This window comes from Martelella alba (assembly GCF_005217455.1).
GTDB lineage: Bacteria > Pseudomonadota > Gammaproteobacteria > Enterobacterales > Enterobacteriaceae > Acerihabitans.
In genome coordinates this window covers 57,672-153,011 of record NZ_SZPQ01000016.1, presented here as the reverse complement: position 1 = coordinate 153,011, position 95,340 = coordinate 57,672, and the positions used below count along the sequence as shown (strand labels likewise).

Genomic DNA, 95,340 nt, shown 5'->3' with positions numbered 1-95,340 from the left:
GCCCGTCAGGACGGACGTCGGCCCCTCGACACGCTCCTGTACAAGAAACGCAATGTTGTAGAGCGTTGCTTTGCGATATTCAAAGAAAATTGACGTATTGCTACACGCTCGGAAAAAACAGCGAGAAACTATCTGAGTATGCTAAAACCGGGAGCGATCAGGTTATTTTTGAAGCGATTGTTAAGTTAAGGGATACATCCTAGGATATGCATATGCTAAGCATCTGCATATGCTACACCTATACAGAGGCAAGTTAGTGGCCTATACTTAGCTTATGCCAAGAGGCACTCTTTCAGTGTAGAGGTACAAGAGTATGAGAACCGTCTCCGTGTTTAAAAACGGCAACAACCGGGCTATCCGTTTGCCTCGCGATCTGGACTTTGAGGGCGTCAACGAACTGGAAATCGTTCGCGATGGCGATACGCTCATCCTCCGACCGGTGAAACCCACCTGGGGCACTTTTTTGCAGGAGGACAATGCCGACGCCGACTTTTTGGTCGAACGCGAGGACGTGGTCAGCGATGAGGGGAGAGTTGGCTTTTGAGTAAAACGTACATGCTGGACACTAATATCTGCTCGTTTATTATGCGCGAACAGCCGATGGCGGTGATCGACCGTCTTGAGCACACGGTGCTGCGCCGTCAACGGATCGTAGTGTCGGCCATCACTTATGCCGAGATGCGTTTTAGGGCGGTCGGTAAAAAGGCCTCCCCGCGTCACGCGCTGCTGGTAGAGGCGTTCTGCGCCCGGCTTGATGCCGTGCTAGCCTGGGATCGGGCCGCGGTAGACGCAACCACCGACATCAAGCTCGCGCTGGCGGCCACCGGTACGCTGATCGGTAATAACGACATGGCCATTGCCGGCCATGCCATTGCGGCCGGCGCCATCCTGGTGACGAACAATACGCGGGAGTTTGCGCGGGTGCCAGGTCTGGCACTGGAAGACTGGGTTAAATAGGTGTCAACAACTCACGGCAGAACCCGGAAAGGAAGACATGAGTAGGTGGTAGTCTTAATACTGCTTTTTAGACTAATGGGTTCGCCTGGATGGTTGGACTTGAGCCAAGGAACAGGGCGAAAAGCAGCCCAGAAAACAATGGAATGGCCGAGAGCTTCGTGAAAATGATGAAGCTCGACTATATCAGTTTCATGCCTAAACCCGACGGGTTAACGGCAGTAAAGAACCTTGCGAAGTTCTTCGAGCACTATAACGAATGGCATCAGCACAGTGCACTGGGATACCGCTTGCCTCTGGAATATCTGAGGTGATGAACCAGTTACGGGTTAAGTGATAAAAGGTGTATGGAAATAAAGGGGCCAACTCAGTCAGTAAAAAAATAACGCCAACGCTTGCATTAGGTCGGTGTCCATATAGCTATTTAGCCGTGAGTTCGGTAGTTCAGCTAACCGACAAGGTTAGCATCATTTCTCTCTGAAAATTTTTATTCATTCGATATAGCGGCGAATCGCTTTAAGCGTAGCGCTACCATGAAAATATCACTTTAAAAAAAGGTATAAATCACTTATAATATAAGAGAAAATAGGAAGAATAGAACACTATATTTCATATAAGGTATCGTTAAATGTCCTCTACTCAAGTGCCTGCCATCGATAAATTTTCACTAATATGTGATTTTTTGCTTGAAAAAGAAGGCGGGTCTTTTACCGACATTCAGAAGGGTACAGGACTCCCGAAAAGTAGTTTATCAAAGATATTAAGCAGCATGCAAACAAATAATTTTTTATATTGCCACGGCGATAAATATTTTCTTGGCCTAAAATTTTGTGATTACAGTAAATCAGCATTAGATTATTTTGATTTGCGGAAAATTGCAGCACCCATATTGACCAAGTTACGTGATGAAACAGGGTTAACATGCCATCTTGGCATTATGCGTGATCATACTCCTATTTATCTGATGAAATTAGAAAGTAGTGAATCTATTATCGTCAGAAGCTATGAGGGTAAAAAACTCTCTCTGCACAGCACGGGGTTGGGCAAGATATTAATGGCGTGGATGAGCCAAAGTGAGGTGGAAAACTTGATACCACCTGATAAGGTCTTGGAAAAGTTCACTGAGACGACAATTACCAATAGAGATGCGCTTTTCGCAGAATTGAACCACATTAGATGTCAGGGTTGGTGTGTCGATAACGAAGAGGATTGCCGAGGCGCAAAATGTATTGCCGCGCCGGTCTTTGATCTCAACCACCGCGTAATCGCCGCCATTAGCGCCTCCGGCGTGAATTTCCAGATCCCAGATGAGGCCTTTGAAGACTTGGCCCGAAAGCTGATTGCCACATCGGAAAGCATCACCAGGTCTTTATAAAACATTTACTACCATCGGGCATGAAGAGACAGGTGCACTGTGTCTCATATGTTACTGTTTCTCATACTGGGTACCCAGTGCATCGGCTGCTAAAATTGCCTCATACACTTCATTGGCATCAAACCGTTTCGGCATATTATGCGATGACTCATTCTCCTGACATGCTTTCTCGGCCACGTTTCTCCATGCGAACGGCTCGATCTCCGCGGCACCAAGCGAGGCGAATGTCATGGGTAATCGGGCTTTTTTCATGAGGCTTATAACGGTTAAAAGCTCTTCTTTAGGACCATGCTCTAAAATCAGTTGCACAAGGAGTCCAAAGGCAACTTTTTCACCGTGCTGGCGTTTGTGTAAGAGCTCAATAACTGACATACCATTGCATATGGCGTGTGCCATCGCGACACCACAGGATTCAGCGCCGATACCACTCAGGTAAATCAGCGCATCGACCATTTCTTCAAATGCCGGTGTGATGATATGCAGCTCGATTGAGAGCATAGCCTCATCAATATTTTTTTTAATCACGTCATAACAGATCGTGGAAACGTGATAGGCGACAGTGCATTGCCGGTATCCGGATTGATTGATAGCATCAATGTCATGGCATGCTCTGGCTTCAAAGTAGGTTGCTAATGCATCGCCGATACCTGCGGAAAAAAATCGCATAGGCGCGTTGGCTATGATGCCAAGATCGACCAGCACCATATCTGGATTTTTCGGTAGATAATGCAATCGTTCAAACTCGCCAGTTTCTTTATACAGCACGGATAAGGCGATACAGGGCGCATCGGTGGATGCAATCGTAGGACAAATGACGATGGGCAAGTGCAGGGAAAAAGCGACCATTTTAGCGGTATCGAGTGTTTTGCCGCCACCTATCCCAATGACCATATCATAGCTTTTGTCTTTAGCCACGGCGGTTAAGCGGTCTATTTCTTGATACGAACACTCCCCTGAAAACGCAGTCAGGTCAAAATTGGCATAATTACTGATTTTTGTGAAAATGGCACTAATATTATTGAAGATAAAACTGTCGCAGATCACAAAGGCGGAATCACCTAAATAGCTAACATGCTTATTTATATCCGCAAGGACATTTCTGCCGCCGATGTATTTACCAGGCGACATAATAGAGCGTGGTTTTACATTTGTCATGATAAATCTCCGTGATATATAGTTAAAGTCGCATCATAAACTGAGAGATTGAGCGGTTTTTTGCGATTTGATAAATATCATTGCTCCCGCCAATGAGCCGAGTAAAGGACCAATAATAGGAACGAAGATATAAGGTAGAAAAAATCCCCCAGTGAGGACGGTAGTGCCATAACCTAATAAATAAAGAAAAACTTTAGGTAAGAGATCTCTTGCGGGATTCATTGCGTATGCCGTGAGCGGGCCAAATGAAGAGCCAATCAGAAAAATAACAAATCCAATGAGAGCGGGTTTAAGTAATGTATGGATGTTTTGATTATAGTTTATTTTATTGGCACAAAAGAAAAGCAATCCAGTAATAAAGAATTCTACCAAAAAGGCATTAAAATAACCCACCCCTGGATAGGGGTAGGTGGAGAAAATCCTTGCTACACGCATTCCCTGTAATGTACTGCTGGTGAGAAAATCAAAGGCGTGTATTGGCGTGCCTATATAATTTTTTATGAGATTACGATAAGCCAGGTAGATAATTAACGCTGAAATGCCACCACCAACAAACTGCCAAGTAATATAGGGGATAACTTTCTCTTTTTTAAAACCCATAAATAAATAAGAGGCAATGGTAAAAGCTGGATTAAAGTGACAGTCTGATGATGAGGAACATAAATAAATGGCAATAGCGACGGCAGACCCCCAACAGAACGCCATTTCGCTTTGACCAAAATGGCCATTGGTGAGTACATTGGCTGCAACACATCCGGTACCAATCAATGTAAAAAAAAAGGTTCCAAACATTTCGAAGAGATATTCCTTGCTCATGATCATAATCTTACCTTTGCTTACTTATCTTCTGTATTGCATATCGAATGCCAGCATATCAAGGTCATAATTCATCTGTTGCATTATATATTGTAAAGGGTGAATCAGAACGCACTGCTTTTACAAGTGCGTTTATTCTTGCGACTTCGTTATTACCTGAAGAATGCAATACCGGTAAATATATTGTTACGCATGATGTTTTTCGGATATCAATACTAAAAATTTCCCCCCAAAATTATTTATCAGTAAAGCTATAATAACAATTGTTGCACCCACGATCTGTTTTCCTGTGACCGTTTCCCCGAGGATAAAATAAGAACTGATCATTCCAATAATCGGTACTACTAATGTGAGTGGCGCAACTTTGGAAGACTCATATCTACTCATCAAATTGCTCCATAGTACAAAGCCGACGATAGAAGCAATAAACGACAAATAAACAATAGAAAATATCGTTGAGCCGTTAATATTTTTAAGGCTAAAAATAATATTGTCAGTGCCTTCGAAGATAAAAGAACATAAAAAGAAAGGAATGATAGGCACCAATGCCCCCCACACGACCAGCGACAATCCATTTACCTTGGCCCCGTCTTTCATGATTAATTTATTGGTAATGTTACCGATACCCCAGCAGAGCGCTGCCCCTAATGTTAATAGCATGGTTGTGAGGTTTAATCCGTGCGTATCAATATTTTTGACACCTGTGCCTACGACATACATGCCAATGACGGCCACGATCATTCCGATAGTATTAAACCATTTTATTTTCTCACCAAGAGATTTACCCAGCAGAATTGTGAAAAATGCTTGCGCCTGCACAACCAGCGACGCAATCCCGGATGGCATGCCAAGTTTGATGGCAAGGAACAAAAGGGCAAATTGACCAAAACTGATTGACATACCATAAAGAATCAATAATTTTAGATCAACTTTGGGTGGTTTTACAAACAACACTAAAGGGAACGAAATCAATACAAACCTGATACCGGCAAGTAGAAAAGGCGGCATCCCAGTTACACCGACCTTTATCACAACGAAATTAAGTCCCCATACAAGAATGACACATAATGCTAATATTGTGTCTTTAGTAGACATTGTATACCTCTACAAAGATAAAAAATAAATGAAAGGATGTAGATGTACTACATCCTTGATGACTTTATGAGAGCAACCCTAGCTTTCTGATTTTTTGAAAACTATCTGATGTATTTCCTTCAGGATGGTATTCAAGGCTTATCCAGCCTTGATATCCCAGATTATCTAATAGTCCGAAGAACTTCTCGAAGTCAACGGCCCCGGTACCTATCTGGTGTCTGCCGGGGACATCTGCGATCTGAATATGGTCAATGCGGTCAATGTGGCTTTTGAGGACTGCGTATGGATCTTCTCCGGCTCGAATAGAGTGGTATAGATCGTATTGAACAAATATATTGTCTGTTTGCATAGAATCAAAAAATTTCACAGCTTGCGCCACATTGGAGATTAATGCATGCGGCACATCGTTGTGATTGATGGGTTCCACGACGAGTTTTATACCAATACCTTTCAATGACTCAGCCGCCATTTCGAAATTTTCTTTCAAAGTACTCCAGGAAGCAGCATTATCTTCACTTGGGCCAGAAGGACAGTTGATTCTTGGCGGTTGCAATAGTCTACCGTATTTAACGGCCTGTTCAATGGCGCCGCGAAATTCTTCTTTACGTGCTGGCTGCGCGGCGAAACCGCGATCGCCCGCATCCCAATCACCTAGCGGCATATTGAATAGTACCAATTCCTGCTGATTCTTCTGGATGAGAGAATTTATCTTCTCTGCGTCTAGTCCATAGGGAAAGAAAAATTCGACTGCTTTGAATCCATCTTCCGCGGCTTTATTGAAACGATCAAAAAAGTCATATTCTTCATATAGCATGGTGAGATTGGCAGCTAAGCGAATCATATTGATTTCCTTTTATTGATTAAAATAAAGTATTACCGAATTTTTCCGTAATGAATTTTTTCGATAGTTTTAGCGTTTCGATACCGGATGCCAGTGATGCCGGCGTTTCACTACGGACAGGCGTTGCATCATGCAATCTGTGCATACGCAGTGGGATCTCAAAGTTGCAAGGAATATCATTTTTAATGGCATGATTGATTAAGTGGGAATAATCTAAAATACCGCTACCGATTTCTTTAAAAAAATAATTATCTTTTGCTAAAATAACATCCTTTATATGGCAGTGGAGAGCAAAAGGAAAAAATCTTTTTGCCTCGTCCATGTATTGAACACCCGGCCGCATAGACACAATGTTGCCTGGATCAAGATTAATTGCAACCGCCTTACTATGGGCACTCTCCAGAATATCCATCGCATCTTCCGCTGTGGCAACAAGATCAAAATTTTTATCACCGCCATTTTCAATACAAATAATGCAGCCATTATCTTCTGCGATGGGTGCCAGCGTATGAAGATTTTTTAGAATGCGCTCTCTGTTTTCTTTATTACCAACACAGGCATTGAGATATTTGGCGCCGATGGCATGCGCGAATTGAATTCGCATCGTAAATTCGGCTACGGCATTTTCCTTGGCCAAATTCATAGTGCAACCAAAAGCATGTGTTTCTAACGCATGTTTTCCAAGTAACTCTATGACATGTCTTGCATTTTTTTCACTGAAAAGGTCAGGGGTCAAGTTGCCGACGTATCCTTCGTTATAGGCCAGCTCGATAACATTGATCCCTGCACTTTTTATCGCAGAGAAAGTTTCATCCAAACTGTACCCATCAAAAATCGCCGTGTTGGTGCCTATTCTCATCACTCTCTCCTTTTGCTTAGTTCCTTATAAGGAACTAAGTTTCAGTAATTATTTATCATGCATACTACTCCGCATAGATGTTCAGGATCAACCCCAAAGAGGTATTTAAAAAAATCACCAATTTAATTAGTTGAATTTTATGATTTTTTCATGATATATGAGCGTATGTCGGGAGCCATATTGATGGACGCCAGTTATTCAATCGACAGGATGATCCTCCATGGCAGCAGTTCATCGCTCAGTCGGCAACGACGCCAAGTACATCGTGATGGCAGCTTTTCGGATCAATACCGTTTAGCCGACAACTTATGATATGACTGTGTAACAGCGTGCCTCGTTTATCCTCGTGCTCGGAACTGAAGCGTCGGGATTTTTTGCGTTCAGTTTATTCATATGTAAAACTTTTTCGGCTATATCACTATCGGCTTCTAGCCAGCCGTCTTCCGTTTAGTACGTCAGTACCGGTTTATCAGCAATGCAGCCGTTGGTCACAGCAGTGTGACCGACGTTAGATATTGCCGTTTACCCGTTTGTGAGGTCATTTTAAGCAGGATTTGACATAGATAGATTTTTATGCCTGGCACACAAAGTGTAAGGGCAGTGATGGCCGCTTGGGGGAGCGGGCGATTTCCTGCCGTAGCCGCTGACGGAAAAATTCATGTGGGGCGTAACTCCCTTTGATCTAATCGCCTGTCGCATCGATTTCAAATCCCTGCGCTATGACGGCAATCCCTGGACGCCATCCACCGAAAAAGGCTCGATAATCTTCCCCGGCAATATCGGCGTATTCAACTGGGGCCCGGTGGCCGTCGATCCGCAGCGCCAAATCCTCGTGGCCTCGCCGGTACGGCTGGCTTATCGCTATAATCTCATCAAACGCGGCGCCGATACCGAAATGAAGCGCCTGTTCACCAAGGACGGCCAGCCCTACTGGAATGAAAATTTTCTGGGGGATTACGCCATTCATATCCAGCAATTCGCTTCGTCCCTCGGCATCCCTTGCATCGCGCCGCCGTGGGGACGTTTAGTCGGCGTGGATTTGAAAACCGGTAAAACCGAACGGCTGCGTCGGGTCGGCACCATTAAGAATCTGGATACGGCCTTCCTGCCCCGCCGTTTCCCCATCGGCTTTCCCATGGGGATGGTGGCTCGCGGCGGACCGCTAATAACCGAGGGGAATCTGGTGTTCCATGGGGCGACCGCCTATGATTTCTTCCGCTCTTATGATAGCAGCTCCGGCCGTTTGCTGTGGCAGGCCGAACTGTCCGCCGGCGCGCAAGCCACACTCGCCACCTATATGGGTAGCGAAGGTAAGCAGTACGTGGTCATCGCCGCCAGCGGACATGGCTCGCTGGGCACCAAGGAAGGCGATACGGTAGTGGCGTTCCCTTCCCCGGTCATAATAGCGTGTCCCCAGGGATGGCGAACACGTATTTTCTCTCTCTCCTCTCCGTCCTTATCTCGAATTGCAACCTGACTACCCCGCAATAGTTCTTAGCAGGAAGGCGTGGATAATCATCATCTTCAGCCAGCAGATGGCTGAGGATCTTGTCTATACCAATACCAGCTAAAGTGCCTTTATCCGCCATATCAAGAAAAAAACGGCGCCTATCCACTATATTGTTCATTATTTTCTGTCTTTTGCGCCAACTTACTAATTAATGGTACTGTCCGCTTTCGGCTTTATATTATTCACTGTAGCCCTCTTGAACCCATATTTTTATGGCATATTTCTTCCACTCTCGCGCCAACTCGTCCAGCTCACGGCTGAATTTGAAATAACTGTCGCTGCCTTCATGCTGCGGCTTAGGCCGTGTCCCTTAATCGTCTGAGCTATAGTAACCGTCTGTCTCCACAATATACTGAACTATGGCTCGCTACGACCTTCCCGATGAAGCATGGAATATCATCCAGCCTTTACTGCCCGCTCAACCTGCAAGACCACGGGCAGGACGCCCATGGGCTGAGCATCGTATGATCATTAATGGCATGTTCTGGGTGCTGTGCCCTGGTGCCACATGGCGTGATTTACCTGAGCGATACGGCCCATGGAAAACCGTTTATAACCGCTTTAACCGATGGTCTAAGTCGGGAGTGATTAACATTATTTTCAACAGGTTACTTCCTTCTCTTGATGCTAATGGCCTCGTTGACTGGTCAGCTACTGTGCTGGATGGCAGCGATATCCGGGCTCTCAGGTGCGCCGCCGGCGCGCGCAAAAAAACATTCCGATATCGCCGGAGATAATGGGCTGGGTCGCTTTCGCGGTGGTTTTGGCACCAAAATCCATCTGGCGACGGATGCAGGCGGTCTCCCGTTAAATATCGTGCTGAGTCCCGGGCAGGCTCACGAAAGCCAGTTCGCATTAAGTCTTCTGGACGGAATGGGTATTCAGCGCCAGAACGCCAACATGAAGCGTCGTGGTTATGCGGTGCTGGCTGATAAAGCTTACTCAGGTCATGCTCTGCTTATGTAATTAAGGGACACAGCCTAGATGTTGCCTGGCGCCACAGTGTTCCCCGCGCCAGCGGGGATAAACCGGCATTTATATTCGCTAAGGAATAACTGGGGTACTGTTCCTCCACGTCGGCAGATATAAAATGACTACGGATAGGGTATTACTGGTGGCAGTGGCCTGTATGGCGCGTCTGGATGGGATAACGCCAGGTCCCAGGCATGATAGCGGGTACAGGCGGCACCTACCGCCTGATATTCGATGTTTCCGACTGTGGCAGTGTATAGCCGTGATCAAATCCCGGCACAGGCCATCCTCTAAATAGACTTGAAGGATGGCAGAAAACGCCTGGGCCGAAAATAAGGGCAAGGCTATTAATGCCCTGAATGCATATGGATCTATAAAAGATAAAAAGGTCGCCCGCTCGGACTGGGCGGGCAATGAAATGCAAATCGGTATTTGTGCAAGGCGGCTCTGTGGTCGCAATAGAACTTTAGCAATATTGGCGGCAGCATTATGCTGAAGATGTGCTTAGTGAACGTTCAAAAATGCAACAAAGCGTTACCTGGAGATCGTCGCATACCGCACGATTCCATTGACATGGCGACGGCCCCTAAACAGGCGTTCTGGGGCTCAGATAACGCTATGGCTGGGGCGAGCGTCGCCAACCAAGAGACAATTTGACGTATGTCGCGTTTAAACCCCCATGAGTTATTGTGCCGGCCTGAAGACACCGGGGACACCGGCCATCCTTGACCTGGGGAAAAGTGGAACGCGGCTTGGCGCCGGTCTCTCTATGCACCCGCCGCCGGACCGGGATCAGGCATGATGCCAATACGGTAATCGGCGACAAAACGCGGCCAGCCCGCGTGGTCGGACAAGTCGATATCTTCCACCAGTCTGATTTTAGAATCAGCCCGATCAAATAGCGCTAAGCTGGCGGCGGGGTAATTATTGCGCGACGGATAGAGAATACCGTCGTACAGGGGCCTATCCTTGTCATCCACCAAAGCATGTAATTGCCCGGAAACCCGTTGCGTATAGGTATAGCTCCGGCTGGTCAATTGTTCCAAATTCAAACCGAAATAGCTCGCCATGACGCCGGGCGCGGTGAGATCGGCCAGACTCAGCTCTTGCACCACCCCCACCGCGCGTACCAGCCGACTCTCGACCTCTTTTGCGGTAATGGCTCGCTGCTTGTCCTTGTCCCAAAGGTGTTTGTGAAACACCGATTCCATTAACGCGGTAGGCAAGTCGCGGCCCAGGTAAAGCACGCCGTAATTCTTTAACGGCGCATCATAGCGATTAGCGCCGTCACGTCCATAGTAAAGCGGCGTGCCGCGATAATCGACCCGGCTTACGTGCTGCAACATATCGCCTGCGGCGATATGCCAGGTGGGTAGTCCTATGCCCATTCCCTCTCCACATCAGTGTATTCCCAGCACATTAAAAACCGTTTTGCCCACCATATCAATGGTATCGCTTGTGACGGCATCCACCGGAGAGGCGCCCTTCAGCCCCTCCAGGGGCTCGGATAAGACGTGATAGAGCGTCCAGGCGTCCACGCCGACGGCGCCCTGAATGACCGTCTGGGTTAGTTGCCGTTTCACCGGATCAAGCTGCCAGTCCGGCAACTTGCGACCGCGCGGTCCCACATTCAAGGCCAACAGCCGCCCCGCATCGATATCCTTATAAATCTGCTGGCGCGATTTGTTCGCCAGCCGGGCGAATTCCGGCAACGGCAAATTATGCGGCTGACCGAAAGCCTCCAGCATGGCGGCCCGGCCCCGTTGAATGTCGGTATTGCCCGGCGTCCAGCGGGTACCTGCACGCAACGCGGCGGCTTTTTCGGTTAAAACCTGTTCTATGGATTTTTCCGCCGGCACCACTTCCAGGAAGGGGGGAAATGCAACGGCTTCTTCCAGCCGCTCCTGGACGAACGCTTGTAACTCGGCGGCGAACGCGCCGGCATCAATAATGTCGACGGTATCGGAGAAACGCCGCACGTCATCAGGCGTAACATGCGGCATATGATTGGCGAGAGCTCCCTGTGACTTGGGCATAAAGACCTCCTCAATAGGTGGGTACTGTGAGTAGCTTAGTCTCCCATGTCTACTTTGTCAATTATGACAACTGCCTCGTTCCATCCTACCCCTGCATTCACAGAACGCGCTCGCTCAATCAAACTGAAGGGCGCAACGGCCCTCGTCTCCTGTTCTCACCATCCTCCGCCTAATACCTTATACAGGGTAATGTCCTGATTCAGCGTGTCCAAACGGGTACTGATCAGGTCCTGCTGCGATTGATAATACGAACGCTGCGCCACCAGTACGTTCAGATAATCATCCACGCCGGCGTTATAACGCATCTGCGCCAGTGAAAAGTAACGCGCGTTGGCCGCATCATCCTGGGTGCGCGCCAGTAATTCGTCACGATAAGTGGTCTCGCCCGCCAGCGCGTCGGAAACTTCCTTAAACGCTTGCTGAATGGCTTTTTCGTAATTGGCGATTTCAATGCGCTTTGATACTTTGGCCACGTCCAGATTGGCCTTGTTCAACCCGCCGGTGAATATCGGGATGGAAATCGACGGAACAAACGACCAGGCGGCGGTACCGCCTTCGAAAAGATGACCGAGACTGTCGGACGTGGTGCCGCCCGCCGCCGTCAGGCTGATGCTGGGGAAAAATGCCGCCCGCGCCGCGCCGATATTGGCATTGGCGGCTTTCAGATCATGCTCCGCGGCGATGATGTCCGGCCGCCGGGTCAGTAAATCCGACGGCAGGCCGGGGCGCAGCGCCGGGAAAGCGGCGATACCGGCGAGCGTGGCGTTACCGGTAATGCCGGCGGGGATATCCGTGCCCAACAGGAGCCGCAGCGCGTCGATATCCTGTTTCACCTGCCGGGTGTATTTATCAACGTCGGCCTGGGCCGAACGAACGCTCATCTCCGCCTGGACCACGTCTTGCTCGTTTGCGGTGCCAACCTGATAGCGGTATTGGGTGAGTTTCCACGTGGCGTTCTGGCTTTCTTCGGTATTCTTCGCCAGCGTCAGTAAATCGCTATCGGCGCAAAGCGTCAAATAGCCCGTCGCCACCTCGGCGATAAGACTGATACGGGTGGCCTTTTCCGTGGCCGCCGTCGACAGGTAACTTTCCAGCGCCTTGTCCCGCAGGCTGCGTAACCGTCCGAACAAATCCACCTCCCAGGAAGTCACGCCCAGGTTCGCTTCATACTGCTGATAGGTGACTGGACCCGACGTTCGCGTACTGTACAAATTGCCGGGCAGGCGTTCGGCGGTTTTATCGGCATTGGCATCAATGGTCGGGAACAGCGCCGATCGTTCAATGCGGAACTGGGCCTGCGCCGTTTGTACGTTCAATGCCGCCACCTGATAATCGCGGTTATGTTCAAGGGCGAGACTTATCAAGGTTTGCAGCCGGCTATCCCGATAAAAATCACGCCATTTGACATTGGCGACCGACGCGCCTTGGGTAGGGTCTTGCCCCCAGGCATTCTTCACCGGCAAGGCGGGCCGCTCGTATTTGGGCTGCAGGGTGCAGCCGGCCAGACTCAGGACGGCAAGCAACGGGAAAACCCCGATAACGGTCTTATTCATGATCTTTTGTTCCTTCTACCGTAGCCGCGGCCTTGCGGCGGTTAAACAGACGTACCACCACGACGTAAAACAACGGAACATAAAAGATCGCCAGGAAGGTTGCCGACACCATACCGCCTACCACCGCCGTACCAATGGAGTGCTGGCTGCCCGCGCCGGCGCCGCGGGAAATCGTCAACGGCAGCACGCCGAGCACAAACGCCATAGAGGTCATGATGATGGGACGGATACGCAGCCTGGCCGCCTCAATGGCCGCATGGACAATGTCCTTATCCTGCTTCTCATGGATCTCTTTGGCAAACTCGACGATAAGAATGGCGTTTTTGGCGGCCAGCCCCACGGTGGTCAGCAGGCCCACCTGGAAGAACACGTCGTTTTCCAATCCACGCAGCAAAATGGCCAGAATGGTACCCAATATCCCCAGTGGCACCACCAGCAGTACCGAGAAGGGGATCGACCAGCTTTCATAAAGGGCGGCCAGACACAGGAATACCATCAACACGGAGAAAATATAAAGAGAGGTGGTCTGTGATCCGGCGAGCTGCTCCTCATAGGACAAACCGTGCCACTGGATTCTGTAGCCCTCGGGCAGTTTGGCGGCAATTTCCTTAACGGCTTTTACCGCGTCGCCGCTACTGTAGCCCGGTGCCGGCGACCCCATGATATTGACCGCCGCGACGCCATTGAAACGCTCGAAACGGGGAGAACCGTAAGTCCATTCTCCGGAACCGAACGCCGAGAACGGCACCATGGTTCCCGACGAATTACGCACATACCATTTATCCAGGTCTTCCGGCGAGAGCCGAGAGCCGGCATTGCCCTGGATATACACCCGTTTCACCCGGTCGTGATACATGAACTGATTGACATAGCTTGAGCCCCAGGCGGCGGAAAGCGTGTTGTTGATATCTTCAATGCTGACCCCCAGCGAGCGGGCCCGTTCATCATCAATAATCAGCTTATACTGCGGTTCGTCCGGCATGCCATTATGGCGCACCATGGTCAGCCGTTTGTCCCGTTTGGCCATGGACAGAAATTGATTCATGGCGGCCATCAGCGCATCGTGTCCCTGGTCTTTCATGTCCTGTAGATAGAAATCGAAACCGGTGGAATTACCCAATTCCATGACCGCCGGCGGGATCAGGGCCAGCGCGATCCCGTCCTTCATGGTGGCGAAATGCGCCATGGTGCGCTGCGCCAGTGCTTGCAGGCTTTGAGAATCTTTTTTTCGCAAATCCCAATCTTTCAGACGCACGAACGCCATACCCATGTTTGAGCCACGGCCGGCAAAACTGAACCCATTGGCGGCGAAGACGGAATCCACCACATCTTTTTCCTTCGTCATGAGATAGGTGGACATGTCGGTAAGCGCTCGCTGGGTACGTTCCGCCGAGGCATTGGGGGGCAGCGTCACCTGCATCATCATGACCGCCTGGTCTTCATCGGGAAGAAAGGTGGTCGGCACTCGGGTGAACAAATACCCCGTCACGACGACGATACCCAGATAGGCAATCATGAAAAAGGTGCGCTTGCTGAGTATGGTTTCCACGCTATTGGTATAATTCACAACGCCTTTATCGAAGACCCGATTGAACCAGCCGGAAAATCCCCGGGTTTTGCGGGCGGCGTTGGCAGGCTTGAGAAGCGTGGCGCAGAGGGCCGGAGTGAAAATCAGCGCCATAATAACCGACAACGCCATCGCCGACACAATAGTGATGGAGAACTGGCGGTAGATAATACCGGTGGAACCGCTGAAAAACGCCATGGGCAGCAAGACGGCGGAAAGCACCATGGCAATGCCGAACAAGGCGCCTTGCACCTGTTCCATGGATTTGATGGTGGCTTCCTTGGGGGCCAGTTTGTCGAAGTGCATGACGCGCTCGACGTTTTCCACCACCACGATGGCATCGTCCACCAACAGCCCGATGGCCAGCACCATGCCGAACATGGTCAAGGTATTGATGGAATACCCGAAAGCATAAAGGATGGCATAGGTGCCGAGCAGCACCACCGGCACCACCAGCGTGGTGATAATGGTGGCGCGCAGGTTTTGCAAAAACAGCAGCATCACCAGGAATACCAGCGCAATGGCTTCGAACAGGGTCTTCACCACCTCATGAATGGATGCGCTCACCACCGGCGATGTGTCGTAGGGGTAAACAATATGCACGCCCTTCGGCAAAGAGGATTTCACGCTGTCGAGCGTTGCATGCACGGCTTTGACCGTATCCAGCACATTGGCGCCGGTGGCCAGTCGCAATGCGATCCCGGCCGAAGGCCTGGTGCCATCGTAGGTGGAGGAAATACTGTAGCTTTCGGGGCCAAGGTCGACATTGGCGACATCTTTCAGCCTGACCTGGGAACCGTCGGAGTTGACTTTCAGCAAAATATTTCTGAATTGTTCAATACTATCAAACCGGGTTTTGCCGATGATGGTCGAACTGAATTGGGCGTTTTGCACAGTGGGCAGGCCGCCGAGTTTACCGGAGGATACCTGGACGTTTTGCTGCTCAATGGCTGACGAGACATCGCTGGGCATCAGGCCATATTTGTACAGCTTGGCGGGATCCATCCAGATGCGCATGGCGTACTCCGACCCCATCACCAGAAAGTCGCCCACCCCCTTGGTCCGGGAAATGGGGTCTTGCAGTTTTGAAACAAGGATATCACCCAAATCGCCGTCACTGAGTTTGTTGTCGTCGGAATACAGGCTGATGACCAACATAAAATTCTGTTGATATTTGACGACCTTGATACCCTGATCGACCACCTCATCGGGCAATTGCGACTCGGCCAGGGAAACTTTGTTTTGCACCTGCACCTGGGCGATATCAGGATTGGTGCCCTGATCGAACGTCGCGATAATCGTGGCGCTGCCGTCGCTGTTGCTCTGGGATTCCAGATAACGCAGATTATCTATGCCGCTCAATTGCTGTTCGATAACCTGTACCACGGTTTTTTGCGTCGTGTCCGCGTTGGCGCCCGGGTAGGTTACGGAAACGGAAATGGCCGGCGGGGCAATGTTGGGGTATTGATTAATCGGTAGATTCTTGATGGCCAACGTCCCGGCAATCATCACAACGATAGCGATCACCCAGGCGAAAATGGGCCTTTCAATGAAAAATTTCGACATCGTTCTCTCGCTATTACTGTGCTGAAGGGTCAGTCATGGAAAGGGCTAAGTGGGATTTTTCGGTGGACGCGGAGGCGCGCTCAAGCGGTGTAACCGTAATCCCCGGCGCGATGCGCTGGATGCCCGCGGTCACGACCCTGTCACCCACATTGAGTCCGTCGGTCACCAGCCAGCTGTTGTTGATCATCTCGCCGGTGTGGACATAACGCTGAGCCACTTTGTTATCCGCATTGACGACATAAACATAGGGGCGGCCCTTGGTATCGTGACCCACTGATTCCTGGGGCACCATAATCCCTTGCTCCTGAACGCCTTGCGCGAGGACGGCATGTACGAACATGCCCGGCAGCAATATCCGCTCTGGATTGGGGAAGGTCGCCCGCAAGGTAACCGATCCGGTATTTTCATCCACCCGAACTTCGGAAAACTCCAGGCGGCCCTCCACCGGATAGGTCGACCCATCCTCAAGAATCAATCGCACGGCGGCTTGATGGTTGTTGATGGCTTTCAGTTTGCCCTGCGCGATCAATTGCCTCAGCCGCAACAAATTACGGGACGATTCGCTGATATCCACATACATCGGATCCAGTTGCGTGATGGTGGTCAGATAGGTGGACTGGCCATTGGTCACCAGCGCGCCTTCGGTGACCAGAGAGCGGTCGATACGGCCGCTAATGGGCGCCTTGACCTTGGTGTAATCGAGATTGATCTGCGCGGTTTCCAAATCGGCTTTGGCCTCGGCGGCGCTGGAAATGGCATCGTCATACTGTTGTTCGCTGACGGCATGGGCCGCCACCAAGGAGGTATACCGCTTTGCGAGCGCGTTGGCGCTCAGTAATGTCGCTTTGGCCTTATCGTAGGCGGCTTGATAGGTTGCCGGATCGATCTGGTAGAGCTGTTGGCCCGCCTTGACTTCCGAACCTTCCTTAAATAGCCGCTTTAATATAATTCCGTCGACCTGTGGGCGGACCTCCGCCGTCCGGACCGAGGTCGTCCGTCCCGGCAACGTTGTGGACAGCGTCACGGGTTCGGTTTTCAGAGTGACGACATCCACTTGCGGCGGCGGATTGCCCGCTCCCGACAATTTGGCGGAATTATCGCACGCCGTAAGCATCAATGACGCGATAACCAAAGAAATAACTTTAATACGCATACACTCTCCCTGCATCATCTCATCAGTATATTCATCAGCGAAACGCCGTTAGATTTTTCAGAAAAAAACATAGATAACAGATAGCTATTACTTTTCAGGGTATTGATTGACGGCGGTTTTTCATTCTCCATAGAAAAACGCCGAGAGCGATTTTTTAATTTTGACTCGCTCCGGCTTATCATAAAAAAAGCCGACCTTTTTCGTCACGGTCGGCAAAACCTCATGCTCTCGGACGAATGCTGAGAATGCAAGGTTACAGAGAGGAACAGGGTTATTTGATATCTTTCCAATTTGATATTTTTTCTTTCCAGATATAGCTATAACGCTGTACCAAATCCTTAGCGGTTTTTGGTATTCTTAGCGTCAGTTTATAGAAGTCGTCTGAGCGAAAATCCATCAATCCTTCAGCGATACTCGCCTCGTTGGTGACCATATCATTTCCACACCAAGGCACTGGAGAGCGGGAATAATCGCCATCAGTGGTCCGTGGGATACCGATGGAATCCAGATAGGCAAAAAAAGCCTCTTTATCCACTGGACAATATTGCAAGGGGATCCCGGAGGCTTCGCTGATCAACTGACAAATTTCCCGCTGGGAAATGGCCTGTTTGCCGGTGATATTATAAGCGGTATTCTTTTGCCCGGCCCCCAGCAACAATACGGTGGCGGCCAATGCGCTATCGTCTTTAGAGATAAAAGTACCTTTCCCTTCACCCGCCGTGGTATACCATTTGTTGCCGGAAAGCAAAGCCAGCATGACTGAGGTGGTCAGGTAATTCTCCATATACAAATTGTTTCGCATGACATTGTATTCAATCCCTGAATCCGCGGCGATGTGCTGCAGGTATTCCTCGGTCGCCGTATGATCGGGCGTCACATAGACATGGGCATAACGCGGGTCCGTGGCGCCCAGAAACGAGGTATAAGTGATATGTTTCAGTCCCGCCTTGACTGCGGCGTTGATGACGTTGCGGTGTTGCTGAACGCGTTTTTCACCAATTAATACCCCGGAGACGATAAAAATCCGGTCGGCGCCTTTAAACACTTTCCACATTTGTTCCGGTTTGTCATAATCGGCGGTGCAAATCTCGATACCGAGCCTGTTCCATTTGGCGACGGTTTCCGCCGGCAGCCTTTTAGGATCGGGGCAAGTAAAAATTAAATTCCTTGGGTTGACGTTGCTCAGCATGTTTTCGGCTACCCGCCCTCCCAACTGACCGTCGCAACCGGTAATGACATATTTCATGCTACACCTCGGAATAAATTTCTATCTGGCATGGATGTTAGCTCTTTTTGTCTAATATGTTTAATCGAAATGATTTATACGTGATTAGTGATTTTTATAAGGGTGACAGGATGAATATTATTCAATTGCGTTGTTTTGTGATCCTTAGCGAAACACTGAGCTTTTCTCATACCGCGGAAATCCTCAATCTGACGCAGCCAGCGGTGACACATCAAATCAAGAAGCTAGAAAGTGAGCTTAATTTCCCTCTGTTCAATCGGAACAAATACCGTGTGGAATTAACGCCCGCTGGGAAGGTGTTTTACCCTGACGCCAAAGATGTGTTAACCCGCCTTCAGATGGCGATCGATAAAGCATCCGCCATGGATAATCAGGTGACGGATGTGATCAATATCGGCTATGAGGGACATGACCTGGAGAAATTGAATCTTCCCATGATGATCAACGCATACAGGGAAAACCATCCTTCCACCATGTTCATGGTATTCAAAGCCGATCATATCGCCAGGAAACAGGCGCTTTTAACGCGGAAATATGATGTTATTTTAACGGTTAGGGATAATATTGAAAACACTGATAACGTCATCTTCAAGGAAATCATGTCCGCCGGATTGGATTGCGTTGTCGGGGAAAATCATCCTTTAAGTCAGAAAAGTATCATCAGGCTAGAGGATATCCATGGCGAAAACATTATTCTTTGCGACCCATTGCAATGCCCGAAAGAGCTTAATATCGGCCAGGAAAAATTGAAGGAATCTCTGCCTGGCTGTCGGTTCATCTATTCTGATTCGGAGTTCTCCGCGGCCATCATGATGAAGTGCGCCATGGGCATTGCGATAATGCCGACCTTTTGCCGACAACTGAGCGAAGGACTGGTACATATCCCCTTTATCATCGATAAAAATATCGCCTATGGTGTCGCTTACCTCAAGGATTGCCATAACAGCGATGTGCCGATATTCGCCCGAATGATAAAAGATCTATTCATTAAAACCATCAGATAACCCTAGCCACCAAAGCGTGGCGATGACGCCCGAGCCTGTTGGCGCAAAATGGGATGAAGGCGGTCGGCAAGGACAGGTTGCAATATTCAATGGGGTGAGCCGGATAACGGGGTCAATCGGCGGCAATGGCCGGGATCCGTCTGCTGGCGCCGCATTTTCCGGGACTCAGCAACATGATCTTAGGGGTATTCTGCGGCGGCGTTAGCGTCTGGCACGCGGGGGGCATCCTCTTAACTTCCGACAAGTAACACATCACATTGCCGCTCTGCCGGCGCCGGTTGATCATCCCCATTGCAGCGCTATCCTTACGCCTAGGGCATCGCATCCAGGTCACAATACGCTGAGACGGGGCGCCGAGGATTATCTCTATGTCAGGGGTAAAAGGAGGCAACGGTCTTTCGCCCAGGACCTGCCGTGGCCGATTAACGTTCGCCTTTGCCATGGCGACATTTACCTGCCGGTGGCTTGAGACGACGCCACGGATATTGGTTATTATCACATTTCATTAAATTCTTTTATCATATATTTATTCCTTTTAATAATATTGCCAAGTTATAGGGGGCGGGCCAGAGATTGAGAATTTTCTTAAAAAATTGTGAGGAGAGTTGCATCGCGGAATAGTTGTCTATTCTATATGTTAAAGACAAAGGCGCCTTAAAACAGCAGGCTAGATCGCTGGGTCATTTATATTGGAGCAGATCGTACCTCTATACCCTTAATACTTTGAGATGCATCGCGGGAGGTCGCGAACACCGTTAACGAAGCGGCGACGTGAAGTATGACCAGTGGACTTATCATACCCCTCGTTGTCTCATGGTTGGCGACGTTTGAGCACTCAGACCACGACCTTGTTCCCGCCCCTGAAGGAGAAAGGGCGTGAGGCAGTCTCGGGCCGAAAATGCCTCGTATTCGTTTTGGCGAATATGTGATTGTCTGGCCACTGCGATGCCATTCGGGTTAATTAGGTCGGGTATTTGACGTAGGTAAAATGCATCTTTATTCATGAGTGTGAGGCGTTGTCCAGGATATTTCGCAGCTGATCCCGGCGGCGGGTGGATAAATGGTCAGAATGTCATCGTTTTTATAACAAGAGGGCTGTATACAACCGAGCATGAAGTGGATCGAAATATTACAGGCAGATAAGACTAGCGTAATAATTATTTTATATAAGAGGAAAAATTAATATAACAGCTGATAAATATAACTTCTTGGCCGCAGAGTGTGAGGGTTTTCATTCCGTTGAGGTACTGTCGCAACTCAAAGATAAGGGAAGTATATGCCAATGAGTGATAATCTTAGAAATGCTGCCGCAGAATTGATAGCTGTGTTAAAAATGTCCGGCTACCGGCTCTCTACCGCCGAATCCTGCACGGGCGGAATGGTCAGTATGGCGCTGTGTTCCGTTGAAAATAGCGGCGAATATTATAACAGCGGGTTCATCACGTTCAGCGATATCGCTAAAAACCGGATACTGGGTGTTCCGCTCAAGCTATTATCCGCGTATACGGCGGTGAGCGATCCGGTGGTCCGGGAAATGGCCAAAGGCGCCAAACGATTGCCCGACGAGGATATCGGACTGGCCATTAGCGGCTATGCCGGACCCGGCGGCGGCGCCGATGGCACGCCCGCCGGTACGGTCTGGTTCGCGTGGTGTCTTGCCGATGACTCAATACACACCTCCGTGCGCCATTTCGAGGGGGACTACGAACAGGTTATTCAGCAGGCCACCCTATTCGCCTTGAAACATCTCACCGCGCTATTGTTGCCGGGGGGATAATCGCGCGGTATGGCCGGTTATGCCTTAAGGCCGCCTTGCAACGCCTTAGCCATGATCGGCCGTCTTTCCATGAGCGTTCGTATTTTGCGGGTGTCCTCGGCGGTGACCGGGTTGAAAATCACCATACTCAGATCAGGGCGGCCATCAACGGCAAACGCTGAATACTCCAGAGCGATAATGCCCAGTTCAGGATGGCGCAGGTGCTTTACGCCTTCGCCGTGGGTGCGTACATCGTTATCACGCCATAGCGCCGCGAATTCAGGACTGCGACGGCACAGTTCGTTCACCAGGGCTTCGGTATTTTTGGCGGCGCCGGCCCGCATGACATCCACCCGAAAGGCGGCCACGGCAAAGCGGGCCACCGATTCCCAATCAAGTTGCGCGGCCCGTGCGGCGGGTTCGTAGAATATCCGGCGCAGGATATTCATCTGGCCGGGCTGAAGGGCATTGTAGTCAAAGACCGCAGCGGCGGCGGGGTTCCAAGCCGTCAGATCCCAGGTACAGGTTCTGATAATGGCCGGACTGTATGCCAATGTATCAAGGATCCGCTGTAAGCGAGGCGAGATACCCTCGCTTTCTTGATAGTGAGCCTCGGGCGGGCGGCCCAAGGCCAATAGAAAAAGGTGCTCGCGTTCGACGTGGCTGAGCATCAGAGCGCGAGCGATACGATCGAGCGCGCCGGCCGATGGCGCGCCGCCCCGGCCTTGTTCCAGCCAGGTATACCAGGTGGTGCTGACATTGGCGCGCTGGGCCACTTCTTCACGCCGCAATCCTGACGTTCGCCGGCGCGACGGAGGATAGCCGAGCGCCACGGGATCGAGCCGGGTGCGACGATCCTTTAAATAGGCGCCGAGTAAATTGTCTTTGGTCTCCGATAAAGCCATATCCCCCCGATCCTTATCCCTCGCATCTAGCCATTCTCTAACGCGACTCTATACTCCAAATACTTCGAGTATACTCGTCATACTTGACGAGTATAGGAGGTATAGATGATCAATGGCGTTCGCATTGCAACCGGCTTGCAGTGGGTGTTGAATTTTGGACTGCTTTGCCTGGGGATAATCCTGGTGGTATTTCTGGGGATGGAAACCGTACATTTGGGCGGCGTGCTGCTGGAAAACGGGGCGACGGCGTCGTCCTACTTATTGATTGAGGGTATCGTCAATTATTTTCTTTACTTTGAATTTCTGGCGCTGATCATGAAGTATTTTCAGTCGGGCTATCATTTTCCACTGCGCTATTTTGTCTATATTGGTATTACCGCTATCATCCGTCTCATCATCGTTGATCATAAAAATGCTTTGGATACGCTGCTGTACTCTACGGCGATATTAATACTGGTGCTGACGCTGTGGCTGGCCAACAGCGACCGCCTCAAACGTGAATAAAGGGCAAGGAGCCGGCCCTGCGCCGTACTGGCGCGATCATGGCCGCTCGGTCATGGGACGGGGCGCGGATGCGTTTTTCCCGTGAACAATTCAATCTCTACGGGCCATATACCATGTTGCCGCTTTGTCGGCGGCATTCGCTCCTCCCGCGGTGTACCTCGGGGTATTGTGCAGCTATAACGTTTTCTTATGGATGCGCTTTTTCTGTAAAGAACGGACCCCGCCTGGCCGATATCAGTCAGGAAATAACTTGCAGGTGACGTTATATGCTCAGATCCATTCGTGCTCGTCTTTTGACCGCGACAACAGGCTTTTTACTGTTCATCCTTGTCCTTAATTCCCTCATTAATTACCGAGTGGCGCGATTTAACCATCGGCAGGCGGATGCCGACATCCTGCAAACCACCAGCCATAGCCATGTCGTAGCCATTACCGATTGGATTAAAAGCAAAATGGGCGTGATCGACTCGTTGCAAGATGTTGCCTTAAGCGCTGATCCGGTGCCCGTTTTTCGCCAAATGGCCGCCGCGGGCGGTTTTACCAACGTCTATGTCGGCTATGCCGATAAAACCGCCCGGTTTTCCGATCCCGCCGGTGTCCCGGCGGATTACGACCCCACGGTCCGTCCGTGGTACCGGCAGGCGGCGGCGGAAGATCGCCCGGTGGTGACCGCGCCCTATGTCGACGCCGGCACCGGCAAACTGGTGGTGACCTTTGCTGTTCCCGTCAAGCGGGACGGGCAATTGCGGGCAGTGGTGGCCGGTGATGTGGCGATGGATAATGTCATTGTCAATGTGCGCAGTATCCAGCCCACGCCCAACAGCAGCGGGATGCTGGTTAATCGCGACGGCGCCTTGATCGCCGCCCGCGATCCGGCGTTGACCTTGCAGCCGTTCGCCAACGCCGTCGCTGGCATGGGGTTTCAGGGACTGATTAGCGCGCGCGGCACCACCGAAGGCCAGATGAACGGACGCGATGTGCAGTTGCTGGCGACGCCGGTCGCCGGTACACACTGGTATCTGGTAGTGGCGCTGGATATCGCCGACACAACCGCGGGGCTGCAGGCGCTGCTCAAAACCACCTTGCTAACGCTTATCATCTTGTTAATCGTCTCGGGTTTTGCCATGTACTTGCTGGTGGCCTTTTTGCTTAAGCGCCTGAGCGCCGTGCGCGATACTTTGCGCGCCATTAGCGCGGGCTCCAATGATCTGACCCGGCGTCTGCCGGTGGATGGGCGCGACGAGGTCACCGATATCGCCCGCGCATTCAATATGTTCAGCGATAAGCTCTCTATGTTGTTGATACGGTTGCGCGACACGGGACTGTCGTTAAAAACGGCCGCCGATGGCATCGCCTCGGGCAATGAGGACCTTTCCGGCCGGACCGAAGAACAGGCCGGTTCCCTGGCGCAAACTGCCGCCACGCTGGAGCAATTGGAAGCCACCATCGGCCATACGGCGGAAAATACCGGCCAGGTTCACCAATTGGTCTCCCGAACGGATGCGCTGGTGAAGCAAAACGGCGACCTGATGAAGGCGGTCACCGTCCGTATGCAAGAAATTCACCAATCGTCGATGAAAATGTCCGAAATTATCGGGGTGATCGACGGTATTGCTTTTCAGACCAATATCCTGGCGCTGAATGCGGCGGTGGAAGCCGCTCGGGCCGGCGCCCAGGGCCGGGGATTTTCGGTGGTCGCCAACGAAGTCAGAATGCTGGCGCAACGTAGCGCCACGGCAGCCAGGGAAATCAAGGCGCTGATCGATAACTCCGTCGGCCAGATTGGGCAAGGCCGCGATTTGGTGGAAAGGGCCGATGTCGCAATGGGGGAAATGGTCGGCAATGTCGCCGATATGACGCAGGTCATGGGGGAGATCGCCTGCGCCAGCCGAGAGCAGAGCGACGGGATCCACCAAATCAATGCGGCGGTCGGCCAATTGGACGGCGCGACCCAGCGTAATGCCATGCTGGTACAACAATCCGCGACGGCGGCCCAGTCACTGCAAACGCAGGCACAGGTACTGACGGAACTGGTCGGTGTGTTCAAATTGATAGAACAGGACCGGACGGCATTGCCTGAATCCGGCACGGGCATCATGCCGGATGTGCCGAGCCTTGTGGAATCATAAACACCCGGCGGAACATCCTTTCGCCGAGGCTTGATTATGCGCCTGGGGGGATGAGAAACAGCGCTTCCCCCTCCGCCAAAAGCCGCCGTTGGCGGTTTATATTCATATCCGGCGAGTTTGTTACACCCTGGCCGCAGCAACGCATTGGCTATTATTCAGTGGCCGGCTTGTAAATTGCTTTACGATTTCTTTCGTGCAATGATAAAAATGTCAAGAAGAGAGATTATTTTAAAGAGCATTTTCCACATTGTAGTGGGGCGTTATATGTTAAAGAGTATCGGTATTTTTTGTGGTTCCAGCGCTGGTGTGAATCCTGTTTATATGCAGGCTGCAAAGTCTATTGGCAGCTATTTTGCGGAAAATAATTTAAAAATTGTTTATGGCGGTGGTAAAGTGGGGCTGATGGGTGCCGTGGCGGATGCCGCCCTCGCCTGCGGCGGCCAGGTGATCGGCGTGATGCCGCAGGCTTTGGTTGAAAAGGAAATTGCCCATACTGGCCTGACGGAACTGTTTGTGGTCAAGGATATGCATGAACGGAAACAATTAATGGCGTCGCTTTCCGATGCATTCTTGACGCTCCCTGGCGGGGCCGGCACGCTGGAAGAAATATTTGAACAATGGACCTGGGCGCAATTGGGGATACATCAAAAACCTTGCGCCTTTTTTAATGTTAATCGTTATTTTTCGCCGTTATTGACTATGGTGAGTAAAATGGTTGAAGAAGGTTTTCTAAAAAACCAATATCTCGAGATGCTGATTGTGGCGGACGACCCCTCTCGTTTATTGGTGGGTTTTGAAAACTATCAGGTGCCTAAACATAAATGGCAAAAATGACGGCAAAACAGAACATAAGGTAAACGCGCCCAATGATAATGAATTGGCCGGTAAGCGGCAGCATGATCGACGCTTCGGTTTCCCACGGGCAACCGTGTTTCCCCTGGCGGCTCCTGTGATAAGTCAATAACGGCTGGGGATGGGTGGGGCGCCCAGCTTTATACTCGTCATACTTCACGTTGTCTCTTGGTTGGCTGCGCTCGTTCACCCCAGTCACATAGTCATCTATGCTCCTGGGGACTCGCTCGCTTGCCGCCGCGATGCAACGCGAAGTATTGAGAGTCCGACCTTGGTCGACGCCGGCCATTAGGCGCCGCTCTTCACTCAAATGAAGAATGTCATAATTCGATCTTAAGCCCCAGGGATCCATGGTAGCCCTTGAACCCCTGTTGACCAAACCGATGACCTAGGTCGGCGGCCAGATGGATGTTCTGGGTCAACCGTCCTGCGTGACCGATACGGATTTCCCCTTGGTGGCGTTGACCTGACTGCTGAAAGCGTCTGCCGTCATGGTGGAAATCATAAGCCGACGGATTACGCAGGTAATTGAGTTCCAGGAAGGGCTGAAAACCGCTTTGCACAGGTCTATTCCGGCTGGACGGTGTTTGCAGGCTGGCTCTGGCGCCGAGCCGGGTCTGGATGCGTTCGCCGGATAATGCCGCTGAATGGCTTTCCCGGCCGCCATCGCCCGTCGGCCTCACGCCCAGCCAGGTAAGTTGTGTCTGGGGTTGGATCAGTAAATCGCGGTTTTCGCCCGAATACGCCAACATGGTGTAGCCGCCTGCAATAGCCCCCGTCAAGCCACGTAATGAGTAGCGTTGTTCGTGTCGCCCGTTTGAACGAACATGGCTGTGGAACACATTGTAGTTGACCGAACCATCAAAGTAGGGACCGAGCTGGTTTTGCTCATCGCCGAACCAAGTGGCGTATATCCCACCGGAATAGCCATGCAGGCGGCCATGGGCGCTATCGCCGGTTCGGTTGTCACGGCTTTTGCTGCGCCCCTGGCCGATGCCGGCCATGACGCCGAGATGCCAACTGCCGTTATCTCCGGCGCGCAGCCGGGCGACTTCGCCGCCGCCTTGCAGCAGCATGTCGCGGGTCGTGGTTTTTGCGCGTCCGTTGGCCAATGATGCCGAATACCCTTCAGCCGTGGTGCGTAGCCACAGCGGTGAGGCGTTGTCGTCGCGGGTTTCAGGGGGAAAATTTATGCGCCACGCGCCATGCCGGTCCTGCATGTGGGTAGTGAAGAGGCTATTGGCAACGATCAGTTGGTTAATATGGATGCCTGCGGCGGCGGCGGACCAGGAAGATCGGACAGGCTCGCGTTGTGTGCCGGCCGCGTCATCGTTGTGGGTGCCGGACGATGGCGGGGCGGCAGGTTCCGCGGCCCGGGAAGTCGCGTTGTCGGACGATGGCGGGGCGGCAGACTCAGCAACCTGGAATGCCGCGTTGTCAGACGAAGGCGGGGCGGCAAGCTCCGCGGCCCGGGGCGTTACGATGGCGGGCGAAGGCGGGGCGGCAGACTCAGCAACCTGGAATGTCGCGATGGCGGGCGAAGGCGAGGCGACAAGATCCGCGGCCCGGGGCGTTGCGATGGCGGGCGAAGGCGAGGCGGCAGGCTCCGCGGCTCGGGACGTCGATTCCCTTGGCGGCGCGGCAACAGGTACCTTGGCGGGAGGGCTTCCGGTCCCAGACGTTGCGGCGGAAGAGGCCGCGTTTTGATTTGCCGCGGCGGCGGGCGGCGTGCCGGGAGGTCTCACGGCAAAGAGCGGGGCAAAATAACTGGCGGGCATCATTGCGCGCCGGGCGCCTGACGGAATGCCCGATTCGGGGCCGACCGCCAAGGCCGTGGCGGACCCGATAATCGTGGTCAAAATGACAGCGCGAAGATAAAAAAGCCTACGATTGAATCTCATTCCCCGGTTCCTCTTAAATTTGAAATAGACTGGCTTCACGTCGCTTTTTCGACGGGCGCGGTCGTTCACCTCAGTCACAAAGTGGGCCATGCTCCTGGGGTGTATAAGAAACATTCGGTTTCTCATTCGACACCGCGCTGCAACTTGAATTATTCAGAGTGTAAATTGAGTGATCATGCCTTTTGGTATTATTCGAAAAGCAAATCAATAGGTACGGTTTGTTGTAAGACTAAAATTATTGAATATTATCTATTTGTATGAAATCCAGAAAAAATAATATGCGATAAAGTTGACTGGCTTGCCAGTCGGTAATAATTGCATCGTCTCTTATCTGATGAACATGATCGATGAAGTCTAGATAATTTCTGGTTTGATCCAGAGTGTTATTTTTTTCTAACGCGAATTTGAAAAAGTGATAAGTATGAAAGCCGCAGTCATTGTGAGATTGCTTCCTTCCACCGACAAAGCGCCATTGTATATCCACGTTACCAGGGTTTTCTTCGTCGGCTTTCAAAAGCAAACCGCACAGGAAATCCTTCACCTCTTCATCGATATCATCCGCTGCGCTATCGAATATTTCGCATAGATAGCCGTTATGGTTTTTTTCGATAACGCAGCCGATGATATGGCCATTTGCCAAGTCATCCCCTGAAGACCCGTTTAGCCTGTTAATGACGATAGGCAAAAGCACGCGATGGCCGACAGGTTGACCGCTTAGCGCATCGCAAGCGGCTTTGGTAAGATGATCAATGCCCTCCGTGAGAAAGCCGGTCGGGTTATAGGAAAAACTCGCCTGCATATAAGGGAGGGGGCTACAGTAGATGAAACCGGGTTGCAGCGCGGCCATTTTTTTTAGCATGGTATCCAGATAATAAGTGGACAGGAATTGGCCTGGCGACAACTCATTGCCAAACGTCTCGCGATAATCCGAAAGACAATGCTGAATAATGCCCAGGCAAGATTCGATGGTGTCAGAAAGAAGATGAGGCGAATCTTTGATCATTTCCGCCAGGGAGAGATTTAATAGCCTGGCAAGTAAATGCTTATCACCAAACGCATCCAGACATTGGGCGGCATTGGGGTGGTACAATAAATAAAGATAGGGAGCTATATGATTTTCCTGTTCGAGCAGGGCAGGGTTTGTATAGTCCAAATCAAAATAAGAAGCGTAATAGCTATCTAGCGCTTGCTCAATATGTTGAGCGGTCGGGGAATGGCTTGCCGTGAGCCACGGTTGGACAACCGGGAATTGTTTGGGATCGGCACGATTATGGATATCCGCGTCCACGGCGTAGACCGATGAAAAAGATAATGGCGATGTATTGGTGATCATGTTTAGTAATTTTCAGGTTCAATAAAAAGGAGCAGAAAGTTTAATAATCGTAAGTTGGATGAGTCAACTTATAATGTTGAAGTCATGAAGTTCCCTGTAGCGTCGTCATCGTAAAATGTGTCGCTGTGTAGGCTGTGACGTCCCTTAAATTATCCAGAGTAGACATTCTGGATACTTCGAGTCGCCTCTTGGTTGACGGTGTTCGCTCTCCCCTGGTTATTGCGTTGGTCGCGCGCCTGGGTTTATGGGAGACATGATATCGCTCACCCAAGGCGCGCTGTTGGTCATGGGCGCTTTCCCGCATACGGGAAATCCATTTTTCCCGAAGGGAAAATTGATAGGCAATACGCTGTTAAAACAGGTTTTTTCATTAATAAATATGCTAACTTTCCACGGGCTTTGGGGTAAACTGCCTCTGGCGGAACATTCCGCTCATTTAATTATTCAGGATAGATAATGAACAAGATAATAGCTGCTGGCGTGGCCGCCGGTCTGATGCTGGTCATCGCATCGGCTGATGCCGCCAGTGTTACCGGCGAAGTGGGGGAGCATTTTACCAATCTGGGTTTTGGCCTGGGTACGACCACTCCCGGCCTGGCGCTCACCGGGGACTGGACGCATAACGACGATAACGGCGATACCGCCGGGCTGGGACTGGGCTACAATATCCCGGTCGGTCCATTGATGGTAACCCCTGGCGGACGGGTCCTGTATACCAAACCCAAGGGTGGGGACGATGGCTATGCCGTGGCGGTGGGCGCCGGGGTACGATTGCCGGTCGGTCGCATGTTTAGTCTGTATGGCGACTATTATTATTCACCGGATTCGCTTTCCAGCGGCATTGACAGTTATACCGAGGCCAATGCCGGCGTGCGGCTGACGGCGATACCCCTGGTTACCGTCAGCGTGGGCTACCGGTATTTGTCACTGAACGGCAAGGAAGGTCAACGGGACAGTGTGCTGGCTGACGGAGCCTATATCGGCGGCGCGCTGAATTTTTGATCATCATGATCCTTATGAACGATACCGCCCTGGGCAGGGCGCCGGTTTGCCCCGCGATCAGTGGGGCGGGCCCGTCGTGTTCGTCATCAGCGACCCATAAGCCAACCGATAATCGCCCGCGGGGATCGTCGTCCGCCACGGTTCGCCGTTTCCCGCCGCTACGCGGCCCCTTGAGGGGTGGGCCTTGCGGCCAAAGCGAGGCGGCGTAAAACCCGCGGTGAATGTTCACCCAATGCGGACGGGGCGCCGTCAACTGTCCTGCATCAACCATTGATCGGCTTCATTGAACATGTCCTCCACCAACCGGTTCAGCACGGCCTTGTCTTGTTTGCCGGCGTCGGTATTGATGCCGTTGGCCTGCATGGCCTTGACCTTGATTGCCGCATCCGGAAAAACCCGGCGAACCCGTTTTGATAATTCCGCTTCAATAAGCGCGCCGGCGTTCGGTACGCCGCTCAGGTTCCGTTTATCGTAAATCAGTTCGATACGCATATGGCCTCCCTGTTAATTTACTGTGTTTTTATACAGTATTATTACTGAGAAATCAATGGAAAAGACAATATAAGGGAACCCAATGGCGCAACGAACCGGCGGAGAACGCCCGATTCCTCCGCCCGCCGTCAATCATGGCGGAATAGAGGCCATTGCGCGGCGGGCGGGAAAGACGGGATGCGGGCATCTGTCGTCAGGCCACCACCACGTCGCCCTGTAAGCGACAGCTACAGGCCAGTACATACCCCTCATCCCGCTCCTGCGCGCTTAATGTCGCGGTACTGCTGACCTGGTAGTCCCCCCGCAGAATCCGGGTTTTGCAACTGCCGCACACGCCAGCCCGACAGGCGGCGTTAACCGGCACGTTATGGCTTTCCAGCGCCGCCAACAGCGTCATGCCGGTCGGTACCCGGAATTTCCGCGCCAAATGGGCCACGGTCACGTTCAATTCTCCTTCCCCGATCGTCGTTGGAATAGAGAATCGTTCCTGTTGGTATTGGGTGACGCCCAGTGCCGCCGCGTCTTTCGCCACTTGTTCTCCATAAGGCGTCGGTCCGCAGACCATTACCCGCCGTCGGGCGATATCCGGCGCCAGCGCCGCCAGTTTTTCCCGGGTCAGTCTGCCGGGCATTATGTCCCCGTCCGCTCCCTGTTCGGCAAATACCGTGAATCGCAGCCAAGGTTGCATCATCCGCCACTCATCGGCGAAGATCACCTCTTGCGGCGCGCGGACGCTGTAGATCACCGCCACGTCCGCCTCCGGGCGATTGGCCGCCAGCCAGCGACACATGGATATAATGGGCGTGACTCCGCATCCCGCGGCCAAAAACAGGTAGGCCGGATCGGGTTGGCGGGCGCAAGTGAAATCGCCCTGCGCGTCCGACAGCCAAATATCCTGGCCAATTCGGACCTGTTCCGTCAGCCAGCGTGATCCGAGTCCGTCGTCTAGGCGGCGTACCGTTAATGTCACGAATTCGCTTTGGCCCGGCGTGGATGACAGCGTGTAAGCGCGCAGGACGTCGCTGTCGTTAATGCTGACCAGCGCGAATTGGCCCGGCTCATAGAAATATCCGTCGTGGCTAATCAAAGATAGCGTCCAGACATCGGACGTCTCCCGTTTGATGTGGTGAACTTGCATACGGTGACGGCAAAGGGTGTGTGGTACCGGCATCATTGACTCCTTAGGCGCATTCAGCCAGCATCGCGTTCAGATCCCGCGCGGGTTCGGTTATCGCTTGCAAACCAAATTGCCCATTAAGCACGGCCAGCAGATTATCGGTCAGAAAGCCCGGCGTGGTGGGGCCGACGCGAATGTTTCTGACGCCCAGGGACAAAAGGGTCAACAAAATCACAATGGCTTTTTGCTCGAACCAGGACAACACCAGGCTAAGGGGTAACTCATTGACTCCACAGCCCAGTTTCTCCGCCAGATGCACCGCCAGGGCAATGGCCGCATACGCATCGTTGCATTGGCCGACGTCCAGCAGGCGCGGCAATTCCTCCAGCGTGCCGAACGCTAACTTGTTGAAGCGGTACTTGCCGCAGGCCAGGGTCATCACCAGACAGTCTTCAGGGACGCCGAGGGCGAAGTCGGTATAATAGCTGCGTTCTTGCCGACTGCCGTCGCAGCCCCCCACCAGGAAGATATGCCGCAGTTTTTGCTGTGATACCAGCTCGATAACCCGATCGGACGCGTCCATCAGCGTCTGACGCCCGAAGCCGACGGTAATGAGATGTTCGATCTCGCTATAGGGGAAACCGTCCATTTGGCGCGCCTGGGCGATTACCGGCGAGAAATCGTCGCCTTGTAAATGGCTTACGCCCGGCCAGCCAACGATACTCCGTGTCCAGATACGGTCGTCATACTGACCGGGCGCGGGATCGATGATGCAATTGGACGTCATCACGATTGGCCCTGGGAAGCGGGCGAATTCGCTTTGCTGATTTTGCCAGCCGCTGCCATAGTTGCCGGCCAGATGGGCGAATTTTTTTAATTCGGGATAGCCGTGGGCCGGCAGCATTTCGCCATGGGTATAAATATTGATGCCCGTCCCTTCGGTTTGCTCCAGCAAAAGACGCAGATCGCGCAGATCATGACCGGAGATCAGGATAGCCTTGCCCGCTACCGGCTTGACGTTGACCTGGGTCGGTCGGGGATTGCCGTAAGCACCGGTTTCGGCGCGATCCAGCATGGCCAACACGGCGAAATTCATTTTACCGATAACCATCGCCCGTGATAGCAAATCATCCATCCCATCGGGGCGGGTACCCAACCAGGCCATGATGTCGTGATACTGGCGATAGATTTCCTCGTCGTACTGCCCCAATACGTGGGCGTGTTCCATATAAGCGGCGGCCCCCTTCAGGCCGTAAAGGCACAGCATCCGCAGACCATGGATATCCGCCCCTACGGCGTCCCGGTCGATATCCAGCGCGAAGCGCTGCGCCTCGGCTTGCAGGCCGGCCAGCGACAAATCCGGTAAATCAAGGTGGGCAGCGGGGTGGGTAATGTCCGCCGCCGGGTCGACGGCCCGGCAGCGGGCAATTAGCGCCTCGCGCAGAGCGACGGCCTGGCGGGCGTACTCCACGATGCGTTCGGAATCGAAATTCACATTGGTCAGCGTGGCGAAAAACGCCCGGGGGGCGAAGCTATCGACCTGGTGATCGATAATACCCAGGCCGCGGGCATGGATCGCCCAGGCGGACAGACCATGCAGTACCGCAATCAGTAAATCCTGTAAATCTGACGTTTCGGCGGTTTTGCCGCACATGCCTTGCGCATAGGCGCAACCGTTGGCTGAGGAAGTACGAATGGTTTGTTCACATTGCACACAAAACATGATTAAGCTCCACTTATAAGATGCATTTAATATGCATCTTTAAAATAAGACGGCGCCGTTCATTTCCCTAACGCATTGTCCGCTATTCGCCTGTTTATTGATATAGCGCAATTTATGCCGGCGTAAGCCCCAGGGATCGTGGGGGGGAAAATATGTTCTCTGTGAAATTACCGCACGAAATGTTCAGTAACAGTTCTTCCACAAAATCCGGCGGTAAACCACGAAAGGATTCTATACACTTTGTTTCACGTTCCGTTTATTTCCTCCAGGTTGATATTTTTTATGCATTTCTTCCTTAGCGATGGCGTAATCGCCTGTTTCCCGCTGTGAGGCCAATGACATGTCTTTTATCCATATCCTGATTCTCGCTGTTGTACAGGGACTGGCGGAACTGTTGCCGGTATCCAGTTCAGCCCATGTCATCATGGCTGAAAAACTGATGGGACTCGATCCCACCGCGCCCGAGATGACGCTGCTGCTGGTCATGTTGCATACCGGCACCATGTTCGCCGTTATCGTGTTTTTCTGGAAAACCTGGCGGTCCACCTATTTCCGTTCCGCCGCCGCGTTTCGGCTGAATGCCTTCTACCTGATACTGGCCACGGCGGTGACCGGCGTTATCGGCCTGACGTTGCAGGCGGTCATCAAACATCTTTATGCCGGCAACGCCGCCAACTTCGAAATCGAACGGCTCTTTGGCGATACGCGGGTGATCGCCGCCGGTTTGGCGGCCGCCGGCGTACTTATCATCGCATCAAGCCGTTTTGGCGAAGGCGAACGAGGCGAAATCACCACCGGGCGCGCCATCCTCATCGGACTGGTGCAGGGGTTGTGTCTGCCGTTCCGCGGTTTTTCCCGCTCAGGCGCGACCATTTCCACAGGCCTGGCCGCGGGCGTGGCGCGCAAACGCGCCGAAGAGTTCAGTTTCGCCTTGGCGGTGCTGCTGACGCCGGCGGTGGTGCTTAAAGAGGGATTTCGACTGTTTGATAAAGGCGTGGACGCCACAAGGGCGGCGCCGACGGCGGGCAATATGCTGCATTTGCTGACCCCCGGCCTGTTGGGAATGGTGTTCAGCTTTATCGCCGGCCTGGCGGCGTTGCGCTGGCTGTCCCGCTGGCTGGAGCAAGACCGCTGGCATTTGTTCGGCGGTTATTGCCTCGTCGCGTCGCTGGCGGTGCTGTACTTCGGCTGAGGCGATAGACGTCGCGCATCCTTCACGAAATGGCGAATACGCGCCGACAAAGGGCGGCGCGTGCGGGCGCGCTATTCGGAAAAGATCATCAATTCCTTGAAATGGTGGCGCTGCAACAGTAAATCCGCCAGGGTATATTTGTCCAGCACAGCGAAAAAGGCCCGGGTGGCTTCGTCCAGCACGCCGGGCAAGCCGCAGGCGGGCGATATGACGCACTGGTTGCAATCCACCAGGTGGATATGCTTTTCGGTGTGGCGAACAAGCGTGCCCAGGTTGATATCCTGCGGCCGGCGGCCCAGACGGATACCGCCGCTGCGGCCGCGGATGGCTTCGATATAGCCCAGATGCGCCAAATCCTGTACCACTTTCATTAAATTATTGCGCGAGATAGCGTAAAGCGCTGAGATTTCGGCGATGGAAGACAGACCGTCATCACGCGAACCGAGGTAAATGATTACCCTGAGTGCGTAATCGGTGTAGCGAGTGAGCTTCATAAGCCCTCCTGACAGTCTGGTGGGGACAATCTAACAGTATACCGTCAAGGGCGGCCATCGCCTAGATGAAAACGGCCAGGGGGTGATCTCCGCGCGCCGGTGGAAAAGCGAAATATGAAAGCTATAAATACCTTGTTGCCCGATCATATTGAGCCGGAAATTCATTGAAAAAACCGAGGGAACAATGACCTATATAGCCTCATCCGCTATCGCGCAAAAAATCGCTTTCTTCTCTAATCCCGACGTCCGGTCGGCGTCCAAGGCATGCGGTAACTTGCCGGGAAAGCTGGCCGGCGTCCGTCTTGATACGCGGGTTGCGCCGCTTGTGAAGGACAATCGCGACAATTCGGTCGCCAGGTCGGGCAACATTCTCGACAAAATGCGGACGCAAATGTCGCAAGAGGCCTTCACCGACTTTTGCAATACGCTCAAACGGGTGAAAAAAGACAACCCGCCGCCGTGGAAGAAAACGCCGACGGCTTGCGGAGAGTCCGCGACGCTGCCCCGTGCCCAGTCCCGTCAGCATCTTGCCGGCTCGGGCGATAAAACGATGCTCCCATCCCATCGCCTGTCGGCGACGCTGCCCCGGACCAAGGCCAAATCCCAGCAATCCGCCGGAGCGGTACCGCCGCCGCCGCCAATGCCTTCGTTCACCGCCGCGGCTTTGTCGAAGACCAAATCGCAGAGCATGCCCGAGCTGGGTAAGATAGGGGCTTGGGACAAAGTGTCCGGCGCCACGCTGGAGGAAGCGAAAGCCGAATTCAAGCGCCATTACGCCGCCAAGGCCAACGTCAGGCAACTGAGCGAGGGCGACAAAAAATACGGCAATGTGATGCTGGAGCTTCAGGCCGCGCTAAAGAAAAGGGCCGGTCACGCCTGATTGACACGATGTTTTCGCCGGTAATGCCGCTCCCGCGATCGCCGGCAATGTCAACGTTATGGGACGGGATTGCCGGACGAATTCATTACCGGCCGAGCGGCCATCTTCGTAAAAGACCGGCAAGGCCGGGTCGGGCAGGTACGTTGGCGGCCTCGCGGTACCCCGTCGAAGCGGATACCGCGCTTAACGATTAAAGCGCGACATCAGGTTGATGATATTTCTCAGCCGTTTCCCTTGCAGCATTCGATGTTTGGTGGGTTTCAGGTCCGGCGTGAGTGTTTCGAAGATCCCGCCGGGATAGACCACGTTGATAAGTTCCGGCGAAACCACCGCGTAGTTATAATAGCTGCCGACAATCATATCCTGCCGCTCCGGGTGGGTGGGGTTCAACATACTCTGTCCCACGCTGTAGTCATCGGCCGGCGTCGTTACCCCCGCAACTGTCGTCATCAGCGTCGGTACCACATCGAAATGCGTGGTGCGCCGGTCGATGTCGCCGCTTTGTCCGTCGGGCAGGCGTATAAACATGGGAACATGGATTTGCACATCGCTGTAGTTGCTGCCGTGTCCCCAGTAATTCTTCTTGTGATCGTTGAATTCCTCGCCGTGATCGGAGGTGATGATCACAATGGTATTATCATCCAGTCCGGCCTGATGCAGTTTGTTTAAGACCTGGCCTATCAAACCGTCGTCATAGTATAGCGCGTTGCGATACAGATTATGGTATGGCGTGGGATCGAAATCATTGTTCAGTTTAATGTGGTCCACCCGCTGCCAGTAAGGCTTGAACGGTGTGACCGGATTGGGCGGCAGGTCGTAGCCATGGGCGGCGTCATAAAACAGAAAACCGAAAAAAGGGCGCGCGGGGTCGCGCTGGTCGATGAACTGGTTAAATTCATCGGTAATCTGCTTGTCCCGCAGCGCGGGCGTCCGGGCATTGTTGCTGATCACCAGATGGGGGATCTGCGCGAATACCGTGCGGTCGAAGGGGGGATGATTAAGATTGGCGGAACCGTGAATGGCAAATTGATAGCCTTGGTCCGCCAGGGTTTGCATCAGTACAGGCCGTTGCCCGCTATTGCGCACCGATAGCCAATAGGTATCCGGCAGACTGTAAAACAGGCTGAAAATACCCGGTTCGGTGGCGTTGCCGCCGCTGCGATGCTGATGAAAGCGCAGGGCATGCTGGGCAAAACGACTGACATTGGGCGTCACCAGTGGATTGGCGTCATCATAGCGCCAGGCATCAATGAGAATAAACAGAACATTGAGCTGACGTGCCGGTTTCTGATATTGGATGGCTTGTAAAGGGTAATGCAGGGTTTTCGAATCGGCCATATGTAAGTTGTTTTCCCGGCTGCGGGCCAGCGTGGGGTCCACCAGGCCCCACCGCATCAGGCGGCCCTTGGCCGTCAACGGATAATAGAGTGGAAATGCGCGGGTATAGCTGGGAATGAGGGTACGGTAATTGGCATCATCCCAGACGTGCATGCCTTGGCTTATCACGATGCTTACCGCCATTAGCGCGTAGGCCGGCTTACGCAAGCGGGCGATGGCGGGCACGCCCCCCGCCATTAAACTGAAAAGGCACTGCACAGCCAGCAACGCCAGGCCAATACAACCGCCCACCAGCCAGGTGTACCATGACAAATCGATAATATCCCGCCCTTGAAAAAGCATTTCCAGCACCACGCCGTTGATATGAAAACGGTACTGGGCATAGACCAGCGTATCCGCCGACAATAGGGCGCTCAGGAAAAATCCCAGTAGGATGCCGATAGCGCAAAACAACCGGCGCGGCAGGAAACACACTACGCATTGGATAACCAGAGCCAGCAGGCAGAACGCGCCGAACAGACCGTATTGGGTCGTCAGCAGGTACAGCAATGCGCGAATATCGCCGCGCGGAAGGTTAATCCACTGCCAGAAACGAAAAGCGATGGCGGTCAGCAAAAAAGCATTAAGCAACCAGAATACGCTGGCCCATTTGAGGTTGGGCCTAAGAGAATGGGGAATACGTAGTCCGGTCATATTTTCAGCAATCCTGCGGTTGGGCGATAACATGTCAAAACGAGCGCAAAGATTTAACACCCAAAATCGGTTTCCGCTTCTCCTCATTGGTAAAAAACTGTTACGTATCCTAGCGAAAAAGAGACTCAACACTTCATGAAAAATTCATGTTGGTTAATACTTGCCTGAATTTTTTATGGGAGTCCGTGATGGCCGATGGGGAATACCGCGCGGGAGAGGGTGGGGCGTAAAATAGGCAGTGATAAATTTAATTCATTGTTATTTAATGAAAAAATAAAATAATGCATTGGTAATCTCCCGCCCGGGCGGATCCTGGCGGCGGTACGCCGCGACCGGGGAGCGCGGGAAATAACGATCGAATAGGGTGGATTTTCGGCTGATCGGCTGGGGGAAACGGGCGGCGCAAAATCGGCTGGACTACAATAGTCCATTGTTTTTTAAGTATTTCCACACATTGTAACCAGATATCGCTTCAAGATGGCTAATCGGCCGCCCGCGGCGACGGCCTAGCGAAGCCGCGCCACAGGCAGTTCCCGCCAGCGGGTGGTATAAGCCGGCGACAGCATATCCCGTCGCATGGTCCAGGCGGGGGCGATACCCTGGCCGGCGAACCAGATGCGCCCGATACCGTTCTGGTTGATGCTATCCAGCACAGCCATTAGCTCCCCGCTGGCCGGTCGGGGTGGGTGGGTGTCGAACAGCGCCAATTGCGCTTGCCGGTTGGGGGCGAAGTCATTGAGCATGACGCCGGCCTTGGCGTAGCGGGGACCCTCTTTCCAAATACGCGTCAGGCCGCGCTGCGCGGCGGCGATGATATCCCGGGTATCCTGTGTGGCGGTCAGCAACTGTTCGCTGGTCGCGTTGGCGTAATAGGGCTCGTCGACGGCATAGGGGGAAGAACGGATAAAAACCGCAATCTGGCGGCAGTAACGCTTTTCCTGACGTAATTTTTCCGCCGCGCGCTCCGCATAGCGGCACAGCGCCTGGCGCATATCCTCAAGCGCGGTGACCCGGCCGCCGAATGAACGGCTGCAAACGATCTGCTGTTTGGCCGGCGCCAATTCCTCCAGCGCGATACAGGATTCACCGCGCAATTCGCGCACGGTGCGCTCCAGCACGACGTTGAACGTTTTGCGGATAAACGCCGTATTGGCATCGGCCAATTGCAAAGCGGTACGGATCCCCATGGCATCCAGTCGGCGGGCGATGCGGCGGCCAACGCCCCAGACGTCTTCCGCCGGTATCAGTGACATGAGTTTGCGCAGCCGCGCCGGGTCGTTTAGCGCCACGACGCCGCCGGTGGCCGGCCATTGTTTGGCCGCGTGATTGCAAAGCTTTGCCAGGGTTTTTGTTCCGGCGATACCGACGCCCACGGTCAGGCCGGTGGCTCTTTGAACCGCGGTCCGCACCTGGCGGCCGAATATCTCGTATGGCACGCTGGCGTTGATGCCGGTCACGTCCATCCAGGCCTCATCGATTGAATAGATTTCCGTGCGCGGCGCCAACGACTCCAGGATGGACATGACCCGCGCCGACATATCGGCATAGAGGGCGTAATTGGACGAGAAAACCGCTATTCGCTGTCGACGCATCAGTTCGCCCAGGCGAAAGTAGGGCAGACCCATTTTGATGCCCAACTGCTTGGCCTCGCGGGAACGGGCAATGACGCATCCGTCATTGTTACTGAGCACGACCACCGGCACACCCCGGAGATCGGGACGGAATACCGTCTCACAGGAGGCATAGAAACTGTTCACGTCCGCCAGGGCGAACATGCTAGCGCCGGGTATTGTGCACGGCATACAATACGACGCCGAAAATATCCAGACTGTCCGGCGGGGGGTAGATCACCGGGAAAGCCGGGTTCATCGGTTGCAGGGCCAGTCGGGGCTTGAGACATAAACGCTTGACGGTGAACTCGCCTTCCACCGCGGCGATGACGATATCCCCATGGCCCGGCGTTTCGTCGCGATCGACCACCAGCAAATCGCCGTCATTGATCCCTGCGTCAATCATGGACTCGCCACTGGCGCGGACAAAATAGGTGGCGCTGGGGTGGCGGATGCAATATTCGTTCAAATCGAGGGTGCGCTCGACATAATCCTGCGCCGGCGAAGGAAAACCGGCCCGACATGGGTCGGCGAACAATGGCAGTGAAAGAACCGGCGGCATTTCGCCGCCAAGAGAGAAGCCGGCAATGATTTTCATTAAGACAAACCCATTAATACTGTTTATAAATACAGTATAAATAAATTAATCTTTCTGAAAAGGGGTGTTCGAACCGTTTTTATCGCTCTATATATTAGTTTGCTGAATATTAAGAATAAAAAAATTTCTAATCTTGCTTGCGGATGGACCAGACTCGCCCTAATTAATTAGCAATGTTAATAATTCAATTTGCATGTTTATACTCCCTACTCTCGATCCGTCGAGTCGCGTCGCGGCGGCAGGTGAGTGATACATTCGTCGGGATCCTGTCGCGCATCGTCCATATCATGCCTTGAGGGGTGACGGAATGACTCTCTCCGTCCCCGGGCGTATGACCACCCTGTCACCTCCGGCCGCCGAGAGCCGGTGCGGGGAAAATGGGCCGGCGCTGAATGGATAAAAAAAAACTCCGGCAAATTTGTGGCATTTGCCGGAGAAAAACTCTTTGGGCATTTTTTATCAGATATAATTATTTAGAAATTCGGATAAACATAATATCGCCATGGCCTGGCCATAGGGCATCGTGGTCAGGGGAATGGTGCGATAATAGTCCAGATCGGCGCCCATGGCGGTGCCGAAGGATACTTGGGTCAATTCGCCGTCCGGATTGATATGATCGATAATACCGCGCACCGCGTTTAACGCCACGGGGAGATAGGCTTTATCGATATAACGTTTTCGCACGGCTTTCAAAATACCGTAGGCGAATCCGGCGGTGGCCGACGATTCGAGGTAGGTGCTATCATCATCCAGTAACGTATGCCACAAGCCGCCGTTATCCTGACAGCGCATCAAGGCGTCGATCTGGTTTTGTAAAATTTGCAGCAAATAACGTCGGATGGCATTCTGCTCCGGTAAACCCAGCATCTCGATATAATCGGGAATCGCCACGGTTAGCCAGCTGTTGCCCCTGGCCCAATGCGCCTGGGCAAAGTTATGCCGGCCGTTGAAATTCCAGCCGTGAAACCACAAACCGGTTTTGTTGTCCATCAGGTATTGGGCATGTAACAGAAATTGATAGTCTGCTTCGGCAATAAATTCCGGCCGATTAAGCAGCTTGCCGATTTTTGCCAACGGCAGAACGCTCATCATCAACGTATCATCCCAAAGCTGCTGATGATTTTCGTTATTATAGACAATATGTTGCAATCCCCGTTGTTCGGTACGCGGCATATCGTACATAACCCACTCGGCCCAACGCTCCAGATAGGGTAGCCAAGGGGAGTGCGGCGTTTCTTCATAGAGACAGGCCAGGGTAAGAAACGGGCACACCGTATTCACGTTCTTGGTGGGCGTGCCGTTCGCCAGGCTGCGGGCGAACCATTCTTCAAGAATCGCGCGTATTTTTTTATCGCCGGTCCGGCGATAATATTGATAGATACCATATAACCCGATGCCATGCGTCCATTCCCAGCCCGTCGCCCAGCCTTTGGTATCGATAACCCGCCCGTCATCGAGCCGCAGCAGGAATTCGCCTGTGGTATCCTCGATATGGGTCAGATTTTCGATAAGTTTACCGATAAGCGCATTGAGATCCTCTTTGCTGATAAAATGCTCCGGCGCCCGCAATAACGCGCTGTGTTTTACGCTGTAAATGGTCATTTTTTCCTCTGGCCGATATCTACCCTGAATACGTCGAAATCTGACTTCACACTCTGACGAGAATAATCACGTCATTCAGACATGTCGCAACTGCGAATCCTTTGCCCTGATAATCTTTTGTCGATTGAGATAACCGATATTATTATTTCCCCACAGTGATTCATATTCCATACCGGTCAGCATTTCCATAACCGCCCGGTTTTCCGGCGAGATATCCTCCGCAACAATTCGATTAACCACGCGCATCTTCTGTATCTCCTGTTGCAACACGCGATGGGTCTTCAAATTGAGTTTGAAACGCAACGATATAAAAAAGCCGACGCACAAAATAACGACCGTTCCGGCGCAAAGGACGCCCAACAAGGTGAATTTCACGCTGGATGCCTGGCTTGCCTGCCCGGAAATAAAGCCAGACAGTTGTAATATGATCCCCACCAACATTACCGCGCCGGCTTGGGACGCTTTGCGGGTCAGGGTCATGATGCCGGCGAAAACCCCTTCGCGGCGTTGGGCCGTGATGGCCTCATCCACATCGGCGATATAGGTATAGATATTCCAGGGCACGTAATTGATCCCGCCGCGGCCCAACCCGGCGATCGCTGAAGTTATGGCGAGCAGCAGGTAATTGTTGTCAAGACTCAAGGCATACAACGCGCCGTAGGCCAGCGCCGCGATACCGAATAAGATCACCACCAGCCGATAAGACGGCGCGGGGCCGAGGCGGATGCAAAGCGGTATCATGCACACCACCGCCACCAGCTGCAAAATCGACATGATGCCCATCAACTGGGAGGCAACCGTTGCGCTTTGCATCAGCACAAACACCACATAATAGGTAAAGACCGCGTTGAAAATATCCTGGGCGATATAACCACCGAGGTAAAGCCCCAAATGCTGGCGGAAGATACGGATCCGGAGTGTCGAGGTCAGTTCGATGGCCAACCGTTTGAGACTCTGCGATAACGTCATCTGCCGCTTTCCTTGTGCCTGCTTGATCATGGCGGCGGGTTTTGATTCCGCCGGTCGTTCCCAGGTAAAGAGATAAACAAATAGCAGCATCAGCGCGCAAAGTATCGAAAAAACCAAACTGGCATAAAAGAAAGACAACGGGTTATTTTTGCCGAAATGTTCCAGCAAAATACCGGGTAGAAACGCGGCGAGAATAGCGGACGTTTGCGCCAGGGCAATACGCGCGCCGGAAAATTTGACCTTTTCCCTGAAATCGTCGGTCATCTCCGGCACCAGTGTCTCATAAGGCACCAGTATCATGGTATATACCGAATCGAACAGCAGGTAAGTGATCAGGTAATAGCCAAAATTCATGTGTCCCATCCACATCAAACTGTAGCTGAAGACACAGGGTATGCCTAATAAAATGAAAAACTTGCGGCGGCCAAAATGTTTGCCAAACCAGGTTTTGCCAAAATTATCCGTTAAATACCCCATTAACGGACTTAGTACCGCGTCAAGCACCCGAGCCGAGAAAAAGATAAATGTCGCCTCTATCGCCGTCAGCCCGCAAAAGGTCGTGTAAAAATAGAGTAGCCAGGCCGAAGTCAGCGCAGTGGTGCCGGCGCCCAGAAAATCACCCGAACCATAGGCCAGATAATGATGTAAACGTATTTTCCTGATGCTCATCGCTATTCACCCGCCATTGATACATTGGAAATGTTCGGCTCTTAACCGTACCCGGGTTGACATCCTATGATTCACGATAGAGCGGTATTCTTGCTGCCACCTTCTTGTTTTTGCCATCTTCCGCGTTGTTGTGGCAGAAAAACGAAGAAAATGCTGATCGATATCAAAATATAAAATATTGGTTTAAAAAAAAAGAAATGAAATTCCTGATTAAATCATGCCACAGGCGGCCGGTAGCCATCACCGGCCGTTATCGGTAAACAGCCTGTGGCGAGCCGCTAACGCCATTTGCCGCGATCGTGGGCTCAGCGTAGCGCCAGACAGGCGGTCAGGATACGCTCGCAAGCCTCCGCCAGCCGTTGGTCGTCAATGGCATAGGCAAGGCGAAGGTAGGGTGAGGCCCCGAATGCCGCCCCCTGCAAGGTGGCCACCCGGGCGTGTTCCACCAGGTAGCGGGCAACATCGCCGTCGCTGGCGAGCACGTTCCCCGCCGGGGTCGTTTTGCCCAGCAGGCCACCGCAGTTGGCGAACACATAAAACGCCCCCGGTGGTGTGGCGGCGCTCAGGCCCGGTACCCGCGCTATCAACGACATAACCCGCTCGCGTCTGGCCGCCAGGGTTTTTAGCCAACCGGCATGAAACGTCGCCGGCGCGGATAAGGCGGCGACGGCGGCGGCTTGGGAAATGGCGCTGGGATTAGAGGTGCTTTGTGACTGTAAAACCTGCATGGCGGCGATAAGCCAGGCCGGTCCGCCGGCGTAGCCTATACGCCAACCGGTCATGGAATAGCCTTTGGACAGCCCATTGACGGTCAGCGTCCTGGCGCGCAGCCGTGGCTCCACTTGCGCCAGGGTGACGAAATCGTCAGTGTCGTGGCGTATGTGCTCGTAGATATCGTCTGCCAGGATCAACACCTGCGGGGCGCTCAGCAGTACCTCGGCCAGGGCGCGGAGTTGCGCGCGGGAATACACCGCCCCGGTGGGATTGTTGGGGGAATTCAGGATAAGCCAGCGGGTTCGGGGCGTGATGGCATTGGCCAGATCGGCGGCGTTGAGTTTCCAACCCGACTGTTCGCCGCAGGGAACGATGCGGGCTTCTCCTTCCGCCAGCGCCGCCATATCCGGGTAGGACACCCAATACGGCGCCGGTATGATAACCTCATCCCCTGGGGAAATCGTCGCTAGAAAAGCATTGAATATCAGCTGCTTGGCGCCTGAACCGGCAATCACTTCCTCTGGACGGTAATCCAGGTCGTTTTCACGGCGGAATTTACCGATGACGGCCTGCTTAAGCTCAACGGTACCGGATACCGCGGTGTATTTGGTTTCACCACGCCGGATAGCATCGATACCCGCCTGCTTAATCGGTTCGGGAGTGTCAAAATCCAGTTCGCCCTCGCCCAGGTTGATCACATCGATACCCTGTTGCTGCATGGCGCGAACGGTATCGGAAATCGCGGCGGTCGGCGAAGGTCGAACCCGTTTCATCCGCTGGGCGATAAGTTCTTCAGACATGTTTTCCTCTTTTAAGTGGCCTAGAATTGTATTATTTGATTCAAAAAGTTCAATTTAAACTGTTATGCTTGACCGATCGCGAACCGCGATACGTCCGGTCAGCCCGTCGATCATTGCGCTGGATCCTGGCGCCGTGTTTCATCCCAGTGACCCAATAAGGAATACCGTGATGACAATAATCCTGGCCGTGCATGACACGCCCGAGCCCGCCTTTTACGGCCTCATGGCCGCCACGGCCGCGGCGGAACGGCGACTGCCGCTGTTTCATTTGGCGGCGGACTACGATATCGGCCGCTATCCCGATGCTTGCCAGCACGTACTGCGCGCCGGCGGCCTGGTGGTCAGCGGACTGCTCTGGCTGGAGCGCCTGGCCGGCCGCTCTCCCGGGCAGGCGCTGACAATCACCGCCTGCGTTCAGCAGGCCGCCGGCGGCGATGGCGTTATCCCAATCGGCCCTTCGCAGCGCAAAGCGTTGCCGCTTTTGACCGACCGCCTGGCGCGCGAGGGGTTGCCCTACCGTATCTGGCGGACCGTGGCGCGCCAAAACGGTCTGGTCCTGGAAGATCAGACCCATGGCCGCCTGATGGGCGATATCTGGCGGCCCGATGCTTTCAGCCGCTGGCGGCGCGACGTCTTTGCCATGGCAACCGGCCGCCGGCCCGTGCGCATCGCCTTGATTGGCGACCGGCGAGATCAGACCGAGGCGTATCCCGCCACGTTGGCTGCGCTGGGCGATGCCGCCGACGCGCTGAATATCGCCGTGGAGGTGTTATTCGCCGCCCCTAAAAACCTGCCCCGCGATCCGGCCGCCGAGTTATCCGCCGTGGATGGCATCCTGCTGCCCGGCGGATCGGATATGGGCAATGTCCCCGGACAACTGGCGGCGGCCCGCCATGCCCTGCAACACAAGGTGCCGACGCTCGGTTTGTGCCTGGGCATGCAGACCATGGCCACCGCCGCGCTGCGTCAAACGCCGCGCTGGCGGGACGCCAATCTGGCGGAAGCCTGTCCGGACGCCCCGGTGAAAACCTTCGTGCCGCTTTGCCATCCCCGGCCCTACGGCCCCCATCGTCTGGGCGAACACGCCATGCGTCTGCGCGCCGGCAGCCAATTGGCGGCCATCCTGTCCACGCATGACCGCCTGCGCTATAACCATCGTTATCAACTTAATCCCGAGCTGCTGGAGGGTTTGTCCGCCTGCGGGTTGACGGTCAGCGCCACCGATGCCGGCGGCGCCATCGCCGATGCCGTCGAGCTGGCCGATCATCCCTTTTACCTGGGCGTTCAAGGACACCCGGAACTGAGTTCGCGCCAGGGCGCGGCGCATCCGCTGCTGGTCGCCTGGCTGTCGGCGGCCGCCAACCCGTCGCGCTGAGTACGGCGGGCGTTTTGGGGCCCGCCGCCGCCTTCAGCGCGGCAGTACGACGCCGCTGCGGCTGTCCAATGCCAGGCGGTCCAGCGCTTCTCTTAACTCCGCAATCGCCGCTTCGTCCAAATCCATAAGCGGCGAGCGGACACGGCCGCCATCAAAGCCGCGCAGGTTCATGGCCGCTTTGACCAGTTGCGGCTGGCCGAGCCGGCGAGCCAGTGTTCGATAGCCATACCACAAGCGATGCAAGTCACGGGCGGTATGGGCGTCGCCGCGTTCCACCGCGCGAAAGGCCGCCAGGATCAGTTCCGGCAATGCGCCGCTATTGGTGCTGCTGATGCCGTCAAAACCGCACATCATTGGGCCGAGAAACGCCAGGTCCGAGGCGCAAAATAGCCGCAGACGGCCAGCCAGCCGGTTGGCGATGCGATCGATGGCGGTCGGGTTCAAATCGCCTTGTTTGATCCCCACCACTCCGGGGATATCCGCCAGTCGTTCCAGCATATCCGGGGATAGGGTGATGCCGATGCCGGGAGCGTTGTAGACCAGAATGCCGGTGCGTGACAGGGGGGCCATCTGCTTGAAAAACGCGGCGATATGCTCGTCGATCACCTCGGAGACAAAGGGCGGCGTGACCATCGGCAGACCGCCAAGATCGCCCGCCAGCGCCGTCAGTTCCCTGACGACCCGTGGATCCGAACCGGCGCTGCACAACATAACCGGCACCCTGTCGCCCGCCACATCCATGACCCGGCGAAAGATAGCGGCCCGCTCTGGCGCCGACAGCGTGGGGAATTCGCCGTAGGTGCCGCCGATGAGAATACCGTCGTATCCCAGGGCGATAACCCGCTCCACATTGCGTCCCAGACCGTCAAAATCGATATCGCCGTCGGCGTTGAACGGAGTGACGGTAATGTTGAAAATGCCCTTTAGGCGCTCACGGCTTTCAGCCAAATCTTTCATTGCTCTTTTCCTTTACTGGATCCCTAGGGGATGATGTCGGCGGGGTTAAGCGCCGACTTGAAACAAAGGACGTTCGGTGGCGCCCAAGGCCCGATAGCCGGAGGGGGTCACCACCACGGTTTCGCTGACGCCTACGGTGAATTCGCCGTAAATGCGCAGCGCCGGCGGAATATGAAATGTCATACCCGGCTGCAATTCGGTGGTAATGCCGCTGTACAGGCTGAGAATGGCGCCTTCGCCCCAGTCCGGCGCGAACGCGATACCGATGGAATAGCCGGTGCGTTTTTTGAAATTCTCGGTATAGCCCGCGCGATCGATGACCCGCTGGCAGGCGATATGCGGCGCCTCGCAGGCGGCGCCGGGCCGGATGGCGTCCAGGGCCGCCTGCAAGGCATCCTGGCAGACCTTTTCCATCTCAAGCGCGACGGCCGGCGGTTTGCCCAGCCAGGCTGAACGCATCAGGGCCGCATGGTAGCGATCGTGAGTGGCGGACATTTCCAAAAAAACCGCATCGCCCTGTTCCATGCGGCGACGGCGCCAGGTGCCGTGCGGTACGCCGCTGCGCGGGCCGGTGGACACCAATGGCTCCATACCCACATACTCCGAACCGGCGGCGATGGCCGACCCCATCATGGCGGACACCAGATCGTTCTCGGTGGCGCCGGCGGCGATGGCGTTGCGCCCGGCCCGCATGCCGGCATCCACATAACGGGCCGCCAGGGCCATTTTTTCAATTTCCGCCGGTGATTTCACCGCCCGCAGCCGTTCGACAATACCCGCCGCATCGTGAATCACCCCCAGCTTGGCCTGCAGGGCCTCATAAACGGCGATGGGCAGAAACCAGCCGCGTTTGTCGATGCCGATCCGGCTGTTGAGCCAACCATGGCCGCGCAGCACCTCCAGCAGGAAATCCACCGGGTTGTCTCCGTCCTGGTAGACGGCGGCGTCGCTGATATAGGTATTGGAGATAAAGTTGAAGTATTCCAGTTGCCGGATAACGAACACCGGTTCGCCGTCCACTGGTAGCACCATGGCCTGAAACGTGTAATAGCCCGGCGTTTGCTGGCCGGTAAGATAAAAGATATTCTCCGGTCCGGTAATGATCATCACATCCAGGCCGGCATCGGTCAGCGACTGACGCGCCCGCAGTACCCGGCCGCGGTATTCTTGCGGCGCGAAGGCCGACTGGCTGCCCTGCACGATATTTCCCACATTTTGCATGTCAAAACTCCTGAAGAAGAACAGACCGATCCGGATCGAATTCAATGCCCAGACCGGCGGTAGGTAAACAGCTGACGCGCCCGTGTTGGTAAATCAGGCCGCTGGCCGGGTCGTCGACGATGCCGTCGGCGCCGTAGAGCTCGGCATAGCGCGGCCGGGTGAGATAAGCGACGTGCAAGGCCGCGGCGGTGGCCACCGCGCCTTCATTCATTTGTCCCACCATAAAGGGGATGCCTGCGCTGTGAAGCCGGCGCGCGGCGCGCACGGTTGGCGCAATGCCGCCGAGCTTGACCAGTTTGAGATGCGCCCATACTTTACCGCGCAGGGCGATGATCCGATCGACATCGGCCTCGCTGCTCACGCTTTCGTCCAGCATGAGCGGAACCGTGCTGAGTTCCGCCAGCCGGACGAGCTGATCGGGCCACTGCGGCCCGATGGGTTGTTCGACGTAATTCAAGTCAAAAGGCGCCAGCGCCCGCAAATGCTCCGCCGCCTCATCCGGATCCCATTGTCCGTTGACGTCGGCGGCCAGTTGGACGCGATGGCCGAAGCGCTCGCGCAACGCCGTCAGTCGCCGGATGTCTTCATCAAATTCGTCAGCGCCGATCCGGACCTTAAGCTGGGTGAATCCGCGGGCCACATAATCAACGGCCTGTCGCATAAATGTGTCCATGTCGCCAAGGAACAATGTCTGGTTGGTTGCCGCCGCGACGGGAACAGGGTCGTTAGCGCCGAGCAGGCCGGCCACGCTGGTCCCGGCGCGCCTGGCCGCCAGATCATGCAGGGCCGAATCCAGCAGCATCCGGGTTGGGGGCAGATAGGGCGCCAACAGGGTTTCCGACCGGGCCCGTTGTTCCTCCGCCGGTAAAGACCACTCCCAGCAAGACAACGCCGCGCGGACATCCCCGAGCACTTGTTGGGCGTCCAGGCCGTTCAAGTAGCCGATGTTCACGCGGACTTCGCCTAGGCCCCGGTAACGGCCGTCATCCAGTAATAGATAGAGTGATTGCAGCGCGGGTACGCTGCCGGACGAGGCGGTGTGCAACTGTACTCCCCGATAATGCAAATCGGCGCGATAAAGCCTCCCTTTCATCGGGCATACTCCCGTTTCAGCATGGCGCAGGCCACTTGCCGGTAAATCCGGCTGGCGGCGACAAACTCATCAATGGGGACGTATTCATCCGGTTTGTGGGCGACCGACAGGGAGCCCGGGCCGATGACGATACCTTGGGCGCCAAGACTGCGAAAATGCACCAGGTCGCAGCCGCCCTGGAAACCGAACGGTCCCGGCTCCGGTTGACCGTTGGCGCGGCAGGCTTCCAGACCGGCCCGGACAATGGCCTGGCCGGCGTCGGTTTCGGTGGCGCCGCCGGTGGTGGGCTGATAGCGCAGGACGCTTGCCCGCACGCCGTAACGTTCTTGGGCCTTGGCCAGCAAATCATCGATTTCCTGTTTCACCGCCGCCTCGTCCTCGCCGGGTACCATACGGCGATCGAGCAGCATCTCGCAGGCGCCGGGCAGGACGTTATCGGCATGGCCCCCCAGGATACGGGTTACGGTCAATGTGGCCGATCCCACCAGGGGATGGCAGCGGCGCTTCACGTTGTTATGATGCTGTTCTTCGATCATGGTCAATAAGGCCGCGGCGCGATATATGGCGTTAACGCCCAAATCCGGCGTACCGGAATGGGCGGTTACGCCTTCCACCCGCACCCAGGGCCGCAAGCTGCCTTTATGGGCGGAGAACGCGGCATTGGCGGTGGGTTCGCCAATCACCGCGAAATCAATGGCCGGCGGTGTGTCGCGCGCAAAGAATTTTGCGCCCTCGCTGGACGATTCCTCATCGGCGACGAATATGCCCATCAAGGTGCCGGACCAGGTTTCGCGCTGCGCGGCCAGCATCCGCATGGCTTCCAGCATGGCCGCCAGCGGACCTTTGGCGTCACAGGCGCCGCGGCCATAGAGCCGGCCGTCCCGTTCCGTAAGGGTGAAGGGATCGCTTGACCAGCCTTCGCCGGCCGGGACGACATCAATATGGGTATTAAAGGCGAAGCAAGGGCCTTCGCCATTGTTAAGCACCGCGATGACATTGGTGCGGCCCGGCTGGTACTCGCTGTAACTGAGATCGAAGCCGGCGTCGCCCAAAAGCGTTGCGATCAATTCCGCCGCTTCGCGTTCCCGCCCGGGGGGATTTTCGGTATTGATGGCCACCAGGGCGGCAAGATCCCGCTTCATGCGAGCGATATCGGGTTCGGCGCAAGACAGGGTTTTCTTCAAGATAGGGCCTCTTTCAATGTAGAATCTGATCCAGAAAACGCTGGGCGCGTTCACTGACATCACCGCCGAAGAAATCCTGGCCGGCGGCGTTTTCGATGATTTCGCCTTGCTCCATAAACACGATCCGATTGGCGGCCCGCTTGGCAAATCCCATTTCGTGGGTGACCACGATGCTGGTCATGCCTTCGGCGCTCAGATCGGTCATCACGTCCAGTACCTCGCGGATCATCTCGGGGTCCAGAGCCGAAGTCGGTTCGTCATAGAGCATCAGTTTGGGTTTCATGGCCAGGGCGCGGGCAATGGCGACCCGTTGCTGCTGGCCGCCGGACAGCTCGTCGGGGAAGGCGTCGGCCTTATCCGGGATCCGGACTTTGCCGAGCAGTTCCAGCGCAATGTCGTGCGCATCCGCCGGGCTCATACCCAGAACGGTTACCGGCGCGAGCATGATGTTTTCCGCCACCGAGAGGTGGGAAAACAGCTCGTAGTTCTGGAATACCATGCCGATTTCCTGGCGGATACGGTGCGGCGCCACATTGGCGGCGGTGATCTCCTGATCCTGAAAAAAAATGGCGCCGCCGTCCACCGGCTCAAGCAGATTGACGCAGCGCAGCAACGTGGATTTACCGGAACCGGAGGGGCCGATCAGCACGACCGTTTCGCCTTTGTGTACGTTGATGGAACAATTCTTGAGAATGTGATTGCGGCCGAAATATTTTTCGATGCCGATAATTTCCAGCATAGGCCGGGTGCTTTCCATAAGTGTACGGGTTGGGGAAGATAGCATGGCGGTTCCTTAGCGCACGGCCGGCTGCCGGCCGGCGCGAATCAAGCGTTCAACCAGGGATGCCGCCGGTTTACGGCGTTTTTTAGGATCCAGCGTCCGCTCAAGCCAAGCCTGAAACAGCATGAACAGACTGGTCAGCGCCAGGTAATAAATCCCGGCGGCGCACAATGCCTCGAAATAGCGGAAGCTGGCGCTGGCGGTTTGATTGGCTATCAGCAGCAATTCCTGAACAGCGATAACCGACACCAGGGCGCTGGATTTCAGCATGCTGATCATTTGATTGCCCATCGGCGGCAGGACAATGCGCGCCGCCTGCGGTAATACCACCTTGCGCATGATTTGGCTGTTGGTCATACCCAGCGCCATGCCGGCGGTACGCTGGCCGCTTCTTACCGCCTGCAAGCCGGAGCGCAGGATCTCGGCCATATAGGCGCCTTCGTTAAGCGATAATGCGAGCACCGCGCAGGTAAAGGCGGAAAAACGCAGTCCGAATGTCGGCAGGACGTTATAGACAAAGATGATCTGGAACAACACCGGCGTGCCGCGAAATAGCCAAAGATAGACAAAGGCCAGCGCCGGGCCGGCGCGAAAGCGCGATTCCTGTAGCAGCGCCAGCACCAGGCCCATGATGACGCCGAAAAACAGCGAACAGACCGTTAGCATCAGGGTCATGACGGCGCCCTGGAAAAAAGCCGGCGAGCACAGGTATTGCCAGACAAGATCAAGAGACATCGTGCTTCCTCTTTACAGGCCGCGCGGGCATCATTTGAACATCGCCACCGAAGCGGGAAATCGCCACTTCTCAATAAGCTGTTGGTAAGTGCCATCCTGTACCACCTGATGCAGCCCCGTCTCCAACAGATGCTTCATGGCGCTATCGCCCTTGCGTACTGCGAAGCCTATCTGGGTGTCCGACTCGAATTCCCCGCCGGCGGTCTCGAACACATCGCCTTTTTCGGAAAGCAACGCCACCGCGCCCGGAGTGGAAAGGAATTCAGCGTCCGCCCGGCCTTGCGCTACCGCCACGGCGGAATCGGTGGCGGCCGGGAAGGTCATGACATTGATGCCTTTCAGACCGGCATCCCGGCAATGCTTGTCGTCCACGCGCGCCTGGCTTTCTTCGATACCGCCCAGCGTCACGGCGATATTTTTGCCGCACAGCGAATGATCCCGGCCGGTAATGTGTTCCGGATTGCCTTTACGCACCACCACCCGACTGCCAATACGCAGGTAAGGCACAAAATCCACTTGCTCGGCGCGGGTCGCGTTGATGTACATGGCGGAGTTGATGATATCGATGCGTTTGCCCTGCAATGCCGGTATCAATCCTTTGAATTCCATGGGCATGGCCACGGGCGTCAGCGAAAGCGTATGACCTATGGCGGTGATAAGATCGATATCGAACCCGCTTATCCGGTTATTTTTCATGAACTCGAACGGCATAAAGGTCGCCGCGGTACCGTAAGTGAGGTGGCCGGACTCTATCAGCGCCGGCTGAGCGGCTTGGCTCGGGGCGGCCGCGCCCAGGCAGGCCAACGCCAGGGAGAACAGGGCGCTATGGCGTTTCAACGTCTTGAGGGTCATAACAGGCTCCGATTGTCAGTTTGATTAGATTGCTCTTTATGAGTCAATTAATACAATTATAAGTACATTTCTTTGCTCGCTTGCAGTGCGATTATGCACTATAACAGAGCAACAACACCCACCAATTCTTTGATGTTCCCCCGACGCGAATATTGTATATTATAAGTCAACAAATACATTCATCGGGGCGTTCATTCCTATGGAGCAGCGGTCTACCGCCACTAGCCGGCGTCTGGCCAATCAAATCCTTGACCTGATATGTGAAGCAAGATTTGAGCCAGGTCATCATTTGCGGGAACAACAGTTGGCCGACGCCATCGGCGTGTCGCGTACGCCGGTGCGTTCCGGACTGAACTTACTGACCCGTCTGGGCATTCTCGAAGCCAGACGCAATCAGGGTTTTTTCTTGATCAAGCCTTATGCGGAGTTACAGCGTGTCAAGATTGACGTGCCTTCCAGCAGCGATCAGGAATTGTATGAGCAGTTGGTCAAGGATCGGATCGCCGGCATTCTGCCCGAGTCGGTCACCCAGACCGAACTGACCCTGCGTTACGATGCCGATCGCGGGATCCTGGCGCGCGCATTGCTGCGCCTGTCCGAGGACGGCCTGATTGCCCGCAACCAGGGACACGGCTGGCGTTTCCAACCGACATTAAATACCGATGTCGCTTTGCGCAACGGCTACGGTTTCCGTTTGATGGTGGAACCGGCCAATCTGCTAACGTCAGGCTTCAGAGCGGATAAGCGCGCCATGAAACGGCTGCGGTTGCAGCATCTGTTTTTGATCTCTCATCCGGACATTACCACGGTGGAGCCGCGGGTGATTTTTGAAACCGACGCGAGTTTTCATGAAATGCTGGCCGAAGGCAGCGGCAATATTTTCGTGTTGCAAGCCATCCAGCAGCAAAACCGGCTGCGTCGTCTGCTGGAATTCGGCAGTTACGCGAACAAGCAGCGGGTGCGGGAATGGTGTGAGGAACATGTGGCTATCCTGGATGCGGTAAGCCGCGGCGAGATGGCGTCGGCGGCGGAGCAGATGCGCCGCCATCTGCAATCGGCCTATGACATGGTGGCGGATAAGGTGGCGAAAAGTCGGCGTTGAACAGGCCGCCGCACAAGCGGTGAGAGCAGTTGCCATCGGGATAATGTATGCCGCCCCGCCAAGGGACGGCGAGACTCAGTATCGGCGGCGGGATTGCATCGCCGCCAGGCGAATACCGGTTTACGCCGGTAGGGTAACACTATTGATGGAGAGGTTATGGACTTTGCAATTAACGGAAAAGTCGCGTTAGTGGTGGGCGCCGGTGGCGGTCTTGGCCGGGCCATCGCCCAGTCGTTGGCGGCGGAAGGCGCGGCGGTGGCGGTGGCCGGCCGCACGCCGGCGACCCTGGCCGACACCGTTGGCCTTATCACCCAGGCCGGGGGCAAGGCGGCAGCCTTTGCATTGGATCTTGCCCATCCGCAGGATTTCGATGGGACATTGGCCCGAATTCGCGGCGAACTCGGCCCGGTGGAAATTCTGGTCAACAATTCCGGCGGTCCGCCGCCCAGCAAAGCCAGCGGCGTCGAACCGGGCGCCTGGCGTGAGCAGTTCGATAAGATGGTCGGATCGCTTATCCAATTGACCGATAGCGTCTTGCCGGATATGCGCCGGGCCGGATGGGGTCGGATCATTACCAGCACGTCTTCCGGGGTGGTTGCGCCCATCCCCAATCTGGCCCTTTCCAATACCTTGCGCATGGCGTTGGTGGGCTGGTCTAAAACATTGGCCGGCGAAGTGGCCCGGGATGGCATTACCGTCAACGTGGTGGTGCCGGGGCGCATCGCCACCGCCAGGGTCGGTCAATTGGACGCCGCCCGCGCCGCCCGGGAACACATCACCCCGGAACAGGCGCGGGACAACAGCCTGGCGACTATCCCGGCCGGCCGTTATGGCTGCCCGCATGAATATGGCGCGGCCGTGGCGTTTCTCGCCAGTCGACAGGCCGCCTACATCACCGGCTCGGTGCTGAGAGTGGATGGCGGCCTGATTCCCGCCTGTTAAGACGGTGTGATCATCGGCGTCGGACCGGCGCCGGTGAAATTCCCGGCGCAAATCGCAAAAAGCCGTGTTCCGGCGAACTTGTGCTCTTTGTTGACACTTCGGCCAGGGTTATTATCGCTTATACTCGTCATACTTCACGGTGCCTCTTTGTTGGCTACGTTCGCACAACGTGTCACGGAGTCGACGAGAGGTTTGGGGAGGCATGACATTTCAGGTTGCCGCGTGAATGACCGCGTTCGCCCAGCCGGCGATGCGCCCCTGGGCGCCCGCTTGCCGCCGCGGCGCAACCTGAATTCTTCAGGGGATAATTTTACGCCACAGGATGATAAATATGACGACAGCCGCTATTCCCAAGACAATGCAGGCCATCGATATCCGCCAGCCCGGCGGGCCGGAGCAGTTAGTGATCATTGAAACGCCGGTTCCGCGGCCTGGACCGGAATACCTGCTGCTCAAGATCGCCGCCGCCGGCGTCAACCGCCCCGACGTGCTGCAGCGGGCCGGATCTTATCCGCCTCCGCCCGGCGCATCGCTGATTCCCGGTTTGGAAATCGCCGGAGAAGTGGTCGCGGTGGGCGATGGCGTCAGCCGTTACGCTGTGGGCGATACCGTTTGCGCCCTTGTTGCCGGCGGCGGTTACGCTGAATATGGCGTGGTGCACCAAAGCAACGCGCTGCCGGTGCCGCGCGGGTTTTCCCTGACGGAGGCGGCGGCTTTGCCGGAAACGTTTTTTACCGTCTGGACCAATGTTTTTCAGCGTGGAAAACTGCAGGCGGGCGAAACCCTGTTGGTGCATGGCGGCACCTCCGGTATCGGCACGGTATCGATAATGCTGGCCAAGGCTTTTGGCGCAACGGTGCTGGCCACGGCGGGCTCGCCGGAAAAATGCGCCGCGGCGCTGGCGCTCGGCGCCGATGCGGCCATCAATTACCGTGAACAGGATTTTGTCGCCGAGACTAAGCGCCTGACGGAGGGACACGGGGCGGATGTTATCGTGGATCTGCTGGGCGGCGATTATGTCCAGCGTAATTATGCGGCAGCGGCGGTCAACGGCCGTATCTTGCAAATCGGTCTACAGCGCGGGGCGGTGAAGGAACTGAACCTGGCGCCATTGCTGAGCAAGCGATTGACCCATACCGGCAGTACGCTGCGTCCGCGTTCGGTGGCTGAAAAAGCGATCATTGCCGACGAATTGCGGGAAAAGGTCTGGCCGCTGCTGGATGAAGGGCGCATCCGGCCCCAAATCGATAGTACCTTTCCGCTGCAACGCGCCTGTGACGCCCATGCCTTGATGGAAGCCGGCCGCCATATCGGCAAGATTGTGTTGTTGGTGAATGACCGTGGGCAGGGGGCGTGACAGACCCGGCCGCCTCCTGACGGACCGGGCGGGACGTCGGCGCGACGGCCACGCTTCGATGGCAATGGACATCGCGGGTTGGCATTATAACCGGGCGGGGACGCCGCCCGGTTATGCCGCTTTCGCCTGGCGTGAAAGCGTTCCGCGGCTCAACGGCCAAAACCGATATTGTCGTCGACCACCGCATTGGGACCGACCGGCACCCTTCCGGCCCTGGCCAGCGCCAATTTGCGAAAGACGATTTTCTCACGCCACACCTTGCGCAGGAAATCTTCGAACACACTGATGGTTAACTGTTCCCCCGGACAGCGACGATAGCTGAAGCCAAAAGGCGCGAATCCGGCGAAATCGCATACCGGCTTGGCTTTGCCGTCCGCCGCGCTGAACACGGTGCCAAACCCGCTATTGGTGATATCCACATTCCGTCCGTCTTTGACCTTGAAAGAGGTGATATCGAACGGACAACGGGCCAGACCTATCTGCCGGCATTTCTCCTCATCCACCTGCGCGCTGGTGGGAACCTGCAAATAGCGTTCGGGATTGAACACATCGGGATCTTGCCATAATTCCCGGCTATGGCTGGTGCTGGTGTGCGGCGTGCTGATATAGCTATTGCGTTCGAAAGACAGGCCGATACGGCGATGGGGCGATTCACCATAAAAGGTGTTTCGGGCGTCCTTGATGGATGATACGCTGCCGCCGTTAGGCGAGATGGTCCGGAACAGCTCCATCACGAACAGCTCCAGCGGCGTATAGGCCGCGCCATTGGCATTATCGAAATCGCCGCTCATGGTCTTGTGGAAGCTGTCGCGAACGCTCTGATCGCCATCATTCTCGCAAAGACGCGTCATGATGCCAAACAGCGAATTGCCCCATTGGCTTAAGGCCACAAAATTATGGAAGCATTCAAAAACCACATCCTGTTTACTGAAATGGCTACCGTCGCCGGCATTTTTCAGCCAGTACCAGGCCATGGTTTTCTCTGGATCGGGGGTGCGGCCGCTACTGATATCCTCAAGTCGCTCATCAATCCATTTCTTAAGGTAGTCCAGCCGGCTGCGTACCATCATATAATTTTCGTGGACAATGGGTTGCAACGGGTTGCGGTAGGCCAGCACGGTATTGAAGGCCTCGCCGATTTCGCGAACCTGCGCTGGAATGGCGTCGCCCTTTACGCCCAAATGCAGATCCCAGTAAACATCGAAGTAGTAATCAAGATAATGGCGCATGAAGGGTTTGCCGGCGAACTTAGGATCCAGCAGTTGATCGAAAAACGCCGTGACTTTGCCGCTGTACATGGACTGGTAGAGGTCGGGAGTGACCGCCGTAAAGTAAATGCGCTTGCGCAGATTGTTTTCTCCGCGTTTTTCCAGTCCCTGCAAAAATACCGTACTGCCTTCTTCCGGCGAGGGCCGCCAATTGGCGTAAATGAGGCCCCAGAGATCATAGGGCAGGGCGTTTTCCTTGCTGAAATTCAGATCGATTAGCGGCAGCATCGGTCTTTCGCCCTCGTAAAAGCTGGTGAGAAAGAAAGGCACCACCACATTTTCAACGTAAGTCTTTTCAAAATTTGCGGGAATTGTTTTACGAAAACGCGCCAGTGCCGTGGCGATCTCATCCGGCAAGGCTTGCTGGTGCGCCATGGCGGCATTTTTATCAGCGGCGATCGCGCCTGCCGACGCCGCCCCCGTCGTTAATCCTAATGCCGCGGCACCTTTCAAAAATGTACGTCTCTTCATATTGGCATTCCTCAGAAAACGTTATTCTCTGTTTATTCCACTATCAGATGGGTGGGCATATACTAAAAAAACGATCTTTCCCGCCGGAATAATCCCCTATACTCGCCATACTTCAGATTGCCGCTTTGCTGGCGGCATTCGCTCATTCCCGTCGCATGGTCAACCCTGCTCCCGAGAAAAAAATGAGAGACATCCTGTCTCTCGCCGAAGGCCCGCCACTGGCGGTTCAAATTCGTTCCCGACGAATTTGCCACCCCTTGCCGCCGCGATGTAACCTGAATGATTTAGAATATATATACTCTTCTTACTTCGTGTTGCCTTTTTTGGTGTCTGCACTCGTTTGCCGCGCGTCGCAACTCGACATAATTAGCGTATTGATTAATTTTACCGAACTGAAGATAAATAATGCCCGGCGCAACGGGCAAGCTAAGTGTATTGCCAATTTTTATATATATTGTCACTCATTAAGTCAATGGTTAATTATAAAAAATTGGCGTTAAACCTCACACCTGCCTGCGATTTGAATTCAGTTGAATAAGAATATTAATTTTAGATTAAATTCTTTGGCGTTTATTGGTTAAAGAAATTGAAAATAAAAAAAGATAAAATATAAAAATATTAATATTAAAAAAAATGGACTGTGTATTTTGTATTAAAAATTATTATCTTTGTTTCCTCGTGGCGACACGATGACCACGGCACGGACCCGGATGGCGGCCATTGACATTGTTTGCCGCGCCGAAAGCTTTAGTGTGCCTTATTGCCGTCACTGCGGCTTTACTTATTCGCGCCGGCGCTTCATTATTGATGCAGAACGGTGATCTTCACAATTGATGAGCATTCATACTCAAAACCATTCCAGATGCAGCGATGCGGCAAGCACAGGGGCCTTGGCGGCTATGCCTCCGGGGCGACTGTCTATTGCCGGCAACATGGCGGTTCGAAGGAAGACCTATGTACCGGACTAGCAAGACGTGGCCGTGGGGCCTGGTTGTTGCGTTGTATGCCGCTTCCGGCCGGGCGGCATCAAACGATGAACAACAGATAAAGACCGATTGTGCAAAAATTAGCCAGTACGCGCGGGCGGGCTACGCCGCCTATCAACAGGGGGATATGGCCCATGCCGTGGATGAATACACGGCTCAAGTGGGCTGGAGCGAATTCTGCCGGTTGCCGACAAAAGCCTTGCACACAGCCTATAATAACGTCGCCCTGGCGCTTATCCGCTCCCGGGAACCGCTACAGGCCAAAGCCTGGCTCAGCCTGGCCGCCGGTGATGCCCAAACCCGAACGAATGAAGCCTTGATCCAGCCCGTGCTGGACAGGCTACAGCCGGCCTTGGCCGCCACGCCCATGGGCGTTTACTGGCGCTATGCCGGCCAGGGCGTCTGGAGTACCGTGACGGTGCTGCCCGATGGCGATGAATGGAAAATAACCTTTAACGGTTACTATATGCCGGCCATGGGTATGTATTATGGCCCGAATATGGGCCAGTTTTCGGTGGTGGGGGCCATTGACGACGGAAAAGCGGTGTACAGCCAACGCGCGGGACACGGCAATTCGGCATGTCGGGTGAATATGGCTTTCACGCCCGACGCATTGCAACTCAACACCGTGTCGGGCGATTGCGGATTCGGCATGAATGTCCACGCGGACGGCGCCTTCCAGCGCGTTTCCCTTTATTGATGTCCTGTCTGTTCTTGTCGCGGGGATGATTGCCTTGGCGATAATAGCCGACCGGACGGTATCATGGCCGCGCGCCGCCTGCCGCGGCCAGCGCGGCGGGCACCTCGTCGGCGACCTCGCGCAACCGGTCGATAAACAACTCCACCAGCGAGGAAGCCGGTCGATGCCGGGGACGTATCAGACTGACCGTAAACGGTACCTTGACGCTAAAGGGTTTGACGACCACGCCGTTGGCCGCGTAATCCAGGGCGGTCAGCGGATTGACCACAGACAGTCCGACGCCGGCGCGTACCATGGCGCACACCGCGGCGGCGCTATGGGTCTCCACCGCCAGGTTCCGCGTGATATCCCGCTGCGCGAACAGCCGATCCAGCAGTTGCCGGTAGCCGTCGGTTGCTGACAGGCTGATAAAGGGCAGCGCGTGGAAATCCTCCGGGACGAGCATGTCTTTGGCGCATAACGGATGGCCGGGGGGCAACACGCACACCTCATCCAGCGTCATCAAGGTCTGCCGTTCGGTGCCCGCCGGCGTGAAGGTATTTTCCGTCAGGCCCAGATCATAGCGCTGGGCGGACAGCCATTCCTCCAGCAGCGGGGATTCCTGCGGCGCCACGCGCAGAGTGACGGCGGGATAGGCCGTAAAGAAACGCCGGCACACCTGGGGCAGCAGGGATTGGGAAAATACCGGCAGACAAACCACCGACAATGGCGTTTGTCGGTATTGACGGATGTCGCGCGCCGCGCTCAGTATCCGATCCAGTCCGTAATAAGCGCGCTGTACCTCCTCAAACAACCGCAGACCCTCGCCCGTGGGTTTCAAGCGTCCTTTGACCCGTTCGAACAGGGTCAGTTGCAGCAAATGCTCAAAACGCGCCAGCTCCCGGCTGACGGTGGGTTGGGAAGTGTGCAGCAAAGCCGCCGCTTCGGTCAGGTTGCCGGTGGTCATTACCGCATGAAAAATATCGATATGTCGCAGGGAAATGCCGGCCATGCGCAGGCTCCGCAGAAATAAAGCCATATCATAGATGAATAGACTTCGCCTATATAGATATTTTATCGCACAGGTTGGATTAATCGATAATCATTGGCAGAGAACCTTAACGCCGTTTATCTCTAACGAGGAAGCCATGCCCCACACTCTCTTTGCCACTGACAGCGCCCTTAACGCAGAAAATCTGCGTGCCCTGGCGCAGCGGACCGATGGGCCATTCTGGGCGTATGAGGCCGAAATTTTCCTCCGGCGCATCCAGCAGTTGCGCCAGTTCGATGTGATCCGTTTCGCGCAGAAGGCCTGTTCCAATATCCATGTTCTACGCCTGATGCGCGAACATGGCGTCAAGGTGGATTCGGTATCGCTCGGTGAAATTGAGCGGGCTCTGGCGGCCGGCTTCCAGCCGGGACACTCGCCGAGTGATATCGTCTTTACCGCCGATGTGTTCGATGAGCCCACGTTGCGGCGGGTGAGTGAATTGTCGATTCCAGTCAATGCCGGTTCGGTGGATATGCTGGATCAGCTGGGCGAGCGGTCGCCGGGCCACCGCGTGTGGCTCAGGATCAATCCCGGTTTCGGCCATGGCCATAGCCAAAAAACCAATACCGGCGGCGAAAACAGCAAACACGGTATCTGGCATGGCGATTTGCCGCTGGCGCTGGAACGGGTGCGGCGCTATGGTTTGAAACTGATAGGTTTTCATATGCACATTGGTTCCGGGGTGGACTATGGGCATTTGCGGCTGGTGTGCGAGGCCATGGCGCGGCTGGTCGTCGAAACCGGACAGGATGTGCAGGCCATTTCCGCCGGCGGCGGCTTGTCGATACCGTATCGCGCGGGGGAGGATGCCATTGACACCGCGCATTATTTTGGCTTGTGGGATGCCGCCCGCCGGCAGATCAGCCGCCATCTCGGTCATCCGGTCACGCTGGAAATCGAACCGGGACGGTTCCTGGCGGCCGAGGCCGGCGTACTGGTGGCGCAGGTTAGGGCGGTGAAGGAGATGGGTAGCCGGCATTTTGTGCTGGTGGACGCCGGTTTCAATGATTTGATGCGTCCGGCCCTGTACGGCAGCTATCACCAGATTTCGGTCATCCCGGCCGATCCCGCCGCCGGCGAGCCGCAAGGCCGCATCGACACGGTGGTCGCCGGCCCGCTTTGCGAATCCGGCGACGTTTTCACCCAGACGGCCGGCGGCGACATGGCGCCGCGCCCGCTTCCCGCGGCGCGGGTCGGCGATTATCTGGTCTTCCATGATACCGGCGCCTATGGGGCGTCAATGTCGTCGAACTACAACAGCCGTCCGCTACTGCCGGAAATTCTGTTCGAGCAAGGGCGACCGCGCCTTATCCGCCGCCGTCAGACAATGGCGGAATTACTGGCCCTGGAGCAGATCCCCTCGCCACTGATTTGACCGTGGTCCGGGCGCGTATCATGCGGCGCCCGGACCACGGCCCCTATCCCCGCCGCCTTGGCGGCGGACCGTAATCGTGCCGCGCTTTATTCCAGCTCCGCCAAACGGCGATGCAGCCATATGAACTCCTGGGCCATATCCTGACAGAGCATGGTGGTCATCAGATGATCCTGGGCATGGGCCAAAATCAGATTAACCGGTATCTTACCACTGCCCTCATCCAGCCCTATCAAGCGGGTCTGGATCGCATGGGCGCGCCTCGCCGCCTGCCTGGATTCTTCCATCTGCGTTTCAGCTTCGCGCCAGCGCCGGTTTCGTGCCGACGCAATGGCGCCCATGGCGCCGGAGCGGGCATCGCCGGCATGAATCAATAGCTCCATTACCGTCTGTTCAGCGTCGTCGTTCATCATATCGCCTCATTGGTATGCCAAAATAAGAGATTTTATCTTATTGGAATTCCAATATTCTCTTGTGCGAACAACGTCACAGAAAAATAGTGCAATTTCATTAATTTTTGGTATGCCAAAAACGTAAATCGTTGCCGCCTTGACTGGCGTCAGCCCAAGCACACATTACTCACCATGGGGTATCGTTATGTCATTCAAGGATCGCATGATTGATGCACTGGGTTATTTCGCGAACCATTTCAACAGCTTAAGATATTTCATGGCGATAAAGGCGGCATTTATCACATTGATGCCGGTGATCATCGTCGGCGCGTTTGCCGTTTTGATCTCCAATATGGTTCTCGATCCCGTCACCGGGCTGGCCAGCTTTTCATTTTTTGCGCCGCTGGCCGCGCTGAAGCCCATCATGACCAGCATCAATTACGCCACGCTGAATTTTCTCACCATCGGCGCGGTATTTCTTATCGGCATCGAGCTGGGTCGGCTTAATGGTTCGCATTCGCTCTTCCCCGGATTGCTGGCGATAATTTGTTTTATCGCCGTGACGCCCACCACCCTGGACATGATGGTCGGCGATCGGATGATGCTGGTTAAAGACATCCTCGCCCGGCAATTTTCCGATACCAAAAGTCTGTTTCTCGGTATGTTTATTGCTATCTTATCGGTGGAGATTTATTCACGCCTGGAGAAGGTGGATAAGTTCAGCATCAAGATGCCCGACAGCGTGCCGCCGAATGTTTCGGCCTCCTTTATGGCGCTGATACCGGCCATTATCACCGTCGTGCTGCTGGCCACCTTCGGCTTCGTGTTCCGGCGCCGTGAAATGAAGGAAATCGCCAAGCTTTCCCTTGGGCCATCGGTATTCAATATCAACGAGCCGGTCATATTCGGTATGCCGATTATGCTAAATCCCATTTTGGCGGTTTCCTTTATCCTGACGCCGCTGGTTACCGGCACCATCGGCTACTTCGCCACCACCATGGGATTCGCCGGCAAAGCGGTGGTTATGGTGCCCTGGACCACGCCGCCCATTATCAATGCCTGGCTGTCTACCGCCGGTTCCATGGGCGCGGTGTTTACCCAAATCCTGTGTATTCTGGTTTCGTTCCTCATCTATCTGTCCTTCGTTCGTAATCGCGTCCCGTCGGGCCGACCAGGCGCAGATAGCCGCCGAAAGAACCGAAGCCGCCGCGGGCGGCATGTAAGCCGTATTCCGCCATCCTATGTAAAGCAGCGCCGTCCATCGCGCACGAGGTGATAAATGAGCGAAATTTCCATCGCCATACCTGGCGACTTTATCCTGGGGGCCGCGGCCTCCGCTTGGCAAACCGAGGGGTGGGCCGGCAAAAAGCCGGGCCAGAATTCCTACCTGGATCTGTGGTACAAGGAAGATCGGTCGGTGTGGCACAACGGCTATGGTCCGGCGGTCGCCACCGATTTTATTCACCGCTATCCCGAGGATGTGGCGTTGATGAAAGCGGCCGGGCTTACCCATTTTCGCACTTCGATCAACTGGTCGCGTTTTTTGTTGGATTACGAACAGGTGATTGTCGATGAAGAATACGCCACTTATATCGACCGATTACTGGACGCACTGCTCGGTCAGGGTATTGAGCCGATGATTTGTCTGGAACACTATGAATTACCGGCTATTTTATTGCAAAAATATGGCGGATGGCAGTCCAAGGATGTGGTAGAACTGTTCGTGCGCTATGCGGAAAAAGTGTTCGCCCGCTATGCCGGCAAAGTGAAGCGCTGGTTTTCCTTTAATGAACCTATCGTGGTGCAAACCCGTGTCTATCTGGATGCCGTGCGTTACCCCTACGAGCAAAATACCCACAAATGGATGCAGTGGAACCATAATAAGATTTTGTCCACCGCGCGATTGGTCGAACTGTTTGAACGGCAGGGTTATCGCCGCGCCGGCGGAACGCTCGGCGTCATTCTCAATCCCGAGGTCACCTATCCGCGCTCCAGCGCCCGCCATGACCAGGAAGCGGCCCGCCTTTATGATCTGTTTTATAATCGGATATTCCTTGACCCGCTGCTGCTTGGCGACTATCCCGCGGAATTGCTGGAGTTGTTGAATAAACATGGGGTGCGCTGGGAGGCCACGCCCGGGGAGCGGGATCTGATTCGGCGATACCCGGTGCATGAGGTGGGGCTTAATCTTTATTATCCGCACCGGGTTAAAGCACCCAGCCGGCAGTGGAACGCTGAAACCCCATTCCATCCCGCCCGTTATTACGAGCCGTTCGAGCTGCCCGGCCGGCGGATGAATACCTCGCGCGGCTGGGAGATCCACCCACGGATCGTTTATGACATGGCGGCGCGCATGCGGCGTGATTATCCGAATACCCCCTGGTTTATCGCTGAAAACGGCATTGGCATTGAAAACGAGGCGGCCTTCAAAAATCCCGACGGGCAAATCCAGGATGATTACCGTATCGCTTTCATCGCCGAACACCTCTACTGGGCTCTAAAGGCGCGGGAAGAGGGCGCGCGTTGCCAGGGCTATATGCTGTGGGCCTTTACCGATAACGTATCGCCGATGAACGCCTTCAAGAACCGTTATGGGCTAATTGAAATCGACTTACAGCGACAATTGCGCCGCCGGCCGAAAAAATCGGCCGCCTGGTTTCGTCAATTAAGCGAAAGCCGGGTGTTGACACTGACGCTGGACGACGAAGACAAATAAGGAGAACTGGAAATGAAACGCATAGTCCTGGCCTGTTCCGCCGGTATGTCCACATCGCTGGTCGTGACCAAAATGACCAAGGAGGCGGCTGCCCGCGGGCTTGAATATCACATCTACGCCATCGCGGAACAAGGTTTGCGGGAGGAGTTGCAACACCATGGCAAGGATATCGTGGCGGTGCTACTGGGACCGCAGGTCCGTTTCAAATTGGCGGCCGATAAAGTCCTGGCGGACGAACACCGCGTCCCCATCGCGGTGATCGATTCGGTGGCTTATGGTACTTTAAACGGCGCCAAAGTCCTCGATCAGGCGTTGAGTTTGTTACACTGACAACGACGTGGGCGGCGAGACATCCGGTCAGGCCATCCGGCCGCCGGATGAAGGAAGGGGGCAGCACAAGAATCTTTGGCCGGAACGGGGTAAATGTAAGGGGACATGGGCGTGATTTTGCAGGAAAAAAAACAGTATCAGGAGATTGGCCGCGATATCCGCCAGAAGATCCAGGCCGGGCATTATCCGGTCAATAGCCGTTTGCCCCCGGAGCGCAATATCGCCGAAAGCTACGGGGTCAGCCGCACCATTATCCGCGAAGCCCTGCTGATGCTGGAACTGGAAGGGGTGGTGGATATCCGCCAGGGTTCCGGCGTCTATGTCGTGCGTCCGCCGGGCAACGAGGCGCAGGAGGATGCCGGTTATGACGACAGCGATGTGGGGCCGTTCGAGTTGCTCCAGGCGCGTCAGCTACTGGAAAGCAATATCGCCGCCTTTGCCGCCAAGATGGCCACCAAGATGGATATCGAAAACATGCGCCGGTCGCTGGAGCAGGAACAGCGCGATATCGTTACCAACGAACGCAGCGTCGCCAATGATAAACTTTTCCATGAACTAATCGCCGGCGCCACCCAAAACCAGATGCTGCTGGATACGGTCAGGTCCATCTGGAGCCGGCAGGAATCAAGCGCGCTCTGGCAAGGCCTGTACAGCCACATCGAAACCCGATCTCTGCGGCTGAGATGGCTGGCGGATCACCAGAATATTCTGGTGGCTTTGCGCCGACGGGATGTGATGGGGTCGTACCAGTGCATGTGGCAACATATGGAAAACATGAAAAATACCCTGATGGAGATTTCCGATGCCGACGCACCGGAATTTGACGGCTATCTCTTCGAGTCAGTGCCCATCTTTCAGGGAAAATTGGTGTAACCACGCCGGCCCTGGCAAGGCGTCAATCCGCCGGGGGCGCCACTGAATGGCGCCGAACCAGGGTCGGATTGAAGGTGTTGGTGACTTCCGGCAAAGGTTCGCCCTTGGCCAGCGCCAGCGCCAACTGCGCCGCCTGAGTGGCCATGGCCACCACCGGATAACGTATGGTAGTCAGCCGTGGACGCAAATAGCGGGAGATGAGCACGTCATCGAACCCCACCAGCGACATCTGTTCCGGCACATCAATGCCGTTATCGCTTAGCACCGCCATGGCGCCGGCCGCCATGGAATCGTTATAGCAGGCGATGGCGGTAAAGTTGCGGCCGCGTCCGAGCAGATCGGTAATGGCCTGTTCGCCGCCCACCGCATCCGGCTCGCCGTAGGCAATCAATTTTTCATCGATTTCAATATGGTGATCGGTCAGGGCGTCGAGATAGCCCTGCAAACGATCGGTGCTGTCGGAAATGGGGTGGCAGGAACAGATAAACGCGATACGCTGATGCCCCTGCTGAATCAAGTGACGAGTGGCCAGCCAGGCGCCATAGCGGTCGTCCAGCGCCACGCAGCGGTTGTCGAACGCCGGTAAAATCCGGTTGATCAGCACCATGCCTGGAATATGCGCCATCAGGGCGGTGAGTTCCTCTTCCGGGATCATTTGGGCGTGGACGACCAGCGCGGCGCAGCGGTGACGAATCAATTGTTCGATAGCCTGGCGTTCTTTTTCGACGATGTGGTAGCCGTTGCCTATCAATAGAAAATTGCCGGTCTGATAGGCAATTTGTTCCACCGCTTTCACCATGGCGCCGAAAAACGGATCCGATACATCCGCCACGATCAATCCCAGGGTTTCGGTGGATTGCTGCGCCAGGGCGCGGGCATTGGCATTGGGATGATATTGCAGCTCTTCCATGGCGTTCAGAACCGCCTGACGCGAGCCGTCGCTGGCTTTGGGCGAATTGTTGATAACCCGCGAAACGGTGGCGACGGAAACGCCGGCCAGTTTCGCTACATCCTTTATGGTGGCCATATCGCTTTCAGGCTCTCAATTTCTTAATCTACGTGATTCAGTTTTACGGAAAAGCCCCTCTGATGCAAGGCATTAGGCGGCGGCTCGAGGGGCCAACGGCCGCGCTTTGGCAGTCCGCGAGATGGACAACGCAGTGTCTGTTTCCGGGCCGGCATCCGCGGATTTTCCCAGGCTTGCCCGCGGCCCGGCGGTAGGGAGATATAATCCTGAGCCAAATTTTACAGTTGGTTTCATTTCGAGCATCAATCTTTCGATTGAACGGTAGTTTATTCCGTTACCGGCCATTAGAGTAGGTATTCCCAGAGGTATTGATTGGTGAGAAATCAGCATATCTTGCATGCTGAAACCATTTCAATTGCACCAACCTACGCGGATGCGTAGGTTTTTTTTTGCCTAAATTCCCTAGCCGATATATTCGCCCGTTATACCGCCCCTTGTCCAGCCTATTTCTTATCGGCGGGCAACCCCTGGCCCCGTTGCCGCATAAAAGAAATCCATACCTATTTTTCTTTTTAAAACAGTGTGTTAATATGCGACAATTGCGAATCTCGCTTTTCCTATTGTCAAGGGGAGCTGAACAATGCCTATCCACAACGCTTATGATCAACCCCTGGGAGACGCCTTGCCCCATTGGCGAGCCAGGGAACGCCCTCAACGGCGGGAGCTGACAGGCCGCTTTTGCCGTCTGGAACCGCTGGCGCCGGCGCATGGTCCGGCGTTGTTCCAGGCCTGGCACAGTATCGGCGATGATCGCGATTGGACATATTTCTCGCGGCGCCGTCCCGGCACCCCTGCCGAATGCGATGCGCTCATCGCCGCCAACGCGGCCAGCGACGATCCATTACATTATGCGGTCATCGATCTGGCTACCGGTTCGGCGGTGGGCTCGGTGGCGCTGATGCGAATCGATCCGGATAACGGCGTACAGGAAATCGGCTGGGTAAATTGGTCGCCTTTGATGAAACGTTCCGTATGCGGTACTGAAGCGTTGTACCTGCTACTGGCTTATACCTTCGATAGCCTGGGCTATCGCCGTTGCGAATGGAAATGCCATAGCCTGAACCGGGCGTCGGTACGCGCGGCCGAGCGCATGGGATTTAGCTATGAAGGCACGTTCCGGCAGGCGGTGGTCGTCAAAGGGCATAATCGCGATACCTGCTGGTTTTCCATTATCGACGGGGAGTGGCCGGCCATTGGCCAGGCATTGCGCGGCTGGCTCGCGGCGGACAATTTCACTGACCGTGGCGAGCAGAAGCGGCCGCTGGCCGAATTCATGGCGGCGCGCACCGCCTCTTAATCTTGCCCCGCTCGGCCATGAGGGGTGGGGGTATCCGCGCCGGGCATGGATTCTTTCTTTGCCGCATGCCCCGTGTTGCCGGGTGACCGCCGCGGCGGTCGCCGTGAATAATGGCGGGATACCGCCTAGACTGTTGGGGGAAGTCTGACGAGCGGCCCAGGCGCCGATATGCCAGCCACAATAACGACACAAGGAGACGGCATGCTTTTTTCCCTGCTGCGCTGGTTATTCCGGCTGCTTTATCGCGTTGAGGTCATCGGCGATACCCGGATATTGCACCAAGCCAAAGTGATGATCACCCCTAATCATGTTTCTTTCCTTGATGGCATCCTGCTGGCGGTTTTCTTACCGGTCAAACCGGTTTTCGCCGTTTATTCGACCCTCATCAATGCCTGGTTTATGCCCATCGTCAAACACTATGTCGACATCCTGCCGCTGGAGCCCGCCAAACCGGTCAGTATCAAAAAACTTATCCGGCAGGTCAGCGCCGGCCGGCCGATCGTGGTTTTCCCGGAAGGGCGGATAACCGTCACCGGCGCGTTGATGAAAGTTTATGACGGCGCCGCCTTTGTCGCCTGCCGTTCCGGCGCGACGGTGGTGCCCATCTGGCTCGATGGGCCGGAACTGACCCCCTTCAGTCGGATGGGCGGCGTTATCAAGCGGCATTGGTTTCCCAAAATTACCCTCCATGTGCAAACGCCGGTCAGCCTGCCCATGCCCGAGGCGCCCCGCGGCCGGGACCGCCGCCGGATAGCGGGCGAGCGATTGTTGCGCATTATGATGGAAGCGCGCATGGCTTCCCGTCCCCATCCTACCTTGTACCGGGCTTTGCTGTCGGCGGCGGGCCGCTACGGTTTCGGCAAGCCGTGCCTGGAGGACATTGCATTTTCGCCGGACAGTTATCGGGGACTTATCAAGAAAACCCTCGGCGTCAGCCGTATTCTCGAACGCTTCAGCAACCCGGGGGAGCGCCTGGGGATTTTGTTGCCCAATGCCGCCATCACGGCGGCGGTCATCTTCGGCGCCGGCCTGCGGGGGCGTGTGCCGGCCATGCTGAACTATACCGCCGGCGCCAGCGGAATTAACCATGCCATTGACGCCGCCGGAATAAAGACTATCGTCAGTTCCCGGCAATTTATTGAACGGGCCAAACTTGCCTTTTTGCCGGAACAGGTTGTGCGGGCGCGCTGGGTGTATCTGGAGGATGTGAGAGACAGCCTGACCCTGGCGGACAAAGCCTGGGTTTTGCGCCACCTGCTAACGCCTTATCGCGCCGAGGCGCCGCAACAGGCCCAAGGCGACGCCATCATACTGTTTACGTCCGGCTCCGAAGGCACGCCGAAAGGCGTGGTGCATTCCCATGACAGTATTCTGGCCAATATCGAACAAATCCGCGCGGTGGCGGATTTCACGCCCCGAGACAAGTTTCTGTCGGCATTGCCGTTGTTTCACGCCTTCGGCCTGACCGTCGGCTTGTTCACGCCGCTGTTGACCGGCGCTAAGGTTTTGCTCTATCCCAGCCCGCTCCATTACCGGATGATCCCGGAATTGGTCTACGACCAAAATTGCACCGTCCTGTTCGGCACCTCAACCTTCCTGGCCCAATACGGCCGCATGGCCCATCCTTATGATTTCGCCCGGTTGCGTTACGTGGTGGCCGGCGCGGAAAAGCTCACGCAAAGCGCCCGGACGCTGTGGCAGGATACATTCGGCATCCGCATTTTGGAAGGCTACGGGGTGACGGAATGCGCGCCGGTGGTGGCCATCAATGTACCGCTGGCGGCCAAACCGAACACGGTGGGACAAATTCTGCCGGGTATGGAGGCCCGAATCATCCCGGTGCCGGGCATCCAGCGGGGCGGACGACTGCAATTGCGCGGCCCGAATGTCATGAAAGGCTATCTACGGGTAGAGCATCCCGGCGTACTGGAGGCGCCGGCCGCCGAGGATGAGAAGGGCAGGCGGGAAGACGGCTGGTATGATACCGGCGATATCGTCACCCTGGACAATCAAGGATTCTGCGCTATACAGGGGCGGGTTAAACGTTTCGCCAAACTGGCCGGCGAGATGGTATCGCTGGAAAGTGTGGAATTGCTGGCGGCCCGGGTTTCGCCAAACGCGAGCCACGGGGCGACGGCAAGATCCCATCGCGCCAGGGGAGAGGAACTGGTGTTGTTCACCACCGATAACGGGTTGACGCGTGACCAACTACTGGCGGCGGCCCGTCGCGAGGGCATTCCCGAAATCAACGTACCGCGCGATATCCGTGTGGTGGCCGCGTTGCCGTTGCTCGGCAGCGGCAAACCCGATTTCGGCGCGCTGGCGGAAATGGCGCAAGAGACGGAGTCCGAGGCATGAGCCAACCCACGGCCTTATCCGAACGCCTGCTGACTCGCCCCATGGCGGCGGTGGCTATCGCGCAGTTTTTTTCCGCTTTCGGCGATAACGCCCTCTTGTTCGCCACATTGGCGCTGGTCAAACAACAGCATTATCCCAACTGGAGTCAACCGGTGCTGCAAATGTTGTTTGTGGCCGCATATATTGTTCTGGCGCCCTTTGTCGGCCGCTTTGCCGATAATTTTCCCAAAGGCCGGGTACTCATGGCCGCCAATGGGTTAAAGCTTGTCGGGGCGCTGATTATCTGTTTCGGATGGGGCCCCTTTGTCGGCTATTGCCTGGTGGGAGTGGGGGCCGCCGCCTATTCTCCCGCCAAATACGGCATTCTCGGCGAGCTGACCCAAGGGCGTCTGCTGGTTAAGGCCAATGGTATGATAGAAGCCTCCACCACCGCGGCCATCTTGCTCGGATCCGTGGCCGGCGGAGTGCTGGCCGATTGGCATGTGCCGGCGGCGTTGTGGGCTTGCGCGCTGACTTACGGCGCGGCAATGGCGGCGAATCTGTTTATTCCGCGGCTGCCGCCGGCGCATATCGACGGCGCCTGGCGTCCGCGGCAATTGCTGGGCGGTTTCAACGGGGCTTGCCGCACCCTCTGGCGGGATGGTCAAACCCGTTTTTCCATTATCGGCACCAGCCTGTTCTGGGGCGCGGGCGTGACATTGCGTTTCCTGCTGGTGCTCTGGGTGCCGGCGGCGTTGAACATCCATGACAATGCCACGCCGACCCTGCTCAACGCCATGGTAGCGGTGGGCATTGTGTTTGGCGCCGCCGCCGCCGCTAAGCTGGTTGCCTTGGAGACGGTACGGCGCTGTATGCCGGCCGGTATTATCCTGGGCGGATTCGTCGTGGCAATGAGCCTACAGCACCATCTGATCCCGTCTTATCTGTTGCTTGCCGGCATCGGGGTTCTGGGGGGATTTTTCATCGTCCCCCTAAACGCGCTGGTGCAGCATCGGGGCAAACAAAGCATTGGGGCCGGCAATGCCATTGCGGTGCAGAATTTCGGCGAAAATATCGCTATGCTGGCCATGCTTGGGCTGTATACCCTGGTGGTCAGGCTTGGCACGCCGGCCGTGACCCTGGGGGTCGGATTCGGCATCCTGTTTTCCGCGGCCATTGCTTTGCTTTGGTTTTCGGCGCGCGGCGCCCGTCGCTAGCCAGACGCCCCTTGGCCTCGCCGTCGGCGCCTAGCCGACCTAGGGCGCGGGGAAGGTGAACCGCTGGTGAATGTCCTCCAGCTCGGCCATGACCTCGTCGTCCAGGCGCAGATCCAGACTGTCCAGGTTGGTTTTAAGCTGTTCAAGGGTGGTGGCGCCCAGCAGCGTGGCGGCCACGAACGGCCGGCTTCGCACGAAGGCCAGGGCCATCTGGGCCGGATCCAAGCCGCGCCGCCGCGCCAGCGCGACATATTCGGCCACCGCCTGTTCGGTTTGCGGCGAACTGTAGCGGGTAAAGCGACTGAACAGAGTATTGCGCGCGCCGGCCGGCCGGGCGCCGTTAAGATATTTGCCGGTCAGGGTGCCGAAGCCCAGGCTGGAATACGCCAGCAGTTCCAGCCCTTCATACTGGCTGATTTCCGCCATGCCCACCTCGAAGCTGCGGTTAAGCAGGCTGTAGGGATTTTGCACCGTAACGATACGCGGCAAATCATGTTTTTCCGCCAATTGCAGATAGCGCATGGCGCCCCAGGGCGTTTCGTTGGAAATACCGATATAGCGGATTTTCCCGGCGCGCACCTGTTCAGACAACGCTTCCAGCGTTTCCAGCAGCGTAACCGCGGGTTTTTCATCGGTATAGCGATAGCTCAGCTTGCCAAAACAGTTAGTGGCCCGTTGCGGCCAATGGACTTGATAAAGGTCGAGATAATCGGTTTGCAGCCGCTTCAGGCTGTCCTCCAACGCCAGACGGATATTTTTGCGATCCAGCATTTGCTGCGGCCGGATAAGGGCATCGCCGCCGCGAGCCGGGCCGGTCACTTTACTGGCCAATATGATTTTTTCGCGTTGGCCCCGCCGGCGTAGCCAGCTACCGATATAGCTTTCCGTCAGCCCCTGGGTTTCCGGCCGGGGCGGCACCGGGTACATTTCCGCCGTGTCGATGAAGTTGACGCCGGACGCGACGGCGAGATCCAATTGTTCATGGGCCTGGGCCTCGCTATTTTGTTCGCCAAACGTCATGGTGCCCAATCCCAGGACGCTGACTTCGAGAGAACTGTGCGGAATACGGTGATAATGCATTGAGGCTGGTTCCTTAGTATCAGAAAACGCGGACATCATCTAAACTCGTTGGATTCCAAGCCGCAAGCGCGCGGACTTTCCCCCGCGCTCCCCGGCCGCCCATTTTTGAGCGTCTGGGGATCCGCCGGGTTGCCCCTGCTCGCAACGTGAATTTCCAGAGTCTATGCCGCCGCTGTTTTCCGACTATAACCAAGCCTTGCCGCCGGGAAAAGTAAAATGCTATTGCAGGTACCGATAACCGGCGCTAATCGCATTAACGCTCAATCATTTGCGAGACGTCATTGCTATTGATCTGCATTTTATTACCCCGTTCGTCGGTATAACGGATCATCCCGGTGCTTTTGTCCATTTCGGGCTTGCCCTGGGTCAATATCATCCTGCCGTCTTTGGTTGCCATGACATAATCGCTGGAACAGCCGGCCAGCACGCCCGCCAGAAGCAGCGACGCGCAAATCGCAACGCTTTTTTTCAACAATGTTCTCTTCATGGTGTTCCATCCTCATATCGAACTGATGCCAGTCTAGCAAATCAGCGCCGCGCCATGACCCGCCGGGGTCTTTTTCAGACTGATTTTCAGACTGTCCGCCGGCTTGCGTCCCGCCTGTCTTCACATCGCGCGCGCCATGCCATGCCGCGAATCGTCGCCCGACAAGGACAGCGTCTATTGTATTCCTGGCGGTACCGCCGTGCGGCGGACGCGCGCGTCTTCACGCATCGGGACCGGACTGCCGTCCGGCCGAGGCTTTCTTGCTGCGGGTGAGATTAAGGGCTTCCACGCCCATGGAGAAAAACATCGCAAAATAAATATAGCCTTTAGGCACATGGATATCGACGCTTTCCAAAATGAGCGTAAACCCTATCAAGATAAGAAACGACAGGGCCAGCATTTTCACCGAAGGATGGCGGGAGACGAATTCGCCGATGGGACGGGCGGCGTACAGCATCACGCCTACGGAAATGATCACTGCCAGCATCATGATCAACAACTGGTTGGACAATCCCACCGCCGTAATGACCGAATCCAGGCTGAAAATGATATCCAGCAACATGATCTGGACAATGGCGCCGAGAAAGGAGCCCGCCCCGGCGTCGTGTTCCCCATCCTCTCCCTCCAGCGTCTGGTGAATTTCCTTGCTGGATTTGCAGATCAGGAAAATGCCGCCGAGCAGCAAAATTACATCCCGGACCGAGATGGCATTGTCAAACAGGGTGAAGAGCGGGTAAGTCAGGCGGATCACCCATGAAATGGACGCCAGCAGGCACAATCGCATCAGCATGGCGCCGCAAAGGCCCACAATGCGTGCTTTGGATTGCTGCCTGGCGGGGAGTCGGGCGACGACCAGTGAAAGAAAAATGATATTATCTATGCCAAGAACGATTTCCAGAATAGTCAGCGTGCCTAACGCCAACCAGGCGCCGGGATCGGTAAGCCAATCAAACATGAGTTGCCAAAAACCTAAACGAATATTAAACGAAGATTATATACCCTAAATAATTCTATACTCTAAATACGTTGAGTTGCATCTCGGCGGCGCCGACGAGGGCAAGGGATTGCGCGTTCCCTCGGCGATGCGGGTGGATTAAACCAGGAAATGTTTGGCCAGCAACGGACCGGTAAAGGTTTTCTTTAAGTAGAAACCACGCGGCAAGGTCATTATCGGCTGGCCGTATTCGCCCACGGCGGCGGTCAAGACCCGGCCGTTGGCGGCCTTGGGACGCAATTGTAGAACCTCGCCGTGACGGGCGGTGATTTTCTCCACCTGACCCAGCACGATGAGATCCATCAATTCCTCCCAGTCCTGTCTAAGCCGATTTTCCTCCTCTGGGTCCGGACTCCAAAGCAACGGCGATCCGATACGCCGCAGGGCCGGCGGTATATCGCGGCTGCCTTCCACCGGGATCCACAATACCCGCGCCAGTTTATGCCGGACATGACTGGTTTCCCATGTCACGCCGCTGTTGCCGGTCAAGGGCGCGACGCACACAAAGGTGGTTTCCAGCGGACGGCCTTGGCTGTCGACGGGGATGGTTTTCAGTTCCACGCCGATATGGGCGAAATCCTGTTCCGGTTTGCTGCCGGCGCTGGCGCCCAGATAGCGCTCAAGCAAAACGCCGATCCAACCCTTATCGCGTTTGAGGTTGGCGGGCGCCCGCAAGCCCGCTCCGGCGGCCAGTTCCCCAAGACTGTAGCCGGCCAGGGCGCCGGCGCGGGCCAGTAATTCGCTTTCGTCGACCGGCGGCGCCATCGGGTGCGATAGAGTGGGCTGGCTCATGTTAGCGTGTCCCTGGAGCGACTAAAAAATAAACTGATACGTCCGTAGCCGGGCGCCGGCTGTGGACGAATCCTGGAAAAAATAATAATAGCATGATTTTGAAGTTATTTTTCTTGCAGCTTTCCTGACCGGCCAACGTTATCTTTCCGGTTGTTCACGCGTCGGCGGCAACAATGAACAGGATCTTACACTAGTTTATCCACAGATATATGGGATAACCTTGATAAATAGCGACTACTGTAGCTATCCACAGCCTTGACTGACGCAAACATTACTGATTTGTTCCAAATTTCCGATAATTTTTGCGCAGGTTTGTGGATAAAAACAGCATTGTCTGATTTTTAGCCTTGCGCAATCCATCGACCGGTACCGGGGGAAACATTGACACGGGCAAGTGGTGGTGGGCCACTTTAGGCGACTGAATTCTCTTTGAATTTTTCAGATAAATCTGGGCGGGTCCAGAATGCCGAGGAAAGTTTTCCCATCGTTCTTCAGCGTTCTGCACAAAGCTATCCACAGAAAAAGTGCATAATTGGCCGATCGCCTCCCTAAACTTGTTAATAACTTATTCGCCAATGCCGCTAAAAGCGGGTTTGAGGTCGGACTTTACTGAAAAGCAGTGGTTTACCGTATTGAGGGGATGTGAAACAATCACATCATGTATGCATCATAAGTAGTCGAGGTAGTCTGGTGATCGATGATGATGGCTACCGCCCGAACGTTGGTATCGTAATCTGTAATCGCAATGGGCAGGTGTTATGGGCCAGACGCTACGGACAACATTCATGGCAATTTCCTCAGGGCGGTATTAATGCCGGTGAAACCGCTGAGCAGGCCATGTACCGTGAACTGTTCGAGGAAGTGGGGCTCGGACGAAAGGATGTGCGGATTCTGGCGGCCACCCGTAACTGGTTGCGTTATAAACTGCCCAAACGCCTGGTGCGTTGGGATACCAAACCGGTATGCATAGGACAGAAGCAGAAGTGGTTTCTTCTACAGCTTATGTGTCAGGATGCCGATATCAATATGCAGCGCGGGGGCACTCCCGAATTCGACGGCTGGCGCTGGGTCAGCTTCTGGTACCCGGTGCGCCAGGTGGTTTCATTTAAACGGGATGTCTACCGTCGGGTGATGAAAGAGTTTTCCGGTACTGTCATGCCGTTGCAGGACGCTTCCGCGCAACGGCCATGCCCTGCCTATCGCAGAAAGAGGGGATGAGCTACGCAAAACATGCTCACGCGTTTACGGGAAATCGTTGAAAAGGTCGCTGCCGCGCCCCGTCTGGCCGATACGCTGGACATCCTGGTCAATGAAACCTGTCAGGCGATGAACACCGAGGTTTGTTCGGTCTATCTGGCGGATAACGACAGGCGCTGCTACTACCTGATGGCGACGCGCGGTTTGCAAAAACCGCGCGGGCGCGCCATCACGCTCGCGTTCGACCAGGGCATCGTCGGGCTGGTGGGCCGGCTGGCGGAACCCATCAATCTGGCTGACGCGCATACCCATCCCAGTTTCAAATATATTCCCGCCGTCAAGGAAGAACGTTTCCGTTCCTTCCTGGGCGTGCCGATCATCCATCGCCGGCAGTTGCTTGGGGTTCTGGTGGTACAGCAGCGCGAACACCGGCAGTTCGATGAAAGCGAAGAATCCTTTATGGTCACGCTGGCCACTCAGTTGGCCGGCATTTTATCGCAATCGCAACTGAATGCCTTGTTCGGCCAGTACCGGCAGACCCGTATCCGCGCGCTGGCCGCGTCTCCCGGCGTCGCCATAGCCCAGGGGTGGGTGGATACCAGCCAGCCCTCGCTGGAACAGATTTTTCCGGCATCGTCGCTGGATACCGCGCTGGAACGGGAACGACTGACATTCGCCCTGGGGGAGGCCGCGGCGGAATTCCGCCGCTACAGCAAAAAATTCAACGCCAGCGCCCAACAAGACAGCGCGGCCATATTCGACCTTTACTCTCATCTGCTAAACGACGCCCGGCTTAAACGGGAGTTGTTCGCCGAGATCGATGCCGGCTCCATTGCCGAATGGGCCGTAAAGCAGGTGATAGAACAATTTGCCGATCAATTCGCCCGGCTCAGCGATAATTACATGCGCGAGCGGGCCAATGATTTGCGCATGCTGGGGCAGCGTTTGCTGTTCCACCTTGACGACAACAGTCAGCGTGTGACCCAGTGGCCGTCCCGTTTTATTTTGGTGGCGGACGAACTGAGCGCCACGTTGCTGGCGGAAATGCCGCAAAACAAAATGGTCGGCGTGGTGGTGCGCGACGGCGCGGCCAATTCTCACGCCGCCATATTGGTCAGGGCGATGGGCATTCCCACCGTGATGGGGGCGGATATCCAGCCTATGTTGCTCAACCAGCGCCTGTTGGTGGTGGATGGCTATCGCGGCGAATTGCTGGTGGATCCCGAACCGGTGCTGGTTCAGGAGTATCAGCGTCTCATCAGCGAGGAAAAGGAGCTTAGCCGTTTGGCGGAAGACGACGTGGAACAGCCGGCGCGGCTGAAAAGCGGCGAACGCGTACAGATTATGCTGAATGCCGGTTTAAGCGCCGAGCACGAACAACGCCTTGGCGATAGGGTCGACGGCGTCGGGCTGTATCGCACCGAGATTCCGTTCATGCTGCAAAGCGGTTTTCCCTCCGAGGACGAACAGGTAGCGCAATATCAGGGCATGCTGCAACTCTTTCCCGCCAAGCCGGTCACCCTGAGAACGCTGGATGTGGGCTCGGACAAACAGCTCCCCTATATGACGCCCATCAGCGAGGAAAATCCCTGCCTGGGCTGGCGTGGTATCCGCATTACGCTGGATCAGCCGGAGATCTTCTTGATCCAGGTGCGCGCCATGCTGCGCGCCAATGCGGCCACCGGCAACCTGAGCATTCTGCTGCCGATGGTCACCAGTGTGGACGAAATCGACGACGCCCGGCGCATGATCGACCGCGCCGGCCGGGAAGTGGAGGAAACGCTGGGCTACGCGCTGCCGCCGGCGCGCGTCGGAATCATGATCGAAGTGCCGGCCATGGTCTATATGCTGCCGTCGCTGGTGAGCCGGGTGGATTTCATTTCGGTGGGCACCAATGACCTGACTCAATACCTGCTGGCGGTGGATCGCAACAATACCCGGGTCGCCGCCATGTACGACAGCTTGCATCCCGCCATGCTGCAGGTCTTGCATAAAATCATCGGCGATTGCCGGCGACTCGGCCTGGAATGCAGCCTGTGCGGCGAGATGGCCGGCGATGCCATGGGCGCGCTGCTGCTGACCGGCATGGGCTATCGATGCCTTAGCATGAACGGCCGCAGCGTGGCGAGAATCAAATATCTGCTGCGCAATGTGGACCTGGAGGAGATAAGCGTGCTGGTGGATCGGGCGCTGGCCGCCCAAAACGCCATTGACGTGCGCCACCAGGTGGCCGCCTTCCTGGAACGTCGCGGTTTGGGCGGCTTAATCCGCGGCGGGCGCTGAGCGCCGCGGCGAAAACCCGCCCGGCCGACGGTAAATTTACCGTCGAGCGACCGCGATTTACCTTGCCCTATGCTATGATACGCCGTGAATTATCCCTAAGTCGTGGTGATGAATGACAAGCAAATATCTGGCTTTTCCGCAATTTGATCCGGTAATTTTTTCCATCGGGCCTATCTCGCTTCACTGGTATGGCTTGATGTACCTGGTGGGTTTCGTCTTCGCCATGTGGCTGGCGGTGCGGCGCGCCAACCGTCCCGGCAGCGGCTGGACCAAGGACGAAGTGGAAAACCTGCTCTACGCCGGTTTCCTTGGCGTCTTTCTTGGTGGCCGCATCGGCTATGTCCTGTTTTACAACCTTCCGCTGTTTCTGCAAAACCCGCTCTACCTTTTCAAGGTATGGGACGGCGGCATGTCATTCCATGGCGGCCTCATCGGCGTCATCTGTGTGATGTTATGGTTCGCCCGTCGTACCCATCGCAGCTTTTTTCAGGTGTCGGATTTCATTGCCCCGATGATCCCCTTCGGCCTGGGGGCCGGCCGGCTGGGTAATTTCATCAACGGCGAACTGTGGGGGCGCGTCTCGCCCGGCACGCCTTGGGCCATGCTCTTCCCCGGTTCGCGGGACGAGGATCTGGCGCTGTTGCCCACGCATCCTCAGTGGCAGGCATTGTTCGACCGATACGGCGTATTGCCCCGCCATCCTTCCCAATTGTATGAATTGCTGCTGGAAGGGGTGGTATTGTTCATTATTCTCAATGTGTTTATTCGCAAACCGCGGCCGCTGGGCAGCGTTTCGGGCCTGTTCCTGATAGGCTATGGCACCTTCCGCGTGATCGTGGAGTTTTTCCGCCAGCCCGATGCGCAACTGGGCCTGTTCGACAACGTGATCAGCATGGGACAGATCCTGTCGTTGCCGATGATCGTCATCGGCGTCATCATGTTCATATGGGCCTATCGCCATCACGCGACGCAAAACGCGTCTTGAGGTTACATGAAACAATATTTGGAATTGATGCGGCTGGTGCGCGAGCAGGGGACGCCGAAATCGGATCGCACCGGTACCGGCACCTTGTCCATTTTCGGCCATCAGATGCGCTTTGATCTGCGGCAGGGGTTCCCGCTGGTCACCACCAAACGATGCCATCTGCGGTCGATCATTTACGAGCTGCTGTGGTTTCTCAACGGCGACACCCATGTCGGCTATCTGCATGAGCACAATGTTTCCATTTGGGACGAATGGGCCGATGAAGAGGGCAATCTCGGGCCGGTCTACGGTAAGCAATGGCGAGCCTGGGGCGCGGCCGATGGCCGACAGATAGATCAATTAAGCCGGGTGGTGGAGCAGTTGCGCCGGGATCCGGATTCGCGCCGGATCATCGTTTCCGCCTGGAATGTCGGCGAATTGGATCAAATGAAACTGGCCCCGTGCCATGCGCTGTTCCAGTTCTATGTCGCCGACGGCACGTTGTCCTGCCAGCTTTATCAACGCTCCTGCGATATTTTCCTCGGTTTGCCGTTCAACATCGCCAGCTATGCCTTGCTGACGCATATGCTGGCGCAACAATGCGATCTGCGGGTGGGGGACTTCGTCTGGACCGGCGGCGATACCCATCTTTACAGCAATCATCTGGCGCAGGCCGATTTGCAATTGACGCGGGAGCCCCGTGCGCTGCCAACCCTGGTCATTAAGCGCAAACCGGCGTCATTGTTCGATTATCGTTTTGAGGATTTCGATATCCAGGGCTACGATCCCCATCCTGCCATCAAAGCCCCGGTGGCCATCTGATCTTTCCGCCGGACATGTCGTCCGGCCCCTCTATCCCCTGGTGTGAAAACACCGCCGTCAGCTCCCCTCTTCGCCGGTTTGCACGCCTTGCCGTTTTGTTTGCGCGCCGTTTCGCGGTTCCGGCAGGGGGCGCTGGCGCCTGCATAGCGGCATGAGATAGCCTGACGGCATGAAGAAACGGATATTCTCACCGCAGGGTTTCAGCTTGCCGGAAATGCTGCTGGTCATGCTTTTGGTCAGTATGCTGGCCCTGTCCGGCGGCCACGCCTGGCATGGCTATCGGCAGCATGCCCGGCTGGCGGAGGCCGCCCGGCAGATAACGGATTTCCTGGCGCGGCTGCAATGGCGCGCCGTTCGCGGCAATCAGGCATGCCGGATGTCTTTCATGCCCGACGCCGGCACAACCCTCGCCGGTTGCTGCGGCGCTTGCGTGGCGCAAACGATCTTGCGGCCGCCGCTGACCGATGTCCGCCTGAAGATAGCCGAGCCGGGTTATATACGCTTGCTGGGCTGGCACAATACCGCTACGCCGACGCATGTGCTGGTAAGCAATCCGGCCGGGTCTATCAGAATCATCATCTCCGGCGCCGGGCGGCTGCGCCTGTGTAGTGAAAAAGGCCGCTGGGCCGCGGTACCGCCATGTTGAAATCCGGGCAGGGGGGATACACGCTGGCGGAAACCTTATGCGCGCTGGCGGTCAGCGCCGTGGTGATGATGGCGGCCATGCGTTTGTTGCCGCAAGTGCAGCGTTTCAGTTTGAACCATATTCGCCAGATACAACTGGCGCGCCATATCGACTACGCCATGTTGACGATGGAAAAGGACTTGCGCCGGGCCGGCATGTGCCGTTCCCGATGCCCGCGGCCGGCGGTGGTTATCGGCCAACGGCGGGGCGAGACGCGCCAATCCTGCCTGCTGACCACCTATGCCTTCTATGCGCCGGCGAGCATCGCGCCATCCGGACCGCTTGTGGACGAGACTTTCGGCTACCGGTTGCGGGAAGGCGCGCTGGAAGCGCGGCGCGGCGTCACCCATTGCCAGGGCGGCAATTGGGTGAAAACGCACGATCCCCGGCAATGGCGGGTGACCCGGCTGCGCTTCGAACCGTTGGCGGACAACGCCTACCGTATCGTACTGGCCGGCGAATCGCGGGGTAAGCCCACTGTCCGGCATGGGATCAGCCGAATAGTCGCCTGCCGTAACGGGTCGTCATGAATAGCGAACAGGGCGGCGGCACGTTGGCGGCCATAATGGGATTGCTGTTGCTTGGCATGACGACCCTGCTTGTCTGGCAACGGACTCAATCGGCCTGGCGCGATATCCTTCGTGACGAACAGCAATATCTGACGGCCTTTCATCGGGCCGAGTCCGCGTTGTCCTGGGGAATGAGCCAATACTGGCGGGGCGACGACGCGCCGCTGGCGCAATGCCGTCGGCCGATCGGCGAGCCTTTTCGCGCCTGCCTGGTGGTATCCGGGGCGGGCGAGGGCTGGCTATTGCGGGGGGAAAGCGGCGATCCGGACGAGCGGACCGGCGATATCACATTATACCGACGGGTCGCGCCGCGTCTGGCCGATAAGGGGACGGCAGGGGAACGGCTTTACGTTTTGGATGCCGTTGTCCGAGGCTGGCAAGACTATCCCGCCGGCTAGCCGGTGAGTGTAAAACGGGCGGGAGTGGGGCCTACAAAGGGGGCGGGTATGCTTGCGGACGGGGAACAAGGATTTTCGCTGCCGGAGGCGCTGGCGGCGGTATTGTTGTTTTCGCTGTCCGCTTTGGCGTTGCTCGACTATTCTTCACATCTGGCACAGGCGCAGGAGAATCTGCGCCTGTACCGTCAGGGGCAATCTTACGCTCATCAGGCGCTGGAACTCTACCGCCTCGAATTGCCGCTGGCGCGGCTGGAATTGCCCGACGGCTGGCGGTTGTCCCTGACGGCGCATGCCCGGGGGCCATTCTGTCGGCTGATGCGCGTTCGAGCGGCTTCGCCGGCAGGGCAAACCATTGCCGCGGAAGAATGGTTTTGCGTTGCGCCAAAGGGGGAATAGTCATTGCGGTCGTTTGTTTTCGGCGCCAATCGGGTTAAAGTGTCCTCCATGAGGGACGGCTCGGGCACAAGGCAGGGGGGGCCTGGAGGAGCGGCATGTTCAGGATATACCATTCAAACCGGCTGGATTTGCTCAAAGAGCTGGCCGCCGCGTTGATCGAGCGGGAACCGCTGGCGGATCCCTTCCAGCCGGAAGTGATTCTGGTGCAAAGCACCGGCATGGCGCAGTGGCTGCAAATTGAGCTGGCAACGCATTTCGGTATCGCCGCCAATATTGAATTCCCCCTGCCGGCCAGTTTCATCTGGCAGATGTTCGGCCGCGTGCTGCCGGACGTCCCTGCCGAAAGCGCGTTTTCCAAAGACGCCATGACCTGGAAACTGATGTCCCTGCTGCCGGCGCTCAGCCGTCAGCCCGGTTTCGAGGTAGTGTGCCGCTATCTGTCGGACGATGACGATTTGCGTAAATGCCACCAGTTCGCCGCCCGATTGGCCGATTTGTTCGATCAGTATCTGGTATTCCGTCCCGACTGGCTGGAAAGCTGGCAAAAAGGCGACACGGTGGCGGGTCTGGGGGAAGCGCAACTGTGGCAGGCGCCGTTATGGCGCGCGCTGGTGGAGTTCACCGCGCAATCGGGTCAGTCGCCCTGGCACCGCGCCAACTTGTATCAACGTTTCATCCACACGCTTGAAGCGGCGAAAAGCCGTCCGGCGGGTTTGCCGCAGCGCGTTTTTATCTGCGGCATATCCGCCTTGCCGCCCACCTATCTCCAGGCGTTGCAGGCCTTGGGACGTCATGTCGATATCCATTTGCTCTTTACCAATCCCTGTCGATATTACTGGGGCGACATTCGCGATCATGCCTTTTTGGCCAAGTTGCAGCTCAGGACGCGCAGTGATTACCGCCAACCACTGGAAAAACCGGTTTTTCGCCGACCTGAACAGGCCGGGAGTCTTTTTGACGACCAGGGGGAGCTGGCGGTGGGCAATCCCTTGCTCGCCTCCTGGGGCAAACTCGGCCGCGATCATTTGTATCTGCTGTCCCAATTGGAGGATGGCCAGGAAGTGGACGCTTTCGTGGATCCGGACGGCGAGGGCCTGCTGCCGACGCTGCAACGCGACATCCTTGATCTGGAAGATCACGCCGTTCTCGGCATGCGGGCCGATATGCTGGAAAACAGCGGCGCGAAACGCCGGCTTGACCCCGATGACCGCAGCTTGAGCCTGCATGCCTGCCACAGTCCGCAGCGGGAAGTGGAAACGCTGCATGATTGGCTATTGGCCGCGATGAACGACGATCCCGAGCTGTCGCCGCGGGATATCATCGTCATGGTGGCGGATATTGATCAATACGCGCCGGCCATTCAGGCGGTGTTCGGCGATATTGGCAACCAGCGCCATTTGCCGTTCGCTTTGTCCGATAGGCGGGCCCGGCAACTTCATCCCGTGCTGCCGGCATTTATCCGACTTTTGGATTTACCGCGCAGCCGGTTCGCCGCCGAACACATTCTGTCGCTGCTGGAAGTGCCGGCGCTGGCTGCCCGGTTTTCCATCCGCGAAGACGACCGGAAACTGCTCAGACAATGGGTGGACGAATCGGGGATCCGCTGGGGACTGGATGACGATAATATTCGTGATCTGATGCTGCCGGCCACCGGACAGCATACCTGGCAATTCGGTCTGACGCGCATGTTGCTGGGCTATGCCATGGACAGCCGCAGCGGCGATTGGGACGGCATCCTGCCTTATGATGAATCCAGCGGGCTTATCGCCGAACTGGCGGGCAATCTGGCGGAACTGCTGGCGCAGTTGCGGCGCTGGCGGAATACGCTTAGCCTGCCGAAAACCCCGGCGGACTGGTTGCCGTGCTGCCGCGCCATGATCGAGGATTTTTTTCTGCCGGACGCCGAAGCCGAAATGGCCTTGACGCTGCTGGAGGACCAATGGCGGCAGCTTATGCGGTTCGGCATACAAGCCGGCGTGAACCAGCCCATCGGCGTCACGCTTTTTTGCGACGAGTTGGCCGCAAGGCTGGACCAACAACGGGTCAGCCAGCGCTTTCTGGCCGGCGCCATCAATTTCTGCACCCTGATGCCTATGCGCTCGATTCCCTTCAAGATCGTCTGTTTGCTAGGCATGAACGATGGCGTTTATCCCCGCGTTCTGCCACCGATGGGCTTTGATCTGATGACGCAGCAACCCCGGCGCGGCGATCGCAGCCGCCGTGACGATGACCGCTACTTATTTCTGGAAGCGCTGCTGTCGGCCAGACAACGTTTTTATATCAGCTACATCGGACGTTCCATTCAGGACAACGCCGCGCGCTATCCCTCGGTATTGGTCAGCGAACTGGCCGATTATATCGCCCAGAGTTTTTGCTTGCCGGGTGACGAGTCGCTGGACGTGGACGCCAGCGCCGAACATGTAAGGCGGCATCTGGTGCAAGGGCATCCCCGGATGCCCTTCGCGCCGGAAAACTTTATACCCGGCAGCGAGCAGCAAAGCTTTGCCGCCGAATGGCTGCCGTCGGCCAGCGGCGGCGGCACGCCTCATCGGGAATTTGGCCGCCCGCTGGCCGAGCGGCCGTTTAACGCGTTGTCCTTCGAGGATTTGCGGGCTTTCTATCGTCATTCTGTGCGGGCGTTTTTCCAGCAGCGTCTGGGGGTTAACTTTCGCTTGGAGGAACGCGAGCTCGTTGCCGAGGAGCCGTTCGTTATCGATGGTCTGACGCGCTATCGCCTTGATGAGCAATTGCTCACTGCCCTGATTGACGGCGAGGATCCCAATCGGCTGTATCGCAAGGTCAAAGCCGCGGGCAACCTGCCGTATGGCGCCTTCGGCGAGCTTTTCTGGGAAAAACAATGCGACGGCCTGGCGGAACTGGCCGATAAGGTGCGCGAGCATCGCCGTCGGGAAGACGGCAAAAGCATCGAAGTGAGTCTCGATCTTGACGGTCTGACGCTTTCCGGCTGGCTGACCCAGGTGCAGAATGACGGTTTGCTGCGCTGGCGGCCGGGCGTATTGTCCGTTGGCGACGGCATGTCCCTGTGGCTGGAGCATTTGGTGTGGTGCGCCATGGGCGGCGCAGGCGAAAGCCGGATGTTCGGCATCCAGGGGGAATGGCGTTTTGCCGCGTTGGCCGCCGACGAGGCCCGGATATTTCTGGTTGCGCTGGCCCAGGGATACCGTCAAGGTATGCAAACGCCGCTACTGCTGTTGTCCCGTTCGGGCGGGGCCTGGTTAAACCAGTGTTTCGATCGCGATCGGGGGGAAATCGATTGGAGCGAGGGCCGTCAACAACAGGCGCGCGATAAATTACTGCAAGCCTGGCTGGGGGACGACCACGTTCCCGGCGACGGCGAGGACGCCTACATACAACGGGTAGTGCGCCAATTGGGCGAGGCGCATCTGGCGGCGATAATTCGGGCGGCGCAAACATACTATTTGCCGCCTTTTAGCCTGAATCTGGCGGTTACGGCGGCAAAATCAACGAGGCCAAGGCCGGCCCCTTAAGGATTGTTCGGAGAGTGGAATGCAAAAACGGGTGACTGGCGTTTTCGGTGTTTTTCTGTTGTGTTTTGTTTGGTTTTCCAATGGCTGGGCCGCAACCGGTTGGCAACCCATCAATGAAACAATCCACAAAAGCGGCAACGATGTCCGCGAATATCAGGCCATCAGACTGGATAACGGCATGAAAGTCCTGCTGGTCAGCGACAAGCAGGCGGTGAAATCCCTTTCCGCCATCGCTTTGCCGGTGGGCACGCTGGAAAGCCCCGACAGCCAGCTCGGCCTGGCGCATTATCTGGAGCACATGATCCTGATGGGGTCCAAAAAATATCCGCAGCCGGATAACCTGTCGGAATTCCTGAAGCAACACGGCGGCGATCACAATGCCAGCACCGCGCCCTACCGGACGGCCTTTTATCTGGAAGTGGAAAACGGCGCCCTGTTGCCGGCGGTAGACCGCTTGGCGGACGCTATCGCCGAACCCTTGCTCGACCCGGGCAGCGCCGACAAGGAGCGCCATGCGGTCAATGCCGAATTGACGATGGCCCGCGCCAACGACGGGTTGCGCATGGCGCAAATCCGGGCCGAAACCATGAATCCGGCCCACCCCGGCTCCCGGTTCGCCGGCGGCAATCTGGACACGCTCAGGGACAAGCCGGGCAGCAACCTGCACCAGGCCCTGACGGCTTTCTACCATCGTTACTATTCCGCCAACCTGATGGTGGCGGTGATATACGGCAACCAATCATTGCCGCAACTGGCGTCCATCGCCGCCAAAACCTATGGCCGGGTCGCCAATCGCCATGCGGTGGTACCCCCCATCGCCGTGCCGCCCTACACCCGGCGACAGACCGGCATTATCATTCATTACCAGCCGGTAAAGCCGCAAAAGATGCTGCGCCTGGAATTCCCTATTGGCAACAATAGCCGGGCTTTTCGCAGTAAAAGCGATACCTATATCAGTTATCTGATTGGCAATCGCAGTCCGGGTACGTTGGCGGACTGGCTGCAAAAAAACGGACTCGCCGACGATATCGACGCCGGGGCCGACCCGATGGTCAACGGCAATGGCGGTATTTTCTCCATTGCCGTCTCACTGAGCGACAAAGGCTATGCCCAACGAGACGAAGTGGTGGCGGCGGTGTTCAGCTATCTCAAGACCTTGCGGGAACATGGCATACAGCGCCAATATTTTGACGAGATCGCCAATGTGCTGCGGCAAGACTTCCGGTATCCGGTGATCACCCGCGATATGGATTATATCGAATGGTTGGTGGATTCCATGCTACGGGTGCCGATACGGCATGTCCTGGACGCGCCCTATCTGGCGGATCGCTATAACCCAGCGGCCATCAAGGCGCGTCTGGACAGCATGACGCCGGAAAACGCCCGGATATGGTTTATCAGTCCCGACGAGCCCCATGACAAACAGGCCTATTTTGTCGACGCGCCTTATCAGGTTGATGCCATCACGCCGCAACGGCGCACATTATGGCGAAGCAAAGAACAAGGCATCGCCTTGTCGCTGCCAAGGCTCAATCCCTTTATTGCCAATAATTTTACCTTGATCAAGCGAGGCCATGTGCCGGCGCATCCCGTCACGGTGCTCGAACAGCCGGGATTAAGATTGCTCTATACGCCCAGCCGGTATTTCGCCGATGAGCCCCGGGCGGACATTACGCTGAATTTCCGGCAGGCCGGACTGATGCATACCGCCAGGGATCAGGTGCTGTATGCCATGAATGACTATATCGCCGGCCTGAATGTGGCCGAACTCAGCAACCAGGCCTATGTCGGCGGCATTAATTTCTCCACTTATGAAAATGACGGCCTGACCATCAAGGCCAGCGGCTATACCCAGCGTCTGCCGCAACTGGTAACGACCCTGGTTCACCGTTACGCCGCCTTTACACCGACCGCCGACCAACTGGAACAGGCCAAGACCTGGTATCGCGATCAACTGGAAGGCACCGATCGGGAAAAACCCTACAGCCAGGCGGTGATTCCCGCCAGGGTACTTACCGTATGGCCTTATGTGGAGCGCGATGAGCGAAAGGCCCTCATAGACGGTCTCACGTTACAGGACCTGCTGGATTATCGGCGGAAAATTTTCAAACCGGCCGCGCTGGAAATGCTGGTCGTGGGCAATATGACCCGGCAACAAGCCATCGACCTGGCCAACCAGCTGAAAAAACAGATAGCCTGGACAGGGACGCGCTGGCGGCGCGCGCCTCAAACGGAAATCCGCCGGCCGCAACTGGCGGTGATAGACAAGACCGGCAACAGTACCGATGCGGCTTTGTCAGCGGCATATGTGCCGGCCGGCTATGATCGATACCAGAGCGCGGCCAACAGTTACTTGCTGTCGCAAATCGTCGAGTCATGGTTTTACCAACAATTGCGCACCCAGGAACAGCTTGGCTACGCCATATTTATGACGCCGATATCCATAGGCGAGCAAGACGGCATTGAATTTGTGCTGCAGAGCGGGACACGACCGCCCGCCTATTTGTATGAGCGTTACCAGGCCTTTTTCGCCGGTGTGGAAAAACGCTTGCGCGCCATGCCCCAATCGGAATTCGAGCAGTACAAGCAGGCAGTGATAGCCCAGTTGCAGCAGCCGCCCCAGACATTGAGCGAGGAAGCCGGACAATATGTCGGCGATATGGAAGAGGATAATCTCGCCTTCGATACGCAAGACCGCGTGGTGGCCGCGCTGCGGCAATTGACGCTGGCGCGGATGGCTGATTTCTACCATGATGCGGTAATTGAGCCCAAGGGATTGGCCCTGCTTTCACAAATCGGCAGACAGGGCGCGATGGCAAAGGATTATGCGGCGCCGCCGGGATGGACCTTGTACCCGGATGCCTCGTCGTTACAGAAGACGTTGCCGTTGCGGCCGGCGCGTCCCTGAGCGCAGCAAAGGAAACCATGACGTGACCACCCAGACCCTGAATCCCTGGACCCTGCCGCTGCGAGGCGCAAGCCTTATCGAGGCGTCGGCGGGTACCGGCAAAACCTATACGTTGGCGGCGCTCTATCTTCGCCTGTTGCTGGGTCTGGGCGGCCAGGCGGCTTATCCACGCCCATTGAGCGTGGAGGACATTTTGGTGGTGACCTTCACCGAGGCGGCTACCGAAGAGCTGCGTGGCCGTATTCGTGAAAATATTCATCGTTTGCGGCTGGCCTGTGTGCGCGGCGAAAGTTCAACACCCCTCTACAGGGAATTACTGACGCAGATCCCCGACAGGGAACAGGCCTCCCGGCGGCTTCTGGCGGCGGAGCGGCAAATGGACGAGGCGGCCATCTTTACCATCCACGGTTTCTGCCAGCGAATGCTTAACCACAATGCCGTCGAATCCGGCCTGCCTTTTCAGCAAACGTTGCTTGAGGATGAATCGGATTTGCGCCGACAGGCCTGCGCCGATTTCTGGCGCCGACATTGTTATCCGTTGTCCGGCGATATCGCCAGGGTTGTCAGCGCTTATTGGGATGGGCCGGGGAAACTCCTGACGGAATTGCTGCCTTATCTGCAAGGCGAGGCGCCGGCCTTGGTCAATCCGCCGGAAAAAAACGAAACCCTGGAGGCGCGCCACGCCGGAATTGTCGGCCGTATCGACGCGCTGAAGCGGGAATGGCTGCGTTATGCCGACCAATTGCTGCCCCTGGTAAGCGGCTCGGGCGTGGACAAACGCGTCTACAGCGGCAAGAACCTGCCCGCTTGGTTTGAGAAAGTGTCGTCCTGGGCCGGCGCGTCGACCCGGGACTATCAGGTCCCCGCTGAACTGGAGCGGTTTCGCCAGTCGGCGCTGAATGCCAAAACCGTCAAAGGCGCCGCGCCCACCCACCCTTTGTTCGGCCTTATCGACCACTTTTTCAGCCAGCCGAGGACGTTGCGCGATTTGGTATTCGTGCGGGCGTTGGAGGAACTGCGCCAGACGCTGGAAGAGGAGAAGCGGCTACGCGGCGAAATGGGGTTCGATGATCTGCTCAGCCGTTTTGACCGGGCGTTGCGGGGACCGGGCGGCGATGCGCTGGCGAAATCGGTGCGCGACCGCTTTCCGGTGGCGCTGATAGATGAATTCCAGGACACGGATCCGTTGCAATACCGCATATTCCGCACCCTTTATCAGGGCCGGGATGAATGCGGGCTGATTTTAATAGGCGATCCGAAGCAGGCGATTTATGCGTTTCGCGGCGCCGATATATTTACTTATATGCGAGCCAGAAGCGAAGTAGCCGCACACTATACGTTGGATACCAACTGGCGATCCTCCGCTTCCATGGTGAATGCGGTGAACCGGTTGTTCCAATCGGTCTTGGCGCCGTTCATCTTTGAACAGATTCCCTTTTCGCCGGTTCTGGCCGCCAGCAGCGGCCAGAACATGGCGCTTAGGATAGACGGAGATGATCTGCCCGCGTTGCAATTCTGGCTGCCTGACGGCGATGGTTTGAGCGTCGGCGACTACCAGCAATTGATGGCCGGACACTGTGCGGCGACCATCCGCGATTGGTTAAGCGCCAGCCGAGATGGGCGGGCCATATTGGTAAACGGGGAAGATCGGCGGCCAGTGGCGGCTTCCGATATGACCGTGCTGGTACGTAATCGTATGGAAGCGTCCCTGATTCGCGACGCGCTCGGCCGCTTGTCCATCCCGGCTGTCTATCTTTCCAATCGCGACAGCGTTTTCGCCACTCCCGAGGCGCGGGAATTGTTGTGGCTGATGCAGGCAATACTGATGCCTGGCCAAGACAGCGCCTTGCGCTGCGCATTGGCCACCAGCCTGATGGGACTGGATGCGCGAGATATTGACGACCTAAACGAAAACGGCGCGGCCTGGGATGATGTGGTGGACGAATTCGCCGGCTACCGTCAGGTGTGGCGCCGCCAAGGGGTATTGCCCATGCTGCGCCAAGTCATGGCCCATCGTCGAATGGCGGAAAATCTGCTGGTCAGCGTCGATGGCGAACGTCGGTTGACGGATGTCCTGCACTTGGCCGAGTTGGTGCAGGAAGCCTCGGTGCAACTGGATAATGCCCATGCGCTGGTACGTTGGCTGGCTCTGCAAATCGAAACGCCCGACGTTCAGGCCGACAATCAGCAGCTCAGACTTGAGAGCGATCGCCATTTGGTGCGGATTGTCACGGTGCATAAATCCAAGGGGCTGGAATATCCCTTGGTGTTTCTGCCTTTTATCGCTGACTTCCGTGCGCAGAAACGCCCGTTTTTCCACGATCGCGACAATTACCGGGGTTGGCTTGATCTCGCTTCCTCCGATGAAAGTCTGCGGCTGGCCGAGGAAGAGCGGCTGGCGGAAGATCTCCGCTTACTGTATGTGGCGGTAACCCGTTCCATTTATTATTGCGGCGTCGGCATTGCGCCGCTGTTCCGTCACGGACGGAAAAAAAACGGCGACAGCGACGTGCATCGGGGCGCGCTGGGTTATCTGGTACAACAGGGGCTGCCCGGCGATGCCGGCGCTTTGCGGTCGGCCCTGTCCGTTTTGACGGGGGATGGTATCGCGCTGACCAGCGCCGGCCAGTGCGATGGGCGGCCTTGGCGGCCGGCGGCCCCGCAACCGGTAACGCTGGCCGCCAGAACATACCGGCGGGCTGCGCCGGATATCTGGCGGGTGGCCAGCTATACCAGCTTGCAGCGGCATGGCGGCGGCTCTCCATTACTGGATCCGCAACCCGGCCTGGATAGCGACGCCGTGGGCGAGAGTCAGCCGGCCGCGGCCGCGGCGCTCACGCCACACACTTTCCCGCGCGGCGCGGCGGCCGGCACCTTCCTGCACGGGTTATTCGAAACCCTGGATTTCACGGCGGTGCCGGATACCGTCTGGCTTGCGGAACAGGCGACACAGCATGGCTTCGATCCACAATGGTTGCCGGTGCTTGAGCAGTGGCTCTCCCGGATTTTACATGCGCCCCTCGATAAGGGCGGCATCATGTTGTCCCAATTGAGTCCCGGCGATTGCCAGGCGGAACTGCAATTTTACCTGCCCATCGACAGGCGGGTGAGCGCGGCGGAACTGGATAAGGTCTGTAAGCGCCACGATATGCTTTCCGCGCAATGTCCGCCACTGGATTTCGCTGACGTCAAAGGAATGCTCAAAGGATTTATCGATCTGGTGTTTCGCTGGCAGGATCGTTATTACCTATTGGACTACAAGTCGAACTGGCTGGGCGAAAGCGCGGACGACTACACGGCCGACGCCATGCTGCGGGCCATGGCGGCGCATCGCTACGATCTGCAATATCAGCTCTATACCCTGGCCGTGCACCGTTACCTACGGCATCGGTTGCCTGGTTATGATTACCGCCGTCATTTCGGTGGGGTATTCTATGTTTTCCTGCGCGGCGTGGCGCCGGATCGTCCCGGCGACGGCGTGGTGTTCCGTCGCCCGGCGCCGGAATTCGTCGCGGCGCTGGATAGGCTTTTCGGCAAAGAAAACATGGCGACGGCACAGGATGGGGCTCACTGATGGATGCGATCATCGCGCAGGCGCTGCATTTACGTTTATGGCGATATCTGGATGTCCAGTTCGCCCGACTGCTGGCCGGCGATGGCGAACCGGCGCTCCTGCTGGCCTGCGCTTGCCTGAGCGCCGACGCCGGGGCCGGGCATGTCTGTCTGCCGTTGGAACGCTTGCGCCCGGATCGGCTGTTTGATGGCCGCCATCCTGAATTGGCCGGTCATGCCTGGCGTCTCGCCGGCGCACTCGACGCCGCGGGCTGGCGGGGGTTACTGTCAGCGTCGCCGGCTGTCAGCGACGGCGCAAGGCCGACGCCGCTGGTGCTTGACAACGGCCGGCTCTACCTGCAACGCATGTGGCAAAACGAGTGCCGGGTGGCGGCGTTTTTCAGAAACATCCGGCCCGCGGCGCTGGCGGATGAACAGCGGGTCAAAGACGTGCTGGATCGGTTTTTCTCCACGGGGGGATCGGAACCTGATTGGCAGAAGGTGGCCGCGGCGGTGGCCATCAGTCATCCGGTTTCACTGATTTCCGGGGGGCCGGGTACCGGTAAAACCACGACAGTGGCCAGACTGCTGGCATCCATGATGGCGCTGGCGGAAGGCCGTTATCCGCGCATCCGGCTGGCGGCGCCTACCGGCAAGGCGGCGGCGCGCCTGAGCGAATCCTTGGGGGCGGCATTGGCGCATCTTGACCTGAGCCCGGAGCAGAAGCGGCAGTTTCCCACCGAGGCGGTAACGCTGCACCGTCTGCTGGGCGTTCAGCCCAATAGCCAACGCTTACGCCATCACGCGGGCAATCCCCTGCATGTGGATATCCTGGTTGTGGATGAAGCCTCCATGATCGATTTGCCGATGATGGCCAATCTTATCGCCGCCTTGCCGTCCGGGGCCAGAGTGATCTTTCTCGGCGACCGCTGCCAGTTGGCCTCGGTGGAGGCGGGCGCGGTGCTGGGCGACATTTGCTTCTTCGCCGAACAAGGCTACAGCCCGGCGCGGCGGGACCAGTTGGCGCGACTGACCGGGTGCCCGTTGCTGCCGGGAGGCGCTCTGGCCGGCCGCGCCGCCGGCGATAGTTTATGTCTGCTGCGCAAAAGCTACCGTTTCGACGAACTATCGGGCATTGGCCGGTTGGCCGCCGCCGTTAATGCCGGCGACAGCGCGGGCGCGCTGGCATTGTTGCACGACGGCCGAAACGCCGATTTGTACTATGCGGCGGTGCGGGACGGCAATGATTACCGGCATATGCTTGATGGCGTGGTGGCGGGCTATGGCGAGTTTTTGTCGCGAGTGAAAGCCAGGGCCGATCCAGCGGAAATCCTCAGCGCTTTTGGCGATTATCGGTTGTTGTGCGCATTGCGCGAGGGGCCGTTCGGCGTGGCCGGCCTGAATCCGCGCATCGAACAGGCGCTGGCGCTGGCCGGGTTGCTCCCCAGACAGGCGGTGGACGGCGGGAGGGCGTATGCCGGGCGGCCGGTGATGATTGTCCGCAACGCCCCTTCGCTAGGGTTATACAATGGCGACATCGGCATTATGCTCGGCAATGAACACGGCGAATTGCGGGCGGTTTTCCCGATGCCCGATGGATTGCTCAAATCGGTGCCGCTAAGCCGGTTGCCGGAGCATGAAACCGCCTTCGCCATGACGGTGCATAAATCGCAGGGCTCGGAATTCGGGCACACGGCGCTGGTATTGCCCAGCCAGGTGTTGCCGGTATTGAGCCGGGAACTGGTCTATACCGCCATCACGCGCGCGCGTCGGCGCCTGTCCCTCTACGCCAACGATCCGGTATTGCGCCACGCCATCGTTACGCCGACCCAGCGACGCAGCGGCTTAATCGATAGAATGGGCGAGACCGCCGGCTGACGCCGGCCGGCGACGCGGAAGAACTATCAGGCCAGGTCCGCGACCAGAATTTTGGAACGACGGTGATAATTGTAGAGCGCTTGTTTTTGCGCGGGCAATTCCTCCACTTCCGCCGGGACGAAACCCCGTTCCTGGAACCAGTGGATACTGCGCGTGGTCAGCACAAACAGCTTTTTTAACCCCATCTGGCGCGCCTGCTGGGCAATGCGTTGCAGCAACAGCTCTCCCCGTGAGGA

At 56.0% G+C, this 95,340-nt stretch carries 79 protein-coding genes and 3 pseudogenes (1 of these 82 cut by a window edge); 42 read left to right on the top strand and 40 right to left on the bottom strand.

Annotation, left to right across the window (positions count from 1 at the left end; all coding sequences use genetic code 11):
• The 5 genes and pseudogenes from FCN80_RS26800 to FCN80_RS12315 all read left to right on the top strand — a co-directional run.
• Positions 1 to 189 (top strand): annotated as a pseudogene (locus FCN80_RS26800) (IS5/IS1182 family transposase); the annotation flags it as partial.
• A 124-nt stretch (positions 190 to 313) separates the two neighbouring features.
• The gene (gene vapB, locus FCN80_RS12330) at positions 314 to 544 is read left to right on the top strand and encodes a type II toxin-antitoxin system VapB family antitoxin (protein WP_136990455.1); all 231 of its coding nucleotides are present in this window, start codon (positions 314 to 316) and stop codon (positions 542 to 544) included.
• The gene (locus FCN80_RS12325; RefSeq protein ID WP_136990454.1) at positions 541 to 957 is read left to right on the top strand and encodes a PIN domain-containing protein; all 417 of its coding nucleotides are present in this window, start codon (positions 541 to 543) and stop codon (positions 955 to 957) included. The genes vapB and FCN80_RS12325 overlap by 4 nt, the downstream gene beginning before the upstream one ends.
• 71 nt (positions 958 to 1,028) lie before the next feature.
• A pseudogene (locus FCN80_RS12320) lies at positions 1,029 to 1,340 on the top strand (integrase core domain-containing protein); the annotation flags it as partial.
• A gap of 242 nt (positions 1,341 to 1,582) precedes the next feature.
• Positions 1,583 to 2,329, top strand: coding sequence for an IclR family transcriptional regulator (locus FCN80_RS12315; protein ID WP_136990453.1), 747 nt, complete (start codon positions 1,583 to 1,585; stop codon positions 2,327 to 2,329).
• 51 nt (positions 2,330 to 2,380) lie between these two features.
• On the opposite strand, the gene FCN80_RS12310 is transcribed toward FCN80_RS12315, so the two are convergent.
• From FCN80_RS12310 to FCN80_RS12290, 5 genes are all read right to left on the bottom strand, one after another.
• A complete protein-coding gene (locus tag FCN80_RS12310) occupies positions 2,381 to 3,484 on the bottom strand; it encodes a glycerol dehydrogenase (protein WP_136990452.1) in 1,104 nt (367 codons plus the stop codon).
• Positions 3,485 to 3,517: 33 nt separating this feature from the next.
• A complete protein-coding gene (locus tag FCN80_RS12305; protein ID WP_136990451.1) occupies positions 3,518 to 4,306 on the bottom strand; it encodes an MIP/aquaporin family protein in 789 nt (262 codons plus the stop codon).
• 180 nt (positions 4,307 to 4,486) lie between these two features.
• On the bottom strand, positions 4,487 to 5,395 hold the full coding sequence (locus FCN80_RS12300; RefSeq protein WP_136990450.1) for an EamA family transporter: 909 nt from the start codon (positions 5,393 to 5,395) through the stop codon (positions 4,487 to 4,489).
• Positions 5,396 to 5,459: 64 nt separating this feature from the next.
• A complete protein-coding gene (locus tag FCN80_RS12295) occupies positions 5,460 to 6,236 on the bottom strand; it encodes a hydroxypyruvate isomerase family protein (protein ID WP_136990449.1) in 777 nt (258 codons plus the stop codon).
• Positions 6,237 to 6,255: 19 nt separating this feature from the next.
• Positions 6,256 to 7,095: a sugar phosphate isomerase/epimerase family protein gene (locus tag FCN80_RS12290; RefSeq protein ID WP_136990448.1), complete on the bottom strand. Its 840-nt coding sequence runs from the start codon at positions 7,093 to 7,095 to the stop codon at positions 6,256 to 6,258.
• Positions 7,096 to 7,738: 643 nt separating this feature from the next.
• Here FCN80_RS12290 and FCN80_RS12285 point away from each other — a divergent pair.
• From FCN80_RS12285 to FCN80_RS12275, 3 genes and pseudogenes are all read left to right on the top strand, one after another.
• Positions 7,739 to 8,572, top strand: a complete 834-nt coding sequence (locus FCN80_RS12285) for a PQQ-binding-like beta-propeller repeat protein (RefSeq protein ID WP_445081506.1) — start codon at positions 7,739 to 7,741, stop codon at positions 8,570 to 8,572.
• A gap of 392 nt (positions 8,573 to 8,964) precedes the next feature.
• Positions 8,965 to 9,562, top strand: a pseudogene (locus FCN80_RS12280) (IS5 family transposase); the annotation flags it as partial.
• 322 nt (positions 9,563 to 9,884) lie between these two features.
• Positions 9,885 to 10,073, top strand: a complete 189-nt coding sequence (locus tag FCN80_RS12275) for a hypothetical protein (RefSeq protein ID WP_136990447.1) — start codon at positions 9,885 to 9,887, stop codon at positions 10,071 to 10,073.
• 271 nt (positions 10,074 to 10,344) lie between these two features.
• Here FCN80_RS12275 and FCN80_RS12270 read toward each other — a convergent pair whose 3' ends face one another.
• The 6 genes from FCN80_RS12270 to FCN80_RS12245 all read right to left on the bottom strand — a co-directional run bounded on the left by FCN80_RS12270 (position 10,345) and on the right by FCN80_RS12245 (position 18,698).
• Complete coding sequence (locus FCN80_RS12270; RefSeq protein ID WP_136990446.1) at positions 10,345 to 10,965, bottom strand: RES family NAD+ phosphorylase; 621 nt, start codon at positions 10,963 to 10,965, stop codon at positions 10,345 to 10,347.
• A gap of 12 nt (positions 10,966 to 10,977) precedes the next feature.
• Positions 10,978 to 11,613 carry an integrase gene (locus FCN80_RS12265; RefSeq protein WP_136990445.1) on the bottom strand — a complete coding sequence of 212 codons (636 nt, stop codon included), beginning with the start codon at positions 11,611 to 11,613 and terminating at the stop codon, positions 10,978 to 10,980.
• A gap of 155 nt (positions 11,614 to 11,768) precedes the next feature.
• Positions 11,769 to 13,166 (bottom strand): efflux transporter outer membrane subunit, encoded by a 1,398-nt coding sequence (locus FCN80_RS12260; protein ID WP_136990444.1) that lies wholly within the window; start codon positions 13,164 to 13,166, stop codon positions 11,769 to 11,771.
• The gene (locus FCN80_RS12255; RefSeq protein ID WP_136990443.1) at positions 13,159 to 16,299 is read right to left on the bottom strand and encodes an efflux RND transporter permease subunit; all 3,141 of its coding nucleotides are present in this window, start codon (positions 16,297 to 16,299) and stop codon (positions 13,159 to 13,161) included. The genes FCN80_RS12260 and FCN80_RS12255 overlap by 8 nt, the downstream gene beginning before the upstream one ends.
• 13 nt (positions 16,300 to 16,312) lie before the next feature.
• Positions 16,313 to 17,452: an efflux RND transporter periplasmic adaptor subunit gene (locus tag FCN80_RS12250; RefSeq protein ID WP_136990442.1), complete on the bottom strand. Its 1,140-nt coding sequence runs from the start codon at positions 17,450 to 17,452 to the stop codon at positions 16,313 to 16,315.
• A gap of 271 nt (positions 17,453 to 17,723) precedes the next feature.
• Positions 17,724 to 18,698 (bottom strand): NmrA family NAD(P)-binding protein, encoded by a 975-nt coding sequence (locus tag FCN80_RS12245; RefSeq protein ID WP_136990441.1) that lies wholly within the window; start codon positions 18,696 to 18,698, stop codon positions 17,724 to 17,726.
• Positions 18,699 to 18,754: 56 nt separating this feature from the next.
• Between FCN80_RS12245 and FCN80_RS12240 the strand changes: the two genes are divergently transcribed.
• Both FCN80_RS12240 and FCN80_RS12235 read left to right on the top strand, forming a co-directional pair.
• Positions 18,755 to 19,702 (top strand): LysR family transcriptional regulator, encoded by a 948-nt coding sequence (locus FCN80_RS12240; protein WP_230492641.1) that lies wholly within the window; start codon positions 18,755 to 18,757, stop codon positions 19,700 to 19,702.
• Positions 19,703 to 20,984: 1,282 nt separating this feature from the next.
• Positions 20,985 to 21,479 carry a CinA family protein gene (locus tag FCN80_RS12235; protein WP_136990439.1) on the top strand — a complete coding sequence of 165 codons (495 nt, stop codon included), beginning with the start codon at positions 20,985 to 20,987 and terminating at the stop codon, positions 21,477 to 21,479.
• A gap of 17 nt (positions 21,480 to 21,496) precedes the next feature.
• On the opposite strand, the gene FCN80_RS12230 is transcribed toward FCN80_RS12235, so the two are convergent.
• The gene (locus tag FCN80_RS12230) at positions 21,497 to 22,363 is read right to left on the bottom strand and encodes a helix-turn-helix transcriptional regulator (protein WP_136990438.1); all 867 of its coding nucleotides are present in this window, start codon (positions 22,361 to 22,363) and stop codon (positions 21,497 to 21,499) included.
• 105 nt (positions 22,364 to 22,468) lie between these two features.
• Between FCN80_RS12230 and psiE the strand changes: the two genes are divergently transcribed.
• The 3 genes from psiE to FCN80_RS12215 all read left to right on the top strand — a co-directional run bounded on the left by psiE (position 22,469) and on the right by FCN80_RS12215 (position 25,830).
• Positions 22,469 to 22,867, top strand: a complete 399-nt coding sequence (gene psiE, locus FCN80_RS12225) for a phosphate-starvation-inducible protein PsiE (protein ID WP_136990437.1) — start codon at positions 22,469 to 22,471, stop codon at positions 22,865 to 22,867.
• 266 nt (positions 22,868 to 23,133) lie between these two features.
• Complete coding sequence (locus FCN80_RS12220) at positions 23,134 to 24,996, top strand: methyl-accepting chemotaxis protein (protein WP_136990436.1); 1,863 nt, start codon at positions 23,134 to 23,136, stop codon at positions 24,994 to 24,996.
• A gap of 264 nt (positions 24,997 to 25,260) precedes the next feature.
• Positions 25,261 to 25,830 carry an LOG family protein gene (locus tag FCN80_RS12215; protein WP_136990435.1) on the top strand — a complete coding sequence of 190 codons (570 nt, stop codon included), beginning with the start codon at positions 25,261 to 25,263 and terminating at the stop codon, positions 25,828 to 25,830.
• 338 nt (positions 25,831 to 26,168) lie between these two features.
• Here the strand turns inward: FCN80_RS12215 and FCN80_RS12210 are convergent, their stop codons facing one another.
• Positions 26,169 to 27,749 carry an autotransporter outer membrane beta-barrel domain-containing protein gene (locus FCN80_RS12210; RefSeq protein WP_170975379.1) on the bottom strand — a complete coding sequence of 527 codons (1,581 nt, stop codon included), beginning with the start codon at positions 27,747 to 27,749 and terminating at the stop codon, positions 26,169 to 26,171.
• 235 nt (positions 27,750 to 27,984) lie between these two features.
• Positions 27,985 to 29,082, bottom strand: a complete 1,098-nt coding sequence (locus tag FCN80_RS12205; protein WP_136990433.1) for a hypothetical protein — start codon at positions 29,080 to 29,082, stop codon at positions 27,985 to 27,987.
• 253 nt (positions 29,083 to 29,335) lie between these two features.
• On the opposite strand from FCN80_RS12205, the gene FCN80_RS26445 reads away from it, so the two are divergent.
• Positions 29,336 to 29,539, top strand: a complete 204-nt coding sequence (locus FCN80_RS26445; RefSeq protein ID WP_170975378.1) for a hypothetical protein — start codon at positions 29,336 to 29,338, stop codon at positions 29,537 to 29,539.
• Positions 29,539 to 30,084: a YfaZ family outer membrane protein gene (locus FCN80_RS12200; RefSeq protein ID WP_136990432.1), complete on the top strand. Its 546-nt coding sequence runs from the start codon at positions 29,539 to 29,541 to the stop codon at positions 30,082 to 30,084. The genes FCN80_RS26445 and FCN80_RS12200 overlap by 1 nt, the downstream gene beginning before the upstream one ends.
• 249 nt (positions 30,085 to 30,333) lie before the next feature.
• On the opposite strand, the gene FCN80_RS12195 is transcribed toward FCN80_RS12200, so the two are convergent.
• From FCN80_RS12195 to hcp, 3 genes are all read right to left on the bottom strand, one after another.
• On the bottom strand, positions 30,334 to 30,576 hold the full coding sequence (locus FCN80_RS12195; protein WP_136990431.1) for a DinI-like family protein: 243 nt from the start codon (positions 30,574 to 30,576) through the stop codon (positions 30,334 to 30,336).
• A 193-nt stretch (positions 30,577 to 30,769) separates the two neighbouring features.
• On the bottom strand, positions 30,770 to 31,750 hold the full coding sequence (hcr, locus tag FCN80_RS12190) for an NADH oxidoreductase (RefSeq protein WP_230492637.1): 981 nt from the start codon (positions 31,748 to 31,750) through the stop codon (positions 30,770 to 30,772).
• 7 nt (positions 31,751 to 31,757) lie between these two features.
• Positions 31,758 to 33,416, bottom strand: coding sequence for a hydroxylamine reductase (gene hcp / locus FCN80_RS12185; RefSeq protein WP_136990429.1), 1,659 nt, complete (start codon positions 33,414 to 33,416; stop codon positions 31,758 to 31,760).
• A gap of 340 nt (positions 33,417 to 33,756) precedes the next feature.
• On the opposite strand from hcp, the gene FCN80_RS12180 reads away from it, so the two are divergent.
• A complete protein-coding gene (locus FCN80_RS12180; protein ID WP_136990428.1) occupies positions 33,757 to 34,608 on the top strand; it encodes an undecaprenyl-diphosphate phosphatase in 852 nt (283 codons plus the stop codon).
• A 71-nt stretch (positions 34,609 to 34,679) separates the two neighbouring features.
• On the opposite strand, the gene FCN80_RS12175 is transcribed toward FCN80_RS12180, so the two are convergent.
• Positions 34,680 to 35,102 (bottom strand): Rrf2 family transcriptional regulator, encoded by a 423-nt coding sequence (locus FCN80_RS12175; protein WP_136990427.1) that lies wholly within the window; start codon positions 35,100 to 35,102, stop codon positions 34,680 to 34,682.
• 184 nt (positions 35,103 to 35,286) lie between these two features.
• On the opposite strand from FCN80_RS12175, the gene FCN80_RS12170 reads away from it, so the two are divergent.
• Entirely contained in the window at positions 35,287 to 35,982 is a 696-nt protein-coding gene (locus FCN80_RS12170) for a hypothetical protein (RefSeq protein ID WP_136990426.1), read from the top strand.
• Between the two features lie 183 nt (positions 35,983 to 36,165).
• Here the strand turns inward: FCN80_RS12170 and FCN80_RS12165 are convergent, their stop codons facing one another.
• From FCN80_RS12165 to FCN80_RS12140, 6 genes are all read right to left on the bottom strand, one after another.
• Positions 36,166 to 38,013 carry a DUF3413 domain-containing protein gene (locus tag FCN80_RS12165; RefSeq protein WP_170975377.1) on the bottom strand — a complete coding sequence of 616 codons (1,848 nt, stop codon included), beginning with the start codon at positions 38,011 to 38,013 and terminating at the stop codon, positions 36,166 to 36,168.
• Positions 38,014 to 38,519: 506 nt separating this feature from the next.
• Complete coding sequence (gene umuC / locus FCN80_RS12160; RefSeq protein WP_136990466.1) at positions 38,520 to 39,788, bottom strand: translesion error-prone DNA polymerase V subunit UmuC; 1,269 nt, start codon at positions 39,786 to 39,788, stop codon at positions 38,520 to 38,522.
• 1 nt (position 39,789) lies between these two features.
• Positions 39,790 to 40,221 (bottom strand): translesion error-prone DNA polymerase V autoproteolytic subunit, encoded by a 432-nt coding sequence (gene umuD, locus FCN80_RS12155; RefSeq protein WP_136990424.1) that lies wholly within the window; start codon positions 40,219 to 40,221, stop codon positions 39,790 to 39,792.
• Positions 40,222 to 40,680: 459 nt separating this feature from the next.
• Positions 40,681 to 41,823: a beta-galactosidase BglB gene (gene bglB, locus FCN80_RS12150; RefSeq protein ID WP_136990423.1), complete on the bottom strand. Its 1,143-nt coding sequence runs from the start codon at positions 41,821 to 41,823 to the stop codon at positions 40,681 to 40,683.
• A 75-nt stretch (positions 41,824 to 41,898) separates the two neighbouring features.
• Positions 41,899 to 43,461: an MFS transporter gene (locus tag FCN80_RS12145; RefSeq protein ID WP_136990422.1), complete on the bottom strand. Its 1,563-nt coding sequence runs from the start codon at positions 43,459 to 43,461 to the stop codon at positions 41,899 to 41,901.
• Between the two features lie 305 nt (positions 43,462 to 43,766).
• On the bottom strand, positions 43,767 to 44,975 hold the full coding sequence (locus FCN80_RS12140) for a pyridoxal phosphate-dependent aminotransferase (protein WP_136990421.1): 1,209 nt from the start codon (positions 44,973 to 44,975) through the stop codon (positions 43,767 to 43,769).
• 169 nt (positions 44,976 to 45,144) lie between these two features.
• Between FCN80_RS12140 and FCN80_RS12135 the strand changes: the two genes are divergently transcribed.
• Positions 45,145 to 46,350 carry a glutamine amidotransferase-related protein gene (locus tag FCN80_RS12135; RefSeq protein WP_230492639.1) on the top strand — a complete coding sequence of 402 codons (1,206 nt, stop codon included), beginning with the start codon at positions 45,145 to 45,147 and terminating at the stop codon, positions 46,348 to 46,350.
• A gap of 33 nt (positions 46,351 to 46,383) precedes the next feature.
• Here FCN80_RS12135 and FCN80_RS12130 read toward each other — a convergent pair whose 3' ends face one another.
• From FCN80_RS12130 to FCN80_RS12100, 7 genes are read right to left on the bottom strand one after another with little or no spacing between them, the layout of a single operon-like run.
• Positions 46,384 to 47,307, bottom strand: a complete 924-nt coding sequence (locus FCN80_RS12130) for a dihydrodipicolinate synthase family protein (RefSeq protein ID WP_136990419.1) — start codon at positions 47,305 to 47,307, stop codon at positions 46,384 to 46,386.
• 45 nt (positions 47,308 to 47,352) lie between these two features.
• On the bottom strand, positions 47,353 to 48,528 hold the full coding sequence (locus FCN80_RS12125; RefSeq protein ID WP_136990418.1) for a M24 family metallopeptidase: 1,176 nt from the start codon (positions 48,526 to 48,528) through the stop codon (positions 47,353 to 47,355).
• A gap of 1 nt (position 48,529) precedes the next feature.
• Complete coding sequence (locus tag FCN80_RS12120; RefSeq protein WP_136990417.1) at positions 48,530 to 49,621, bottom strand: mandelate racemase/muconate lactonizing enzyme family protein; 1,092 nt, start codon at positions 49,619 to 49,621, stop codon at positions 48,530 to 48,532.
• A complete protein-coding gene (locus FCN80_RS12115; RefSeq protein ID WP_306767875.1) occupies positions 49,618 to 50,805 on the bottom strand; it encodes a M20 family metallopeptidase in 1,188 nt (395 codons plus the stop codon). The genes FCN80_RS12120 and FCN80_RS12115 overlap by 4 nt, the downstream gene beginning before the upstream one ends.
• Before the next feature lie 13 nt (positions 50,806 to 50,818).
• Entirely contained in the window at positions 50,819 to 51,589 is a 771-nt protein-coding gene (locus tag FCN80_RS12110; protein ID WP_306767874.1) for an amino acid ABC transporter ATP-binding protein, read from the bottom strand.
• A gap of 9 nt (positions 51,590 to 51,598) precedes the next feature.
• Entirely contained in the window at positions 51,599 to 52,321 is a 723-nt protein-coding gene (locus FCN80_RS12105; protein WP_136990416.1) for an amino acid ABC transporter permease, read from the bottom strand.
• A gap of 30 nt (positions 52,322 to 52,351) precedes the next feature.
• Entirely contained in the window at positions 52,352 to 53,173 is an 822-nt protein-coding gene (locus FCN80_RS12100) for an ABC transporter substrate-binding protein (protein ID WP_136990415.1), read from the bottom strand.
• Between the two features lie 199 nt (positions 53,174 to 53,372).
• Here FCN80_RS12100 and FCN80_RS12095 point away from each other — a divergent pair, with 199 nt between their 5' ends.
• The 3 genes from FCN80_RS12095 to FCN80_RS12085 all read left to right on the top strand — a co-directional run bounded on the left by FCN80_RS12095 (position 53,373) and on the right by FCN80_RS12085 (position 56,574).
• The gene (locus tag FCN80_RS12095) at positions 53,373 to 54,275 is read left to right on the top strand and encodes a GntR family transcriptional regulator (protein WP_136990414.1); all 903 of its coding nucleotides are present in this window, start codon (positions 53,373 to 53,375) and stop codon (positions 54,273 to 54,275) included.
• A gap of 156 nt (positions 54,276 to 54,431) precedes the next feature.
• A complete protein-coding gene (locus FCN80_RS12090) occupies positions 54,432 to 55,217 on the top strand; it encodes an SDR family oxidoreductase (protein WP_136990413.1) in 786 nt (261 codons plus the stop codon).
• A 331-nt stretch (positions 55,218 to 55,548) separates the two neighbouring features.
• A complete protein-coding gene (locus tag FCN80_RS12085; RefSeq protein WP_230492636.1) occupies positions 55,549 to 56,574 on the top strand; it encodes an NAD(P)H-quinone oxidoreductase in 1,026 nt (341 codons plus the stop codon).
• Between the two features lie 149 nt (positions 56,575 to 56,723).
• On the opposite strand, the gene FCN80_RS12080 is transcribed toward FCN80_RS12085, so the two are convergent.
• Entirely contained in the window at positions 56,724 to 58,313 is a 1,590-nt protein-coding gene (locus FCN80_RS12080) for a cytochrome P450 family protein (RefSeq protein WP_136990412.1), read from the bottom strand.
• A 954-nt stretch (positions 58,314 to 59,267) separates the two neighbouring features.
• On the opposite strand from FCN80_RS12080, the gene FCN80_RS12075 reads away from it, so the two are divergent.
• On the top strand, positions 59,268 to 59,999 hold the full coding sequence (locus tag FCN80_RS12075; protein ID WP_136990411.1) for a tetratricopeptide repeat protein: 732 nt from the start codon (positions 59,268 to 59,270) through the stop codon (positions 59,997 to 59,999).
• A 61-nt stretch (positions 60,000 to 60,060) separates the two neighbouring features.
• Here the strand turns inward: FCN80_RS12075 and FCN80_RS12070 are convergent, their stop codons facing one another.
• Positions 60,061 to 60,990 carry a LysR family transcriptional regulator gene (locus FCN80_RS12070; protein ID WP_136990410.1) on the bottom strand — a complete coding sequence of 310 codons (930 nt, stop codon included), beginning with the start codon at positions 60,988 to 60,990 and terminating at the stop codon, positions 60,061 to 60,063.
• 136 nt (positions 60,991 to 61,126) lie between these two features.
• Between FCN80_RS12070 and lysA the strand changes: the two genes are divergently transcribed.
• The gene (gene lysA, locus FCN80_RS12065) at positions 61,127 to 62,404 is read left to right on the top strand and encodes a diaminopimelate decarboxylase (protein ID WP_136990409.1); all 1,278 of its coding nucleotides are present in this window, start codon (positions 61,127 to 61,129) and stop codon (positions 62,402 to 62,404) included.
• 86 nt (positions 62,405 to 62,490) lie between these two features.
• On the opposite strand, the gene FCN80_RS12060 is transcribed toward lysA, so the two are convergent.
• On the bottom strand, positions 62,491 to 62,814 hold the full coding sequence (locus tag FCN80_RS12060; RefSeq protein ID WP_230492635.1) for a PTS lactose/cellobiose transporter subunit IIA: 324 nt from the start codon (positions 62,812 to 62,814) through the stop codon (positions 62,491 to 62,493).
• Between the two features lie 202 nt (positions 62,815 to 63,016).
• Between FCN80_RS12060 and FCN80_RS12055 the strand changes: the two genes are divergently transcribed.
• The 4 genes from FCN80_RS12055 to FCN80_RS12040 all read left to right on the top strand — a co-directional run bounded on the left by FCN80_RS12055 (position 63,017) and on the right by FCN80_RS12040 (position 66,712).
• Positions 63,017 to 64,069, top strand: a complete 1,053-nt coding sequence (locus tag FCN80_RS12055; protein ID WP_230492634.1) for a PTS transporter subunit EIIC — start codon at positions 63,017 to 63,019, stop codon at positions 64,067 to 64,069.
• 3 nt (positions 64,070 to 64,072) lie between these two features.
• Positions 64,073 to 65,509: a glycoside hydrolase family 1 protein gene (locus tag FCN80_RS12050; protein ID WP_136990407.1), complete on the top strand. Its 1,437-nt coding sequence runs from the start codon at positions 64,073 to 64,075 to the stop codon at positions 65,507 to 65,509.
• A 12-nt stretch (positions 65,510 to 65,521) separates the two neighbouring features.
• Positions 65,522 to 65,839 carry a PTS sugar transporter subunit IIB gene (locus tag FCN80_RS12045; protein ID WP_136990406.1) on the top strand — a complete coding sequence of 106 codons (318 nt, stop codon included), beginning with the start codon at positions 65,522 to 65,524 and terminating at the stop codon, positions 65,837 to 65,839.
• A 105-nt stretch (positions 65,840 to 65,944) separates the two neighbouring features.
• A complete protein-coding gene (locus FCN80_RS12040) occupies positions 65,945 to 66,712 on the top strand; it encodes an FCD domain-containing protein (protein ID WP_136990405.1) in 768 nt (255 codons plus the stop codon).
• Positions 66,713 to 66,734: 22 nt separating this feature from the next.
• Here the strand turns inward: FCN80_RS12040 and galR are convergent, their stop codons facing one another.
• Positions 66,735 to 67,739: an HTH-type transcriptional regulator GalR gene (galR, locus tag FCN80_RS12035; RefSeq protein ID WP_136990404.1), complete on the bottom strand. Its 1,005-nt coding sequence runs from the start codon at positions 67,737 to 67,739 to the stop codon at positions 66,735 to 66,737.
• Between the two features lie 580 nt (positions 67,740 to 68,319).
• Here galR and FCN80_RS12030 point away from each other — a divergent pair.
• From FCN80_RS12030 to lplT, 3 genes are all read left to right on the top strand, one after another.
• Positions 68,320 to 69,036 (top strand): GNAT family N-acetyltransferase, encoded by a 717-nt coding sequence (locus FCN80_RS12030; RefSeq protein WP_136990403.1) that lies wholly within the window; start codon positions 68,320 to 68,322, stop codon positions 69,034 to 69,036.
• A 201-nt stretch (positions 69,037 to 69,237) separates the two neighbouring features.
• The gene (aas, locus tag FCN80_RS12025) at positions 69,238 to 71,394 is read left to right on the top strand and encodes a bifunctional acyl-ACP--phospholipid O-acyltransferase/long-chain-fatty-acid--ACP ligase (protein ID WP_136990402.1); all 2,157 of its coding nucleotides are present in this window, start codon (positions 69,238 to 69,240) and stop codon (positions 71,392 to 71,394) included.
• Positions 71,391 to 72,590 carry a lysophospholipid transporter LplT gene (gene lplT, locus FCN80_RS12020; protein ID WP_230492633.1) on the top strand — a complete coding sequence of 400 codons (1,200 nt, stop codon included), beginning with the start codon at positions 71,391 to 71,393 and terminating at the stop codon, positions 72,588 to 72,590. The genes aas and lplT overlap by 4 nt, the downstream gene beginning before the upstream one ends.
• A 39-nt stretch (positions 72,591 to 72,629) precedes the next feature.
• Here lplT and FCN80_RS12015 read toward each other — a convergent pair whose 3' ends face one another.
• The 4 genes from FCN80_RS12015 to mutH all read right to left on the bottom strand — a co-directional run bounded on the left by FCN80_RS12015 (position 72,630) and on the right by mutH (position 75,943).
• Positions 72,630 to 73,670: an NADP(H)-dependent aldo-keto reductase gene (locus tag FCN80_RS12015; RefSeq protein WP_136990401.1), complete on the bottom strand. Its 1,041-nt coding sequence runs from the start codon at positions 73,668 to 73,670 to the stop codon at positions 72,630 to 72,632.
• 253 nt (positions 73,671 to 73,923) lie between these two features.
• Positions 73,924 to 74,157, bottom strand: a complete 234-nt coding sequence (locus FCN80_RS12010; RefSeq protein WP_306767873.1) for a YgdI/YgdR family lipoprotein — start codon at positions 74,155 to 74,157, stop codon at positions 73,924 to 73,926.
• A 220-nt stretch (positions 74,158 to 74,377) separates the two neighbouring features.
• Entirely contained in the window at positions 74,378 to 75,112 is a 735-nt protein-coding gene (locus FCN80_RS12005) for a TerC family protein (protein ID WP_136990400.1), read from the bottom strand.
• Between the two features lie 138 nt (positions 75,113 to 75,250).
• The gene (gene mutH, locus FCN80_RS12000) at positions 75,251 to 75,943 is read right to left on the bottom strand and encodes a DNA mismatch repair endonuclease MutH (RefSeq protein WP_136990399.1); all 693 of its coding nucleotides are present in this window, start codon (positions 75,941 to 75,943) and stop codon (positions 75,251 to 75,253) included.
• Between the two features lie 690 nt (positions 75,944 to 76,633).
• Between mutH and rppH the strand changes: the two genes are divergently transcribed.
• The 12 genes from rppH to recD all read left to right on the top strand — a co-directional run bounded on the left by rppH (position 76,634) and on the right by recD (position 95,104).
• Entirely contained in the window at positions 76,634 to 77,161 is a 528-nt protein-coding gene (rppH, locus tag FCN80_RS11995) for an RNA pyrophosphohydrolase (RefSeq protein ID WP_136990398.1), read from the top strand.
• A 12-nt stretch (positions 77,162 to 77,173) separates the two neighbouring features.
• Entirely contained in the window at positions 77,174 to 79,423 is a 2,250-nt protein-coding gene (gene ptsP, locus FCN80_RS11990) for a phosphoenolpyruvate--protein phosphotransferase (protein ID WP_136990397.1), read from the top strand.
• Between the two features lie 112 nt (positions 79,424 to 79,535).
• Positions 79,536 to 80,408, top strand: coding sequence for a prolipoprotein diacylglyceryl transferase (gene lgt, locus FCN80_RS11985; RefSeq protein WP_136990396.1), 873 nt, complete (start codon positions 79,536 to 79,538; stop codon positions 80,406 to 80,408).
• A gap of 6 nt (positions 80,409 to 80,414) precedes the next feature.
• The gene (thyA, locus tag FCN80_RS11980; protein ID WP_136990395.1) at positions 80,415 to 81,209 is read left to right on the top strand and encodes a thymidylate synthase; all 795 of its coding nucleotides are present in this window, start codon (positions 80,415 to 80,417) and stop codon (positions 81,207 to 81,209) included.
• A 169-nt stretch (positions 81,210 to 81,378) separates the two neighbouring features.
• A complete protein-coding gene (locus FCN80_RS11975) occupies positions 81,379 to 81,855 on the top strand; it encodes a prepilin-type N-terminal cleavage/methylation domain-containing protein (RefSeq protein WP_136990394.1) in 477 nt (158 codons plus the stop codon).
• Positions 81,849 to 82,424: a prepilin peptidase-dependent protein gene (locus FCN80_RS11970; RefSeq protein WP_136990393.1), complete on the top strand. Its 576-nt coding sequence runs from the start codon at positions 81,849 to 81,851 to the stop codon at positions 82,422 to 82,424. Before FCN80_RS11975 ends, FCN80_RS11970 begins: the two co-directional genes overlap by 7 nt.
• A complete protein-coding gene (locus tag FCN80_RS11965; RefSeq protein ID WP_136990392.1) occupies positions 82,421 to 82,861 on the top strand; it encodes a DUF2509 family protein in 441 nt (146 codons plus the stop codon). The genes FCN80_RS11970 and FCN80_RS11965 overlap by 4 nt, the downstream gene beginning before the upstream one ends.
• A 48-nt stretch (positions 82,862 to 82,909) precedes the next feature.
• Complete coding sequence (locus tag FCN80_RS11960) at positions 82,910 to 83,257, top strand: prepilin-type N-terminal cleavage/methylation domain-containing protein (RefSeq protein ID WP_136990391.1); 348 nt, start codon at positions 82,910 to 82,912, stop codon at positions 83,255 to 83,257.
• A gap of 95 nt (positions 83,258 to 83,352) precedes the next feature.
• Positions 83,353 to 86,766 (top strand): exodeoxyribonuclease V subunit gamma, encoded by a 3,414-nt coding sequence (recC, locus tag FCN80_RS11955; RefSeq protein ID WP_136990390.1) that lies wholly within the window; start codon positions 83,353 to 83,355, stop codon positions 86,764 to 86,766.
• A 19-nt stretch (positions 86,767 to 86,785) separates the two neighbouring features.
• Positions 86,786 to 89,674, top strand: a complete 2,889-nt coding sequence (gene ptrA, locus FCN80_RS11950; RefSeq protein ID WP_136990389.1) for a pitrilysin — start codon at positions 86,786 to 86,788, stop codon at positions 89,672 to 89,674.
• Between the two features lie 22 nt (positions 89,675 to 89,696).
• Positions 89,697 to 93,248 carry an exodeoxyribonuclease V subunit beta gene (gene recB, locus FCN80_RS11945; protein WP_230492632.1) on the top strand — a complete coding sequence of 1,184 codons (3,552 nt, stop codon included), beginning with the start codon at positions 89,697 to 89,699 and terminating at the stop codon, positions 93,246 to 93,248.
• Positions 93,248 to 95,104, top strand: coding sequence for an exodeoxyribonuclease V subunit alpha (gene recD / locus FCN80_RS11940; protein ID WP_136990387.1), 1,857 nt, complete (start codon positions 93,248 to 93,250; stop codon positions 95,102 to 95,104). The genes recB and recD overlap by 1 nt, the downstream gene beginning before the upstream one ends.
• Positions 95,105 to 95,130: 26 nt before the next feature.
• Here recD and argA read toward each other — a convergent pair whose 3' ends face one another.
• Positions 95,131 to 95,340: the 3' portion of an amino-acid N-acetyltransferase gene (argA, locus tag FCN80_RS11935; protein ID WP_136990386.1), read on the bottom strand. Its footprint extends 1,119 nt past the window's final position; only the last 210 of its 1,329 coding nucleotides appear in the window; its start codon lies beyond the right edge, outside the window — the gene reads right to left on this strand; the stop codon is at positions 95,131 to 95,133.

Excerpts from the sequence above, each read along its gene's own strand:
- FCN80_RS12100 (WP_136990415.1), bottom strand. The coding sequence starts at position 53,173 with ATGACCCTCAAGACGTTGAAACGCCATAGCGCCCTGTTCTCCCTGGCG.
- hcp (WP_136990429.1), bottom strand. The coding sequence starts at position 33,416 with ATGTTTTGTGTGCAATGTGAACAAACCATTCGTACTTCCTCAGCCAAC.
- FCN80_RS12180 (WP_136990428.1), top strand. The coding sequence starts at position 33,757 with ATGTCTTTTATCCATATCCTGATTCTCGCTGTTGTACAGGGACTGGCG.
- FCN80_RS12245 (WP_136990441.1), bottom strand. The coding sequence starts at position 18,698 with ATGAAATATGTCATTACCGGTTGCGACGGTCAGTTGGGAGGGCGGGTA.
- FCN80_RS12040 (WP_136990405.1), top strand. The coding sequence starts at position 65,945 with ATGGGCGTGATTTTGCAGGAAAAAAAACAGTATCAGGAGATTGGCCGC.
- aas (WP_136990402.1), top strand. The coding sequence starts at position 69,238 with ATGCTTTTTTCCCTGCTGCGCTGGTTATTCCGGCTGCTTTATCGCGTT.
- thyA (WP_136990395.1), top strand. The coding sequence starts at position 80,415 with ATGAAACAATATTTGGAATTGATGCGGCTGGTGCGCGAGCAGGGGACG.
- FCN80_RS12250 (WP_136990442.1), bottom strand. The coding sequence starts at position 17,452 with ATGCGTATTAAAGTTATTTCTTTGGTTATCGCGTCATTGATGCTTACG.
- bglB (WP_136990423.1), bottom strand. The coding sequence starts at position 41,823 with ATGACCATTTACAGCGTAAAACACAGCGCGTTATTGCGGGCGCCGGAG.
- FCN80_RS12015 (WP_136990401.1), bottom strand. The coding sequence starts at position 73,670 with ATGCATTATCACCGTATTCCGCACAGTTCTCTCGAAGTCAGCGTCCTG.
- mutH (WP_136990399.1), bottom strand. The coding sequence starts at position 75,943 with ATGAGCCAGCCCACTCTATCGCACCCGATGGCGCCGCCGGTCGACGAA.
- lgt (WP_136990396.1), top strand. The coding sequence starts at position 79,536 with ATGACAAGCAAATATCTGGCTTTTCCGCAATTTGATCCGGTAATTTTT.
- FCN80_RS12075 (WP_136990411.1), top strand. The coding sequence starts at position 59,268 with ATGTACCGGACTAGCAAGACGTGGCCGTGGGGCCTGGTTGTTGCGTTG.
- FCN80_RS11975 (WP_136990394.1), top strand. The coding sequence starts at position 81,379 with ATGAAGAAACGGATATTCTCACCGCAGGGTTTCAGCTTGCCGGAAATG.
- FCN80_RS12030 (WP_136990403.1), top strand. The coding sequence starts at position 68,320 with ATGCCTATCCACAACGCTTATGATCAACCCCTGGGAGACGCCTTGCCC.
- FCN80_RS12120 (WP_136990417.1), bottom strand. The coding sequence starts at position 49,621 with ATGAAAGGGAGGCTTTATCGCGCCGATTTGCATTATCGGGGAGTACAG.
- ptrA (WP_136990389.1), top strand. The coding sequence starts at position 86,786 with ATGCAAAAACGGGTGACTGGCGTTTTCGGTGTTTTTCTGTTGTGTTTT.
- FCN80_RS12195 (WP_136990431.1), bottom strand. The coding sequence starts at position 30,576 with ATGCGTATCGAACTGATTTACGATAAACGGAACCTGAGCGGCGTACCG.
- FCN80_RS12085 (WP_230492636.1), top strand. The coding sequence starts at position 55,549 with ATGACGACAGCCGCTATTCCCAAGACAATGCAGGCCATCGATATCCGC.
- FCN80_RS12055 (WP_230492634.1), top strand. The coding sequence starts at position 63,017 with ATGATTGATGCACTGGGTTATTTCGCGAACCATTTCAACAGCTTAAGA.
- FCN80_RS12095 (WP_136990414.1), top strand. The coding sequence starts at position 53,373 with ATGGAGCAGCGGTCTACCGCCACTAGCCGGCGTCTGGCCAATCAAATC.
- FCN80_RS12205 (WP_136990433.1), bottom strand. The coding sequence starts at position 29,082 with ATGATCACCAATACATCGCCATTATCTTTTTCATCGGTCTACGCCGTG.
- FCN80_RS11960 (WP_136990391.1), top strand. The coding sequence starts at position 82,910 with ATGCTTGCGGACGGGGAACAAGGATTTTCGCTGCCGGAGGCGCTGGCG.
- FCN80_RS12210 (WP_170975379.1), bottom strand. The coding sequence starts at position 27,749 with ATGAGATTCAATCGTAGGCTTTTTTATCTTCGCGCTGTCATTTTGACC.
- FCN80_RS12175 (WP_136990427.1), bottom strand. The coding sequence starts at position 35,102 with ATGAAGCTCACTCGCTACACCGATTACGCACTCAGGGTAATCATTTAC.
- FCN80_RS12235 (WP_136990439.1), top strand. The coding sequence starts at position 20,985 with ATGAGTGATAATCTTAGAAATGCTGCCGCAGAATTGATAGCTGTGTTA.
- FCN80_RS12295 (WP_136990449.1), bottom strand. The coding sequence starts at position 6,236 with ATGATTCGCTTAGCTGCCAATCTCACCATGCTATATGAAGAATATGAC.
- galR (WP_136990404.1), bottom strand. The coding sequence starts at position 67,739 with ATGGCCACCATAAAGGATGTAGCGAAACTGGCCGGCGTTTCCGTCGCC.
- FCN80_RS12050 (WP_136990407.1), top strand. The coding sequence starts at position 64,073 with ATGAGCGAAATTTCCATCGCCATACCTGGCGACTTTATCCTGGGGGCC.
- lplT (WP_230492633.1), top strand. The coding sequence starts at position 71,391 with ATGAGCCAACCCACGGCCTTATCCGAACGCCTGCTGACTCGCCCCATG.
- FCN80_RS12220 (WP_136990436.1), top strand. The coding sequence starts at position 23,134 with ATGCTCAGATCCATTCGTGCTCGTCTTTTGACCGCGACAACAGGCTTT.
- FCN80_RS12215 (WP_136990435.1), top strand. The coding sequence starts at position 25,261 with ATGTTAAAGAGTATCGGTATTTTTTGTGGTTCCAGCGCTGGTGTGAAT.
- FCN80_RS12260 (WP_136990444.1), bottom strand. The coding sequence starts at position 13,166 with ATGAATAAGACCGTTATCGGGGTTTTCCCGTTGCTTGCCGTCCTGAGT.
- FCN80_RS12130 (WP_136990419.1), bottom strand. The coding sequence starts at position 47,307 with ATGAAAGATTTGGCTGAAAGCCGTGAGCGCCTAAAGGGCATTTTCAAC.
- FCN80_RS12315 (WP_136990453.1), top strand. The coding sequence starts at position 1,583 with ATGTCCTCTACTCAAGTGCCTGCCATCGATAAATTTTCACTAATATGT.
- FCN80_RS12310 (WP_136990452.1), bottom strand. The coding sequence starts at position 3,484 with ATGACAAATGTAAAACCACGCTCTATTATGTCGCCTGGTAAATACATC.
- FCN80_RS12060 (WP_230492635.1), bottom strand. The coding sequence starts at position 62,814 with ATGATGAACGACGACGCTGAACAGACGGTAATGGAGCTATTGATTCAT.
- ptsP (WP_136990397.1), top strand. The coding sequence starts at position 77,174 with ATGCTCACGCGTTTACGGGAAATCGTTGAAAAGGTCGCTGCCGCGCCC.
- FCN80_RS12265 (WP_136990445.1), bottom strand. The coding sequence starts at position 11,613 with ATGCCCAAGTCACAGGGAGCTCTCGCCAATCATATGCCGCATGTTACG.
- psiE (WP_136990437.1), top strand. The coding sequence starts at position 22,469 with ATGATCAATGGCGTTCGCATTGCAACCGGCTTGCAGTGGGTGTTGAAT.
- FCN80_RS12010 (WP_306767873.1), bottom strand. The coding sequence starts at position 74,157 with ATGAAGAGAACATTGTTGAAAAAAAGCGTTGCGATTTGCGCGTCGCTG.
- FCN80_RS12145 (WP_136990422.1), bottom strand. The coding sequence starts at position 43,461 with ATGAGCATCAGGAAAATACGTTTACATCATTATCTGGCCTATGGTTCG.
- FCN80_RS12305 (WP_136990451.1), bottom strand. The coding sequence starts at position 4,306 with ATGATCATGAGCAAGGAATATCTCTTCGAAATGTTTGGAACCTTTTTT.
- FCN80_RS12290 (WP_136990448.1), bottom strand. The coding sequence starts at position 7,095 with ATGAGAATAGGCACCAACACGGCGATTTTTGATGGGTACAGTTTGGAT.
- FCN80_RS12255 (WP_136990443.1), bottom strand. The coding sequence starts at position 16,299 with ATGTCGAAATTTTTCATTGAAAGGCCCATTTTCGCCTGGGTGATCGCT.
- FCN80_RS12045 (WP_136990406.1), top strand. The coding sequence starts at position 65,522 with ATGAAACGCATAGTCCTGGCCTGTTCCGCCGGTATGTCCACATCGCTG.
- FCN80_RS12275 (WP_136990447.1), top strand. The coding sequence starts at position 9,885 with ATGGCAGAAAACGCCTGGGCCGAAAATAAGGGCAAGGCTATTAATGCC.
- FCN80_RS12230 (WP_136990438.1), bottom strand. The coding sequence starts at position 22,363 with ATGGCTTTATCGGAGACCAAAGACAATTTACTCGGCGCCTATTTAAAG.
- hcr (WP_230492637.1), bottom strand. The coding sequence starts at position 31,750 with ATGATGCCGGTACCACACACCCTTTGCCGTCACCGTATGCAAGTTCAC.
- FCN80_RS12140 (WP_136990421.1), bottom strand. The coding sequence starts at position 44,975 with ATGTCTGAAGAACTTATCGCCCAGCGGATGAAACGGGTTCGACCTTCG.
- recC (WP_136990390.1), top strand. The coding sequence starts at position 83,353 with ATGTTCAGGATATACCATTCAAACCGGCTGGATTTGCTCAAAGAGCTG.
- FCN80_RS12270 (WP_136990446.1), bottom strand. The coding sequence starts at position 10,965 with ATGGGCATAGGACTACCCACCTGGCATATCGCCGCAGGCGATATGTTG.
- FCN80_RS11965 (WP_136990392.1), top strand. The coding sequence starts at position 82,421 with ATGAATAGCGAACAGGGCGGCGGCACGTTGGCGGCCATAATGGGATTG.
- FCN80_RS12240 (WP_230492641.1), top strand. The coding sequence starts at position 18,755 with ATGTTTAATCGAAATGATTTATACGTGATTAGTGATTTTTATAAGGGT.
- FCN80_RS12135 (WP_230492639.1), top strand. The coding sequence starts at position 45,145 with ATGACAATAATCCTGGCCGTGCATGACACGCCCGAGCCCGCCTTTTAC.
- FCN80_RS12200 (WP_136990432.1), top strand. The coding sequence starts at position 29,539 with ATGAACAAGATAATAGCTGCTGGCGTGGCCGCCGGTCTGATGCTGGTC.
- umuD (WP_136990424.1), bottom strand. The coding sequence starts at position 40,221 with ATGAAAATCATTGCCGGCTTCTCTCTTGGCGGCGAAATGCCGCCGGTT.
- FCN80_RS12110 (WP_306767874.1), bottom strand. The coding sequence starts at position 51,589 with ATGCTATCTTCCCCAACCCGTACACTTATGGAAAGCACCCGGCCTATG.
- FCN80_RS11970 (WP_136990393.1), top strand. The coding sequence starts at position 81,849 with ATGTTGAAATCCGGGCAGGGGGGATACACGCTGGCGGAAACCTTATGC.
- FCN80_RS12070 (WP_136990410.1), bottom strand. The coding sequence starts at position 60,990 with ATGGCCGGCATTTCCCTGCGACATATCGATATTTTTCATGCGGTAATG.
- FCN80_RS12005 (WP_136990400.1), bottom strand. The coding sequence starts at position 75,112 with ATGTTTGATTGGCTTACCGATCCCGGCGCCTGGTTGGCGTTAGGCACG.
- FCN80_RS12090 (WP_136990413.1), top strand. The coding sequence starts at position 54,432 with ATGGACTTTGCAATTAACGGAAAAGTCGCGTTAGTGGTGGGCGCCGGT.
- lysA (WP_136990409.1), top strand. The coding sequence starts at position 61,127 with ATGCCCCACACTCTCTTTGCCACTGACAGCGCCCTTAACGCAGAAAAT.
- FCN80_RS12125 (WP_136990418.1), bottom strand. The coding sequence starts at position 48,528 with ATGCAAAATGTGGGAAATATCGTGCAGGGCAGCCAGTCGGCCTTCGCG.
- FCN80_RS12165 (WP_170975377.1), bottom strand. The coding sequence starts at position 38,013 with ATGACCGGACTACGTATTCCCCATTCTCTTAGGCCCAACCTCAAATGG.
- vapB (WP_136990455.1), top strand. The coding sequence starts at position 314 with ATGAGAACCGTCTCCGTGTTTAAAAACGGCAACAACCGGGCTATCCGT.
- FCN80_RS12105 (WP_136990416.1), bottom strand. The coding sequence starts at position 52,321 with ATGTCTCTTGATCTTGTCTGGCAATACCTGTGCTCGCCGGCTTTTTTC.
- FCN80_RS12300 (WP_136990450.1), bottom strand. The coding sequence starts at position 5,395 with ATGTCTACTAAAGACACAATATTAGCATTATGTGTCATTCTTGTATGG.
- recD (WP_136990387.1), top strand. The coding sequence starts at position 93,248 with ATGGATGCGATCATCGCGCAGGCGCTGCATTTACGTTTATGGCGATAT.
- umuC (WP_136990466.1), bottom strand. The coding sequence starts at position 39,788 with ATGTTCGCCCTGGCGGACGTGAACAGTTTCTATGCCTCCTGTGAGACG.
- FCN80_RS12170 (WP_136990426.1), top strand. The coding sequence starts at position 35,287 with ATGACCTATATAGCCTCATCCGCTATCGCGCAAAAAATCGCTTTCTTC.
- FCN80_RS26445 (WP_170975378.1), top strand. The coding sequence starts at position 29,336 with ATGATATCGCTCACCCAAGGCGCGCTGTTGGTCATGGGCGCTTTCCCG.
- FCN80_RS12080 (WP_136990412.1), bottom strand. The coding sequence starts at position 58,313 with ATGAAGAGACGTACATTTTTGAAAGGTGCCGCGGCATTAGGATTAACG.